Origin of the sequence: Nocardia sp. NPDC051756 (genome assembly GCF_040681495.1) — a bacterium.
Classification (GTDB): domain Bacteria; phylum Actinomycetota; class Actinomycetes; order Mycobacteriales; family Mycobacteriaceae; genus Nocardia.
On sequence record NZ_JBFAYV010000005.1, the window covers coordinates 514,228 to 627,416 of the forward strand.

Sequence of the window (113,189 nt, forward strand, 5' to 3'; positions counted from 1 at the left end):
CACACGAAAAAGCCGCGCCCCCAACGGAGACGCGGCCCTTCGTACTGAAACCTACAGGTACTGACCCGTGCTGGATTCGGTGTCGATCGCCCTGCTCGCGCTGGCGTTCTTGCCGGTGAATTAGACGCAGCCGGATGTAGACGATCCGCTCGCCCGAACCCAGCCACACGAAAAAGCCGCGCCCCCAACGGAAGCGCGGCCCTTCGTACTGAAACCTACAGGTACTGACCCGTGCTGGATTCGGTGTCGATCGCCCTGCTTGCGCTGGCGTTCTTGCCGGTGACCAGCGTGCGGATGTAGACGATCCGCTCGCCCTTCTTGCCCGAGATGCGCGCCCAGTCATCGGGATTCGTGGTGTTGGGCAGGTCCTCGTTCTCGGAGAACTCGTCCTGGATCGAATCGTAGAGATGCTGGAGACGCAGGCCGGGGTTGCCGGTGTCGAGGACGGACTTGATGGCGTACTTCTTGGAGCGGTCCACGATGTTCTGGATCATGGCGCCGGAGTTGAAGTCCTTGAAGTACAGGACTTCCTTGTCACCGTTGGCGTAGGTGACCTCCAGGAAGCGGTTGTCCTCGCTCTCGGCGTACATCCGGTCGACGACCCGTTCGATCATCGCCTGCACGCACGCCAGCTTGTCGCCGCCGAACTCGGCGAGATCGTCGGCGTGCAGGGGCAGCGTCTCCGTGAGGTACTTGGAGAAGATGTCCTGCGCCGATTCGGCGTCCGGCCGCTCGATCTTGATCTTCACGTCCAGGCGGCCGGGCCGCAGGATCGCGGGGTCGATCATGTCCTCGCGGTTGGAGGCGCCGATCACGATGACGTTCTCCAGGCCCTCGACGCCGTCGATCTCCGAAAGCAGCTGCGGGACAACCGTGGTCTCCACATCGGAGGACACGCCCGAACCGCGGGTGCGGAAGATGGAATCCATCTCGTCGAAGAACACGATCACCGGGGTGCCCTCGGACGCCTTCTCCCGGGCCCGCTGGAAGATGATCCGGATGTGGCGCTCGGTCTCACCCACGAACTTGTTCAGCAGCTCGGGGCCCTTGATGTTCAGGAAGAACGACTTGGCTTCCTTGGCATCCTCACCGCGCGCCTCGGCGATCTTCTTGGCCAGCGAGTTGGCCACCGCCTTGGCGATGAGCGTCTTACCGCAACCGGGCGGACCGTAGAGCAGCACACCCTTGGGCGGGCGCAACGCGTACTCGCGGAACAGGTCCTTGTGCAGGAAGGGCAGCTCCACCGCATCGCGGATCTGTTCGATCTGCCGGCCGAGGCCGCCGATATCGGTGTAGTCGACGTCCGGAACCTCTTCCAGCACAAGGTCTTCGACCTCGGCCTTGGGAATGCGCTCGAACGCGAAGCCCGCCTTGGTGTCCACCAGGAGTGAATCACCGGGGCGCAGCTTGCGAATCGGGGAGTCCGGGTCGTCCATGTCGTCGTACTCGGCGACCTTGGCCAGCGGACCCGCCAGCCAGACCACGCGTTCCTCGTCGGCATGACCGACAACGAGGGCACGACGGCCGTCATCGAGGATCTCCCGCAGGGTGCCGATCTCGCCGATCGCGTCGAACACGCCGGCCTCGACGACCGTGAGCGCCTCGTTGAGGCGCACGGTCTGCCCGTATTCCAGGGTCGAGGTCTCGATGTTCGGTGAACACGTCAGCCGCATCTTGCGGCCCGAGGTGAACACGTCGACCGTCTGATCGTCGTAGACGCCGATCAGAATGCCGTACCCGCTCGGCGGCTGACCGAGCCGATCGACTTCCTCCCGGAGCGCGATCAGCTGCTGCCGCGCCTCCTTGAGGGTGTCCATCAGCTTGGTGTTGCGAATCGTCAGCGAATCGATGCGGGCTTCCAATTCCCGTGCACGATCCGGCGAATCGGCGAGTTGCCTGCGGAGTGCAGCCGCTTCGGCGCGTACCGCCTCGAGCTCTCTCCAGGCCGCCGAATCCGAATTCTCGATGGGGCTCATGTGCTGCTCCTCCCAGTCCCGGTCTATCAACGCTACCGGGCGCGAACCGTTCTCGCTTTCCGACATGGTTTCGTCGTGATCACATCTGGGCTGCGATCGACCGCCGGATAACCATGTTAGCCTGCCCTAACCCGCACTCGGTGAGCCAGCTCGCCGACCGAGCCGAAAGGTTGCTGAAGATGCTCCTTCCCGCCAGAACCCTCCGAGTTTCTCTTGCTACCGCTGCCGCCGCCCTCGCCGTTACCGCCGGGCTCGTCGGCTGTAGCTCCGATGACAACAAATCCGATGCCACAGTCTCTTCCTCCAGCGCAGCGACCGCTAGTGCGGCCAGCAGCGCCGCGCCGTCCGCGGCCGCGAGCGCGCCGACGCCGGAGACGTTGCAGGCGGTGCTGGTCAAGTTGTCCGATCCGGCGGTACCCACGGCCGACAAGGCCAAGCTGATCGTCGACGGCGAAAAGCGCACGGCGAACATCGATCAGATGAACAAGGGTCTGGCCGGGTACGCGCTGACCTTCGCAGTGGCCGATGTCACAGTCCAGGGCAACACCGCGACCGCGCAGGTGACCATCAACTCGCCGCACGGCGCCGCGCCCGCGATGCCCATCACCTGGGAGAACGTCGGCGGCACCTGGAAGCTCTCGGACGCCAGCGGCTGCCTGCTGCTCGGCTTCGCGCAGGCGCCCTGCGTTCCTGCCTGATCCACGACGACGGCCGAGGGCGGTGTGCGGACGCCCTCGGCCGTTGCCGGTCGGCGCGTCAGCCCTTCGACGGCCTGCGCTGCGGCTTGGGGGTCACCGTGCCCTCGGCGAGCTTGCGTGCGCTCACCAGGAAGGCCGTATGGCCCTGCATACGGTGCTCGGGGCGCACCGCGAGGCCGACCACGTGCCAGCCGCGCACGATCGATTCCCAGGACCGCGGTTCGGTCCAGCATTCCTGTTCGCGCAGCGCCTCCACCACCTTCGACAGCTGCGTGACCGTGGCCACGTAGATGATCAGCACGCCGCCGGGCACCAGCGCCTTGGCCACCGAAGGCAGCGCGTCCCAGGGCGCGAGCATGTCGAGCACCGCGCGATCGACCGGTTCGCCGTCGAAGTCGGCGACATCGCCGACCGTCAGCGACCAGTTAGCCGGACGTTCGCCATAGAACGTTTCGACGTTGCGGATGGCGTGATCGGCATGATCCTGGCGAATTTCGTACGAGATGACCTCGCCCTGCGGCCCGACGGCGCGCAGCAGCGAACAGGTCAGCGCGCCGGAACCCGCGCCGGCCTCCAGTACCCGCGCGCCGGGGAACATGTCGCCCTCGTGCACGATCTGGGCGGCGTCCTTCGGGTAGATGACGGCGGCGCCGCGCGGCATGGAGAGCACGTAGTCGATCAGCAACGGGCGCAACGCCAGATACGGGGTGCCGTTGGTGGAGTTGACCACCGAGCCCTCGTCGGCGCCGATCAAGCTGTCGTGCTTGATCCCACCGCGATGGGTGTGGAACTCCTTGCCCTCCTCCAAGACCACCGTGTACAGGCGGCCTTTGGCATCGGTCAGCTGTACCCGGTCACCGAGGGTGAATGGCCCGGTCCGTCTGGCCGTCATGAATCTCCGTTCGCTGGAAGAGCAGTGTCCTGAATAGTCCCGCACCGGGGTGCGGCCTCGCGCATTCGCGCTCGCAAGCGCTCTATGTCGGTGCCGCCGGATAGCCTGCCAGGTATGAGCTCGCCCGTGTCCACGCCCCCTACCGACGGCGCACCCGCGTCCGATCCCGGTGCGGCGGCGAGCCGATCGCGTCCGGCGCTGTCGCCTTCGCGGGCAATGGATTTCAAGCAGTGCCCGCTGAAGTACCGGTTCCGGGCGATCGACCGGATCCCGGAGCCGCCCAATCGCAACGCGCTGCGCGGCACGGTGGTGCACGCGGTGCTGGAAGACCTGTACGGCCTGCCCGCGGTGCAGCGGCAGCCACAGTGCGCGGAGGGGCTGATCGTGCCCGCGTGGGCGCGGGTGGCGGCCGAATGGCCCGCGGTGACCGAGCTGATCACCGACGACGAGCTGGACGGCTTCCTGGCCGAGGTGCGCTCGCTGGTGCAGGCGTACTACCGGCTGGAGGATCCGACGCGCTTCGATCCGGAGTCGCGGGAGGCGCGGGTCGAGGTGGAGCTCGACGACGGAGTTCTGTTGCGCGGCTTCGTCGATCGGATCGATGTCGCGCCGACCGGGCAGCTACGGGTGGTCGATTACAAGACCGGCCGCGCGCCCGGACCGACGCAGGAGACCAGGGCGCTGTTCCAGCTGAAGTTCTACGCGCTGGTCGTGCTGCGCACCCGCGGCATCCTGCCGGCCCAGCTGCGCCTGATCTATCTGTCCGACGAGCAGATCCTCACCTACGCCCCCGACGAAGAGGAACTACGCCGCTTCGAACGCACCCTCTCCGCGCTGTGGGAGGCCATTCTGGAGGCGGGCCGCACCGGCGACTTCCAGCCGAACACCAGCTGGCTCTGCTCGTATTGCGACTACAAACCCCTATGCCCCGAATTCGGCGGCACGCCGCCGCCCTATCCCGGATGGCCGGCCGGCGGGACCGGCGAGTCGCCGGACGAGACCCTGGCCGATGCGGTGGCCGAATGATCAGGCGTCAGCGACCCGATCCCATGATGAAATCCAGTGACGTGCCGTGTGATCCGATGATTGCCACCGCAACGATCAACACCACGACGCCCACTACGTCACCGGCCAGGATCAGCACGTTCCGGATGCGGGGCCATTTGTCGACTGTTTCGGTTTCCGTCGTCATCGACGTCCCTCCGTACCTCTGTGCGGGGGCCCATAGCGGCGCCCCGACGTTCTCTGGGTGATTTCGCCCGACACATCGCACAGTGTCACCGACACCCCATGAAGTTTTGGTGAAGGCTCGCGGAACAGCCCGCCGGGCTGCACCGCCGCGCGCACAACTGGGCAGATTACAACGCGCGCGGCGGCCCGGCCACTACTTCGCCGGATCGATTCAGAGGGTGAAGTTGCGGAACAGCAGCACGGAAAGGCCCAGGCCGACGGCCAGGTTGACCACGACCGCGGAGCCGAACACCACGATCGGCCGCCAGCCCGCCTCACGCAGCCCACGCAGCGAGAACTCCAGACCGATGGAGACGAACGCGAAGATCAGGAACCAGGTGCGCAGATCGTTGATGATCAGGATGTGCGCGGCCCCGGACTTCTTGTCCGCGGACTGTAGGTAGAGCGTGCCGATGACGGACGCGGCGACGAAGCCGAGGACGAACTTCGGGAACCGGTCCCAGAACTGCCGCAGCGAGGGCCGCACGGCGCCGGCGGTGCGTTCCACCTTCAAGGTGAAGTACGCGGTCAACGCGATCGCGACGATGCCGATCAGCGCGTTCTGCGTAGTCTTCACGATGGTGGCGATCTGCAGCGCCTTCTCCCCCGCGATCGCGCCGGACGCCGCAACCGCCGCCGTGGTGTCGATGTTGCCGCCGATCCAGGCGCCGGCCACCGCGTCGGACAGTCCGAGAACGTCGGCCAGCCAAGGCAATACGAAGATCGACGGCAGCGCGAAGATGATCACCAGCGAGGCCGCGTAGGCGATCTGCTCGCGCTTGGCCTGCACCGCACCGGCCGCCGCGATGGCCGCGCTGACGCCGCAGATGGACACCGCGGAGGACAGCAGCGCACGCAGCTTGTCGTCGAGCCCGAGCCGCCCGCCGAGCCACCAGGTGAAGCCGAACACCACGGTGATCAGCAGCAACGCCTGCACGATCGACGGGCCCGCGGCGGTCACCAGGATCTTCAGATTGATCGAGGCGCCGAGCAGCACCACGCCGGTCTTGATGAAGAACTCGGTGCGGAAGCCGGCCGAAAGCCGGTCGCGCAGGGCGAGTTTCGACAGGATGACGTTGCCGAGCAGGCCGATCGCGATGGCGTACACCGGGAACTCGATCGACTTTGCCACCCGCTTGAACGGAGTGTCCGCCGCCCACCGCGGGACGTGGGTGTCGAAGTAGCGGGTCAGCGCACCCAAGACGATGACCACCGCGAGACCCGCCACGATCGCACCCACGGTCGGCCGCGAGATCGCTTGCAGGGCCGCCGTTTCCGACGTCACCCGAGCGGAAGCATCAGCGTCCGCGCCGGTTTCGTCCGACGCGGTGACCACGCTCCCCTCGGCGGCCGGATTGCCTTCGCGCGCCGGCGTATCCGACATCACGGCACCAGCCAATCCGGAATCGCGCCGATCAGGACCAACGCGATCAGCGCCAGTCCGACGATCGCCGCCAGCCAGTCCTCACTCCAGGCGAATGTGCTCCCCGAACGTTGCTCGGGCGATGTCTGTGACACGGGCGTGCTCCTTGCGTTCCTCATCGAGAGGCCGCACGGTAGCAACACCCGGTCACCCGGCACACCGGTTGCGTTCAGCGTGAATTATTCACGCATACAAGACAAATCAGACGGCGATAATCCGCTCAGAAGGCGCGGCAGGAGCGGATGTCGAAGGCGAGGATGGCCTTGGCGCCGAGCTCGGCGAGCTGGTCCATCACCTCGTTGCCCTGCTTGCGCGGCACCATCGCCCGGATCGCGACCCAGCCGTCGTCGGCCAGCGGCGAGACCGTCGGCGACTCCAGGCCCGGCGTGATCTTGACCGCCGCCTCCAGCAGCTCCTTCGGGCAGTCGTAATCGAGCATGATGTACTGCTGGCCGAAGACCACGCCCTGCACACGGGCGATGAGCTGGTTGCGCGCCCGTTCCTGCTGATCGGAGCCGGTGCGTTCGATCAGCACGCCCTCCGAGTCGCACAGCGACTCACCGAACGCGACCAGGTTGTGCTGGCGCAGCGTCCGGCCCGAGCCGACCACGTCCGCGATCGCGTCGGCGACGCCGAGCTGGATGGAGATCTCCACCGCGCCGTCCAGGCGGATCACCTCGGCCTCGATGCCGCGCCGTTGCAGGTCGCTGAGCACGAGGTTCGGGTAGGAGGTGGCGATCCGCTTGTCGTAGAGGTCCTCGACCCGCCAGGCCTGCCCGGCCGGTGCGGCGTAGCGGAAGGAGGAGCGGCCGAAGCCGAGGCCGAGCCGTTCGCTGACCGGCGCGCCGGAATCGAGCGCGAGGTCACGGCCGGTGATGCCGAGGTCGAGTTCGCCCGACCCGACGTAGATGGCGATGTCCTTGGGCCGCAGGAAGAAGAATTCGACCTGGTTGGCCGGATCCAGCACGGTCAGGTCGCGGGCATCGGTCCGCTTGCGGTAGCCGGCCTCGACCAGGATGGCGGTGGCGGCTTCGGACAGGGCGCCTTTATTGGGGACTGCGACGCGCAGCATGGGAGGGGGTCCTTTCGGGAAGTGAAACTACGGAGTAAGACGCGGCCATCACAGATGTCGGTACACGTCTTCGAGCTTCAGTCCACGACCCACCATCAGCACCTGCACCCAGTACAGCAGCTGCGAGATCTCCTCGGCGAGCGACTCGTCGCTCTCGTGCTCGGCGGCCAGCCATACCTCGCCGGCCTCCTCGAGCACCTTCTTACCCTGGCTATGCACGCCCGCGTCCAGCGCGGCCACGGTTCCGGACCCCTCGGGGCGGGTAACCGCACGATCCTGCAGCTCGGCGAACAGGGTTTCGAAGTTCTTCACGATGAGCCATTGTTTCAGACCGGTGTGCGGGACCGTTGCTCCGGCCCATCCCCGCTTTCGACGGCCGCCGCGGTGGGCATGATGGTGCCATGCCGTTCCAGACCGCGCTGACCGAGTTGTTCGCCTTGCGTCACCCGATCGCCCTGGCCCCGATGGGCGGCGTGGCGGGCGGTGAACTCGCCGCCGCGGTGTCGAATGCGGGTGGTTTGGGGCTGATCGGGGCCGGTGGTGGGGACCGTGAATGGTTGGCGCCGCAGTTGTCGATCGTCGCGGAAAAGGCTCGGGCGCCGTGGGGTGTCGGGTTCCTGTCCTGGGCGGTCGAGCCGGACACGCTGCGCTGGGTGCTCGACGAGTACCGGCCCAGTGCGGTGGTGCTGTCGTTCGGGGATCCGAGCCCGTTCGTCGCGGCGGTGCGCGACGCGGGCGTGCCGGTGCTGGTCCAGGTCACGGATCTGGACGAGGCTCGGCGGGCCCGCGATCTCGGCGCGGATGTGATCATCGCGCAGGGCGGCGAGGCGGGTGGGCACGGCGGCGGGCGTTCGACCCTGACGATCGTTCCCGCAGTCGTCGATCTCGTGCACCCGACGCCGGTGCTCGCCGCGGGCGGCATCGCGGACGGTCGTGGACTGGCCGCGGCACTGACGCTCGGTGCGGCCGGTGCGCTGATCGGCACGCGTTTCGAGGCGACGCACGAGGCGCTGCTCGCGCCCGAGGAGGCGAAGGCGATCGTGGCCGCGCGCGGAGACGACACCTCGCGCAATCGGGTCTACGACATCGCGCGCAAGTCCCCGTGGCCGGCGAGGTACACCGCACGCATGCTGCGCACCCCGTTCTTCGACAGCTGGCAGGACCGCGAGGACGAACTGCGCACCGACGCCGCGGCGCAACAGGGCTACGTCGATGCCCTCGACAACGACGACCCGGCGGCGCTGGCGGTCTGGGCCGGCGAGGCCGTGGACCTGATCAGCTCGATCGATTACGCCGCCGACGTCCTCACCCGGATCGTCGCCGAGGCGGACGCCGCCTTCGGACGCGCTGACAACCAGCGCGTCCGCGGCGACTGACTACGCCGAGCCGAGCAGCGCCGCCAAATCGGCCACCGCAGTGCGCAAGTGGTCGGCGAAGGCGTGCATCTCGTCGGCGACCGTGGTCGGCGTGGCCAGATACAGGTTCCAGCGATCCGGCAGCAGGACGTACGCGACGCCGATGCAGCGCGGGCTGGTGGAGCCGAAACCGAAGTAGCGGATGTTGACCGACGGCGCCGAGCTGGTGCTCAGGTAGTCGTCGCGCATGATCAGCCAGCCGGGGCTGTCGTAGAGCGGAATCGTCTCGGTGACACCGAGTTCCGCGCCACGGCGACGCTGGATCCACTGGAGTTCCCAGAGGTGCTGTTCCGGTGCGTCACCGGCCTGGCACTGCTTGGCTCGAGCGACGTGCGCCGCGGCCGCGGTACGCGCGGCAGCGAGCTTGACCGCCTGATCGACCTCCGGGTCCTGCACCGCGTCGACGAACGCGATCATCTCCGGGGTGATCACCCGCATGGCCTCGGTGCGGCCGTTGCGGTACTGCCGGGTGGCGATGGATTCGTAAGTGGCGCCGGTGATTCCCTTGCTGCGCCGGTGCGCGAGCTGATAGCTCAACTGCGCGAACGCATCCGGGGAGATGCCGAGCTGCTTGGCCTTGGTGGTGCCGAAATCCGGGAAAGACACCGTCTGCGTGGCGTTTTCGGCGGCATAGCGGGCGAAGTCGGCCCCGGCCGCGGCAATGTCGTTGCGCTGCGCGGCGTCCAGCACGAAGTCGATCGGCTCGACTGCGGGCAGGCCCTGCGCCTGCGCCCCGGATCGCTCGGCATGATCCTGCGCCGAGGTCTCCAGCAGGGCGTCGACGAAGGACAGCACGGTGGTGCCGTCCAGCCCGCAGTGCTCGATGTTGATGCCCGCCTGGCCATCCGCGAAGACGATGAACGACACCGCCTTGTCGAACCAGCGGTTCGCGCTGTCGCCGTGCAGCAGGTTGTCACACGCCTGCTGCTCGTCGGCCGGCGCGAAATCCTCCAGGCAGACGCAGAACAGCGCGGTCTCGATGGCGTCCAGCGCCGCGGCGTTGGTCGGCTCGGCCAGCAACTCCTGCCTGCTCGCCGCCCATTCGGCCCGCGCCTTGGTGGTGAGATGGCCTACCGCGGAATCGGTTCGGGTCGAGCGGGCACCCGTCTTGAGCACCTCGCGCAGCCCGCAGGCCAGGTCGTCCAGCGAGTGCGGCACGCCGTCCGGGCCGATCGCGTCCATCCGGAAGATGCTGCCGCGGAAGAAGACCACGATGTGCCTGGCGTCGGACGGGCCGGGCCATTCCTCGCTGTAGGGCACCCGGACGCTGTCCTGCTCCGCGCCGGGGATCCGGGTCTCGGAGAACAGATATTTGTTCTGCCACATGGACAGCGCCTGCCCGCGTTGCAGCACCGGCGGGATCGCCTCGGCGTCCAGAGCGATCTTGTAATCCACCGCGGCGGCGATGATTCCGGCCGCCCGATCCACCTGGGTGGCGGCGGTCGAGGTGGCCAGCACGGTCTCGTCCCGGAACAGGAAGAAGAAGTTGGCGTTCAACGCGATCCGGTCGCGCCGGCCCAGGTAGCGCGACGGCCAGAACAGGTCGAGCCAGCTGCCGGTGCCGGGGGCGGCGTCGTACTCGGCCAGGGCCGCGTGCAGCGTGCGGCCGGGGCCGTCCGCGCGCAGCAGGTCGGTAACCGCCGCCTCGGTGGTGGCGAGTTCGTCGGCGGTCAGCAGCGGTGCGCACCACTGCAGAAATCTGTCGCAGCTGGCCTCCAGCGTCGGCAGGGGCACCCGGGGCAGGGTGTCGTCGGCGGCGAACGTGCGTTCGGTCAATGCTGGTCCTCGGTGTCGGCGTGGTGCTTCGGCAACGGTCGCGATAGGTACAGGCCGGCGTAGAGCCAGCCGTCGGTTTCCCGGTCGGTGGTGTCGATTCCCTTGGCGGACAGGGTGTTCAGCACCTGGGTCTGCTCGGCCGCGGAGGCGAACCTGCGCTGCTGGTAGAGCCCCGGCGCCTGTTCGGTCCGGTAGCCGAGCGCGGCGAGGTCCGCGGCGATCGGCGCGAAGTCGAACATGCGCAGCACGAAGTGTGCCATCCATGGTCGCCGACGCGGATGCGCGGTGGCGACCCGGGTCAGCGTTTTCTCCGTGACATAGCCGATGCAACCGGTGGAGATGATGATGTCCGCGCTGGCCAGCAGCTCGCGCTGCTCGTCGGTCGGCTCGCCGGACTCCAGGTCGGCGTGCACGGTGTCGTGCAGCAGGCCGGTCTCTTTCGCGTAGGCGAGCGCGGGCGCGGAGGCGTCCATGCCGAGGAAACGGACGTCGGTGAGGCTGTCCCGGCTGCCCAGATCGGCGCGGTCGCGGGCGACGAGCGCCGCGTGCTCCCCCTCGGCGGTGCGGTAGTGCTCGGCGAGGTCCCGCATCGTGGTGTCGAAGCGCAGCAGCGCCGCGTTGACGCCGTAGGAGCAGCCGAGGTCGAGGACGGTGGGGGTGCTGACTCGCGCGGACGCGCGATACTCCCGAATCTGCTGCTGGAACACGGGTTTCGCCAGTTCCGGAATGCGATAGTCGAGGTCGGACATGCGGGCGTAGTAGTCGCGTGGATCGGGACGATCGTAAATGTCGTCGAAGGAGGCTTTCCCGGTCGTGTGTAACGGCACTGCCACAGTCGTTCCTCTCGGGTCGAGCGGTTGTTCCCGATCACTGGAATCGATCGGGCCGTTCGGCTCAGTCGAGCAAACGGTCGCCGCGGACAACGTCGGCCGCGGCGGCCAGATGGTCGGGTAGTACACGGCCGAAGAGTTGCCGGGTGCGCTCCACGGTGCCGATCACGCCGGGGCGGTCGGTGTAGGCGAAGATCGCCGAATGCCGTTGCGTGGCACCGGCGACGGGCGACACCCGGTGCAGCGAGAAGCGCCCCTGGAACAGTTGCAGGTCACCGGGGCGCAGGTCGAGGCGCTGGATCAGGCCCTCCCCCACGCCGGTGAGCACGGCGCGCACATCGTCGAGGTGCTCGGCCTCCGGCGTGCGAATGTTGGGGCAGTACTCGAAGATTCCGCCCGCCTCGGCGGGTTGGGTCAGCATGCTGACGGTGAATTCGTTGGTGTCGAAGTGCCACGGATGCGACATGCCGGGCGCAACCACGTTGAGGCACAGGCCCGCCAGCGGATCGGCGAACTCGTGCAACTCGGCCAGGCCGAAGCAATCGGCGACGAAACGCTGAAATCCCTTGTCCGTGTATAGCTGATGGATCAGCGCGTCGGCAGGGATGCGGTCGCGCGGCACGAACGCGTTACCGCGCTCCAGCACGATGACGCCCGGATGGTCTTGCGGCAGTTCGGTATCCAGCGGGATGTTGTACGCGTTGACCCGCTCGACCTCGTAGTAGGCGTGCGGCGCCATCGCATCGCCCTGTGTCCGGAGCGTTTCGGTCAGTTCCGGCCGGATGAAACCGCGCAGCACGGTGCACCCGCTCGCGGCCAATTCCGCCCGCGCGTGCGCCACGGCGGCGCTGCGGCCGGGGTCCGCGGAATTCGCCAGGGGATACCGTGCGGTATCTACGATCTCGTCGAGGACACCCAACGCTGCCATGGCGACATTCTGGTAGAGCGGACCGCCGACACGCCCGGGATTGGGCGAGATTGCCGGTGATCGCGGTCACACCTACCAGCAGCGCGCACTACCGTTGCGGCACAGTAACTCTCGATGAAGCGCGGTCGGGAGTGTCGAACGGCGACCGGTCAGCCGCGCTGCTTCAGCGCTTGTTCGAGGTCATCGACCGTCAGCCCGACCAACGTGTCGCGGAAGCTGCGACCGGGTCCGTCCGGCACCGCGATCTCGCACGGGATCACGATCACCGCGCAGCCCGCGGCGTGCGCCGCCCGGGTGCCGGTCGGCGAATCCTCCACCGCCACACAGTCGCGCGGATCGACGCCGAGCAGCTCGGCGGCGCGCAGGTACACATCCGGCGCCGGCTTGCCCTGCGCAACTTCGTCACCGCAGACCGACACGTCGAAGAAATCGCGGCCCAAGGTGTCGAGCCCGTACTCGGCGAGCGACCGCTTGGTATTGGTGACGAGCGCCGACTTCAGCCCGGCGGCCCGGACCAACCCCAGCGCATCCTTCGCGCCCGGCCGCCACGGGATCGGGCCGGTCATCAACTCGGTCACCCGGTGCTCGATGAACTCCCCCGCGACGCCCAGCGCCTCGGCGGTCGGCTCGATGCCGATACCGGTGAACAGCAGCCGCAGCGCGTCCGGACCGGACGCACCGATGAAGGTATGCCGGAGCTCGTCGGTCAGCTCACGGTCGTGCCGGCCGGCGAGTTCGCGCATCGCGACATCCCAGAGCTTCTCCGAATCCAGGAGCGTGCCGTCCATATCCCACAGAACAGCGACTGGTCGCGCGGTCACACGTCTCCTCGTTCGATTACCGATCAGGCCGTAGCCACGATAACCGCCGCACCCGAGGCGCCGCCGTGGCCAGTTGCGTAGTTGTGGCCTCTACCACGCCGGGACGCGGGCTTGCTTACGTTCCCGACGCGGTAATCAGCATGCGGCCGTTCTCGGCGGCGACCTGGAACCAGCGGGTCTCGTTCACCGTCTCGCCGTTCTTCTTCACATAGGTGAGCGAGGCAACCGCGCGATTCTCGCCGTTCGGCGTCACCGAGCGAACGGTGATCGAGCTGATCGTGCCCCACCAGCGGACGTACTCGTTGTAGCCGCCGGCCACGCCCTGATACCCGGGCGAGAGCTGGGACCACGCGGCGCTGGGATTGCCGGGGAGCATGCCGTAGTAGCCGGACACGAACTGGGAAACCTTCTCCGGCGTCGGCGGACCGAACGGCGTCGCGCTGACGCTCGGCGCGGGAGTCGTCGGCGGCGCGGACGAGGGCGGGGCCGAGGAGGAGGGCGGGGCCGACGACGGCGTGGGCGTCCCGCTCGGCTGCCCCGACGGGGAGGGGGTGGTGACCGGCACCGGCGACTCCGGCTGGCCGGGGCCCGCCGCGTTCGGCGGCTGCGCCGGGACCTCGGCGGACGAGGACGTGATCGTGGTCCCCGGCGGCGTCGCGGTGTCGCTGCCCTTGCGATCGTTGGTGAGGAAGGCGACGAGTCCGATCACCGCGAGCACCACGACGAACGCGGCGCCGGCCATGGCGAGCGAGCGATTGCGCGACGGCCCGCTGCCCGGGCCGCCCGGCAGCGTCGCACCGCTGCGCGGCGGGACCGGCGGCTGCGCGGAAACGGATTCGGCGACAGGCGGATTGGTCAGCGCGGCGGTCGGCACCACGGTGGTCGCGTCGTTCGCGTTGCTGCCCGCGGCGTCGGTGCTCGTCGGCGAACTCGGTTGCGGCAGAACGGTGGTCGCGTTGTCCGCACCGGGTGCGGGCAGCGCCTTGGTGAGCGCGGGCACGCCCAGGCTCGGAACCCGGCCCTCCGCAACGGCTTCCAGCGCCTTCTGCGCCTCACGCATGGTCGGGCGCGCGTCGATGGTCGGGGCGAGCAGGCGCAGCAGGACGGGACCGAGCGCGCCGGCGTGCTCGGGCGTCGGCACCTGTCCACGCGCGACGGCGTGCAGCACGGCCAGCGGGTTGTCGCCCTCACCGAACGGCGGCAGGCCCTCCACGGCGGCGTAAAGCGTTGAGCCGAGGGCGAATACGTCGGAGGCCGGTTCCGGGTTCTCGCCGCGCGCCACCTCGGGCGCGAGGTAGGCCGGGGTGCCGGCCAGGAAGCCCGTGGCGGTCACGGTGACGTCGCCGACGGCGCGGGAGATGCCGAAGTCGGTGATCTTCACCGTGCCGTCGTCGCCGACCAGCAGGTTGGCCGGCTTCACGTCGCGGTGCATGATGCCCGCGTCGTGCGCGGCGGCAAGCGCGCCGGCCGCTTGCGCGCCGATCCGGGCGACCTCGACCGGGGACAGGGTGCGCTTGCCGGAGAGCTTGGCCGCCAGGCTCGGCGCGTCCATGTATTCCATGACCAGCCACGGCTGGCCGTCTTCCTCGGCGACGTCGAAGACGGTGATCGCGTGCGGATGATGCAGGCGCGCGGCGATGCGCCCCTCGCGCATGGCGCGCAGCTTCGCCTCCAGCGCGGCGGTGCGGGTCAGTCCGGGCCCGAGGATGAGCTGTTTCACCGCGACCGTGCGTCGCAGGCGGACGTCGGTGCCGCGCCAGACGACGCCCATCGCGCCTGTGCCGATCGGATCCGTGAGTCGATACCGTCCCGCGATCAATCGGTCCGCCGTCATGCTGTTGTGCCTTCCTGCTTACGCGCCGAGCTGGTACTGCAGTGGCGCGCAACGCCGGGAAATCCCCGAAATTGCTACGCGCCGTAGTCCTTTACACCCGTAAGCAGCGATAGCGACGCATCCGCCGACTGCCCCGGATGCAGTTGCAACGCTTCCGACAATGGCATACCCACCCGACACACATCCACCTCACCGAAAGTCCCCGGGCGATGGCCCAGGTCAGCGCCCCGCCACGCCGAAGCACGAAACACGCTCGGCGCGTCGGGATTTGCCCAAATCATGGCATACGAGCAGGTAGCCAAGGCCCTTGCGGTACGCGAACAGTGTTCCGCAGCACGGTGACCACGATCACTTCGTACCGACCGGTTCGATAACTGATTCGACAGGGGTCCAGGACGCCGTTAGCCGCACACCCGCCGTAGCGAGCGTGCGGCTAACTCGAGGAAAACGCGGGGCGACTCCCCCGCCGAGCCGAGCCTCAGGCGTTGAAGTACTTCGCCTCGGGATGCAGCAGGACGAACGCGTCGGTGGACTGCTCCGGATGCAGCTGAAGTTCCTCGGACAGGACGACGCCGATCCGATCAGCCTCGAGCAGGTCGACCAGTTTGGCACGGTCGTCCAGGTCCGGGCAGGCGCCGTAGCCGAACGAGTAGCGCGCGCCGCGATAGCCCAGTTTGAAGTATTCGAGGACGTCGCTGGGGTCGTCGTCGGCGACCGCGTGCCCGTCCAGGGTCAGTTCCTCGCGCACCCGGCGATGCCAATATTCGGCCAGGGCCTCGGTGAGCTGCACGCCGATGCCGTGCACCTCGAGGTAGTCGCGGTAGTTGTCCGCGGCGAACAACTCGTTGGCGAAATCGGCGATCGGCTGGCCCATGGTGACCAGCTGGAAGGGCAGCACGTCCACCTGACCGGTCTGCTCGGCCCGTTCCCGCGACCGGATGAAGTCGGCGATGCACAGGAAGCGATCGCGCTGCTGACGCGGGAAGGTGAACCGATAGCGTTCGGGCGCACCGGGATTCGGTTCGGTGAGCACGATCACGTCGTCGCCCTCGGACACCGCCGGGAAGTACCCGTAGACCACGGCCGCGTGCTGCAACACACCCTCGGTGCTCAGCCGATCGAGCCAGGCGCGGAACCGCGGCTTGCCCTCGGTCTCCACCAGCTCCTCGTAGCTCGGGCCCTCGCCGCCGCGCTGGCCACGCAGGCCCCACTGGCCGAGGAACAGCGCCCGCTCGTCGAGCAGCCCCGAATACTCGTGCAGGGCCAGGCCTTTCACCACCCGGGTGCCCCAGAACGGCGGCGTCGGCACCGGCACGTCCGCGGCGACGTCGGAGCGCGCGGGCACCTCGATCGGAACCTCGGTCGCCTTGCGCTCCTCGGCGATCCGCTTGGACCGTTCGTGGCGCGCCTTGCGCTGGGCCGCCTTCTCCCGCTCGGCGATCGCCTCCGGGCTGTCCGGGTCGATGCCGCCGCCGCGCTTGCGGGTCATGATGTCGTCCATCAACCGCAGGCCCTCGAACGCGTCGCGGGCGTAGTGCACGTCGCCCTCGTACACCTCGGTCAGGTCGTTCTCGACGTAACCGCGGGTCAGCGCCGCGCCACCGAGCAGCACCGGGAACTGTTCGGCCACGCCCTTGGTGTTGAGCTCCTGCAGGTTTTCCTTCATGATCACGGTCGACTTCACCAGCAGCCCGGACATGCCGATGACGTCGGCCTTCTTGTCCATCGCGGCATCCAGAATGGTCGCGATCGGCTGCTTGATGCCGAGGTTGACCACCTCGTAGCCGTTGTTCGACAGGATGATGTCGACCAGGTTCTTGCCGATGTCGTGCACGTCGCCCTTGACGGTGGCCAGCACGATGCGGCCCTTGCCGCTGTCGTCGGTGGCCTCCATGTGCGGTTCCAGGTAGGCGACCGCGGCCTTCATCACCTCGGCCGACTGCAACACGAACGGCAGCTGCATCTGGCCGGAGCCGAACAGCTCACCGACCGTCTTCATGCCGGACAGCAGCGTCTCGTTGATGATCTGCAACGGCGGGACCTGCTGCATCGCCTCTTCGAGGTCGGCCTCCATGCCGTTGCGCTCGCCGTCGACGATCCGCCGGGCCAGCCGCTCGAACAGCGGCAGCGCCGCCATCTCCTCGGCCCGCGAGGCGCGCGACGACGAGGTCGACACGCCCTCGAACAGGCCCATCAGCACCTGCAACGGGTCGTAGTCCTCGCCGCGGCGGTCGTAGACCAGATCCAGGGCGACCTTGCGCTGCTCGTCCGGAATGCGCGCCATCGGCAAGATCTTCGACGCGTGCACGATCGCGGAATCCAGTCCGGCCTGGACACACTCGTGCATGAACACCGAGTTCAGCACCTGCCGGGCCGCCGGGTTCAGGCCGAAGGAGATGTTCGACAGGCCGAGGGTGGTTTGCACGTCCGGATGCTTGCTCTTCAGCAACCGGATGGCTTCGATGGTCTCGATGCCGTCCTTGCGCGACTCCTCCTGGCCGGTGCCGAGGGTGAAGGTCAGCGTGTCGATGATGATGTCGCTTTCCAGCACACCCCAGTTGCCGGTGATGTCCGCGATGAGCCGCTCGGCGATGGCCACCTTCTTCGCGGCGGTGCGGGCCTGGCCCTCCTCGTCGATCGTCAGCGCGACCACGGCGGCGCCGTGCTCGGCGACCAGCCGCATGGTCTGCTGGAACCGCGATTCCGGTCCGTCGCCGTCCTCGTAGTTCACCGAGTTCACCGCGCAGCGACCGCCGAGGTGCTCCAAACCGGCCTTCAGCACCGGGGTTTCGGTGGAGTCGAGCATGATCGGCAGCGTCGAGGAGGTGGCCAGCCGGGCAGCCAGCGCCTCCATGTCCTTCGCGCCGTCGCGGCCGACGTAGTCGACGCACAGGTCGAGCATGTGCGCACCGTCGCGGGTCTGGTCCTTGGCGATGTCGAGGCACTTCTGCCAGTCCTCGGCCAGCATCGCGTCGCGGAAAGCCTTGGAGCCGTTGGCATTCGTCCGCTCGCCGATCATCATGACCGACGCTTCCTGCTCGAACGGCACCGCCGTGTACATGCTGGACACCGCGGGCTCGTGCACCGGGGTGCGCCGATCGTCGAGCGGCGGCAGCTTGGGCTCGATCTCGCGGACCGCCTCGGTCACCTGCCGGATGTGCTCGGGGGTGGTGCCACAGCAGCCGCCGACCAGCGCGAGGCCGAACTCGGAGACGAAGCCGCTCAGCGCGACCGCCAATTCCTCCGGGGTGAGCGGGTATTCGGCGCCGTGCTTGCCGAGCACCGGCAGCCCGGCGTTCGGCATCACCGACACCGGTACCTGCGCGTGCCGGGACAGATGCCGCAGATGCTCGCTCATCTCGGCCGGGCCGGTCGCGCAGTTCAGTCCGATCATGTCGATGCCGAGCGGCTCCAGCGCGGTGAGCGCCGCGCCGATCTCACTGCCGACCAGCATGGTGCCGGTGGTCTCCACGGTGACGTGGGTGATGATCGGGATGCGCCGGCCGAGCAGGCGCATGGCCTCCCGGCTGCCGTTCACCGCGGCCTTGACCTGGAGCAGGTCCTGACAGGTCTCGATGAGAATCGCGTCGGCGCCGCCCTCGAGCATGCCGAGCGCGGATTCGGTGTAGGCGTCGCGCAGCGCGGTATAAGGAGCATGGCCGAGGGTGGGCAGCTTCGTGCCCGGGCCCATCGAGCCGAGCACGTAGCGCGGAGTGCCGTCGGCGGAGGGCCCCATCTCGTCGGCCACCTCGCGGGCCAGCCGGGTGCCGCGCTCGGACAGGTCGCGGATGCGGTCCGCGATGTCGTAGTCGGCCAGGTTCGGCAGGTTGCAGCCGAAGGTGTTGGTCTCGACCGCGTCGGCGCCGGCCTCGAAGTACGCGCGGTGAATGTTGCGCAGCACGTCGGGGCGGGTGTCGTTGAGGATCTCGTTGCAGCCTTCCAACCCGATGAAGTCATCGAGGGTCAGATCGGCCGCCTGCAACATGGTGCCCATCGCACCGTCACCGATTACGACACGGCGACGCAACGTGTCGAGGAGCGTGGTGTCGAACACGGCGGGGATGGACGCAGACATGAGATCAAGCGTAATGGTCGGGTGCGACAGTGCAGCTCGCCGAGTCGAGTGGGCACGGACACACCTGGTCACCGCCGCCGCTGCCGAACACGCCGGGCCCGGCCACGGCATACGACACGCCAGTTCCCCGCACACATTAGGCTGACCGAGTGAACCCCAGTGAAACTCCCGATCCGGAACTGCCGACGTTGCGGGAACCGGTGCTGGTTGCGGCCTTCGAAGGCTGGAACGACGCGGGCGACGCCGCAAGCGGAGCCGTAGAGCATCTGGAATTGATCTGGGACGCCGAGCCGCTAGCCGAACTCGATTCCGAGGACTACTACGACTATCAGGTCAACCGGCCGACCGTTCGGCAGGTAGACGGCGTGACCAGGGAAATCCAGTGGCCTTCGACCATGCTGTCGGTCTGCTCGCCCCCGGGCAGCGATCGCGACATCGTGCTGCTGCGCGGCATCGAGCCGAATATGCGCTGGCGCAGTTTCTGCGAGGACCTGCTGGAGTTCATCGAACAGCTCGGCGTGCAAACCGTGGTCATCCTCGGCGCGCTGCTCGCCGACACCCCGCACACCCGTCCCGTTCCGGTCACCGGCTCCGCCTATAGCAAGGAAGCGGCCGAGCGCTTCAACCTGGAGCAGACCCGGTACGAGGGACCGACCGGCATCACCGGCGTGCTGCAGGATCAGTGCGTCAAGGCCGGTGTCCCGGCGGTGTCGTTCTGGGCCGCGGTGCCGCACTATGTTTCGCAGCCGCCGAACCCGAAGGCCACCATCGCGTTGCTGCACCGGGTCGAGGACGTGCTCGATATCGAGGTGCCGCTCGGCGAGCTGCCGACGCAGTCCGAGGAGTGGGAGACCGCGGTCAACGAGATGACCGCGGGCGACGACGAGGTCACCGAGTACGTGCGCTCGCTCGAGGAGCGCGGCGACGCGGCGGTCGACGTGAACGAGGCGATGGCCAAGATCGACGGCGACGCCATCGCGGCCGAGTTCGAGAAGTACCTGCGCAGGCGCGGTCCGGGCAGCTTCGGGCTCTGAACCGCCTGCGGGTCAACCGCTTTGGTCGGCTGGCGGCGATCGAGGGTGCCGAACGGTTGCGGTACGCGCTGCGCACGGTCGTGCTGATCGCCGTGCCGACTGCCGTATGAGTAGCCGTCGCGTTGCTGCTCACCGGCTACTACTGCCGGTGGCTTTTCGCGGCGCGGCGGCGCTGCTGGTCTGAATTCTGTTGGTGGACATGGTCGAGCGGCGCGAACCGTTCCGGTTCGGCATAGCCTGCCCGCGTTGCTGGGTAGCGCTGTCCGGTTGGCCTGGGTGCCCGGCTGTTTCGCTGCGCCGGGGCGGGAGCGACTGGTCATGGCGGGGGCGGCTCGCGCCTGGGCGCCATGGCTGCGGCGGGGCCTCGCCGACAGCTCGCTGTTCGGGCAACACCATGTTCCGGCGTTGCTCGCCTCGCTGTCGGCCGGTGTGGCCGTGGCGAGGATGCGTCCGTGCGTTCAGGTCTCGATGGTCCAGACCTGCGCCGCCGCTTCGCGGGCCAGCTTCGCCAGCAGAATATCCCGCGGGATCGTCTGGCCGGCAAGGTGATCGAGCGACGGCACCACGACGTGATGTGCGTCTGCTCGCTTGAGCTCCTGGGTCAGCTCGACAAATGCCGCGCCGTCACCGGAAGTCGATTCATGGAACGTTGCGGCGAAGCAGAGCCCTTCTTCGCGGGCGAGGGTGCTCATCGCATCCTCTAGCTCTGCACAGTGGCCGTCGGCCAAATCGTCACGCAAGTATCCATAGATCAACGCTTCCACCCGAACCTCCGTTGGATTGGGTACCGCTGCCCTCATGTGGATCTCCCCATTGTGGGGTACTGCGCCTTGCAAGGACAGATGCAATTGCATCTGGTTGAGATGAGATGTGTCCGGCTAACTTTCCGCTCTCATGTCCAGCATGTACAACGCCAACTTGCGAATGTAGATGTCAACCCACTGACACCTATATGCCCTATCTCGGCCACCGGGCGTTAACTGGTGCGATACTACTGACGTGGCCGCTGGAGACGATCGACCCGTCTGGGCAGTCCGGATGCGCTCCGAACGCGATGCGCGGGGGTGGTCACAAGCCGATGCCGTCCGCGTGATGCGCGCCAAGTCATCCCACAACCTGCCGACAGACAGTACACTGCTGCGTAACTGGCGCCGCTGGGAATCGGGCGAGTCGCGGCCGGATGATTTCTACGCACCGATTATTTCCGCCGCCTTCGACACTGTCACTGCGGCGTTCTTCCCCAAAGCCAGGCCGAATCGCGACGATGAGGTGCTCTCGGCAACCGGCATGGACACGCTGGAATTCATCGGGCGCCTGCGCATGTCGGACGTCTCCCCCGCCACCTTGGACGCCATCCGGATCACCGCGGAACGCCTGTGTTGCGAGTACTCCTACGCGGATCCGCACGAGCTGCACGCCGAGGGCACCGGGTGGTTGCGGCGAATTACCTCGCTGCTGGACGGCCGACTGACTTTGGCGCAGCACCGCGACATCCTGGTGCTCGCGGGATGGGTTGCGCTGCTGGTGGGTTGCGTGGACTACGACCTGGGCCGGCGCACCGCCGCGGAGGCGACCCGGCGCGCCGCGCTGTCCCTCGGCCAGGAGGCCGAGAACGCCGAAATCACCGGCTGGGGTGCGGAAATGGCCGCTTGGTTCGCGCTCACCCAGGGTAACTACCGGGGTGCGATCGACGCGGTCGACCAGGCGCTGGAGACCAGCCAGAACCTCGGCGTCGGTGTACAACTCGCCGCGCAGCGGGCCAAAGCCTGGGCGCGCCTAGGCGACAAGCAACAGGTGGAAACGGCCCTGGACGAGGGCCGGGCAATTTTGCAGCGACTCGACCATCCGATCAACCTGGACAACCATTTCGTGGTCGATCCGCAGAAGTTCGACTTCTACGCGATGGACTGCTGCCGCGTCGCGGGTGAGGATCGGCTCGCGGAGACCTACGCGAACGAGGTCATCCGCAATTCGACCAGGGCGGACGGTACGGTTCGCAATCCGATGCGGGTGTCCGAGGCGCACCTGACCCTCGCGGTCGTCGCGGTGCGCAACCGCGATCTGGAACTCGCGGTCGACGAGGGGCTGCGCGCGTTCGCGGGCAAGCGCCGTTCGCTGCCCTCGCTGATGTGGATCGCCGGCGAGGCCGCGCGCGAAATCATCGCCCGCTACCCGGGCGATCCGCGCACCCGGGTGTACCTGGACCAGCTGCGTTCGCTCTCGAACGAGTGACCGGTACCGGTCCGGCACAGCCGGATTCGTCGGCGAACATCCGGCAAACAGGACACGCGCACGCCGAACCGGGTATGTACGCGTCGTCGGCGACCGGCCCGCTACTACCCTGTTCCCGGTGACCGACTCCGTCGACGCCGCCGCGAGCGCCTCCGTCCTGTGGGACGACCGGCTGCGGCTGTTCTCCTTCGCCACCGCCGAGCGCCGCGCCGACTACCTGTGGGTGCTGCGCGCCTTCGACAGCGCGCGGGCCGCCTATGTGGTGTTGCTGCATGCCGACGACGTGGCGGAGTGGATCGAGCGCAACGGACACAGCCTGCGCACTCCCGACCTGCTCGACCTCGCCGAGCCGGTACCCGCGCCTGACGTTGAGGCCCAGCAACATACAGCGGACAAGCAGACCAGTCAGTCTGTAGAAAAATCGCCGGTCGACGATGGTCCCGCGAGCGCTCAGGCCTGGTCCAGCGAGCGCGGCACCCGTCTGAACGCGCCCCGGCTGACCGCGGCCGAAATCGGCCCGCTACTCGATCAACTCCACCAATGGGGCGTGCTGGAACGCAGTTACGACGGAACGCGCGCCGCCACCCTGGCCGAATACCGCAACCGGCACTTCGTCTACCAGTTCTCCCAGGCCGGGTTCCAGGCGTATCGCGCGGTCGCGGGTGTGCTCAACGCCCGACTCGACGAGGCCTCGCTGTCGCGGCTGGTGCTGCCGGAGTTGCTGGCCGATCTGCACACCCTGGCCGCGGCCAACCGCGACGGCGACGCCGAGCGGGTCTACCGCACGCTGCGCCGCCTCGACGCGGCGCTGACCGACATGGCCGCGCGCGCCGCGCACTTCTACCTATCCCTCGGCGATCTGGTGCGGACCACCGAGATCACCCCCGAATCGTTCCTGGCGCACAAGGACGCGCTGCTCGCGCACATGCGCGAGTTCAGCCTCGACCTGGCCCGCTTCGTGCCGCGGCTGGCCGGCGCGATCGCCGAGATCGAGGAGACCGGGGTCGACGAGCTGATCGAACGCGCCGCCGGGTGTGACGAGCGGGTGCTGCTGAGTTTCGCCGAGCGGCAGGCGGATTGGCACGCGCGCTGGGACGGGCTGCGCACCTGGTTCGTCCCGTCCGGCACCGGCGAGCACGCCGGAACCACCGAGGCGGAGCGGCTGCGCGAGGCGACCATGAGCGCCATCGCCGCCGTGCTCTCGCTGCTGCGGCGGGTCACCGAGACCCGGCGCGGCGGGGTGAGCCGGGAGTCGGCGCTGCGGCATCTGGCCGGCTGGTTCACCGCCGCGCCGACCGCGGACAGCGCGCACGCCCTCTACGACGCGGTGTTCGGCCTCGGCCGGCCGCGCCACCTGGCGATGGAGCATCCGGACGCGGACCTGATCCCGACGCAGCGATCCTGGTGGGAGGCACCGCCGTTGGAGATCTCGCGCACGCTGGCCGAGACCGGGCGACCCCCCTCGGCCGGTGCGCCCGCGCGGATCCATCGCAACGACGCGAGCATTCGACGGTTGCGCGAGGTGCAGCTGGACGCGCAACGCGCCCGCGCCGACGCGGCCAAGTCCCTGGCCGCCGCCGACGTGCACGACCGGGTGCTCGACGAACGGGAGACCGAAGTGCTGCTGCGCCTGCTCGACGCCGCGTCCACCGCGTGGGTGCCGGTGAGCGGCCGGGTCGCCGGGACCACCGGTTCCGACAGCGGCGTCACCCTTACTGTCTCCGAACACGACGGGTCTACCGTGGTGCAGACCGCGCACGGGCTGTTGCACCTGAACAACCGCAGGCTAGAGGTGCGTCAGACGACCAGGACCCGGCCGTGCGGCAACGGGGGGCGCGCATGATGCACGGACGCAAGATCGATTCGCTTGCGCTGGACAATTATCAGCGCGCCGCGCGGGTCATCCTGGCCAATCACCTGGTGACCAGGACCTATCCCGATCGGATCGCGCTGCCGCTGATCCGCCGGTGGGCCACCGAGCTGCGCGAGGACCTGGCCGAGCTGTTCGGCTACCGCCTGGAGGTCACCGAGACCACCGCGCGGGTGTTCCCCATCATCGACCGGCTGGACGCGGGCAAGCCCGCGCGCACGCCCGCCGACCGGCTCTTCGATCGCCGCCGCTACGCCTACCTCGCGCTGTCCATCGCCGCGCTCGGCCGGGCCGGGGACCAGATCACCTTGTCGGAGTTGGCCGATCAGGTCGCCGCCTACGCGGGCCGGGTCGAGGGCCTTGAGCTGTCCACCGATCGCGCGGCCGACCGCGACGCCTTCGTCGACGCGGTCGGCTGGCTGACCCATCGCGGCGCGCTCACCCTGGCCGACGGCGACGCGGGCGGCTGGGCCAGCGATCCCGAGGCCGGCGAGGCGCTCTACGACATCGATCGGCCGGTGGTGTTCGCGCTGTTCCGGCCGCCGCGGGCGCTGCAACATCTGCACAGCGTGCGCGGGCTGCTCACCGAAGAGGCCGCGGGCGCAAGCGGTCCCGCGCACGCGCCGACCGCGGCCGACCTGGCCCGCCGGGTGCGGCGGACATTGGTCGAGCGGCCGGTGGTGTATCTCGACGACCTCGCGCCGGCGGAACGACCGGTGCTGGGTCAGGATCGGATCGTCGCCGATGTGGAGATGTTCACCGGGCTCGAGGCCGAGCGACGGGCCGAGGGGGTCGCGCTGATCGATACCTCCGGCCGGCTCTCCGACATCCGCTTCCCGAGCACCGGGACCTTGGCGCAGGTGGGGTTGCTGCTGGCCGGTGAGATCGCCGACCGGGTGCTCGACATCGACAATCCGCTCGAATGGCGAACGGGCGCGCCCGACGCGGGCGAGGCGCTTGCGGCACAGTTGGACGGCGCGATCCCCGAATCGACGGTCTTCGCGCCGCTGGCCGATCTGCGGGCGCTCGACGACTTTGGGACACAACCGGATTCGACGTTCGACGCCGAGGCCGAGGAACCGGTCGAGATGACCTACCCGCTGATCGAATCGGCCTGGGTGCGCGAGACCGTGCAAGCTCTCGCGGATCGATACGGCGCGACCTTCGCCGCCCAGTGGCAGGCCGATGTGCCCGGCCTGACCACCGAGGTGGTGGCCCTGCTGGAGCGGCTGCGCCTGGTGCAGACGGTGGACGACGGGCTGCTGATTCTGCCCGCGCTCGCCCGCTATCGCGGCGCCGTCGTCACGGTCCGCACCAAGCGCACCGAGGAACTGTTCGTCACCGCGGCCGATACCTATGGGGCCGACAGCACTGGCACGGAAGGGGACTGAGGCGATGTCGCTCATTCACGGCGGAGTGCGGTTCATCCCGACCCGCGCCGGAATCGTCAACCTGTGGGACTACCGCGACCAGGAATTCTGCTTCGCCGACGGCAGATTGGTGCTGCGCGGCCCCAACGGATCCGGTAAGACCAAGGCGCTGGAGGTGCTGTTCCCGTTCGTGCTGGACGGGCGGATCGAGCCGCGCCGGCTCAACCCGTTCGCGGGCGAAGAGCGCACGATGAAGTCGAACCTGTTGTACCGCAAGCAGGAATCGGCCTACTCCTATGTCTGGATGGAGTTCGCCCGCGGCGACTGGGACGACGCGGAGGCGGTGACGGTCGGCATCGGCATGCGCGCCACCCGCTCCTCGGACAAGGTGACGCGCTGGTACTTCGTCGCCGACGGCCGGGTCGGCATCGACTTCTCCCTGATCGGGCCCGACGATCGGCCGTTCACCCGCAAGCAGCTGGCCGAGCAGATCGGCACCGATGCGATCGTCGATCGTCCGGTCGAGTACCGAAACGCCATCGACGCCAGGATGTTCGGGCTCGGCACCCAGCGCTACGACCAGCTGATCAACCTGATCCTCACGCTGCGCCGCCCGCAGCTGGCGAAAAACCTGGACCCGCGCGGACTTTCGCAGGCGCTCACCGACGGCCTGCGCCCGCTCGACGAACAGCTGATCCTGGACGCCGCCCGCTCGTTCAGCGATATGGAGGAGGTCGGGCGCACCCTGGAAGGGCTGGTGCACGCCGACAGCGCCACCCGGACGTTCGTCGATGTCTACCGCAAATACCTTGCGGTACAGGCGAAGACGGACGTCGATCAGCTGCGCACCCGGCTCGACGCGGTCACCCACGCGAGCACCGCGCTGTTCGCCGCGACCGCGCTGCGCGAGCGCCGCGAGGGCGAACGCGCCGCCGCCGAGGCGCGCGCCGAGGACGCCGATCGCGCCTACGAGCAGGCGCTCGGCGACCGGGAGAACCTCCAGCGCTCCAGCGCCTACGAGGGCAAGCAGCAGCTCGACGACCTGGCCGACGCGGTGCGCCGCCTGGAGACCTCGGCGGGCGTGCACGGCGACAAGGCGCTGAAGGCGCGCCAGACCCTCGATCAGCGGGCGCAGGAGGCCGAACGTGCGCGCACCGCGGTCCGCACGGCCGCCGCGGCGCTCGCCCGGGGCGAGGACGAATTGCGTTCCGCCGCAGAGGAAGCCGGGATCGACTGGACCGCGCTGTCGGAGAACGCGCGCGCCGAACAGCTCACCGCGACGGTGCGCGCGCATGCCGAAGAACGCGATGCCGACGTGCGCGCGGTGCGGCAGGCCATGGGGATCATGGAGACCGCGGCCGCCGAACGTACCCGGGCCGAACGGCTCGCCGAACGCGCACGGGAGCTGAGCGAGGCGGCGGCGGCCGAGGTCGCGCACGCCGAAGCCGCGGTCGTGCTGGCCCGCACCGAGGCGAGCAGCGCGCTGCGCAGCTGGTGGGAGGAGCACCGCGAGGTGTACTCCCCCCTCGGCAACGGACTGTTCGAAGACCTGGATACCGCGCTCGCGCAGGCGGGTTCGGAGGAGGCGACGGTCGCGGAGGTGCTGGCCGAGCGCACCGAGTCGCTGATCGACGAGATCCGCAACGACCGGCAGGAGGCGCGCGCTCGCGCGGCCACGGCGGGCGAGCAGATCGCCGAGCTGACCGCCGAACGCGACCGGGTCGCCGCGCAAAGCGACGACGCGCCACCGGCTTTCGCCGCCCGCGTGCGCGTGGCCGACGACCGGCCAGGAGCCCCACTGTGGCGGCTGGTCCGCTTCGCCGACGATGTCAAGCCACAAACGGCCGCCGGCATCGAGGCTGCCTTGCACGCCGCCGATCTGCTCGACGGCTGGATCTGCGCCGAACCGCCCGCGAAGTACGACTCGGATCAGTTTCTCGTCCCGCTTCCGGAGAAGGAGCGACCGAAGGGCCGCACCCTCGCCGATGTGCTTGTCGTCGAAGAGGATTCCGATGAGCTGACGGTGCCGCGGCAGGCCGTCGCCGACGTGCTCGCCTCCATCGCGCTGCACGAGGGCAAGGGCGACCCGGCCGGCGGTCTCGCGGTGAGCGTCGCGGGCGGCTTCCGGCAGGGGGTACAGGTCGGCAGGCACCACAAGACCGACGCCGAGTTCATCGGCGCCACCGCGCGGGCTCGCCGCCGTGAACTCCGGCTGACCGAACTCGCCGCCGCACTGGAGGCGGCGGGCGAAGCACAGCGCGGAGCCGCGGATCAGGAGGCCGACGCCACCGCCGAGCTGGCCCGAATCTCGGCCGCAGCCAAGGCTTTGCCGCGCGCCACCGCGGTCACCACCGCGTTGCGCGCGGTCTCCGAGACCGCGGGCATGATGCGCTCGCGTTCCGAGGCCGCCACCCAGGCGGAACGCGATCTCGACCAGGCGGTCGCCGACACCACCGTGGTGGAGAAGAAGCTGCGCGCGGCCGCGACCAAGCACCGGACCCCGCGCGAGCCACGCGAACTCGACGCCTTGGCCGCCGCCATCCGGCATTTCGAGAACACCGGCACCGGCCTGCTGCGCCTGCGCACCGAACACGAGCGGGAACGCGAGCGCGAACGCGAGGGCTCCGACCGGCACGACGAGGCCAAGGACCTGGCCGAGGCGTTCGCCGAGGAGGCCGAGGCGGCCAAGTCCGGCTACCAGGAGCAGCTGCGCAAGCTCGAAACCCTGCGCGAGGCACTGGGTGCGGGCGCCGCCGACATCGATCAGGAGCTGGAGAAGGCGCGCGCGAAGATCGAGGCGACCAAGGGCGAGCAGAAGGCCGCGCGCAAGGCCGCCAACGAGGCCATCGAGGCCATCGGCGACGCCGAGGCCGCCTACCGGACCGCGCACGAATCACTGGGCACCGCACTGACCGAGGTGCTCGCCGACGTGAAAGCCCTTGCCCCGTATGCCCGCCCGGACCTGCTGCGCCTGCTCGGCGCGGCGTCCGAGGGTCGCTGGCCGAGCAGCGAGGCCGCCTGGTCCACGCCGGAGCAGCTGCTCTACCGGATCTCCCAGGCGGGACCGGAGGCCGAACCGCAGGTACTGCCGGACGAGGTCGCCGAACTCTTCGAAAGTCTCACCGCCGCAACCTCTTCAGTGCGCGCCAGCGAGGCGACGCGCAAGACCACCCGCAGCGCGGTGACGGCGGCGCTACAGGAGTTCGATGCCGCGCTGTCCGGGTCCGGTCGCGACTACCGGTTGCAGTGGGACGCCGCCGACGGGCTGACCGTGGTGCAGGTGCAGGACGACGACGGCATGTCCGCGCTGGCCGACTTCGCGGCCCGGATCGACGGCGCGCGCAAGGATCAGGAGCTGCTGCTCACCGACGCCGAGCGGCGCATCCTGGAGGACGCGCTGCTCACCGGGCTGGCCCAGCAGATCTACGAACGCACCAGCGACGCCCGCGATCTCATCGCCAGGATGGGCGCGGAGATGAAGCAGCGCCGGATGTCCTCGGGCAACACCATCGGCGTGCACTGGGTGCTGGCCGACACGTTGTCCGATCCGGCGCGGGCCATGTGCAAGCTGCTCGACCGCGACGCCTCGGTGCTCGGCGCGGACGAACTCGCCACCATCCGTGCGCATTTCGCGTCCGAGATCCGCGCGGCCCGGGCCGCGCACCCGGAGCGCTCCTACCCGGAGATCCTGGCCGCCACCCTCGATTACCGTACCTGGCGGGTGTTCTCGTTCACCCTGATCTCCGCCGACGGCAGCGAGGACAAGCTCACCGTGGCCCGGCACAGCGCGCTCTCCGGTGGCGAGCAGTCGGTCTCGCTGCACCTGCCGCTGTTCGCCGCCGCGCACGTCATGCTCGACTCGGCCGACCCGCAGGCCCCCCGCCTGCTCGCGCTGGACGAGGCGTTCGCCGGCGTCGACGACAACGGCCGCAGCGAATTGCTCGGCCTCAGCGTGCAATTCGACCTCGACCTGTTCATGACCGGCTACGACCTGTGGATCACCTACGCCCACGTCCCCGGCTGCGCCCACTACGACCTCGCCCACGCCGCCGCCGAAAACACCGTCAGCGCAACCCTGCTGGTCTGGGACAGCGGCGACCTCCTCGCCGAACACGACGGCACCGACCTCACCGTCGCCCTCGGCTCCCCCAACCGCCGCCGCGTGCACAACACGATCGAGGGTGCCATCGAGCTGACCCCCGTCAGCTAAACCCGGATCCCGAGTGCGCCGGCGGCGGCCCGGGTGAGGCGGTCGGTGACCTGCTCGGCCGACCAGCGCTGGTGCGCGCTGAGGTCGTAGACGACGCGTTCGTCGAAGATGGTGATCCACAGCAAGACCGCGAAGGTGCGATCGTTCAGCGTCGTCTTGCCTTGCTGGACAAGGGCATCCAGCACGTCGGCGAGGATGTCGTGCATCGCGGTGATCGAGGGATCGCCCACGGCGAGCCGTTCGATGAAGCCCATGTGGCTGCGGATGTGGCGGACCGCGGGTCCCCACTGCCGCGCCTGCGCCACCCAGGTCCGGCAGAACCGGTGGAACCGCTCGACCGCGTCCGTGGTCGGATCGAGCGCGGTGAACGCCTCCAGCAGCTGTTCGATCGCCCTGCGGTGGAACGCCTGCATCGCGTCCTGCGGCGTCGGGAAGTGCCGGTACGCGGTGGCCACCCCGACGCCGGCCGCGCCGGCCAGCTCGGGGATGGAGAAGCCGATCCGGCCCTCGGCCAGCAGGCTGCCGACCGCGTCGACCAGCACGGTCCGGCTGCGCTGGGCATCGCTGCGGGTGTTCACCGTTGGCACTCCTCCATCCTGCCCGCCGATCGGGCGGCATCGCCGTCGATCCGGATCGACACGTTCGAGTAGAGAAGATCTTCTCAGTTCGCTACGCTATCAATCGAGAAGATCTCCTCACTTGGGAGGGTGGATGCGTGCAGCCGCACCCGGCGTTTTGCTCGTGCTGATCATGGCTCAGCCCAATCTGGCGACCGGCATGATGCCGTACTACCGCCATGCCTGGGACCTGGCGCCGCTGCTCATCACCGTGATCTTCGCCGCGTACCTGTTCGCGTTGACGCCGACCCTCTCGTTCATCGGCACGCCGCCCGCGCGCGCGGCCTGGTGGTGGCGGATCGGTCTGGGCAGCGCCTGCGGCATCGGCGCGGACCTCGCGATGAGCCTGGCCGATTCGGCCGGGCCCGCGTGCGTCGCGCGGGTGCTGGCCGGGCTGTCGGTCGGGCTGGTCACCGGCTCGCTGGCCGGGCTGATCCTGGAGCGGTCCGGCGAAGGGGGCCGGACCGCCATGGCCACCGCGACCGTGCTCGGCTCGGCGCTCGGCACGATCGCCGCGGCCTGGGTCGCGCAATATCTGCCCGCGCCCGGCGTGACGGTCTACCTGGGGCACGCGGTGCTGCTCGGTATCGTCGCGATGGCCGTGCTGCTCGATCGGAGTGCGCGCGACCAGGTCGCGGTCGGCGCGCAGCGTCCGGCACTGCCGTCCACCGAACCGCGAATCGCGGGGTATCTCAACGGAATTGCCGCGTGGGTGTCCGCCGGCCTGGTCGTTGCCCTGCTGCCGAGTTACGGCGCGGAGCTGCTCGATACGACCAACCTGCCGCTGCTGGCACTGCCGGTCACGCTGTATCTGGTGAGCGCGTGGATCGTGCAGCGCGCGGTGCCGCCCGGCCGGTTGCCCGCCGAACCGCTGATCGGTCAGCTGACCATCATCGCCGGCGTCGCGCTGGCCGCGACCGTGGCGGCCGCGCCGAGTCTCGCGGTGCTGCTCACGGGTGCGGTGGCCGCGGGCTGCGGGCAGGGCATCGCCTACCGCACCGGGCTGCGCATCGTCAGCGCCGCGACCCCGCCCGATCAGCACGCGCGGGTGGCCTCGCGCTATGCCGCCGTCGCCTACCTCTGCGCGGCCGTCGCCACCATCGGCTTCGGCGTCGTCGCCACCCTCGGCACGATGCAGGACGCCGTGATCGCGGCCGCGCTGGTCCTGGTCGCCGTCGCGGCGGCGACCGTTCTCGTCCGGAAACGTGCAGTGCCGCAAGCCATTGTCACCGAAGCGACCACCACCACCGCATAACTCGATAAGGCCGATCACTACCCATTTCGCGCAGCGCACCGCTGCGCATTTCGGCATTGCCAATTCATTTGATCACCAATCGATTTCCCGAACATTGCGAAACAGACACGTTACCTGAGTTCATCAGAACACAAACGGCCGCTGATTTACTGAATTGCATTCCAGCGAGAAGCACTGGCGTAATTCATATTTCGAACAGCGAACGGGACCGATATGGCCGCACCGACCCAACGAATCGCCGCAGCGCGCGGCGCCGCACCGACCCCCGCACTCAAACGCACCCTCGGCCGTTTCGACCTGGTCGCGATGGGCGTCGGCACCATCGTCGGCGCGGGCATCTTCGTCACCACCGGCGTGGCCGCGGCTACCAAGGCCGGTCCGGCGATCGTGCTGTCGTTCGTGCTGGCCGGGGCGATCTGCGTGCTGGTCGCCCTGTGCTACAGCGAACTCGCCTCGATGACACCGCTATCCGGCAGCGCCTATACCTACACCAGGGCGACGCTCGGCGAATCGCCCGCGTTCCTGGTCGGCTGGAATCTGCTGCTGGAATACGCGGTGGCCGCCGCCGCGGTCGCCATCGGCTGGTCCGGACTGTTCACTGCGATGCTGAATTCCCTTTTCGGCGTGACCCTTCCGCGGGAAATAACCGCGGGCCCCGCCGACGGTGGAATCATCAACCTGCCCGCCCTCCTCATCACGGCCGCGATAATCGCCGTCCTCATCTTCGACGTGAAACTCACCGCGGCCGTGGTGAAAACATTGGTGGCGGTGACGATCGTCGTCCTGATACTCGTGATCGCCATCGGCACACCGCATCTCGACACCGCGAATTGGACGCCGTTCATGCCCTTCGGCGTGCACGGCATCGCCGCCGGCGCGGCGCTCGCGTTCTTCGCCTACCTCGGTTTCGACATCGTCGCCACCTCCGCCGAGGAGACCCGCGACCCGGCGCGCGATCTGCCCTGGGGCATCATCGGTTCGGTCGTCATCGCCACCGGTCTGTATGTGGCGGTCAGCGCCGTGCTCACCGGCGTCGCGCCCTATCCCAGCCTGAACAACGCGGCCCCGGTCGCCACCGCGCTCAGCGCGATCGGTGCGGGCTGGATCGGCAAGGTCATCCTGGTCGCATCGGTGATCGCGCTGACCAAGGGCCTGCTGATGCTCTGCTACGGGCAGACCCGGCTGATCTTCGCGATGAGCCGGGACGGACTGCTGCCGCGCGCCCTGTGCCACACCGGCCGGCGCGGCACCCCGGTGCGATTGAGCCTGCTGCTCGGCGCGGGGATCGCGCTGGTCGCGGCGCTGCTGCCGATCGGGACGGTCGCCGAGCTGGTGAACATCGGCGCGCTGTTCGCCTTCGTCATCGTCGCGCTCGGCGTGCTGCTGCTGCGCCGCAGCGCGCCGGACCGTCCGCGCCCGTTCCGGACGCCGTTCATGCCGGTGGTGCCGCTCGCGGCGATCGCGGGGTGCGCCTGGCTGGCAACGACTTTCGAGAGCCTCACCTGGTTGCGCTTCGCCCTCTGGAGCGCGGTCGGGGCGGCCGTGTACTTCGGCTACGGCCGCCGTCATTCCCTTGTCGCGACACCGGAAGGCACCGCATGACAGCCCAGCTCGACAGCATGTACCCGACCACGGTCGACTTCGGCACGCTCGACGAGATCCATCGGGCCGCGGGCACCGCACTGCCCGCGGACGTGTTCGACTTCGTGGAAGGCGGTGCGGGACGGGAGATCACGCTGCGCGCCAATCGGGACGCGTTCGACCGCTGGCGAATTCTGCCGGATCCGATGAGCGGGGTGGCGAATCCGTCCACCCGGACCTCGTTGCTCGGCATGACGCTCGAAACACCCATCCTCACCGCGCCATTCGGCGGCGACGCGATGTTCCACCTCGACGGTCACCTGGCGGTGGCGCGGGCCGTGCAGCGGCACGGGACGGTGACGATCGTGCCGGAGGCGGGCAGTTACTCCTACGAGCAGATCCGCGCGGTCGCCCCCGACGCGGCCCGGATCGCGCAGTTGCACCCGTTTGCGCATGCGCCCGCCGTCGCCGAACGGATTCAGCGCGCGGGCTATTCGGCGTTGTGCGTGACCGTCGACTGCCCTATCGGCGGGTTCCGCACCCGTAACATGGCGAATCGCTTCGCGCCGGACATGCGCCAGTTCGGCGGAAACCTCACCGGAACCGACGGTGCGCCCGGCGTCGCGGAGGTGTTCGGGCAGTTGCTCAAACACGGTGCCGTGGCCTGGAATTGGGCCGATCTGCGCGCGGCCGCGGCGCAGTTCCGGCTGCCGTGGATCGCCAAAGGCGTGCTCACCCCGGACGCGGCAGAACGGTCGCTGGCCGCCGGGGCCGCCGCGATCGTGGTGTCCAATCACGGTGGCCGCCAACTCGATCCGGCACCCGCCAGCCTGGACATGCTGCCGCGCATCCGGGCCGCGGTCGGTCCCGAGCTGCCGATCCTGTTCGACAGCGGAATACGCACCGGCAGTGATGTTTTCCTCGCCCTGGCCTTGGGCGCCAGCGCCGTGGTGATCGGGCGGGCCGCGATCTACGGCCTCGCCGCCGCGGGCGAAGCCGGTGTCAGCCGGGTCCTGGAGCTGCTGACCGACGAACTCCGGACGCTGATGACCCTGTCCGGCGCCGCCACCATCGACCGAATCGACGCCACCCGACTGATCGGAGCGCAGTCATGACCGCCTTCCCGTCGGCCCGCCGCGGGTCCGGCCTGGTGTTCACCTCCGGGCTCGCCGCGATCGATCCGGACACGCTGACCCCGACGTCGACGAGCTTCGCCGACCAGCTCGAATCCGTGCTCGACCAGCTGGACAAGGCGCTCACCGAGGCGGGCAGTTCGCGCGGGCAGACGCTGAAGCTGGACTGCTATCTCGCGGACCGCCAATGGTTTCCGGCGTGGAACGCCGCGTTCGCGGAGTTCTTCGGTGCCGCCGCGCCGGCCCGCACCACCACCGTCACCACCCTGCCCATCGAGGGGCTGCTCATCGAAATCCAGGTAATCGCGCTCGCCGATTAGCCCGCATATCAGGAGGATCCGTCATGACCGCAGCAACAACCACCGTCGCGCTGTTCCATCAGCCATCGTCGGCCGGACTCACCATCCGCGACGTCATCGAAGGCCAGACTGCCGCACAGCTGGTGGTCGCCGCCGACGACTGGGGTTGGTGGACAACGCTGTTGAGCGGCGACCCGATCGCGCCGACCAGTGGCATCCAGCAGACCGTCACCGAGGGGTTGATCCGCGCCGGGTTCCTCACCCGGCGCGGGCACCGGTTCCAGCTGACCCACACCGGGCACGATGTCGCGAAGAACCGCGGCTTCGTCCGGATGGTCACGCGCGGATGGGAACCCACGTTCCGGCAGCTGGCCGGCCTCGCCGATCGCGCGTTCATCCCGGCGGCCACCGATGCGGGCGCGGTGGCGCGCGGGTGTACCGATATCGCGCGTCGTCGTCCGGAGATTCTGCAAGGCATCGGAAAGGCCATTGCCGCAACGGGTCCCGGGTGCACCGTCGACCTCGGGTGCGCGGACGCGGGCCGGGTGCGGGCGCTCGCGCAGCTGGCCACGCAGGAGCAGTTCATCGGCGTCGACATCGAGGCCGAGGTGGTTGCCGCGGCGTCGGCCGAGGTGGTGCAGTCCGGGTTCGCCGATCGGATCACGTTGCTGCCCGGCTCGGTTCAGCCCGCGGCCACCGATCCCGAATGGCTCGCGGCGATCGATCGGAGCAAGGTCACCACCGCGATGTCGTTCTTCCTGCTGCACCAGCTGGCCAGTGACGGCGGCGGGATCATCGCGGTCTTGCAGGAATGGATGCGCTGGTTTCCGAACCTGCACCGGCTCGTCATCGGCGACGGTTACCTGCTGGAGGCGCCGCAGTGGTCGGGGCAGCCGTGGTTCTCCCCGACCTACGAGATCTACCACACCATCACCGGGGTCCGGCTGTGGACCAAGGAGGAGTACGAGGCGGCGTTCGCCGAGCTCGGCTGGACCATCGCCCGCACCTTCGACGATCACACCATGCTGGTGACCTCGATCCTGGAGCGGGCGTGACGACCGTCGCCGATCGGCTCGATATCCGCGCGGCGGCGCTGGACGAGTACACCGTGGATGAGACCGGCCGTTCCGGACGTCGCCCGCGCGGCATCGTCCGGGCGGCCGACCTCGACGACGTGCTCGGCACCGTCGAATGGGCCAGGCACACCGGCACTCCCATCATCTGCCGCGGCGCGGGCACCAGCCTGGAGGGGCATCTGCTCGCCCGCGGCGACGAGGTGGTGCTCGATCTCTCCGCGCTGGACACGATCCGGGCCATCTCCCCCACCGACTTCACCGCGACCGTGCAACCCGGCGTCACCCGGACCCGGCTCAACGCGGCCGCCGCCGCGTACGGGTTGCAGTTCACTGTCGATCCTGGCGCCGACGCCAGCCTCGGCGGCATGGCGGCCACCAATGCCAGCGGCACCACCACGGTCCGCTACGGCGGCATGCACGCGAATACCCTTGCCCTGCAGGCGGTCTTCGCGGACGGCACGGTGGCCCGGCTGGGGCGCGCGGTGCGCAAGTCCAGCAGCGGCTACGACCTGAAGGATCTGCTGATCGGATCGGCGGGCACGCTCGGCATCATCACCGAGCTGACCGTACGACTGCATCCGATTCCGGCTTGGCAACGCGCGCTGCGTATCTCGTTCCCCAGCGTGGCCGATGCGGTGGCCGCGGCGGTGGACATGCTCGGGCAGGCTCTGCCGGTAACTCGCGCCGAACTCGTCGACGCCGCCAGCATGGCGGCGATCAACGCCTACCGCGGCACCCGCCATCCGGTCGCCCCCGCGCTGTTCCTCGACCTCACCGCCACCTCGGAGGCGGCCGCCGCGCTCGACGAGGCCGAGATCCGCACGCTGTGCACGAGCCATCGAGCGCTGGAAATCGTTGCGGCGCAAACTCACACCGCCCAGCACAACCTCTGGGAGGACCGCCACCACCTGTTCTTCGCCCTCAAAGCCCGCCACCCAGGCCACCGCTTCCTGGTAACCGACACCGCAGTGCCCTACTCCCGGATCGCCGACGCGGTGGCAACCGCCGAACAACTCGGCACCCTGCTCGACCTCGACATCGCCGTCGCAGGCCACATAGGCGACGGCAACGTCCACGTAGTCGTCCCCTACACCCCCCAAACCGCCGACCGCGCACGCGATTTCTCCGACCAGGTCGTCCGCCACGCCCTCTCGGTCGGCGGCACCGCCTCCGGCGAACACGGCATCGGCCTCGCCAAGAAGCAGTACCTCCAGGCAGAGCACGGCGCTGCGGTCGAGCTGATGACCGCGGTCAAACGCGCACTAGATCCCCTCGGCCTACTGAATCCGGGCAAGATCCTCGACTGAACTACCGCGGTCCGTGTCCGAGTCCTAGCAGGGCGGCGACGATCTGGCCGGTGGAGTCGAGCATGGCGGAGAAGATGTCCTGGGGGACCAGTTTTCCGTTGCACCAGAGGACGTTGCAGTTCGAGGGGGCGTAAGGGCCTACGCCGAGCAGGATTTGGGCGGTGTGTTCGGGGTCTATCCAGAAGGCGAGGTCGTCGAGGCCGCCGATGATGGGGCCGAAGTGGTCGCCGTAGCGGTATGGGTCGTCGACCGGTTCGGCGGGGACGTCGGTGACCGCGGCGACGACGCGGCGCAGGAATTCCTTGTTGTCCGGATTGGATTCGGCCGCGAGGGAGGTCTGCACGTTGCCGGTGTCGATGCCGCCGGGCACGCCGAGCCGGACGATCACCATGTCGCGGCTGGGGATCACCACGTTGAACTGGCCGAGGGCGCCGACGAAGGCGTACAGGTCGCGGGGTGCGCCGGGGAACATCGGGTGGTCGAACACCTTGGCCGTCGGCACGGTGGCGGTCTTGTAGGAGTCACCGGCGTTGAGCCAGAACAGGAAGCCGTAGCCGCCGTTGGCCGCGGTCGGCTGCCGCGCCTGCCGGACGTAGTCGGGATCGATGAGTTGCGCACCGCCCCAACGACCTTCGTGCAGCAGGAGCAGACCGAAGCGGGCCAGGTCGTCGGCGCGCATCGCGAGTCCGCCGTTGACGGCGGTGTTTCCGCTGCGGTCGCGCAGCCAGACCCACTGGTCGCGGGCAATGCCCAACGGCTGCATGACCTCCCGCTGGACGAAGTCCTGGAAGTCCATCCCGGTGGTGATCTCCACGATCTTCGGCAGCAACGCCAGCACGGCCTGCGCGTACTGGAAGGTGGTGCCCGGCTCGAAGGCCGGCGGGGTCTCCAGGGTCTGGAGCACCTCGTCGGTGGCAATGCCCGCGATGTCGGCGGCCCAGGAAAAGCGCAGGCCGGTGGTCTGATTCAACACCTGACGCACGGTCAGCGCGGCATGCGCGGCGTCGGCCTGCGGGAAGAACTTGCCGAGCGGATCGTCGAGGCCGAAGTAGCCCATCGTGATCGCGCGGCCGACGGCGACCGACGCCACCCCCTTCGACGAACTGGCCAGCGGCGCGGGCAGATTGCCGGTGCCGGTGCGGTCACCGACCAGGCAGCCGTGCCGGTACACCTGAATCGCGTACGCGCCCTTGGCGGTGCCGAAGTTGATCGCATCGGTCAGCGCGGCCGGATCGAGGCCGGCCGCGACCGGATCGGCGCGCTGAACCGCCTGCCCCGCAGCAGGTTCGGCACACGCGAGGCCGGGATCCGCCGTGGCGCCGGGGCAGACCAGCGAGAAGGTGACCAATGCGGTGGCGCCGAGCCCACCTGCCCATGCCCGACGGAATCTCATACTCGACCCATTTCTGTTGCTCCCCTGATCAATTCACTGCGTCGGCGAGCGCGTTGCGCTCCACGCTGAAGTACGTCTTGTCCGCGGGCAGCCGCCAGTTCGGTCCGACGAAGTAGTCCTTGGCGACCTCGTCGCCGAACGCCTGATAGCGCAGCCAGGCCAGCGCGGTACCGGCGGACAGGTAGTTGTCCAGCCCATCGACCGGCGAGAAGTGGCCCACCCCACGGGCATTGGCGATCCACGCGGGCGCTTGGAAGGTCAGGTTGTACTGCCACCAGCGCACCCAGGCGAAGTCCGGCACCACGAAATCGTTGTAGCCGGTGAGGAACAGCGTCGGCACCGAGACCAGCGCCCCGACCGCGAGCGGGCCCGGCTCGATCGCCAGCACGCCGCGCACCCGCATCGCCGGATCGATCATCGGCGCGATGCCCGGGAACAGGGTTCCCGCTTGCAGCGACGCCTGACCGCCGCCGGAATGACCGCCGAACAGGGTGCGGCTCAGGTCGACCTTGTTGTACAGCGGGGAATTCGGGTCCCGATTCGCGACGACCGCGGTGGCGACGCCGAGAGCGGGCACGTACGCGAGCGAATTGAAGAACTCGTACGGAATCACCACGACGAAACCATTACTGGCCCACTGCCGCGCGAGAGCGTCGTACATCCCCGGATTAGCGCTGAACCCGGAGGTGAACACCATCAGCGGCGCGCTGGGAAGTTCGGCGATATCGGCCGGGTAGTAGGTGTTCACCCCGACCGGCGACTCCAGGCCGTTGGGAAACGCCTGGGTGCAGGTCATGTCGTCACGATTGCCGAACAGGTGCACGACGATGTGTTCGAACATCCCCAAGATCGAGTCCTGGCACGGATTCGTCCGCACGGCCGTCGCGACGGGATAAGGGCCGGGCTTGTTGAACACACTCTGCGCGGTAGGTCCCGGGTCCGGCGGATCGGCAACGGCCGCGGGCGCCATCGCCACCGCGACCAGCACCCCCACCAACGCGACCCCCGAGCGCATCCATGCGGCACACCTCGTCATTGAGGACTCCCTCATCCATCCGGCAACACCGCCAGACCTCTGCAATTCGGTAGTGAAACCATTCAGTCTCGAATTCCAGAGAGAGTACCCGCGAGTGTCCCACGACACAATGGCCACGCAACGTGACCCGCCTCCCCGCGTCGCGATCTGCACCCTCACTCGGGATCCGCACTCGAAATAGGGCCCTAGAGCGAGTGCGGATCCCGAGTGAGGGTGCGGATTCCCGCCGTCAGCGCGCGGCGGTGAGGTCTCGGCCGGCGATCCAGCCCCAGGTCAAGGCCGAGGCTACGGTTAGTCCGCCAGCGAAGGTGCCGGGGCCGAAGACGGCGGCGGCCGCGTTGCCTGCGGCGTAGAGGCCGGGGATCGGGGTGTCGGACCAGTCGAGGACGCGGGCGCGTTCGTCGGTGCGCGGGCCGCCCTTGGTGCCGACGGCGCTCGGGTATACGGGGACGGCGAAAAACGGGGGCTCGCTGACCGGTCCGAGGTTGGGGTGCGCGGCGGACGGGTCGCCGAAGGCGTGTTCGTAGCGGGTGCGGCCGCGCTGGAAGTCGTCGTCGCGGCCGGCTTCGGCCATCGTGTTGAAGCGAGTGATGTTTTCCGCCAACGCCTTCGGCTCGATGTCGAGGAGTCCGGCGAGTTCGGCGAGGCTGCCGGCCGTGATCAGCCAGTCCGGTGCGGGCGTGTCGGCGGGGATGCCCGCGACCGAGTACTTGGCGCGGAACTGCGCGTCGCCGATCGCCCAGGCGGGCAGGTTGCGCGGGCGGTGGGTGTTGGGATCGAGTTCGGCGAAGGCGGCCGCGCAGTTGTGGCTGGACTCGTTGACGAAGCGGCCGCCGGCAGTGTTCACCCACAACACATGCGGCAGTGTACGTTCCGGCAGGGTGAGTTGCGGTTGCGGCGTCGCCTCGGCATCGGGCCAGGTCCGGCCGGGTGCCTGACACGCGGGCCAGGACCAGTACTCCCCCGTGTACGCCAGCGCCGCGCCGACCTGTCCGGCCATGCGCAGGCCGTCGCCGTGCTGGATCGGCGGCGTGACCGGATGGGTGACCGGGCCGGACAGCAGTTGCGAACGCAGGGTCGGGTCGTGTTCGAAACCGCCCGAGGCGATGACGACGCCGCGGTCCGCGCGGACGGTGCGGCGCGGGTTGTCGGTCCGTACCCCGGTGACGCGCCCGTCTTCGTCGCGAATCAGTTCGGTCACTCGGCAGTCGCGGATCAGGTGGACACCGGCTTTGCGGCAGCCGTGCAGCAGGCCGACGATGAGACCGGCGCCCATCGTCGCCACGCCCGCGGACATGCGCTGGGTGATCAGCTCCATCGGCGGCGGTCCGCCGGCGAACAGATTGTGCTCCATTACCTCCTGATTGGTCAGGACCGGCGCGAAAAACGGTGCGGGCCAGACCAGTTCGGACAGATCACCGAGGTCGCCGAGGTCCTGCGGGGCCGCCTCGACGTGGCGGGCGGTCTTGCCGCCGGGCAGCTCGACGAACGTGTCCGGATAGGACGGCACGGGCAGGAAACGGATCGGCGAACGCTCCTCGAGGAACCGCACCACCTCGGGCACGGTCCGCACGAACGTCTCCACCAGGGTGTCGTCGCGGCCGGGCGCCGCGGTCCGGCAGTAGGTCAGCGCCTCTTCGGTCGAGTCGGCGAAGCCCGCCTCGAGCATTCGGTGGTTGGCCGGGGCCCACACCTGACCGCCGGAGACCGCGGTCGAGCCGCCCCAGCGCGACGACGCCTCCAGCACCACCACCTCGGCGCCCCCGTCGGCCGCGGCCAGCGCCGCCGCCAAACCGGCCGCGCCCGAGCCGATCACCACTACATCCGCCTCGATCATGACTCTCTCCTCGCTTATTTGTGTATAAGTACACAAAATAGGTCAGTGGTTGTCAAGGGCGTCGAATCAGCCCGTCGAGCAGTGCGTTCAGACCGAAGTCGTAGTTGTCGAAGGCGTGCGGCCACTCGCCGGCGAACGCGGCGATGGCCGGGGTCTGTCCGGGGTCGGCGGCGGCGATCATCGCGGTTTGGAAGGTGGGACGATCCAGGTCGGAGGTGGTGCGCGCCATCGCGATTCGAATGGTCAGCACGCCGACGGTGTACTGCCACACCGTCCGGTAGGCGGCACCCGCCTGCTCGGCGGTGAGCCCGCACGCCAGGAAGGCCTGCAAGATCTCCTCGACCAGCCACAGGATCGATCGGCCGGCCAGGTCGCCGCCCGCCAGCACGCCGACCACCCACGGGTGCGCCGCGAGCTCGTCGTGCAGGAAGCGCCACAACACGATCAGGCGCTGCCGCGGATCGGCGGGCAGCTCCGGACGTTCGAGCGTGGCCGCGACGCGGTCCAGCAGCAACAGCAGCAGTTCGTCCTTGTCGCGGACGTGCCGGTAGATCGCCATCGGCGAGCTGGACAGGCGCTCCGCGACGGCCCGCATGGTCAGTGCGTCGATCCCGCCGGACTCGACGATCTCCTGCGCGACCAGAAGGATCGCGTCCTGCGAGAGCCTGGCCGGGCGCCCGCGGCGCCGCACCGAATCGTTCATCTTCGCAGTCTGACAGCTCGTTCAGCGGGGCTCGGTAGGGTGCCGGGATGGCGAAGATCGGTTTTCTCGGGGCGGGTCGGATGGGGTCGGGGATGGCGGCGCGGATGCTGTCCGCCGGACATGAGGTGGCGGTGTTCAATCGGTCGCCGGCGAAGGCGGCGGAACTGATTTCGGCCGGGGCGATTTCGGCGGCGACGCCGCGGGCGGCCGCCGACGGGGCGGACGCGATCATCTCGATGATGGCCGATGACGAGGCCTCGCGGGCCGTGTGGCTCGGCGCGGACGGCGCGCTGGCCGCGGATCTCGTGCCGGGCGGGTTCGCGGTGGAGTGCTCGACCATCTCCCGGCCGTGGGTGTTGCAGCTGGCGAAACAGGCCGGCGCACAAGGGCTTCGGTACCTCGACTCCCCCGTCACCGGGCTGCCGTCCGCGGCGGCGGCCGGCACGTTGACGCTGTTCGTCGGCGGCGACCCGGCCGATCTCGAAGCCGCCCGCCCGCTACTGGAACCGTTGTGCACCAGCATTATTCACTTCGGTGCGGTCGGCGCGGGCACCGCGTACAAGTTGGTGCAGAACCTGTTCGGCTCCATCCAGATCGCGGCGACGGCGGAGGCGCTGCGGGTCGCGGAACTGGCCGGACTCGACCTGGCGACCGTCGTCGACACCCTCGCGCACAGCATTTCCGGGAGCCCCAACGTGGCGCGCGTCGGCCGGTTGATGCTCGACGGCGTGTACGACCGGGATATCGCTTTCACCGGCACGCTGCGGTTGAAGGACACCCGCATCGGCGTCGAGTTGTCCGACGACGTGGACGGACCCGCCGCGCTGGGTCATGCCGCCCACGACATCTTCAGCCGACTCGTCGGCGCCGGCTACGGCGAGCTCGACGAGACCAAGGTCATCGATCTACTGCGGGAATGAGGTCTAGCGGCTGCTGGCGTCCGGGCGCATCGGCGGGCAGACCCCGCCGGGCACGGTGTTCAACTCGAAATGCCACCACTCGTTGTCGTACATCCGGCACAGGCCCCAGCGGGTTCCGTTGGCCTCCAGCCACTGCGCGCCCGCGATCGGGCCGACATCGACCGCCTTGCCGGACACGTGGGTCGACTCCTCCGGCGGCAGCACCCACCGGCGCGCCACATCGGGGCTGCCGTAGGTGGCCAGTCCGTTGTCCCACAGCTGCTGCTGTTCGCCGGGCGTGCGATACCCGGAGGTGATCGACAACGGCACGCCCTGCGCGTGCGCCTCGGACTCGGCCAGCGAGTAGGCCACCGCGAGCCCCGGCTCCAACCCCTCGGTCCCGGCCGCCGACCCCAGCGCCTCCCGCTGATCGATGGCCACACCCTGCTCGGCCGCCGCCTGCGGCGCCATCAGACCCGTCGCGACCAGCGCAGGCAACACCGCCACCGGTAGCCCGAGCGCCAGCCGATTCCGCACACCACTCCGCAACACCATGTCGGCGATGGTAACGGCCGAGGTCGGCGACAACCGAAGTCGCCGCCGACACTCAGAGATCGAGCTCGATCCGGAGCTTCGAGGACAGGCTCTCCATGGTCTCGGCACTGAGCTCGCCGAGTGGCCCGGACAGCCACGGCCGATAGGTGCTGGTGATCAGGTCGACCCGCACCCACCCCGCCACCGGGTCGGCGCTGCCGAGCAGGACCGCGACCATCGACTGCGGGTCCAAGCATTCGACGGGCGCGGTCAGCACCCGAACCCGCTCGTCGGGCAGGCGGTAGTCCGCCGAAACGACCACGCGGTACGGCGTGCGTGGATCGTTCTCCCGGGACGGACGGTCGCGCTCGAACTCGTAAACCTCGCCCCGCCTCATGCGCGCGGGCCGCGACGCGTCTCGGCGTCGGCGTCCGCCGCGTGTAGCTGGGCGAGCTCCGCCTCGGCCACTTCGACGTCGTGCATGCCGAGACTGCGGTCGCGGGCCGCCGAGCGGACGGCGTCCTGATACAGCATCCAGCTGTGCGCGCAGCGGGCGAAATACGGCGACAGTTGCATCCCGGCGGCAGCGGCGCCCTGCTGCAAATCCGCCAGCACCGCCTCGTCGACCGTGAGGGTGATCTTCCGTGTCGCCATACACCTCACCATACCATTGGCCATACCGTGAGCAGCCGGCGTTGGCTGCCACGCTTCAGTCGCGTTCGAGGCGGGCGTTCGGCGCAATGGGTTAGTTGACGAGGAGTCATAGTCGATGGGCATGGCCAATGCTTACCCGAAATCCGTTGCGTGGCAAATGCTTCATCCACAAGGAACGGCGGTTATCCACAATCTATCCCAGTGCTGTGGATCACAATCTGCGGCGGTTGCTACCAGTCCGATTCGCGAAAATTGCGGTGGTTTCCCGAGTTTCACGACCGTACCGTTCTCGCCCACATCCCCCGATTCGGCCGCGGACGCCACCCCGGGCTGAAGGAAGGGTGTGCGTCCGCAGGCCGAGCGGTTTGTGCACAGGCGGCGAAAGTGTCCACAATCGCTCCCCATCGATGTGAACAGCCACTACAACGGACAATTCGACTACGACACCGGACAATTCGGCCGAATCACTCGCGCAGCGGGGTGACCAGCGTCAGGTAGTCGCGTTCGGCGACCGAGGTGCGCATCGGCAGCGGGCGGCGAATCGCCTCGGCCGCTTCACGATTGCGCCCGATCCGCGCGATGATCTCGCTGCCGTGGTCGCGGGCGTAGTCGATGGCGATCTTGATCTTGGTGGCGTGCAGACTGGACTTCGCGCTGAGCACCTCGATGCGGCGCTCGACCGGACCGTCCAATTCCTGTAGGCGGGCAACGACTTCCCACACGTCCGGGCCCGCGACCAGCGCGGCGCGCCGATCGTTCATCGGCCCGCGGAACACGATGCCGGGATGATCGAGCTGATCGACGCCCTCCCGGATGAGGCGGTCGAGCAATGCGGTAGAAGTAGTACCCTCGCGAGCGGCACGTGCGGCCAACCGGCGGCTGGCGGATTGCGAGAGACGCAGTGTTGTCGTGATGACCCTGGACGTACTCATTGCCCTCCTCGACCTTCAATGGCATCTGCGATGAACGGCACCCTTGGAATCAACGATGTACATCGCTAAGGGTGCCTCGCGAACCGGCAGCGTCACCCCGGCGATCGGGGTGACATTTGTGTGTCCGCACAAAAGCCTCCGCGAAAATCGAACGGTCGGCTCAGCCCGCGTACTCCCCGCCCAACAGCCGCATATCGGACGGTTCGGCACCGGGCGCGACGGGTCTTTCGACCGTCTGCCAGCAACCGCCACCGGCGACGCCGATCCGGCGCGACCCCGCGATCGGCACTTCCCCGGCGGCCGGCCTGCGGGTCTGATACGACCCGTTTACCCTGCTGAGTTGGGCGACCTGTCACAATTCGGAACGCTTTCGCTCCACACCGGTAACGAGATCCACCGTCTCGGCGACTCAGCTATCACAACCAACAAACGCACAGTGGATAATTCAGCAGTCTCAACAGATTACGGTTGCCCGGCGCCGCAATCTCATGGAAAGAAGCAAGCAGATCAACCGTCGTCAGCCCCGAGGCCAGGACCGCAAGCGCTCGCTGTGGATGCTCGGCCTGATCGCGCCCATGTGCGCACTGCTCCCCTCGCAGCTCGTGCTGCACACCGGCGCGCCGGTCTTCTGGTGGATCGGTCCGATCATCGTGTTGATCGTCATCCCGGTGCTGGACTGGGTGGTCGGCGAGGACGGCGCGAATCCGCGCGACGAAGACTACGAGTTGCTCTCCGGAGATCGCTATTACCGCTGGTGCACCTATCTTTTCCTGCCGATCCAGCTGTTCGGGCTCGGCATCGCGAGCTACCTGTGGGCCGGTGACGAACTCACCACGGTGGACAAGCTCGGCCTGGCCGCGACGCTCGGTTTCGTCAGCGGCATCGGCATCAACGCCGCGCACGAACTCGGGCACCGGGTCGAGCACCTGGAACGCTGGCTGGCGAAAATCGCACTCGCCCAATCGGGTTACGGCCACTTCTTCGTCGAACACAATCGCGGCCATCATGTGCGGGTCGCGACGCCGGAGGATCCGGCCAGCGCCCGGCTCGGCGAATCGCTGTGGGAGTTCCTGCCGCGCAGTGTGAGTGGCGGTTTCCGCTCGGCCATCCGGCTCGAACGCGAGCGGCTCGCGCGCAAGGAACGCGGCTGGTGGGACATCGACAACCACATCTTGCAGGCGTGGGCGATGACCGTGGTGCTGTTCGGCACGCTGGTCGCGCTGTTCGGCTGGCACATCCTGCCCTGGCTGGCACTGCAAGCCGTGATCGGCATCGCGCTGCTGGAGACGGTGAATTACGTCGAGCACTACGGCCTGCTGCGCGCCCGCCGCAGCAATGGTCGCTACGCCCGCTGCTCGCCACGGGACAGCTGGAACAGCGACCGCCTGGTCACCAACATCTTCCTGTTCCACCTACAGCGGCACAGCGACCACCACGCCAATCCGGGACGCCGGTACCAAACTCTGCGCAGCTCGGCCCAAGCGCCGCAGCTGCCAGCGGGTTACGCGACGATGGTCGTGCTCGCGGCCATCCCCCCGCTGTGGCGCATCGTGATGGACCATCGCGTGCTCGCCCACTACAACGGCGACATCACCCTCGCCAACGTGCAACCGCCCAAGCAGGGCCGGTTGCGCGCAACCCTGGCATACCGACGGGCAACCGGCTGATCGTCGCGTCCCCGCGACGATCAGCCGGGTACATCAGACCCGTGGGCGGCTGCGCACACCTCGCTCATCCACGGCGTGCCCTCTTGCGATCGTTGCCGAGGTCCGATCGCTGACAGCGGCCCCCACTGTGTACCAAGCGACAGATAGGGGCGGCTTCGCACACCTGGTTCATCTATTGCATACCTCTTAGCACGCAGAAGGGTGTGCGAGGAATCAAGCACCTGTGCGAAGACGGTGCGCGGTTGGTTGTGATGGTGCGGCTTTGGGGGTGGGGACTCTTCGGGGAGGTGTACTTGTCCCGTGTTTTCACCGGGTAGTGCTGGGCGCGTCGTGTGCCGTACCCTGCCTTCCCCTTACGGTCAGGCGCGCGGGGTGATCTTCCGGCCTGGCCGGGTGGCTGTGGTGCTGTTCAGAGAGTTCCGGGAGAGAGTTGGGTGTGTGTGTGTGTGTGGGGGGGCGGTGCCGGGGTGGATGGTGCTGCTGTTGTGACGGGTGCAGTTGAGGCGAGTCGAATGGTTGCTAGTTGATCTTCAACAGCGACCATTTGACTCGCCTCGATTCCGCCAACGACCATTTGACTCGCCTCAACTGCGTGTCAGCTGGCTCCGGTTGACTCCCCGCGCAGAAACTCCCGCTCGACCCGGGCCCTCCCCGAAGTTCTCGAGAACAGCACCACAGCCACCCGGCCAGGCTGGAAGATCACGCCACGCGCCTGACCGTAAGGGGAAAGCCGGGAACCCCACCTCACGCGCCCAGCATTACCCGATCATTCCCCGGGACCAGCAAACAACCTTGGACCGGGACCGCCACGGACAAGTCCCGCAGCGATACCTCCGGAACCGTCGGCAAACCGATCACCCCGGGACCGGCAAACATCACCGGACCACCGCCGCCACGGACAAGCCCGCAGCGACGCCCCGGAACCGCCGGCGACCTCAGACCCGTTCCGCCGAACGCGTGCGTACACGCAGGGCGATCGGCTTCTGCGTTTCGGCGAAGAAGTCGTTGCCCTTGTCGTCCACGACGATGAACGCGGGGAAGTCCTCGACCTCGATCTTCCACACGGCTTCCATGCCGAGTTCCGGGTATTCGAGGACCTCGACGGACTTGATGCAGTCGAGCGCGAGGCGGGCGGCGGGGCCGCCGATCGAGCCGAGGTAGAAGCCGCCGTGCTCGTTGCACGCCTTGGTCACCTGGGCGGAGCGGTTGCCCTTGGCCAGCATCACGTGCGAGCCGCCGGCCGCCTGGAACTGGTCGACGTAGGAGTCCATCCGGCCTGCGGTGGTCGGACCGAACGAGCCGGAGGCGTAACCCTCGGGGGTCTTGGCTGGGCCCGCGTAGTAAACGGCCATGTCGCGCAGGTACTGCGGCATCGGCTCGCCGGCGTCGAGGCGTTCCTTGATCTTGGCGTGCGCGATGTCGCGGGCGACGACCAGCGGGCCGGTCAGCGAAAGCCGGGTCTTCACCGGGTATTTCGACAGCTCGGCGCGGATCTCCGACATCGGCCGGTTCAGGTCGATCTGCACCACGTCGCCGCCGAGGATCGACTCGGTCTGCTCCGGCAGGTAGTGCGCGGGCTCGCGCTCGAGCTGCTCCAGGAAGACACCCTCGGCGGTGATCTTGGCCAGCGCCTGCCGGTCGGCCGAGCAGGACACCGCGATGGCCACCGGGCAGCTGGCCCCGTGCCGGGGCAGCCGCACCACGCGCACGTCGTGGCAGAAGTACTTGCCGCCGAATTGCGCGCCGATGCCGAAGGATTGGGTGAGCTTGAAGACCTCTTCCTCCAGCTCCAGATCCCGGAACCCGTGCGCGGCCAGGGATCCCTCGGTGGGCAGGTTGTCCAGGTAGTGCGCGGACGCGTATTTGGCCGTCTTCAAGGCGAATTCGGCGCTGGTGCCGCCGATCACCACCGCGAGGTGGTACGGCGGGCAGGCCGCGGTGCCGAGCGAGCGGATCTTCTCGTCCAGGAACTCCAGCATGCGCGTGGGGTTCAGCACGGCCTTGGTCTCCTGGTAGAGGAACGACTTGTTCGCCGAACCGCCACCCTTGGCCATGAACAGGAACTTGTACGCCGGATGCGCGGGATCGCCTGGCGTGGAATACAACTCGATCTGCGCGGGCAGGTTGGACCCGGTGTTCTTCTCGTCCCACATGGTGATCGGGGCGAGCTGGGAGTAGCGCAGGTTCAGCTTGGTGTAGGCGTCGTAGACGCCGCGGCTGATCCATTCGGCGTCGTCCACACCGGTCAGCACGCCCTCGGACTTCTTGCCCATGACGATCGCGGTGCCGGTGTCCTGGCACATCGGCAGGATGCCGCCCGCGGAGATGTTCACGTTCTTGAGCAGGTCCAGCGCGACGAAGCGGTCGTTGCCGCTGGACTCCGGGTCGTCGATGATCTTGCGCAGCTGCGCAAGATGGGTGGGCCGCAGGTAGTGGCTGATGTCGTGCATCGCCTCGGCGGTCAGCAGGCGCAGCGCCTCGGGCTCGACCTGAAGGAAGGTGCGGCCGCCGACCTCGAAGGTGCGCACGCCCTCGGTGGTGAGCAACCGGTAGGAGGTGTCGTCCGCGCCGATCGGCAGCAGGTCTGAATAGCGAAAGTCCGGCGCGGTCACGGGAACGCACTCCTTCGGGCGGGGGCAGGGCTGGTCACAGGCACAGCGAGCGTATCCACCCGGCTACGTCACACGATGGTTAGGCAAGGCTTATCCCTAGCAGTTGACACAAAAGGTTGCACGTTCAACCCCGGGGGTGCTACCTGTCGTTCCACACAAAAGCGTTAGGACGTCCAAGCGTCCCTTCGCCGCAACAACCGCCGCGCGACACACAACGACGCGCGACAATGTATGAACGCCAGAGTTTGGAGCGCTATCGTGACCGATCCCCATTGGCTCGATGACGTCGAAATGCGCGCCTGGGTGGGCTTCGTGCGCACCCGCGACCTCATCGCCGCGGCGGTCGGGCGAGACTCGACGCGCGAATCGAATCTCACCTATGTCGAATACTCGGTGCTGGCCTTCCTGAGCAAGACCCCGGACAGCCGCTGCACCTTCGCCGATCTCGCCGCGCAGCTCGAGTGGTCGCAGAGCCGGCTTTCGCATCAGATCACCCGGATGGAGAAGCGCGGACTCGTTGTCCGCGAACCGATCCCCGACGACGCGCGCCGCACCGCGGCCCGGCTGACCCCGCGCGGCGCCGAGGTGCTGACCGGGGCCGCGCCCGCGCACGTGGTCAGCGTGCGCAAGCACATGATCGACATTCTCGACCGGCAGCAGCTGGCCGCGCTCGCCGACATCTACGACACCCTCCTCGCGCACCATCGGCAGACAACCAGCGAGAACTGACCGCTCAGGCGGAGGTGCTGGCCACCAATTCGATTGGCCCGTCGGCCGATTCGCGGGCGGGCAGGCCGAGCGCGCGCTCGAATCCCGCGGGCACCACGAGGTCGCTGCGATCCAGTTCGGCGACACTGGTTTTGCGCAAACCGAGCAGCGCCGAGTCGATCCCGCCGCGCAGGATGTCGAGCACGTTCTCCACGCCCGCTTGCCCATTCGCGGCCAGGCCCCACAGGTACCCGCGCCCGATCATCACCGCGCGAGCACCCAGCGCCACCGCCTTCACCACGTCGCTACCGCGCCGGATGCCGCCGTCCAGCACCACCTCGATCTGCGACCCCACCGCTTCGGCCACCGCGGGCAGCGCACGGATGGCCGCAGGCGTCCCGTCCAGGTTGTTTCCGCCGTGGTTGGACACCGAGATGGCCGCGACGCCCGCATCGACCGCACGCAGCGCGTCATCGACCCGGATGACGCCCTTGAGCATCACCGGTCCGTCCCACTGGTCGCAAATCCATTGCACGTCCGCCCAATCCGGCGGCGGGGTGCCCATCCATTCGCCGTAGGCGCCGAAGAATCCGGGCGCCGGGCCGTCGCCGATGGCCATGTTCGGCGCGGTGAGATCCGGGATGTGCCCGGACTTCGCGTAGGTGGCCAGCCAGCGCGGCCGGGCCAGGGTCTGCGGCGCGAACTTCAGCATGGTGCGCAGATCGAGCTTCTCCGGGATGACCGGGCTCCCCCAGTCCCGGCCGTGCGAGAACGACCAGTCCAGGGTCAGGATCAGGCCCACCGCGCCGGCCGCCTTCGCCCGCGCCATCCGTTGCAGGATCTCGTCTTTGCTGCCGCACCAGTACATCTGGAAGAAGGTCGCCGGGTTGGCCGCGATCACCTCTTCGATCGGCTTGCTGGCAAAGGAGCTGAGCCCCATCGCGATTCCGCGCGCGGCGGCCGCACGGGCCACGGCCACTTCACCATCGGGGTGCACGGCCTGCACACCGGTCGGCGAGATCAGGACCGGCATCGAAAGATGTTGGCCGAGAACGGTGGTCGACTGGTCGCGATCGCCGATGGCGCCGGCGACGTGCGGGGCGAAACCGAGTTCGGTGAACGCCTGCTGGTTGTCCTCGATCGTCTGACCGCGCTCGGATCCGGCGATCAGCGCGCCGTACACCGACTTCGGCAGTCTCTTCTTCGCACGCCGCTGCGCTTCGGCAACGGTTTCGAACCACGGGTTCATGGTCGGAGGGTCCTTTCGGGAGCGGCTACCGGCCACCACAGCCGGGTTCGGTCGAGCAAGTCGGTGGTCAGATGGTCGAGCAGGGCGGCGCCCTCATCGGCGCTGGCGCCGGTGGGATCGCCGAGCACGCCGTTGGCGCTGACCGAGCGCACCCCCGCGCCGCGCAGCAACGGCATGAGCTGGGCGAGCGGACGGACATCGCCGGCCTCGGCGCGGTCGAGCCGCACCCGGTCCGGGGTGAGGGCCAGTTGCACGGCGGTTTCCGAGCGGCCCGCGTGCAGATCGCCTTGGTAGCGCGGCAGATACACCCGCACGTCGCGGAATTCGGCGCGCAGCAACGTTTCCGCGCGGCGCAGCGGTTCGAGGTTGCCGCCGTGCCAGTTGACGAGCAGGATGCGGTCGAAGGTGTCGGTCGCCGACCGGCACAGCTCGACCACCAGCAGTTCCAGCGCGGCCTGCCCGATGGACAGCGTGCCGGGGAAGCCCGCGTGCTCGCCGCTGGCGCCGTACGGGATGGCCGGTGCGACAAGCACATCCGGCCGGACCGCGGCCAGCCGCGCGCACAGCGCCGCGGCGATGTCGGTGTCGGTGGACAGCGGCAGGTGCGGTCCGTGCTGTTCGGTCGCACCGACCGCGACCGCGAGAATCGCGTCCGCGGCCGCCCGCTCCCCGGCTTCGGGCCAGGTGAGATCGGCCGCCGCGGCGGCCGGATCAGCCGGCCCACCATTGTGGCCTGCGACACTTTCGGACATATCCGGAGATTATCGTCAGTCACTGACATAATCAATAGCCGTGCCAGCCAGGACCACCCGCGGTCGCCCGCGCGGGACCAGCAAACGCGAACTCGAGCTGATCGCCATGCGACTGTTCACCGAGCAGGGCTTCGAGGACACCACCGTCGAGCAGATCGCCGCCGCCGCCGGGATCAGCGGCCGCACCTTCTTCCGCTACTTCCCGACCAAGGCCGAGGTGCTCTGGTACCAGTTCGATGACGAAGTCACCGCTCTGCGCACCGCGTTCGCCGAGGTGCCCGACGATGTTCCGATGATGACCGCGGTGCGTCGAGTTGTCGTGAACGCCAATCGGTATCGGGCCGAGGACGTGCCCGAGCTACGCACCCGCATGCAACTGGTCGCCACCATCCCCGCCCTGGCCGCCACCGCGGGCGCGCACTACGACGCCTGGGAACACGCGGTCAGCGACTTCGCCGCCCGCCGCCTCGGCGAACCGGACAACGCCCTGATCCCGCTGGCCGTCGGACGCACCACACTGGCTGCCGCCCGCGCCGCCTTCGACGCCTGGCTGGCCCGCGCCGACGCCGACCTCACCGTCTATCTGGAGGAGGCGCTGCGCGGACTCGAGCGCGGATTCGCCCCGCTACCGTGAATCGCAAGCGAACAACCGGCAGGTTTCATCCGCAACCCGGTTGGGGTATGACTAGGCTCGGTGTCGGCCTCACGGCCGAGACGCACGATGATCCCGACTCAAACCGTCGAAAGGGGCAGGAGTTTCCATGTCCGAGGTGTCCATGAGCCTTTCGGCGGATTCGCTGACCGCGGGACCGGTCGACAACCTGCTTCCGCAGTTGGTCGAGCATCTGCGCCAGAACCGCACCGCCCTGCGTGAGGAGTGGGCTCGCCGCATCACCGACGCGCAACTCCTGACCGCGATGACCCCGGAGGAAATCTTCTCCGAGGCGACCTCCGTCTACGACAACTACGTCGAGGTGCTCGAGACCGGTAGCGTCGAGGCGTTGCAGGCCTACGCCCGCGATCTGTCCGAGCGCATCATTCCGAGAGGCGTCGAAACCGACGAGGTCCTCGGCATCGTGCTGCTGCTGCGCGACGTGCTGGCCCGCTCGCTGTTCGAGAAGTACCAGGCCGACTTCCAGTTACTGAACGCCGTGCTCGACGCGTACGAACCGGCGGCCAACCGCATCGCCAACACCGTGGGCGTCTCCTTCGTCCAGGAGCGCGAGCGCGTCATCCGCCAGCAGCAGGAAGCGATCCGCGAGCTGTCCACTCCTGTTCTCCAGGTGCGTGAACAGCTACTCATCCTGCCCATCATCGGTGTGCTGGACAGCCAACGCGCTCGCCAGCTCACCGAGCAGCTGCTGCGCGCGATCCGGGCCAACCGCGCCAAGGTCGTCGTCATCGACATCACCGGTGTGCCGCAGATCGACTCGACCGTGGCCAACCACCTGGTGCAGACCGTCGACGCGTCCGGCCTGATGGGTGCGAACGTGATCATCACCGGCCTGTCCTCGGAGATCGCGCTGACGCTGGTGACCATCGGGCTGGATCTGTCGAAGATGAATGCGGTCGGTGACCTCCAAGGTGGTATCGAGGAAGCCGAACGTCTGCTGGGTTACGAGGTTTCCCGAGTCGCCGAACGGGTTACCGAACGCGACGGCCGCTAGATCAGGGCGGGCACATGCCGGTACCGATTCTCAAACAGGGCACTTATCTCATCGCGTCGGTTCAATCAGCGTTGACCGACGCCGATACCGAACGCCTGCAAGACGACCTGATGAAACAGGTCAGCAAATATCGGGCGCACGGAATCATCGTCGACGTCACCGCGATCGACATCATGGATTCCTTCGCAGCGAGATCGTTGCGTACCATCGCGCACATGACGCAGCTGCGCGGCGCCGAAACGGTGATCGTCGGGCTGCAGCCGGAAGTCGCCTTCGCGATGGTGCAATTGGGGCTGACGTTCGAGGACATGCACACCGCCCTCGATCTCGAAGAGGGTCTCGCCTGGCTGAACAAGAAGACCGCCTCCCCACGCCAGCGGGATGGTCGTGACAGTGGCCGCTGAGAACCTGGTGATAGCGGTCAGAGTGTCGGGCGACATCGTGATCGCACGTCAGGCCGGCCGCGAACTGGCAGCGAAGCTCGGATTCACACTGACAGACCGCACCATGATCTCCACGGCGATCTCCGAAATCGCCCGCAACATCACCAGTTACGCAGGCAGCGGCGAGATCCGCCTGATGGTCGACGACCGCGAGGGTCGGCAGGCGCTGGTGGTTCAGGCCGAGGACCAGGGGCCCGGCATCATCGACATCCCCCGCGCGCTGGAGGACGGTTATTCGACCGGGCGCGGACTAGGACTCGGTCTCCCCGGCGCGCGCAGGCTGATGGATCGGCTACTCGTCGATTCCGCGCCTGGCAAGGGCACGTTGGTGGAGATGTGGAAGTGGGTACCCAACGGTGCATGAAGACGGGTTCATCGGCCGAATCGAATGGGCGGTGGCCGGTCGCGCCCTCCCCGGCCAACGCGTCTCCGGTGATCGCGGCCTCATCCTCGACACCGGTGGCGGCACCGTCCTTTTCGCCGTCCTGGACGGGCTGGGCCACGGCGCGCCCGCGGCCGACGCCGCCGACCGGGCCGCGCAGGTGCTCTCGGAGAACCGCGCCGAACCATTGGACGTGCTGATGGTGCTCTGTCATCGGGCCATGGCCGACACCCGCGGCGCCGCGGTCTCGCTCGCGCTCTTCGATCCGAGCGACACGGTGCGCTGGCTCGGCGTGGGCAATGTCGAATCCCGGGTGCTCACCGTGAGTCCCGCCGGTCTGGCCGTCCGCGCGACCATCCTGCTCACCGCGGGCATCGTCGGTTACCGACTACCGCAGAATCTGCAACCGCAGACCATTCACGTGCGCCCCGGCGATCTGCTGCTGATGTCCACCGACGGCATCGTCAGCGAGTCCGCCGACGCGATCGACCTGTCCAAGTCGACCGCGGACATCACCGCGGACATCCTCGGTAAGCACGCCAAGGACACCGACGACGCGCTGGTGCTCGCCGCCCGCCACCGCGGCTCGGCCCAAGGCCCGACGTCATGAGGGGCGCGGCCACATGACCACACTGGCCGATTTCCTCGATGAGTACGGGAAAGCGCTACGGCGGCACCTGGATTCACCGACGCAAGGCACCCTGGCCGAAGGGTACGAGCTCGGCCGGCGAGCGCTGGTCGAGGGCATCAGCCTGCTCGACCTCAACGAGAACCACTTCCGGGTGGTGCAGGCGGCCGAGCACGCCGCGGGCATCGGCGACCCGGACTCCCGGCTGGCCGAGTCCGCGCTGGAGTTCCTGCTGCAAACCCTTGCCGCCCTCGACATCGCGACCCGCGGCTACCTCGACGGGGTCGGCCGCTACGAGCAACAGCGCACCCGCGCCGACGATCTGGCCGGCCGCGACGCCTTCCGCACCGCGCTGGTGGAGTCGCTACAGGACGGCTTCTTCGTCGCCGATTCGCACGGCGCGATCGTCGAGGTCAACTCCGCGTTCGGCGCGCTGACCGGGTACGGCGCCGCCGACGTGCCCTACCCGCTGCCGCATCCGTGGTCGATGCCGGAGGGTCCGCGCTATCCCGATCTCGGCACGGAGGCTTTGCGTTTCGTGATTCCGATCCGGCATCGCGACGGGCGCTCGCTGTGGCTGGCGGTAAGCACCAGCGCGCTGATCAAGCCGGAGAACAACGAACGGATCTTCGTCGGCACGATTCGCGACGTCACCGCTGAGCACGACGCGCAGGCGCGCGATCAGGCCGCGTCCCGGCTGGCCACCGCGGTGGGCGCGGCGACCAGCGTGGTCGAGGTGCTCGCGGTCGGGCTCGACGAACTGCGGCGCACCGTCGGCGCGCAGACCGCGGTGGTGTCGGTGTGGCCGAGCAGGCACGTCGAGCCGGAGGTGTACGTCTCCGGCGCCGAGGGCGCGAACGGCCCGGAGAACGCCGAATTGGACGCGCGCGCACAGGCAATGCTCGATCGAGCCCGACGCAGACCCGGCCGCAGCCTGTTCGCGATCCCGGAGGGCACCGACAGCTCCGAGGGCATCGTCGCGCCGCTCGGCGAGACCGGTGACGCCGCACTGTGGTTGCGCTTCGCCGCGCCGCGCGCGATCAGCGCCGCCGACTGGACCTTGTTCTCGCTGCTGATCGGACATCTGAGCCTCGCGGTGCAGCGGGCGCGCAACTTCGATCAGGCCCGCTCGACCTCGCTGACCCTGCAACGCGCCATGCTCGGCCCGATCGAGCTGCCGCCGCGGTTCTCGGTGCACTACGAACCCGCGCTGCCGCCGCTGGAGATCGGCGGCGACTGGTACGACGTGGTCCCGCTGCGCGACGGCACCATCGGCGTGGTGGTCGGCGACTGCGTCGGCCGTGGCCTGTCCGCCGCCGTGGTGATGGGTCAATTGCGTACGGCCGCACAGGCTTTGCTGTTGCGCGGGGCCGGGCCGGCGCAGTTGCTCGCCGAGCTGGACACGGTCGCGGGCCGGATCCCCGGCGCGATGTGCACGACCGTGTGCGCCGCCGTGCTCGATCCGGTGCGCGGGCTGGTCCGCTACAGCAGCGCGGGGCACATGCCGCCGATCCTGGCCGACGTCGACGCGACCGGCCGCCTGCTCGAGGGCGGACGGTCGTTCCCGCTCGCCACCTTCGAGACGCCGCGTCGACCCGAGGCGACCACCGCGCTCACGCCGGGCTCGACCCTGGTGCTGTTCACCGACGGGCTGGTCGAACAGCGCGGTGTCGACATCGACGACAGCTTCGCCAAGATCGCCGACGTGCTCTCCGGCACCTCCGCCAAGCTGCCCCGCGAGGTGGCCGACGCGGTGCTCTCGCGGCTGCGGCCCGCCGCGGGCTACGACGACGACGTCGCCATGGTGGTGTACCGCCAGCCACCCGCCCCGCTGCGGCTGGAAGTGCCCGCGCACGCGGATGAGCTCGCGTCCCTGCGCCGTACGCTCAAGGCCTGGCTGTCCGCCGCGGCGGTGCCGCACGATCTCGCCTCCGATCTGGTCGCCGCCACCAACGAGGCGTGCAGCAACAGCATCGAGCACGCCTATCGCAACGGGGCCGTGCCGACCGGGCGCCCGGAGAGCACCGACCGCTCGATGGGCCGCGTCGCCCGATCCCTGCGCGACCCGTCCGCCGACATCAACCGCGTCGAACTGACCGCCACTTGCAACACCGAGACGGTGGTGATCACCGTCGAGGACACCGGCAGCTGGAAGCCCCGCTCGGCCGACCCCGGCTACCGCGGCCGCGGCATCGACATGATGCGCGCCCTCACCGAGGAACTCGATATCGACCACACCGGCCCCGGCACCCGAGTCCGCATGTCCGTCACCCTCCCCGCCATCACCTTCCCGGTAGCAAACCCGTTGCGCGGCACCAACCGCCGCATCACCGGCTAGCCCGCGCGCCGAATCCCGTAGCGCGGGTGGGCGACTCGCGCACCAACGTCCGGCTGACAACGCCGGTCGATCGATCCGCCGAATTCCGTAGCGGAGGTAGGCGACTCGCGCACCTGACCCGGATAACGCCGCGTCGTTTTACCGCCAGCACCGGCACACCGGTGCGCGGCATCGTGGTCGGCATGCATCGTGTTGTTGATCTCGGGGTTCTCTATTTCGGTACGCCGGTGGTGTTGATCAGTACCCGGAATCCGGATGGGACGGCGAATGTGGCGCCGATGTCGTCGGCGTGGTGGTTGGGTGATCAGTGCATGCTCGGGATGGGTACGGGGTCGCAGACGTCGCGGAACATGGCGCGGGAGCGGGAGTGTGTGTTGAATCTGCCGTCGTCGGGTCTGGTGGGTGCGGTGGATCGATTGGCGTTGCTGACCGGTTGCCCGATCATGACCCCGCACAAGATCGAGAAGGGGTATCGGTACGAGCCGGACAAGTTCACCGCGGCCGGGCTCACCCAGCTCCCCGCGGACCTCGTCGCCGCGCCGCGGGTCGCCGAGTGCCCGATTCAGCTCGAATGCGAGGTGCTGGCCACCGAACCGTTCGGCATCGACACCGGCGCCCTCGCCCACACCGTTCGGGTGCTGCGCGCGCACGTGGCCGAGGAGTTGATCATCCCGGGCACCGCGCACATCGATCCGGTCGGCTGGGATCCGCTGATCATGAAGTTCTGCGAGTTCTTCGGCAACGGCGCGCAGTTGCATCCGTCTCGGCTGGCGACCGCGTGGCAGATACCGAGCGCGGCGACCAGCCATTGAGCAGACCCGCCGGTAACGCTCCGATTCTGAAGCGGCGCAACGGCAACTTCGACCCGCGTCCTACGGTAATGTCTGACCCTATGAACGCGCCTAGGTTGCGAATTCGCGGCTACTTGTGTGTGGTGGAGTCGTGAACGAGCGACAGCGAGTGAACCGAGGACACAGCACCCTGTTGGGCGCGACGGAGCCGAGCGCTAGCGAGGTGGAGTCGTGACCAACACTTCCGGAGACGCGTATCCCCTCGCGGACACGATGACCACCACCGTCGCTTCCCAGGACGGTGCGACGGTCCTCACGGTGGCAGGCGAGGTCGACCTGGCGACGGCACCCGCGCTGGAGAGCTCGATCGAGGCGATCCTGAACGGCAAGCCCGCGGCCCTGATCATCGATCTGAGCGCGGTCAGCTTCCTCGCCTCGGCCGGCATGGCTGTGCTCGTCGCTACCCACCAGCGTGCGGGCGACTCGACCGCGATCGCCGTCGTCGCCGACGGCCCCGCCACCAGCCGCCAACTGAGAATGACCAATCTCGACCAGGTCTTCGCCGTGCACTCCACCCTGGAAGCGGCCCTCGCGGGCTTCCGCGACCGCTGACCCGATCGGCCCCGGCTGGGGCATGACCCACGACTCGGCGAGCGGGCGCAACCACGCCTGCTCGCCGATCGTCGTTCGAATCAGCAGAGTTCGCGCAGCTGCTCGATCAGCTTGACCCGGTCGGCCGGGGTGGCGGCCATCGGGAGCACGTTCAGGACGGTGACGCCGGCCTCGGCGAACGCGGCGACCCGCTCCTTGACGTAGCTCGCGGGACCGACCAGGGAGATGTCGCGGACCAGGGCGTCGGGGACGACCTTGGCCGCCTCCTCCTTCTTGCCCGCGAGGTACAGCTCCTGGATGCGGTCGGCCTCGGCGCCGTAGCCGTACTTGGTGGCCAGCGTGTGATAGAAGTTCTTGCCCTTGGCGCCCATGCCGCCGATGTAGAGGGCCAGGTGCGGCTTCACGAATTCCAGCAGCGGCTCGACGTCCTCGCCGATGGCCAGCGCCGGGCTCGCGTACACCTCGAGCGGGCCGAGCTGCGGGTCGCGCTTGGCGAAACCGGCCTCGAGCGACTCGCCCCAGATCTTGTTCGCCTGCTCGGGCAGGAAGAAGATCGGCTGCCAGCCTTCGGCGATCTCGGCGGTCAGCTCGACGTTCTTCGGGCCGATCGAGGCGAGCAGCACCGGAATGCGTTCGCGCACCGGGTGATTGATCAGCTTGAGCGGCTTACCCAAGCCGGTGCCCTGCCCTTCGGGCAGCGGGATCTGGTAGTACTTGCCCTGGTATTCGAGCTTCTCCCGCCGCCACACCTTGCGGCAGATCTCCACCAGTTCCCGGGTGCGTCCGATGGGCGCGTCGTAGGGCACGCCGTGGAAGCCCTCGATCACCTGCGGGCCCGACGCACCGAGGCCGAGGATGTAGCGGCCGTCGGAGACGAAATCCAGGCCGGCCGCGGTCATCGCGGTCAGGCTCGGGGTGCGGGTGTAGATCTGCAAGATGCCCGAGGCCAATTGCAGCCGGGTGGTCTTGGCCGCGAGGTAGCCGAGCGCGCTCACCGCGTCGTACGAGTACGCCTCGGGGACGAACACGATGTCCAGGCCGGCCTGCTCCAGATCGGCGACCTCCGCCGCCGCCTCTTTGAAACCGCCCGAGTAGTTGATGCCCAATCCGATCCGCATAGCACTCAACATAACGGCGACTACGGGTCGCCGCCGCACCGGACCGGTCCGGCAGGCGGCGCCGGCGGTCAAACCGGTAGCGTTGACCGCGCACTCCTCCCCCTCGCCGCACCATGAAAGGCCTCTGACCCGTGTCGCAGCCGAGCACCTCGTCCCAGGAAACTGCCTCCTCGTTCGGCGAGGCGACGCTCGCGCAGTACCTCGACGATCTGGCCGCCAAGATTCCCGCGCCGGGCGGCGGGGCCGTGGCCGCGCTGCACGCCGCGCAGGCCGCCGCGCTCGTCGCGATGGTGGCGCGCTACACCACTCGGGCCAAGGACGCCGACAACCGGCCGGTGGTCGACCGGATCATCGAGGCCGCCGACGCCGCCCGCGCCCGCTCGCTGGCCCTGGCCGACGCCGACGCCGCCGCGTTCACCGCGGTCGGCGCGGCCTACAAGCTGCCGAAGACCACGCCGGCGGAGATTGCCGAGCGCACCGCGACGATCAACGCCGCGCTGGTCGAGGCCGCGCGGGTGCCCGCCGCGGTGGTCGACGAGGCCGACGAGGTGCTCTCGCTGGCCACCGAGCTGTTCCCGATCGGCAACCCCAACGTGGTCACCGACATCGGCGCCGCCGCCGACGCCTGCCGGGCCGCGGCAGGCAGCTCGCAGCTCAATATCGAGATCAATGTCGCCTCGCTGCCCGCCGAGGAGGGTGACCGGTTCGCACCGGTTTTGCTGCGCATCGAGGAACTCGTCGCACGGGCCGACGGCCTGCATGCCGACGTGGTGCACGCCGTCCGCGGCTAGACCGGTTTCCGGATCGCCCGGCCGGGTATGACGGCGGAAAGTCGCCGACATAGTCCAGGAGGTAGCCGTGCAGATCGGATACAAGCTGGCCGCGGAGGCGTTCGGGCCGAAAGAGCTGATGCGCCAAGCGGTTCGGGCGGAATCCGCCGGTTTCGATTTCGTCGAGATGAGCGATCACTTCCACCCGTGGCTCGACGTGCAGGGGCATTCGCCGTTCGCCTGGACGGTACTGGGCGCGATCGCGGTGCAGACCGAGCGGATCGGGCTGGCGACCGGGGTGACCTGTCCGACCGTCCGCTATCACCCGGCGATCATCGCGCAGGCCGCGGCGACGTTGGCGCTGGTCTCCGATGGCCGGTTCACCCTCGGTGTCGGCTCGGGTGAGCGGCTGAACGAGCACGTGGTCGCGCGGGAGTTCCCGGACGTGCGTAAGCGTCAGGAGATGCTGCGCGAGGCGCTGGAGATCATCCGATTGCTGTGGCGCGGCGGCTATCGCTCCTACGACGGGCGCTACCTGTCGCTGTCGGATGCGCGCGTCTTCGATCTGCCCGACGAACTTCCGCCGATCGCCGTCGCGGCCAGCGGACCGCCTTCCGCCCGCATCGCGGCCGAACTCGGCGACGGCCTGTTCGCCACCGAACCGAAGTCCGAGATCGTCGAGCGCTACCAGGCGGCCGGCGGTACCGGACCGCGCTACGCGGAGGTCCCGATGGCCTGGGCGCCGGACGAGGAGACCGCCGCCAAGGCCGTGCTGGAGACCAGTCGCTGGGCGCTGACCGGATGGAAGGTGATGAGCGAACTGCCCAACCCGGTGAATTTCGATGCCGCGTCCAAGACGGTGCGGATCGAGGATGTGGTGCAGCAGTTCGCCTGTGGCCCGGATCCGGCCCGGTATGTCGAGGTGGCCCAGGAGTTCGTCGATGCGGGGTTCGATCGCCTGGTCATGCAGAACGCCGGGCCGGACCCGGACGGGTTCATCGACTTCTATCAGCAGGAACTCGAACCCCGGTTCCGTCAGCTCACGCCGAGCTGATCCGTTAGGCGGGTGAATTCCACGCGGCCAGAACGATTTTGCCGCGGACTCGGCCGGATTCGCTGAGCTGGTGGGCCTTTGCCACGTCGGCGAGGGGCAGGACCTGATCGACCGTGACGCGCAGGTGTCCGCGGTCGACCATGGTGGCGATCTCGCGCAGGGAAACGCCCGCGGGTTCGACATAGAAGCGTTCGTAGCGCGGATCGGTCTCGAGCTGCGGATCGGTCTCGGCATCCGGGCCTTGCATGTCGAGGTAGCGACCGTTCGGGCGGAGCACGCGCAGTGAACGCGCGCCGTATTTGCCGCCGACGAGATCGAGCACGACATCGATGTCCCCGACGGTATCGGCGAAATCGACTGCGGTGTAGTCGATCACCTCATCGATGCCGAGTTCCCGCAGATACTCGTGGTTGGCGGCGCGGGCGGTGCCGATCACGTGAGCGCCACGGTGCTTGGCGATCTGCACCGCCAGATGACCGACGCCACCGGCCGCGGCGTGCACCAGGATTCGCTGCCCCGCGCCGACCGCGGCCAGCGCCTGCCACGCCGTCGATGCCGCCACCGGCAACGCCGCCGCGTGCAGGTGATCCAGGCTCGCCGGTTTCGGCGCCAACGTATGCGCCTGCGCCACCAGGTATTCGGCGTTCGCCCCGCCCATCACCATCCCGTACACGGCATCGCCGACCTGGAACCGATCCGCGCCCGCACCGAGCTCCTCGACGATCCCGGAAACGTCCAATCCCAGTGTCAGCGGCGGATTTCCGAGCACGGGCACCTGCCCTGCACGAACCTTCCAGTCCGCCGCGTTCACGCTGGTCGCGGCGACCCGCACCAACACCTCCCCCGGCCCTGGCTGCGGTCGAGCCACCTCCACCGTTTCGAGAACGTCCGGACCGCCGAATGTGCGTTGAATGATTGCCAACATGCCAACGATTCTGCGGCGACCTAGTATCTATTGGAAAGAAGGCACCTTTATGATCCCGAGGTACCCAATGGATACTGCCCCCGCCCCGACCTTGGTCGAGAGCTACCTGCACAAGTGCCCGGCCCGCGAGATCTTCGCCGTGCTTGCCGACAAATGGGTCCTGCTGGTACTCGTCGTCCTGCGCGACAACAAGGCCCCCGTCCGCTTCAACGACCTGCGCCGCCGCCTCGACGGCATCACCCAGAAGATGCTCACCCGCACCCTGCGCACCCTCGAACGCGAAGGCCTCGTCCACCGAGCCGTCTACCCGACCGTCCCACCCAAGGTCGAATACTCCCTCACTCCGCTCGGCGAAAGCCTCGGCGCGATCAGCCAGGCCCTCGGCAATTGGTCGGACCAACACCAACACCAAATCCTCGCCGCCCGAGCAGCTTTCGACACCCGCCCAGCTCCGGAACCACTCAGCCTGTAAACACAACGCCGAACCCCACCCCGGCCATCCGCCTATCACCGAAGATCCGCACCCTCTCTCGGGATTTGCACTCGAAATAGGGCCCTATTTCGAGTGCAAATCCCGAGAGGAAGTGCGGATTCCATCGGTCAGGCGCCTGACGTGGACGTTCCAGCGTGGTCATCCGGGCTGTGGTTACGTCCCAAACGCTGTGGACAAGAGGGGTTCGGTCGTGGCGGTGTGGTGGTCGGCCAACCTGCGTCGCGCCCCCGGCGCTTGTCGTGGCGAAGATCCGCACCCTGACTCGGGATCCGCACTGAGAATAGGGCCCGAGAGAGGGTGCAGATCCCGAGTCCGGGTGCAGGTTTGCGAAGTAACCCGCTTGTCCGTATCGCGGAAGGGCTGGTGGCAGGGATCGTGCTGCGGGCGAATTGTGCAGCGGCGCACGGAATTGCTAGGTATTTCGTGCGCGGCGGGCGGAGAGGGGCGAGGCGGTAGCCAACAGTCAATCTGCACGAACGGTCGTGCGATAGGCGAAGGGGCGGGTTTGGCGGTGGAGGGTGCGGGTAGGCAGCATAGAGAGGGGCATGGTGGTCGGTTACGACTGCGGCACGGCTGGGATCGATTCGTAGACCGAGTTGATCATGCGGCCTAAAATTTAGTTTGCTTGCCTACCCACCATCTCGAAGGGGTGGAGCTCATGAGAAATATCATCCGATATCTGTTCCTAACGATCTTGGTCGCGGTGTTGGCCGTGTTCTGGTCGGGAACGGCGACAGCAACGCTGATCGGAAACAGCACGACAATCAGTCCGGTCGAATCGATCGGGCCCGCGGACGGGCAGGTGGTGGGCGTGGCCCACCCGGTGACCGTCCGATTCGCGACTCAGGTCGCCGATCGCGCGAAAGCCGAGCGATCCATCGATATCCGGACCACGCAACCGTTGACCGGGACGTTCGCGTGGACCAGCGACCGGGAGGCGGTGTGGACGCCGACCGGCTTCCTGCCCGCCAACGCCCGGATCACCGTCGGCGTGGGCAACGCCCGCACCGAATTCGACACCAACGCAGGTGTTTACGGTGACGGCGACATGTCCGCGCACACGTTCACGCTGACCGTCGGCGGCATACCGAGGACGATGCCCGCCTCCTACGGCAAGCCGAAGTACCCGACCCCGTCGGGCACCTTCCCCGTGCTGGAGAAAGCACGCAACGTCGTGTTCGATTCGCGCACCATCGGCATACCGCTGAGTTCACCCGAGGGTTACGTGATCAACGGTGAATTCGCCGAACGCCTCACCTGGGGTGGTGTTTACATCCACTCGGCGCCATGGTCGGTCGAGGATCAGGGCAACGCGAATGTCAGCCACGGCTGCCTCAACCTGTCCCCGGAAAACGCCGAATGGGTTTATCACACGATCAATGTCGGTGATCCGGTCACGCTGCACTGGTAATCGCGTCACACACCCGCGCACCGCTTCGGCGGTCCGCGGGTGCGGGCACAGCTCCCCCGCATGACATGATCGAGCGAGTGAGACAGTAGATCTCGGTCGCTGGACCTGGTAGGAGCTGATCGATGACCACCGCAACCCGCTCGGATATCGAATTCCAGTCGGACGGCAACACGGTCCGGGGCTGGCTATATCGGCCCGAGACCACCGGCAAGCCGGTTCCCGTCGTGGTCATGGCGCACGGGCTGGGTGCGGTCAAGGAAATGCGCCTGGATGCCTTCGCCGAACGGTTCGCCGCCGCCGGGATCGCGGCCGTGGTCTTCGACTACCGGCATTTCGGCGCGAGCGACGGTGAACCGCGGCAGCTGTTGAGCATCGGCCGTCAGCTCGCCGATTGGTCGGCGGCGATCGACTACGCCGCCGGTCTCGACGGCATCGATTCCGCTCGAATCGCTTTGTTCGGAACGTCTTTCAGCGGCGGGCATGTGTTGCGGGTGGCCGCGCAGGACCGCCGGGTCGCAGCGGTGGTCTCGCAATGCCCGTTCACCGATGGTCTCGCCTCCGCGCCGACCGTCGGCTTCCGGCCGCTGCTCGGCATCGCCGCCCGCGCCGTCGCGGACGTCGCCGGCGCGGCGCTGCACCGGCCGCCGGTCACCGTCGCGCTCACCGGTCAGCCGGGCCAGACCGCCCTGATGAACGCGCCGGACGCGGCCCCCGGCTACAACGGGCTGGTGCCGCAGACGTTCACCCATCCCAACGCGGTCGCGTCCCGGATCGGCCTGACCCTCCCCCTCTATCGCCCCGGCCGCAGCCTGCGCAAGATCGACGTCCCGGTCTTCCTCGGCGTCTGCCTGAAGGACACCGTCGCCCCGCCGGGCCGCACCCTGCGTTACGCGGCGGGCGCCGGACCCAACGTCGAGGTGCACGAATATCCGGCCGGCCATTTCGACATCTACGTCTCCCCCGATTTCGACGAGGTGGTGGCCGACGAGACCGCCTTCCTCGTCGAACACCTGCTGCGCTAGGCCGCTTCGATCAACGTGTCGTCGCGGGAAAGCAGTGCGGCATAACGCCCGTCGAGTTCCATCAGCTCGTCGTGCGAGCCGCTCTCGACGATGCGGCCCTGGTCGAGCACGACGATCTGATCGGCATCGCGAATGGTCGACAACCGGTGCGCGATGGTGATCGTGGTCCGGTTGACCGAGAGCGCGTCGATCGCCTGCTGCACCTCTTGCTCGGTGCGGGTGTCCAGCGCGCTGGTCGCCTCGTCCAGCACCAGGATCGGCGGATTGCGCAGCACCGCACGGGCAACCGCGAGCCGCTGCTTCTCGCCACCGGAGAACCGGTAGCCGCGCTCACCGACGAGCGTGTCATACCCGTCGGGCAGGCTCATGATGTGCTCGTGGATCTGCGCGGCGCGCGCCGCATCGTGCAGTTCCCGTTCCGTCGCATCGGGTTTCGCGAAACGCAGGTTGTCCGCGACCGTGGCGTGGAAGAGGTAGGTCTCCTGCGACACCACGCCGACGGCGGCGGCGAGATCGGCAAAGGACAACTCGCGCACGTCTTTTCCGTCGATGGCGATCCGTCCCGAGGTCACGTCGTAGAGCCGCGCCACCAGGTACCCGAGAGTGGTCTTCCCGGAACCGGTTTCGCCGACGATGGCCAGGCTCGACCCGGCCGGCACCGTGATGTCGATGTCGCTCAGCACATCCCGGTTGCCCGAGCCGTACGAGAATCCGACGTGGTCGAACCGCACCGCACCCGTCACCTTGCCGAGCGGCACCGGCTTAACCGGCTCTTCGATATCCGGCTTCAGGTCCAGGTACTCGAAGATCCTGCCGAACAACGCCATCGAGCTCTGCACCTCGACACCGGTGGACAGCAACTGCACCATCGGCCGCAGCAACGTCGTCTGCAAGGTAGTGAACGCGACCAGCGTGCCGATCGACACCAACGGCTGACCGCCGGTCACGCTGAGGCCCGCTGCCCAATAGATGACGGCAGGCATGGCAGACATGACGATCGTGATGGTCGACTGCCGCCACCGTCCCGCCATGCTCGCGCGCACCTCCAGATCGACCAGCCCGCGCGATTCCCGCACAAAACTGTCGACCAGCGCGGGCGAACGCCCCATCGTGCGGCCGAGCAGAATGCCGCTCACCGAGAGCGACTCCTCCACGATCGCCGACATGCCGGCCAGCTTCTCCTGCCGCTGACCGGTGATCTTGCGCCGCTCGCTGCCGACCCGGCGGCTGATCCAGACGAAGAACGGCAGCATGACCAGCGAGACCAGGGTCAGCCGCCAGTCCAGCACGAGCATCGCGGTGACCGCGGCGAGCACCGTGGTGAAGTTCGAGACCAGCGACGTCGCGGTGGAGGTGACCGTCGACTGCATGCCGCCGATGTCGTTGGCGATGCGCGACTGCACCTCACCGGTACGGGTCTTGGTGAAGAAGGACAACGGCATTCGCTGTAACTGCGTGTACACCGCGGACCGCAGGTCGTGCATGACGTCCTGCCCGACGGTGGTCGAGATGTAGGTCTGGAGCACGCCGAACACGCTGGTCAGCGCGGCGACCGCGATCATGCCCGCGGCGAGCAGGGTAAGCAGGCCGGTGCGGCCGTGCGGGAGCGCGTCGTCGAGCACCGCGCGCAGCATGAACGGCGAGGCCAGTGCGACGACCGAGGACAGGCAAACGAGGGCGGCCACGAGGGCCAGCCGGGCCCGATAGGGCCGGAACAGCCGGACGATCCGGCGGAGCTGATGTGGGGGCTGCATAGGCGCCTCCTTCCGGGAGAGCTAACTCATGAAACTGAGCATGACTCATAATTGTTCCCGAAACAATGAGTTATGCTCAGAAACATGGAGTCCGCCGACACCGACCTGCCCGAACTGTTCCTGCGCACGGCCAAACGGATCCGGCGCAACCAGGTGGGCCGGCTCGCCCCGCTGGGTCTCACCCCAGCTCAGGCGCGTGCGTTGCGCATCATCGCGCACCAGGACGAACCGCTGCGGATGACCGCGCTCGCCGAACGGCTCGGCATCGTGCCGCGCTCGGCCACCACCGTCGTCGACGCCCTCACCGCCGCCGATCTGGTCACCCGCGCACCCGACCCGGCCAATCGCCGCGCCACCCTGGTCACCCTGACCGAGTCCGGCCGCGCCACGCTCGCCCGGATGGCCGATGCGCGCCGCGAGGCCGCCGAGGAACTCTTCGCCACGCTCACCGCCGAGCAACGCGAAACCCTGCGAGACCTGCTGGCTACCCTCGATTCGACCACCGGGTAGCACAATCCGGACTTACCGACCGGTATCCCCCGCGCGCACACCATTGTCAGCAACCGGGCAGTATTCTGCCCGAAGCGACAGCGAGTCGGCCGGACATACGCGTCCGCACCTTGCTGCATTTCGGGAACGGTGCGGATAACCTGGCGATATGACCTGACGAAGGCGGGGCGATGGATCGACCGGAGATGGGCTCACAGCCCGGATACGACTATGGGCGGGGGCCGCAGATGATGAATCGTGGTGTGCCGGAACAGCGGTACACGCCGGAACAACGGTATGCACCGGAGGAACGGTATCGGGGCGAGTACGCCGATTGGGTCGAGCAGATGCCTGAGCGCGAACCGGAACCGGACTACGCACCGGACCACTTCGAGGACGAGTTCAGCGGACTGATCGATCGGTCCAAGCGGAACCGGTCGCCCCGCCGCTGGGTGGTGCCGCTGCTCGGGGTGCTCGGCGCGGCCGCGGTGGCCGCCGCCGCCTTCGTGTACTTCAGCGGCGGCGACGAGCCGTCCTCGGTGGCGACCAGCACGCCGCGGATCGCCGACCCGGCCGCCTCCGCCGGCGCGCAGTGCACGTCGGAGAAGGTCGGCAACCGGATCAAGGGCAACGACGCGGGCAACTTCGACTCCGGGCCCGGCGCGATCTTCGCCTTCCAGCACGCGTACTACGTCACCCGCTCCGGCGACGAGGTCCGCGCGGCGACCACCCAGGACGCGGCGGTAGAACCCGCCGACGCCATCCAGCGCGGCATCGACAGCATTCCGGTCGGCACCACCTACTGCGTCGCGATCACCCCCGGCGCGTTCGCCGGCCAGTACATGGTGGTCGTCACCGAGAACCGCCCCGGCCGCGCGCCGGTCACCTACAACCCGCAGCTCGTCACCACCACCAAGGACGACGGCCGCACCCTGATCAGCGCCATCAGCCCGGGTCAATAACCCTGCGGCTCAGGCGAACTCGTACTTGGCGACGACTTCCTCGTCGAGTTCGATGCCCAGCCCCGGCCGCTGCGGCACCTGCACCTGATTGGACCCGTACCGCAACCGGGTCTCCGGCGTGAGCAGCTGTTCGAAGTTGTAGATGCCCTTCTCCAGCGCGAAGTACTCGACGACCAGCGTGTTCGCCACCGCGCCGCACAGGTGCACGTGCAGGTTGTGATGCCAGTGCGGCGCCATCTGCAAGCCGAACGCGTCGGCGGCGTGCGCGACCCGCAGCCACTCGGTGACGCCGCCGACCACGCCGGCGTCGGCTTGCAGGATCGAGGCCGCGCCCGCCTCGATGAGCTGCCGGAATTCCCAACGGGTCTGGTGGATTTCGCCGGTGGCCACCGGCGTGCGGATCTGCCTGGCGAGTTCGCCGTGCCCGGCGATCGCGTCCGGCGAGAGCGGCTCCTCGAACCACCACAGCTCCCGGTCACCGGCCGCGCGCTCGAACGCCTCGATGGCGCGGCGGGCCTCGTGCACCGAGCGATAGGCGTTGTTGGCGTCCAGGGCGAGCCGGCCGGTGTCGCCGATCGCCTCGATCGCGGCCGCCACCCGGCGCGCATCCTCGGCCACGCTCAGGCCGCCGACCTTGATCTTGTGATCGGTAAAGCCTTGTCCCGCATTGAATTCGATCTCTTTGCGCACGGCCACCGTCCATTCGCCCTCGTCCGGCCGGTAGTAGCCGCCGGACGCGTACGCGGGCAGCGGGGTGGTCGAACCACCGAGCAGGCTGGCCAGGGGCAGTCCGGCTCGCTTCGCGCGTAAGTCCCAGAGCGCGATGTCGATGGCCGACAAGGCCCGCAGCACGGCGCCGCGGCGGCCCGCGAGCAGCGCCTCCTGGTAGGCGAGACTCCACAGTCCGTGCACGTCGTTGTGGTCGGCGCCGAGGTAGACCGGCGCGAGCACGTCGTCGACCGCGCACTTGGTCAGCGTGCCGCCGCTGGTGCCCGCGTAGGTGTAGCCGAGGCCGGTCGCGCCGGTGTCGTCGGCGACCTCGACCAGGACGTAGTGCCGATCGGTCAAGTCGCGGTTGGACATTCGGGTCGGCTTGTCGACCGGGATGCCGACCACGCGGGCTGAGATTCGGGTTATGGTCATCGACTGCTCCTCGCGGATGGGGCGGTGCGTACCGCCTGGATGTTGGCGAATTCCGTGGCGCCGTAGGTGCTCAGCTCGCGGCCGTGCCCGCTGGCCTTGACCCCGCCGACGGGCAGGCGCGGGTCGGATTCGGAGATGCGGTTGACGAAGACGGAGCCGGCCGCGATATTGGCCGCGAGTTGCTCGACCCTGCCGAGGTCACGACCCCAGATCGAGCAGCTCAGGCCGTAGGCCGAGGCGTTGGCGGCGGTCAAGGCGGCGGCCGCCGAGCCGACCGGCAGCAGCGCGCCGAGCGGGCCGAACGTTTCCTCTTGGAACGCAACGGAATACGTGTCCGGCACCTCGACGATGGTCGGCGTGAACCAGGCGCCCGGACCGGAATCGCCTGCGCCGCCGACCAATACCTCGGCCCCGGCCGCGACCGTCGCGTTCAGCTGCCTGCGCAACTCGTCACGCAGATCGGCACGCGCCATCGGACCGATATCGGTGCCAGGCAAGGCCGGATCGCCGACGACCAGCTTGCCGAGTTCGGCCACCATCGCCTCGGCGAACTCGGGAAAGATGGTCCGCTCGACGATGATTCGCTTCGCGGCGATACAGCTCTGCCCGGCATTGAGGAACCGGGAGCGCACCGCGGCCGCAGCCGCGTCGCCTACCTCGGCATCGGACAGCACGATGAACGGATCGGACCCGCCGAGTTCCAGCACGACCTTCTTGACTGCGCGCCCCGCCCGGGCCCCGACGATCGCGCCGACCCGATTGCTGCCGGTGAACGCCACCGCCGCGACGCGCGGATCATCGATCAGCGGCCCGATCCGATCCGGCGGCAACAACACGCTGGTCAGCACGCCCGTGCCGCACACCTCGTCGAACAGCCGCTGCACGGCCAGCGCGCAACCGGTGACATTGTCGGCGTGCTTGAGCAGCACCGTGTTGCCGATCGCCACCGCAGGCAGCATCGACCGGAAGACCTGCCAGAACGGGTAATTCCACGGCATGATCGCCAAAATGACGCCGAGCGGCCTGGTTCGGATCTGCCCGCCGTCCGGGAAGACGTCGACCGCTTGCGGCGCAACCAGATCCGCGACGCGATCGGCGTAGTAGTCACAGGTGAGCGCGCACTTCTCGATCTCGGCCACGGCCTGGCCGATCGGCTTGCCCATCTCGGTGGTGATCAGCGCCGCCAGCGTCTGCGAGTCCGAACGCAGCCGGGCGGCCAGCAGCCGCAGCCGATCGGCGCGGTCCGCAAACGGCTCGTCGACCGCCCTGCGGGCAGCGGCGACGGCCCGGTTCAGCAGCGCCGACAGCTGATGATCAGGGGTGAAAGAGTATGTCTCGACGGGACTTCCGTCGACCGGATTGATCGTGGTGATCATCGGCCCGCCTTCACCGTGGAGCGCGCGGCCAGCCAGTCCTGGAAGCGCCGCCCGAGGATCACCGGATTCTCCAGCAGCTTCGGCACGCCGGTGGCATTGCCCACCGCGATGCGCACATGCAGGAACACCGGGCCGTCCAGGGCCAGCACCTCGGTCAACCGTTCCCCGAGTTCTTCCGGATCGGCCGCGCGGCGCACCGTCCAGCCGGCCGCGGCGGCCAGCTCCCCCAGGTCGATTCGCGAACCGTAGGTCGGCAGGTTCGCCGTCGCGCCGTACACGCCGTTGTCCAGCAACACCATCACCAGCTTCGCCGGCCGCAGAAAGCCCGCTGTGGGAAGCACATTCGGGTTCATCAGCAGCGATCCGTCGCCCTCGATCGCCACCACCTTCGGCACATCGGTGTCCGCGATCCCCAGCGCGACGCCGGTGGCCACCGAACCGGCCAGCCCCATCGCGTCGAGCAGATACAGGTTGTTCGGGCGGTCCGCCACCGCCGCCAGCTCCCGGCTGGACGCGGCACAGGTCACCACCACCGGCAGCTCGGTCGTGTGCGTGGCGATGATCCGCAGTGCGTCGATACGTTTCACGATCAAGCCGCCTTACCGTCGGTCGCCCAGAAGTGCGCGAGCACCACCACGGGGCGAAAAGTCATGCGCGCGTGCACCCCGGCCTCGGTGACCACCGATTCCCAGTCCTCCGGTCCGCTGCGCCGGTCGAGCTGGAAGGTCTGGATGCCGAACTGGTCGAGCATGCGCGGCACGTGCTGGCTGAACGTGTGGATCATCGAGTTGTACTCGCCGAGCCCGCCGCGGGTGTTCGCGACGATCAGCATCGGCAGGTGGTAGGCCACGTTGAACGTGGTCAGCGCGGTCAGCGCATTGCCGAAACCGTTGTCCTGCATGACGATCGCGCCGAGCTTCCCGGTCAGCGGCAGCGCGCCGATCAGGCCGGCCGCCTCCTCTTCCCGAGAGAGCGGGAACACCCGCTCCGAGATGCCCGCCGCGCCGCCGCTGGTCTCTACCAGCGCCGTGATGACGGGCGCCACGCTGACCGATGGCACGTACCCGACCAGATCGACCTCCGCCGCCCAGATGCCTCTGGCGACGGACGTCGCATACGAGTTGGAATTCACCGAATGTCCCTTCGCCGGACCGGCTGCCGATCGCAGCCCCTTGGTGTCTGCAACATACTACTCATCATGAGTAGCATGCAACACTCATTTATGAGTGACACCTATCCAGTTTCGGACCGAACTGTCAGTAGGTGACTTGGTCGCCCTCGGGCACCGACACCGAGACCCACCGCCGCCATTCCGCGACCAGACCGCGGTTGTCGTCGCTGCTGTGCGCGACCAGCAGATCGCCGGAACGGACCAGGTGCTTGCGCATCGCACGCTCGGCGCCGACCCCGTCGCGCTTGCGCAGCGCGTCGATGATGTCCCAGTGGTCTTTCAGCGCGGTATCCACCGGCTGATACCGCGGCACGCTGTGCCTGCCGTCCAGCGCCAGCGTCTGGCGCAGCTCGTTGACGAACTTGGCCAGCCGGCGATTGCCGCTGGCCTGCAAGATCAGTTCGTGCAGCCGCTCGTCGGCGGCGAAGTATTCGGCGCCGCCGTCGGCCGTGCGCTCCATGATCCGGTACTCGGTCAGCATGGCTTCGTCGTCGCGGCTGGTCATCACCGCGGCGGCACTGCGGCAGGCGGGCGGTTCCAACAGCACGCGCAGGCTGCACAGGTCGACGATGCCGCGACCGTCCTGCCCGAGCACCCGGGCGCCGCGGTTGCGTTCGATCTTGACCAGGCCCAGATCGGCCAGCTTCAGCAACGCCTCGCGCACCGGCGTCCGCGAGGCCCCGAACCGTTCGCCCAGTTCGCGCGACGAGTAGAGGATGCCGCGCTCGAGCCGCCCTTGCCGGATCGCGTCCCGGATTTCGGCAGCGATCTGCTCGGACTTGCTGTCAACCGCGTCTTGCGACAAGGCACCTCTTCATGGAGCGAAAGCAACGGGAAATCGCCCGTGGCACACCGACCTCGGGCGATTCCCCAGCATAGCCGCTCAGGGAGCGGGTACTGCCGCGGCGCGGCGGGCTCGCGTCCGCACGGCGATCGCGCCGACCACAACCAGCGCGCCGACATTGGCCAAGATCATCACCGCGATCGCGAAGCTGGTGTGCCCGCCGGACGCGTCCTTGATCCAGCCGAACGCGTATGGGCTGACGAACCCGGCCGCGTTGCCGAGCGAGTTGATCAGCGCGATGCCGCTGGCCGCGCCCGCGCCGGCCAGGTAGGCCGTCGGCACCGCCCAGAACAGCGGTTTCGCGGTCTGCGCGGCCATCGTGGCCACGGTGATCGCGGTGAACGCCAGCAGCGGCGAGCCGAGCGCGAACGCCGTCACGGTGAACGCGACCACCGAAATGGCCAGCGCGATCAGCACCGGCCGCGACGAACGGTCGTTGCGCACCAGCCGCCCGGTGATGTACATCCCGACCGCGGCGAGCAGGAACGGGATCGCCGAGAGCCACCCGATCTGGAAGCTGCTCAGCCCGTGCCCGACCTCCTTGACCACCGACGGCATCCAGTAGGCCAGCGGATATGCCCCGCACAGCAGCAGGAAGTAGGCCAGGCACAGCGCGATCACCCGCTTGTCCCGCAGCGCCGCGAGGTGACCGGCCGGCGCCGTCTGCGCGCGCTCGGCGTTCTCCGCGTCCAGGGTCTGCTTCAGCCACGCGCGCTCGGTGTCGTCGAGCCACTTCGCCTTCTCCGGCGACTCGGTGAGCAGGAAGAAAAACACCACGCCCAGCACCACCGCGGGCACGCCACCGACGATGAAGATCCAGCGCCAGCCGTCCAGGCCGAGCGCGCCGTCGAACGTGTCGAGAATCCACCCGTTGAGCGGACTGCCGAGCACGCTGGCCACCGGAATCGCCACCATCACCGTGGCAATCACCTTGGTGCGCTGGGCATTCGGGTACCACCGGGCGAGGTAGACGATGATGCCGGGGAAGAAGCCCGCCTCCGCGACGCCGAGCAGGAAGCGCAGCACGTAGACCATCTCGACGCTGGTCGCGAACGCGGTCAGCGCGGCGATGATGCCCCAGGTGACCAGGATCCGGCTGAGCCAGATCCGGGCGCCCACCTTGGTCATGATGATGTTGCTCGGCACCTCGGCCAGCACGTATCCGACGAAGAAGATGCCGGCCACGAACCCGTACTGGGTCGCGCTCATGCCGAACGTCTCCTCCATGCCGAACTTGGCGAAGCTGACGTTGATCCGGTCGATATAGCTAACGATGTAGCCGATCACCAGCAACGGCACCACCCGGCGGGTGATCTTCCGGATTGCGTTCGCCTGCATAACTTCCCCCTCGGTACGGGGGATCGCACGGTCCATCTTCTTTTCCTCCACAGCACAGAGCCACAAGCTGCGATGGCATGCCACCTAGATAAGTAACATGTCTCACTTGATGAGTGGCATGCTACTCACGCTGTGACCTGACGCACAAGAGTTTCGCAGACGCGACGAAGACAGATGGCCGAAATGCGCTAGTCGTAGCGCCTGGGCAGGGAACGACAACGGCCGGTCCGGGGTCGCACTGCTGGCCCGGACCGGCCGTTGTCGTGGTGGAGCTGAAGTCGTCTAGTTCGCGGCTTTCTCCGCGGCGATGACGACGTGCCGCATGAGCAGCGCGGTGGTGACCGGGCCGATCCCGCCGGGAACCGGGCTCAGGGCCGCGGCCTTGCCGCGCACCGAATCGGCGTCGACATCGCCGACGATGCTTCCGTCCGCGGCCTCGTTGGTGCCGACATCGACGACGACCGCACCTTCGCGCACATGCTTGCCGGTGACCAGGCCGATCCGGCCCGCCGCGGCAACAACGACATCCGCCGCCGAAGTGACCGCGGGCAGGTCAGTGGTCCGCGAGTGACAGATTGTGACAGTGGCGTTTTCGGCGAGCAGCAGCTGCGCGAGCGGCTTGCCGACCACGTTGGACCGCCCGACGACCGCGACATGCCGACCGGACAACGGAATCTCGTGCTGCTTGAGCAACTCGACCACCGCTTCGGACGTCGCGGCGACGAACCCGTCGAGTCCGGAGGCGAGCAGCCCGAGCGACAGCGGGCTCACACCGTCGACGTCCTTCGTCGCGGCGATCGCCGAGCTGACGTCTTCGAGGGTGATGCCGGCGGGCAGCGGCGTCTGCAACATGATGCCGTCGGTCGCGCGGTCCGCGCTGCGCGCCGCGAGTTCCGCGCGGATCGTGTCCGCGGTCGCGTCGGCGCCGAGATCGACGGTGTCGCAAGCGATTCCGAGCCGCTCGGCGGCCTTGCGCAGCGAGTTCACGTACCAGGCGCTGGCCGGGTCGTCGTTCGCCACGATCAGGGCCAGGCGCGGCGCGGCGCCCGCCTCGGTGCGCGCGGCGGCGCGTTGCTTGGTGTCGGCGTTGATGGCGGCGGCGAGTTCCTTGCCGGTCAGCGAAACGGTATCCACGTTGTCACACCTTATCGGGGCCGCCACCGGACGCGGTGACTGCGCCCGACGAGCCGCGCCCGGTTTGTCCCGATGCCCGAAATAAGCCGCAGAATCCGCCCGGCAAATACGCGATTTCCAGATCACGCCGCCGTATCGTGGTCATGCTTGCCCACGGCTAACTGCCAGCACGTGCCCTACCCGTTCTTTTGCCGAGCACCCAGCATGCCCTCAGCATTTTCGCGGAAAGGTGTCGACTGTAGTGAAGATATCGAGGCACTGGAAACATCTGGCCGCGTCCCTGTTCGCGGCCGTCATCGTCACCGGCCTGGCCGGCGTCCCGGCCCACGCCGGTGAGACCGACGCTCTGTACAACTCCGCCCAGCGCAACTTCACCGACGGCAACGACGTCGCCGGCCGCGCCGACCTCCGCAACCTGATCGGCGCCGACCCCGGCGACGCCGACGCCCTCTCGCTACAGGCCATCTGGTCGCACTACGCGGGTGACCTGCCCGCGCTCGCCGACGCGATGGCCCGGCTCAACGTCGTCGACCCGGGCATGGCGGCAGGCACGACCAACGTGCTCAACGCCATCAGCGCGGCCGTCGGCACCCTGCCGAATCCGCTGCCCGCGCTGATCGGTCCGCAGACCGGCATCGTGGTCCTCGGTTACGGCCTGCTGCCCGACGGCGCGCTGCGCCCCGAGCTGGTGAACCGGTTGACCGCGGCCTGGCTGCAATCGATCGCCGCACCCCTGTCCCCCATCGTGGTGACCGGCGGCAACCCGCAGAACGGCATCACCGAGGCGGACGCGATGGCGGGCTGGCTGATCGGCCACGGCGTGCCGCCGAACCGGATCAGCGTGGAGGGCCGGGCCGGGTCGACCGTGCAGAACGCGCTGTTCGGCACGCAGAAGCTGCGGGAGGTCGGCGCGACCAGCGCGGTCGTCGTCACCTCGCCCAACCACATCCGGCGCGCGGTCGCCGACTTCATCGTGGCCGGCACCCAGGTGGTCGGCGCGACCACCTCGCTGGAACAGCTGGTCTCCCAGCTGCCGCCACCGGCCCGGCAGTCCCAGCGCGGGATCTATCTCGACGCCACCCGCACGTTCGAGTTGGACACTTCGCGCTGAGTTCAGCATCCGTGCCCGGGATCCGCGCGACCGTGCGGATCCCGGGCACGCGGCTGTCGAGACCGACGTCACCGGAAAATCCAGTGGCTCGACGGCGGCCAGGCACGGCAGGATGTCCGGGTGATGGCAGGTAGTACCGAGGTGGTCGAGGTCTTACGCGCGGCGGGTTGCGTCTTCGCCGAGGACGAAGCCCGCCTGCTCATCGCCGCCGCCGCGGAAACCGGCGCCGATCTGAACGCGCTGGTGGCGCAGCGGGTCGCCGGCACTCCCCTGGAACATCTGCTCGGCTGGACCGAATTCCACGGCCTGCGGGTCGCGGTCGCGCCGGGCGTTTTCGTGCCACGCCAGCGCACCGCTTTCCTCGTCGAGGCCGCCGCGGATCTGGTCCGGGCCCGCAACCGCCATTCCGTGGTCGTCGATTTATGTTGCGGCTCAGGCGCATTGGGTCTGGCGCTGGCCACGATGCTGGCCGCCGAGCACACCCTGGTGACGCTGGCCGCCGCCGACATCGACCCCGTCGCCGTCGAGTGCGCGCGCCGCAATCTCACGCCGATCGGCGCTCCGGTCTACCAGGGCGACCTGTTCGAACCACTGCCCGAGGAACTGCACGGCTGCATCGACGTCCTGCTGGCCAACACCCCGTACGTGCCGTCCGAGATGATCGAGCGGATGCCGCCGGAAGCCCGCGACCACGAACCGCGCGCCGCCCTCGACGGCGGGCCGGACGGCCTGGACATCTTCCGCCGCGTCGCCGCGGACGCCCGGACCTGGCTCGCCCCCGGCGGCCACCTGCTGATCGAATCCAGCGAGACGCAGGCGCCGGTCGCCCTCGACGTGCTGGCCGAACACGGACTCGCGGGCCGGATCGCCGAATCCGACGAGGACTACGCCACCGTCGTCATCGGCACCAGACCCGCCCGCTAGTTCCCTATTTCTTGCGACCGGTGAACTCGTCCATCGAGTGGTAGACGCCGACGGTATTGAGGAACAGGTCGCGCAACTTGATCGGCAGGATGCCGGACAACGCCTTGTTCAGCCGCGAGGTCCACGGCAGGATCACCAGGGGCGTGCCGTTCTTCATCGCACGCCAGGACGTGTCGACCACCTCGTCCTGTTCCAGGATCGGCGTGAACAGGAATCCCTTTGCGCCGTCGAACATTCCGGTGTTGATGTAGGTCGGGCAGACCGTCGTCACCCTGACGTGCTCGTGCCCCGCCTGCTCCAGCTCGATGCGCACCGAATCCGACCAGCCGAGCGCCGCCCACTTGGACGCCGCGTACACGCTCATCCGCGGATTCGACACCAGCCCGGCCGACGACGCGATGGTCAGCACCCGCGCCTCGGCCGAACCGGCCACCATCGCGGGCAGGAATTCGAGGGTGACGTACATCGGCGCGTGCGCGTTGATCGCCATCGTCTTCTCGATGTCGCCGCGATTCTCCGTGTCCCAGAAGTAGCTGTTGCCCCGGACGATGCCCGCGTTGTTGACCAGGATGTCGATGGCGCCGACCTCGGCACGGACCGACTCCGCCGCCTCGGCGATGGCGTCCGGCGCGGACACGTCGACCACGAAGTGGTGGATGGTGCCGCCGAGACCGGTCAGCTCGGCCGCGGTCTCCTTCAGCGCGAGTTCGTTGATGTCCCACAGCACCACCGCGGCCGCGCCCTCGCGCACCGCCCGCTCGGCGAACAGCTTGCCCAGGCCCATCGCGGCGCCCGTGACGAGCACCTTCTTACCCGCAACCGTGTCGAGTTTCATCCGTCCCTATCCCTGTCGATTCCGGTGAAAGTTACTTCTGCCGTAGCTTTTTCATGACCCCGAAGTAGAACGTCATGGTCTTGGCCCACAGCTCCTCGGACATGCCGGGCAGCGGCGCGATCGGCAGCATCCGCTGCACCGCGATGGTCTGGGTGTCGATGTATTTCAGCAGGCCCTCGGCGCCATGCCTGCGCCCGGTACCGGAGATGCCCAGCCCGCCGGACGGCGCGTCGGCGCTGCCCCAGGCCGCGATGAAACCCTCGTTGACGTTCACCGAACCGGCGTTGATCCGCGCCGCGACCTCGCGCCCGCGGCCGATGTCCTTGGTCCAGACGCTGGCGTTGAGGCCGTACGCGGTGTCGTTGGCCTGCTCGACCGCCTCGTCGTCGCTGCCGACCCGGTAGATCGACACGACCGGGCCGAAGGTCTCCTCGCGGTACACCGTCATGCCGGGCCGCACGCCGCTCAGCACCGTCGGCTCGTAGAAGTACGGACCGAGGTCGGGCCGGTGCTGCCCGCCGGCCAGCACCGTCGCGCCCTTGGCCACCGCGTCGTCGACATGCGAACGGACCGTGTCCAATTGGCGTGGGAAGGTCAGCGAGCCCATGTCGTTGTCGTAGTTCAGGCCGCCACCGAGCTCGATTCCCTTGACGTGCTCGATGAATTCGGCGACGAACTGGTCATACACCTTGTCGTGCACATAGATTCGCTCCATCGACTCACACAGCTGCCCCGCCGAGGCGAAGCAGGCGCGGATGGCGATCTTGGCGGCCCTGGATACATCGGCGTCGGCGAGCACCACCAGCGGGTTCTTGCCGCCGAGTTCGAGCGAGTAGCCGATGAGCCGCTCCCCGGCCTGCTGCGCGATGGTGCGGCCGGTCGCGCTGGAACCGGTGTAGTCGACGTAGTCCGCGCGGCCGATCACCTCGTGGCCGATCACCGAACCGCGGCCGAGCACCGCTTGCCACAACCCCTTCGGCAGGCCGGCGCGTTCGGCGGCGTCGATGGCCCAGAGCGCGGTGATCGCGGTCTGGTTGTCCGGGCGCGCGACCACGGCGTTGCCCGCGACCAGGGCGGGCAGCGCGTCGGAGGCGGCCAGCGCGAGCGGGTAGTTCCACGGCGAGATCACCGCGACCACGCCCTTCGGCCGGTGCCGCACGTCGACCTGGGTGAGCACCGGGAGCACGCCGCGCGGCTTGCGGGTGGCCAGCAGCTTCGCCGCGACCTGGGCGTAATACCTGGCATTGACCGCGACGTCGCCGACCTCGTCGAACGCGTGCGCACGCGACTTGCCGGTCTCGGTCTGCACGATGTCGAGGATGGTGTCCTGCTCGGCGAGCACGATGTCGTGGAAGCGGCGCAGCACCGCGGCGCGCTCGCGGATCGGGCGGCGGGCCCACTCCTGCTGCACCGTGCGGGCTGTCGCGAAGGCCCGGTCGATATCGGCGACCGAGGACTGCGGCAGGTTCGCGATCTTGCGCCCGGTGGCAGGCGCGAACACCTCGACCGCGGGCGCACCGCCCGCGACCGCCCGGGCGAGCAACGGCTCCACCAGCGACGATGGCAACGCGTCGGCGGCGGCGAGCTGGGAGGCGGTCGTCATTGTCTGCCCTCTCATGGGGACGGTCGGCGGCGTCGCAAGCGCGTCCACCTTTAACTGAACACTAGTGTTAGATTAATAGGCGTGCCACACCTCGTGTCAAGCTCTTCGTCATGGAACACAGACATGACCGGCGGTTCGCTGTGAGCCGGCACCATGTCCCCGCGGCGCGATGACCGAGGCGACCACGCGACGCGGCCGACCGCCGCAGACGCAGGAGCAGGCCGAGGAGGTCCGCGCCCGGATCGTGCTCGCCACCGCCGAGGTATTCACCCGCAACGGGTCCCGCGGGCTGAGCGTCGCGCAGATCATCGAGCAGGCCGGCCTGGCCCGCCCCACCTTCTATCGCTACTTCGGCAACGCGACCGAGCCGCTGCACGTGCTGCTCAACACCTCGAACGACGGCCTGGTCGACGGCATCGGACTGGCCCTGACCGGCACCGACGAACCCGTCGACCTCGGCATCCGCCTGATCGACGCCTACCTCGACTGGGCCGGCGGCCACGGCGCCATGCTGCGCCCGCTGTTCGCCGAGCTGCATGACCCAGGCTCGCCGGTCTCGGCGTATCGCGAACGCGCACTGGACGATATCCGCGCGCTGGTCCGCGACCGATTCACCGAACTCGGCCGCCCGGTCCCCAGTCCCCTGGATCTCGATGCCGCACTGCACGTTTGCGAATACGTCGTCTACCGCATCTCCGCGGGCACCGAACCCGGCAGCGAACCGGACCCGGAAACGGTTGCCGCGGGCCGACTTACGATGATCCGCGTGCTACTGACCACCCTCGGCACCCGCACCGATCTCGAATACGCGATGCAGTTGCCCGGGATCTTCCCGGTGTGATCGCAGCGGGTCAGCGAGGTGCTGACCCGCGAACTCGGCGAACGACGTTGGTCGCCGAGTCCACAGGTTCTAGGACACCGGCGCGAAGCGCTCGGTGTACAGCGCTGCCGTCGGGTCGTGCAGCGACAGCACCTGTCGCGCGGACTCGGCCAACGGCGATGGGGCGCAGACATATACGGTCGCACCGGTCGGTGTCTGCTCGAAGATCATCCGCGGGTTCGGCCTGCCGAATTCGTCGTCCGGACGGACCACCACGTCGCCGCCGATCAGCCGCGCCAGTTCGCACAGGAACGGCATCCGGGCTCGGCAACGGCCGAAATACATGAGCCGCCACGGTGTTCCGGCGCGTTCGGCGGCATAGACCAGCGACAGGATCGGCGCGATGCCGATGCCGCCGGCGACGAACAGGTACTGCTGCGCCTCGACGAACGGAAAGGTATTGCGCACTCCACGCACCGACAGCCGATCACCCACGCGCAGTCGCTCGTGGATCTCTTTCGATCCGCCGCCATCGGCAATGCGGCGCACGGCAATTCGGTATCGCCCGCGATCGGCAGGGTCACTGTTCAACGAATACTGCCGCCGCCGGCCCGACGGAAGAATCACGTCGAGGTGCGCACCGGGCGTCCAACCGGGTAGCAGCACGCCGTCCGGATCGGTCAAGCTCAGGCTGACAACCCCATCAGCCTCCGGCTCGATCCGATCGATGACGACCTGCCGCACCGAAAGCAACTGCGGCGCATCAGCTTCGACGAAGGCACGTTGGCAACTGTCGGCGGCCGAGGCCATCATCCGCAGCCCGAATCCCGCCCGATACCCTTCCTCGACGGCCGTCACGCGAGCGTGTGCGCCTGATCGGCATAGACCGTGGAGCCCATCTCGCATCCCTCATCTCTGATCGGCGAAGCCCAGCATCTTGGCAATCTATTGATGACATCAGACGCTGTCAACATCACCTGATGTCAATACCTGGCCTGTGAGAAGATGGCGCCATGGTCGCCGAAGACGACGGGTCCCGCCCCGGCATGCGCCGCTGGCGCGGACGGTCCCCCGCCGATCGGGTCGCCGGCCGCCGTGAACAGCTCATCGAGGCCTGCACCGAACTGATGGCCACCGTGGGCGCCGCCGAGACCTCGATGCGCGGCGTGTGCCGGCAGGCCGGGCTCACCGAACGCTATTTCTACGAGAGCTTCGCGAACCTGGACGCGCTGCTGACCACCGTGCTCGACGCCGTCGTCCTCGGCGCCCGCGATCGCCTACTCGACGCGCTGCCCACCGCGCCGATCGAACGCGACGCCATGTTCCGGCACCTCGTCGGCGTGTTCACCGACTACCTGGTCGACGATCGCCGCCGCGGCCGGATCATGTTCGTCGAATCGCAGGCCACCCCCGTACTGATGCCCCGCGCCAACGAACTCATCGGATTATTCACGGCGCCGATCGCTGTGACGATCGGCGCCGGCGACTACTCGAACGCGCCACCCGACGAACACGACAACACCCTCAACGCCAGCGCCATCTTCGGCGCCCTCGCCTACCTCTACCGGCCCTGGCTGGACGGCGAGATCCCGGTCCCCCGTGCCCGATTCGACGAACACGCCGCGACCGTACTGGAAAACATTGCCCGCGCCCGTTCCTCGGTCCGCACCGAGGCCTAGTCCCGCACCGCCACCGGCGCACCGCGCCCGGCCCGCTCGAAACTGATCGCGGCATCGGTGACCGACCCGTGCCGCAGCGTGACCAGGTCGCGCAGATAGTTCATCCGCAACCGCCACGGCGCGCGATCGCCCTGGATCGGAAACTCGCTCGCCGAGCGCAGCACATAGCCGGGATTGAAGTCGGCGAACAACGATTCGGCGCCGACCGACGGATCGCCCACCGGCGTGCACCGCACGTACCCGCGCCGGTCCATGTGCCGAAGCAGCCGAACCACGTACTCGGACACCAGATCCGCCTTCAGCGTCCACGAGGCGTTGGTGTAGCCGATGATGTAGGCGAAGTTCGGCACGTCGGAGAGCATCATCGCCTTGTAGGCCATGCGTTGCGACAGTTTCACCGGCTTGCCGTCCACCACCAGGTCCATGCCGCCGAACGCGAGCAGGTTCAATCCCGTTGCGGTGACGATGATGTCGGCGTCCAGCGTCGCGCCGGAGGCCAGGCGCAGGCCGGTCTCGGTGAACGTCTCGATCCGGTCGGTGACGATGTCCAGCCTGTCCTTGCGGATGGCTCGGAAGAAATCGTTGTTGGGGGTCAAGCAGAGTCGCTGATCCCACGGGTCGTAGCGCGGGGTGAAATGCGTGTCGATGTCGTAGCCCGGCGGCAGCCAGCGCTGCTGGAGGCCGCGGATGCGTTCGCGCATCCAGGCCGGATACCGTTGGCTCAGTTCGTACATCGTCGTGGTGAAGGCCACGTTCTTGGCCCGGACCACCGCGTAGGCGGCGCGCGGCGACAGGTAGCGGCGCACCTTCATCGCGATCTTGTCCCGGGCGGGCCGGGAAACGATATAGCTCGGGCTGCGCTGCAACATGGTCACCCGCGCGCCCTGCTCGGTCAGCGCGGGGCCGAGGGTGACCGCGGTCGCGCCGCTGCCGATCACCACCACCTTCTTGTTCGCGTAATCCAGGTCCGCGGGCCAGAACTGGGGATGCACCACCGGTCCGGTGAAGCGGTCGGCACCGGCGAACTCCGGCACATACGGCTCGTCGTAGCGGTAGTAGCCGGAGCAGGAGAACAGGAAACCGGCGGTGAGCGTGACGGTTTCGCCGGTGTCGGTGCGCTCGGCCGTCACGGTCCAGCGGTTGTCCGCCGAGGACCATTCGGCGCGCAGCACCCGGTGCTGGAACCGGATGTGGCGATCGATGCCGTTCTCCGCGGCCGTCTCCCGGACGTAGTCGAGGATGGTGTCGCCGTCGGCGATCGACTTCTCCCCCAGCCACGGCTTGAATCGGTAGCCGAGGGTGTACATGTCGGAGTCGGAGCGAATTCCGGGATAGCGGAACAGATCCCAGGTCCCGCCGAGCGCCGCGCGCCCCTCCAGGATCGCGTAGGTCCGGCGCGGGAACGCTCGCTGCAACTGATAGGCCGCGCCGATGCCGGACAGTCCGGCCCCGACAATGAGCACATCGATGTGCTCGGTAGCGGTTGTCATCGCTGTCTCCTCGGCTAGGCGGGGTGCGTGCCCAGCCTACGACCCAGACAGTTGCCACCGCGCAGCCGGATAAATCGTGGGATGTATCCGCCGTATCGCCGCCGCCCGCTTTGCGCGGATTCCGTTCGGCCACAACATAGTTAAGCGTTGCACGAGAAGGATGCTCCGAGCGAAACCGGACGGTATCCAATTGCCCGGCGCGCAGTGAACTCACTCACATCACGGTGGCGTGACACCCATTGTTCGCCCGCAGCCATTGCGATAGCTGAACATTCGCTAGTTCACTTTTCGGTCGCGATGCACAACGCCGCCCGACCTCCGCACACCAGACCCGAAAACCATTGGCGACCCGCAAAATTCGTGCCGTAGCGGCACTGTCACGCACCCATAGCCAGTCGGTCACCAGTTAGTGATACCTCACGGAACACTTACTCTCGCAGTGTCGCTCACCCCCACATCTGAGCCGTAGGCGTTCCTAGTTACCGTCGGGTAGTGTCCGTCGCACCGACGATCAGAGACGATCCGGAACCGTTTTCTTTCCACGATTTCAGGAGCGCGCGTGTCGCATTCTCGATTCGAATCCATCGGCGCCTATCTGCCTTCGAATATCGTCACCACCCAGGAGCTGCTCTCCCGGCTGAAGGAACCCCCGTCTTTCGATCTCGAAAAAATTACCGGGGTGAAGGAACGCCGGGTGCACGACACGAACCCGGACAGCTACGAGGACTCCTTCGCGATCGCCATGAAGGCCGCCGAGGACTGTCTGTCCAGGTCGCGGTACGACGCCGGCGAGCTCGACGTGATCATCTCCACCTCCATCACGCGGAGCAACCACGCCACCCGCATGTACATGGAGCCGTCCTTCGCCGGTTCGATAAGCCGTCTTATTGGGGCAAAGAACGCCATTACGTTCGACGTGTCGAACGCCTGCGCCGGAATGCTCACCGGCACTTACATCCTGGACCGGATGATCCGCTCGGGTGCGGTGCGCAACGGCATGGTGGTCAGCGGTGAGGCCATTACTCCGATCGCCGACACCGCGGTGGCCGAGATTTCGGAGAAATACGATCTGCAGTTCGCGTCGCTGTCGGTGGGCGACTCGGGCGCCGCGGTCGTGCTCGACGAGGCCGTCGACGACAACGACAAGATCCACTACATCGAGATGATGACCGCGGCGGAGTACTCGCAACTGTGTCTTGGCATGCCCAGCGACAAGAGCCAGGGTGTTGCGCTGTACACCGATAACCGCAAAATGCACAACGAAGACCGCTTCCTGCTCGGCACCAACAGTCAGATCAACTACCTCCAGGCGCAGGGCCGCACCTTCGCCGATGAGCAGTTCGACTACGTGATCCACCACCAGTTCGGCGCGGCCGCCATTCCGTGGATGAACGCCATCTGCGAGCGCGAGTTCGGCACCCCGATGCCGCCGGATCTGCGGGTCATCGAGAAGTACGGAAACACCTCCACCACTTCGCATTTCATCGTCCTGCACGATCAGCTCAGCGACCAGAACATCCCGGCGGGCTCGAAGCTGCTGATGATTCCGGCCGCCTCCGGCATCGTGACCGGCTTCCTGTCCACCACCATCTCGTCGCTGAAGGTCTGAGGTCAGTTATGGGCGTGCGCATCAAATCCGTCGGCATCAGCCGGGAAACGCAAAGCAGTGTGGAGAACAGCGGCCGGGCCGCCAAGCAGAGCCTGGAGCGGGCCGGGGTCCGGCCCGACCAGGTCGGCGTGTTGATCAACGCGGGTGTCTTCCGGGACCAGAACACCGTCGAGCCGGCCGTGTCCGCGCTGATCCAGAAGGCGGCGGGCATCGGCCTGGAGTACGCGAAGGACGACCCGCGGACCTTCTCCTTCGACCTGATGAACGGCGCGACCGGCGTGCTCAACGCCGTGCAGGTCGCCACCTCGCTGCTGGAGACCGGCAGCGCCGAGCACGTGCTCATCGTCGCCGGCGACGGTCACCCGTCGATGGCCCGCACCGCCGCCGCGGACGACTTCCCGTATGCCACTTCGGGAGCCGCGCTGCTGCTGGAGTACACCGAGGAGCCGGACGGCTTCGGCAAGGTGCACACGGTCAACGGCGCGGGCACCCCGGTGGTCGAGGCGTACGTCGACCTGTCCACCATGGGCAGCGTGGGGCGCGGTCTGATGACCGTCGATCGCGAGCCGGACTTCGAAGATCGGCTGCTGAATGTGGCGACCGAGGCCGCCAAGGCCGCGCTCGCCGAGCACGCCGACCTGACCGGCACGGCGCTCATCGCGTCGACGCCGACCGTCGAGTTCCCGAAGCGGCTCGCCGATGTGCTTGGCATCGACCAGGATTCGGTGCGCACGCCGGACCTGACCGACGGCGACCCGCACACCGCGTCGCTGCCGCAGGCCTACGACCGGGCCGTCATCGCGGACACCCTGAAGGATTTCACCCACGTGCTGTTCGTCGCGGCGGGCGCGGGCCCGTCGGCGGCGGCGGTGCTGTACCGGCTGCCCGCGTTCGCCGGGGCGGCTGCGTGACCTCGGCAACCTATTGGGCGGCCATCGACCGGTTCCGTGCGTTCGCGCGCACGGAACCGGATCGAGAGGCGGTCATCTTCCCCGACGCAACGACGTCGGGCGAGCTCCCGTCCTACCGGCACGTCACCTACCGCGAGCTGGACGACTGGTCCGAGGCGATCGCCGAGCGGCTCACCGCGGCCGGGGTCGGCTCGGGTACCCGCACCATCGTGCTGGTGCTGCCCAGTCCGGAGCTGTACGCGATCCTGTTCGGGCTGTTGAAGATCGGCGCCGTGCCCGTGGTGATCGACCCGGGCATGGGGCTGCGCAAGATGGTGCACTGCCTGCGCGCCGTCGAGGCGGAGGCGTTCATCGGGATTCCGCCCGCGCATGCCGTGCGGGTGTTGTTCCGGCGCAGCTTCCGCAAGGTGCGCACCACGGTGACCGTGGGCAAGCGCTGGTTCTGGCGCGGTGAGCGGCTCGCGGCGTGGGGCCGGACACCGTCCGGCACCGCGCCTGAGCGGGTGCCCGCGCCCGCGGAAGACGTGCTCGTCATCGGATTCACCACGGGCAGTACCGGACCCGCGAAGGCGGTCGAGCTGACCCACGGCAATCTGGCGTCGATGATCGACCAGGTGCACACCGCGCGCGGCGAGGTGGCGCCGGAGACCTCGCTGATCACGTTGCCGCTGGTCGGAATTCTCGATCTGCTGCTCGGATCCCGTTGTGTGCTACCGCCGTTGATCCCGAGCAAGGTCGGTTCCACCGATCCGGCGCATGTCGCGCACGCGATCGAGAAGTTCGGCGTGCGGACGATGTTCGCCTCGCCGGCCCTGTTGATTCCGCTGCTGCGGCATCTCGAACAGCAGCCGATCGAGCTGAAGACGTTGAGCAGCATCTACTCCGGTGGCGCGCCGGTGCCGGACTGGTGCATCGCCGGGCTGCGCGAGGTGCTGGCCGAGGACGTGCAGATCTTCGCCGGATACGGGTCGACCGAGGCGTTGCCGATGTCGCTCATCGAATCCCGGGAACTGTTCGGCGGCCTGGTCGAGCGCACGCACCAGGGCGAGGGCACCTGCATCGGCCGACCGGCCGACAAGATCGAGGCACGCATCATCGCGATCACCGATGACGCCATCCCGAGCTGGGCACGGGTCGACGAACTGGCCGGCGAACTCGAAAACTCGCGCGGCATCGGCGAACTCGTGGTCGCGGGACCGAATGTCAGCACGCACTACTACTGGCCGGAAGCAGCCAACCGGCAGGGCAAGATCGTCGACGGCGACCGGATCTGGCATCGCACCGGCGATCTCGCCTGGATCGACGACGAGGGCCGAATCTGGTTCTGCGGGCGCAAGAGTCAGCGGGTCGACACCGCCGGCGGACCGATGTTCACGGTCCAGGTCGAGCAGATCTTCAATACCGTGCCCGGCGTTGCCCGTACGGCATTGGTCGGCGTCGGTGCCCGCGGTGCGCAGCGACCCGTGCTGTGTTTCGAACTGAAGCCCGAGGCCGACGGCGCAGCGGTCGGGGCCGCGCTGCGGGCTCGCGGGCAAGAGTTCGAACTCACCCGCGCGGTCGCCGACTTCCTGAGCCATCCCGGGTTCCCGGTCGATATCCGGCACAACGCCAAGATCGGCCGCGAGCAGCTGTCGCAGTGGGCGGCCGAGCAGATCGGAAAGCACGGATGAGCGGGAAAACGACGGCGCTGCGGGCGATTCCGGTGCTCGGCTGGCTGTATCTGGCCGGCGGCGTCCTGGCGATCGCGACGGATCGGGTGCCGCAGAACCGGGTGCTGCGCGCCGCGTGGTGGATCGACGCGTTCCTCAGCGTCGTCGTGCACGCGGCGCAGATCCGGCCCGCGCTGCGGGCGGCGGAGGGTTCGGGGCGCTCCCCCGTCGAGACCGCCGTACTGACGCAGATCTTCGGAATGACCTGGTGGCGAACGCAGGAGACGCGATGACGAAGGTATTGGTTACTGGCGCCTCCGGGTTCCTCGGCGGCGCGCTGGTGCGCAGGCTGGTCCGCGACGGCGAGCACGACGTGTCGATCCTGGTGCGGCGCACCAGCAAGCTGGCCGACCTCGGCGCGGACGCCGATCGGGTGCAGCTGGTCTACGGCGATCTGACCGACCCGGCCTCGCTGGTCGCCGCGACCAACGGCGTCGACATCGTGTTCCACAGCGCCGCGCGGGTGGACGAACGCGGAACCCGGGACCAGTTCTGGGCGGAGAACGTTCGGGCCACCGAACGGCTCCTGGATGCCGCCCGCCGCGGCGGCGCGTCCCGGTTCGTCTTCATCTCCAGCCCGAGTGCGCTGATGGACTACGACGGCGGCGATCAGCTCGACGTCGACGAGTCGATCCCCTATCCACGGCGCTACCTGAACCTCTACTCGGAGACCAAGGCCGCGGCCGAACGCGCCGTATTGGCCGCGAACACCGAAGGATTCACCACCTGCGCGCTGCGCCCGCGGGCGATCTGGGGCGCGGGCGACCGGTCCGGTCCGATCGTGCGCCTGCTCGGCAAGACCGCCGCCGGCACGCTGCCGGACATCTCGTTCGGTCGCACCGTCTACGCGTCGCTGTGCCACGTCGACAACATCGTCGAAGCGTGCGTCAAGGCGGCGGCCTCGGATGCGGTGGGCGGCAAGGCGTATTTCGTCGCCGATGCCGAGCAGACCAATGTCTGGGAGTTCCTCGGTTCCGTCGCCACCGACCTCGGTTATCAACCGCCGAGCCGGAAACCGAACCCCAAGGTGATCAACGCCGTAGTAAACGTCATCGAAACCATCTGGCGCATACCGGCGGTAGCGACCCGCTGGTCGCCACCGCTGTCCCGCTACGCCGTCGCCCTGATGACGCGCAGCGCGACCTACGACACCACCGCCGCCGCCCGCGATTTCGGCTACACCCCGGTCGTGGACCGGGACACCGGCCTGGCCACCTTCCTCGCGTGGCTCGAAACCCAGGGCGGCGCCGAAGAACTCACCCGACATCTGCGCTGAGCACTCCCCCAGTCGTCACCGGAGGCAATCATGACCACAGACACCGTCTTTCGCCGGAAGATCTCGCCCACGGAGCGCCTGTACTTCTTCACCAGGGAGGTGTCGCCGCCGTTCCTGATGCACATGGTCGTGCACGGGGTCGGCACCCTCGATCCCGACGCGGTGCAGCGCGCCGTCGACGTGGCGTCCGCGGCGAATCCCGGCGCGCGGCTGGTCCGCGACGGCAAATACTGGGTGGACAGCGGGGTCTCGGCCCAGGTCCGGGTCGTGCCGGGGTGGACGCTCGACTACGCCACGCTGGAAAACGACGCCGTCCTGAACAGTCCGATCGGCCCCACCCCCGACCGCACCACCGAGGTGCTGCTGCTGACCGGTGAACAAACCACCGTCGTGTTCCGTGTCTTCCACGGAGTGATGGATGGGATGGGCATGCGAATGTGGGTCGACGACGTATTGCGCGCGCTGCGCGGCGTAGCTCCGGTCGGTGCGCCCGACCCCATCTCCGACGCCGAGTTGGTGGCGCAGGTCGGGGCGCCGGGCAAGCAGACGCTGGTGCTGCCGACCTATCCGGCCCCGACCGGGCGCGGTCGTCAGGATCCGGCGGCGTCGCGCTGGTTGTTGCGGCACCGGACCATTCACGCCACCGGCAAGGGCATGATCGCGCGGGTCGCGGCGATCCTCGCCGCCGAGGCGGGCGCGAAGTCCCGGTTCATGGTCCCGGTCGACCTGCGCAGGCACGATCCGGCGCTGCGCTCCACCGGAAACCTCGCGCTGCCACTGTTTCTCGACGTCGCGCCCGGCGACAGCTGGGAGACGGTCAGCGCCCGGATGCGCGCCGGGTTGCAGCAGAAGACCGAGCTGAACCAGCTCGACAACGGTGGCCTGTCGAAGTTCCCGCCCGCCGCGATCCGCTCCGTGCTCCGGGTCAGCAACTGGATCGGCGCCCGGTTCAACCGGAACATGGTGTCGGCCACCGTTTCCCACATGGGCAAGTTCGACCTGGACGAGATGGCCGTGCCCGGGTGGACACCAAGCACGATGCGGGTGCTGCCGCAGCACAGCGGGGCGATGCCGCTGCTGTTCGGGATGATGGAGTCGGGCGGGAAGATCGACCTGACGGTGTCGTGTCGCAACGGCGAAGGCATCGAGCCGCGGCTGGAGGCGCTGCTCGACAAGATCGCCGCCACGCTGGAAGCCGATCTGGCGCCGCAAGATTCGCCGGTGCGATGACCGGCTGGGCACGGTTCGTCATCGCCCGGCCGCGCACGGTGCTCGCCGTGGTCGTCGGGGTGATGCTGCTGTTCGGGTTGCTCGGCCTGAACACCGCCGACAAGGTGAGCGCCGCCGGATTCAATGACCCGTACAGCGAGTCGGCGGCGGTCGATCAGCTCGTCCGCGACCACTTCGGTCCGCAGACACCCGACGCGGTCGCGCTGTACACCGCGCCCGCCGGACAGACTCTCGAAGATATCGGCCCGCGCGTTCAGCAGTCGCTGGCCCAGATCGATCCGACGCTGCTCCAGCGTCCGATCGAAACCTATTGGAACAGCGTCCCGCCGCGTAAACAGTTCCTGAAGTCCGCCGATAACCGGCAGGCGCTGGCGGCGGTGTTCCTGGCCGGTGACGACAACCGGCGGGTCACCGCCTACCCGGATATCGAAGCGGCACTGAAGGTTCCGGGCATCGAGACCAAGTTGTCCGGTTACAGCGCCCTGGCGACCCAGATCAACGGCCAGTCCCAGCACGATCTGGTGCGCGCCGAATCCATCTCGCTGCCACTCACTTTGCTGATCCTCGTGCTGGTGTTCGGCGGCCTGGTCGCGGCCTCGATGCCGGTCGCGGTCGGGGTGCTCACCGTGCTCGGGGCGATGGGCACCATCCGGGTCCTCACCGAGTTCACCGAGGTCAGCACGTTCGCGGTGAATATCGCCTCGCTGCTCGGGTTGGGCATGGCCATCGATTACGGGCTGTTCCTGGTGACCCGATTCCGGGAAGAACACGCCGGCGGCCGCAGTGTCGAGTCCGCCATCGAACGCACCTGCGCCACCGCCGGCCGCACCGTCGCGTTCTCGGCGCTGCTGCTGATCTGTGCCTTCGCCGGAACTTTCGTGTTCCCGCAGGCCGTGCTGCGCTCGCTGGGTTTCGGCGCGATCGCCGCGGTCGCGCTCGCCGCCGGACTCTCGCTCACCGTGCTCCCCGCCATGCTCGCGCTGTTCGGCGCCCGAATCGGCAAGGCGCGCACCAAGGATCGCACCGAGCAATTCTGGGGCCGGGTGGTCGATGCCGTGCTGCGCAGGCCGGGCCTCGTCGCCATCGTCGTCGGCGCGGTGCTCCTGGTCCTCGCCGTGCCGCTCACCGGCGCGAAGCTCGGCGACATCGATCATCGCGCGTTGCCCGCGGGCAATGAAATGCGCACCACCGTCGAGGAACTCACCACCGGGTTCCCCGCCGCGAGCAGCGGCGTCACGGCGGTGCTGCAAGGGACCGACGGCCCACCGCAGTCCGCCGCCGTCGATGCCGCGAGCACCGCGCTGAGTCACGTCGACGGCGTACGACAGGTACTCCAGGTGGGCCGTGCCGATGATTTCGTCGTCTTCCACGCGTTCCTGACCGCCACCGACCGCAGCGAAAACGCCTCGGCCACAGTCGAAGACATCCGCGCCCTGACTCCACCCGACGGCACCGTCCTGCGGATCGGCGGCGACACCGCCGCCACCGTCGACAGCGTCCGCTCCATCGTGCACGCCATGCCCTGGATGATCCTCGCCATGGTCACCGCTACCGTGCTGTTGCTCTTCGCGGCCTTCCGATCAATCGTGTTGCCGCTCAAGGCCGTGCTGATGGCGTTTCTCAGCCTTGCCGCCACCTTCGGCGTCCTCACCTGGATCTTCAACGACGGCCACCTGGCCGGACTGCTCGGCATCAGCCCCGGCCCGCTCGCCGCGGGCATGCTCGTGCTGATCATCGCCGTGGTCTTCGGCCTCTCCACCGACTACGAGGTCTTCCTCCTCTCCCGCATGGTCGAGGCGCACAACGCCGGCGCCGACACCGCGGCCTCGGTCCGCATCGGCACTCTGAAAACCGCCCGCGTGATCACCGCCGCCGCGACCCTGCTCGTCATAGTCACCGGCGCCTTCACCCTTTCGCCGCTGACCCCCATGCGCTTCCTCGGTCTCGGCATGATCATCGCGCTGCTGATCGACGCCACCCTAGTGCGCATGCTGCTGGTCCCGGCCCTCGTCAAACTCATGGGCCCCGCCAATTGGTGGACCCCCATCCGCACCTCGCGCCGAATCCCCGCCACCGTCGAACATGCGGAACAACCAGCGCCAATTCCGTGAATCATGCTGGGGCCCGGTCGAAGCGCCACACCGGATCCCGAAAACATCTGGAACATCGATGAATATCTTGTTCGCAGAATATTTTTTCATACCGATCGGTCGCCACGCCGGGATGAAGATTGCAATACCGTCGATCGCTCTCCAGGCTTAGCTCCCATGTCCGCCGCCTGCCCCTCCTGCTCCTGGCCATCACCGATGCTTGTCTCCACGCACGGGGCGGTGCGCTATATGCGCTGTGTATGCGGCAGATTCCTGGTTTCACACAAGGGCGGGGTGAATTTGGTGACCGGTCGGAGTGCGTGCAAGCCGCCTAAAGCGGCCGAGCACCTCGAGCTGATTCCGATTCCCGAGGCGTAGCACTCCGCCGGTCATTCCCTGGTTCACATGCCGTGCCGACGATCGGCCGACACCAATTCGCTGACCCGCGCCTCGTTTTCGGCGGAGAACGTGTTTCGATATGCCGCCACCGCGCGCTGGGTGTCCTCGGTGACGAGGTCGGCGTTGATCTGCGCGGCCGCGAAAGCGCCTGCCGCCGCGGCCCCGCCGACCTGCGCGGACAGATCGGTGACGTTGCCCGCGACCCACACGCCGGGCGCCTCGGCGCGGCCCATCGCGTCCGCGACGAGGTGCTCGCCGAGACCGAACGGATGTTGCGTCGGCCGCAGCCCAAGTCCGGCAAGGAAATCGGTGCGCGCAGACATCCGGCTCATCACCGTCAGCGCCTCGCGGTGGACCAACCGGCCATCACTCATGCGCACGCCGACGAGTCGATCGTCGACGGTTTCCACCGATGCCACTTCGCCTTTCACCACGGTGATGCCGCGCGCGGCGAACTGCTCCAGCTCCGCACTGCTCGGCGACGGCATGGTGTGCGTGAAAAGGGTGATGTCGTCGCTCCATTGGCGGAACAGCAACGTCTGGTGCACCGCCATCGGCCCGGTGCCGAGCACGCCGATCGCCTGGTCGCGGACCTCCCAGCCGTGGCAGTACGGGCAGTGCAGCACATCCAGGCCCCACCGTTCACGCAGGCCAGGGATCTCCGGCAGCTCATCGACCAGTCCGGTGGTCACCAGCAATCGCCGCGCCCGGACCGTCCGGCCGTCGGCCAGCGCCACGACGAATCCGTCGTCCGCGCGAGACACGGTCTCGACCGCGCCGGAGACCACGTCACCCCCGTACCCGCGCACCTCCGCGCGCCCGCGCTCGATCAGCTCGCTCGGCGCCATCCCGTCCCGGGCCAGCAACCCGTGCACGCCGGTGGCCGGGGCATTGCGCGGCGCGCCCGCGTCGATCACCACCACCGACCGCCGCGCCCGCCCGAGCATCAGCGCACCGCTCAATCCGGCCGCGCCACCGCCGACCACCACCACGTCATAGCCGTCTTTCAGCTGTTCAGTCATCATGACCACCTCCACGAACCACCATGCGGGCCAACCCGGCGTATGTGCAATCTTTGTTGCCGATATGGCAAGCTGTAGTGATGGACGACGACCTCGATCAAGCGCTCGACGCGGTCGGGCCCCGGCTGCGCGCGCTGCGCAAACAACGCGAAACCACGCTGGCCGCCCTGTCGGCGGCCACCGGCATCTCGGTGAGCACCCTGTCCCGCCTGGAATCCGGCGGCCGCCGCCCGACGCTCGAGCAACTACTCCCGCTCGCCCGCGCGCACGGCGTCACCCTGGACGAACTCGTCGACGCCCCGCCCACCGGCGACCCGCGCATCCACCTGCGCCCGATGGCCGCGCACGGCATGACCATCCTCCCGCTCACCCGCCGGGCCGGCGGCATCCAGGCCTACAAGATGGTCCTCCCGGCCAAATCCAGCCGCAATGAGCCGTCGCCGCAAACCCACGAGGGCTACGAATGGCTCTACGTCCTCAACGGCAAACTGCGGCTCGTGCTCGGCGAACGCGACCTCGTGCTCAACCCCGGCGAGGCGGCCGAATTCGATACCAGGGTGCCGCACTGGTTCGGCGCCGCGACCGCCGAATCCGTGGAGTTCCTCAGCCTTTTCGGCAAGCAGGGCGAACGCGCGCACCTGCGCGCCCGCCCCAAACCGCCGGATCAGTAGCGGTCGGAAAATAGGTCGAGATCGTCGCGGGCACTCGGTACCATCCGATGTCATGGAGTGATGACCGATGCCGAGTGCGCCCGCTGGATAACGCAGCCGCAGTAGCGGTTCGAGCGTTCGGTGGTGCTGCCCGCATCCGTCATCACTCCTACGACCTAGGACAGATATGCCCGACGAAACCTTCCTTCAGCACGTCACCGGCCGGTTGGCCGCCATCCCCGGCGTCCAGGCAGTCACGCTCGGCGGCTCGCGCGCCCAGGGCACGCACACCCCGGACAGCGACTGGGACCTCGCCATCTACTATCGAAAATCCCTCGACCCCAACGATCTACGCGAACTCGGCTGGCCCGGTGAGGTTTCCGAACTCGGCGGCTGGGGCGGCGGCGTCTTCAACGGTGGCGCCTGGTTCACCATCGAGGACCGCCAGGTCGACGTCCACTACCGCGATCTCGACGTCGTCGAACACGAACTCGCCGAAGCCGAACAAGGCCGATTCCATTGGGAGCCACTGATGTTCCATCTGGCCGGCATCCCCAGCTACCTGGTCGTCGCCGAACTGGCCATCAACCAGGTCCTACACGGCACCCTCCCCCGTCCCACCTACCCCTCAGCTCTCCGCACGACCGCCCCGCCGATATGGCAGAACCGCGCCGCAATCACGGTGCAGTACGCCAAGAATGCCTATGTCGAACGCGGCCAAACCGCCGAAGTAGCGGCAACTCTCGTCATCGCCGCAATGCACACCGCCCACGCGGTCCTGGCCGCCCGCGGCCAATGGACCACCAACGAAAAACGACTGCTACACCAAGCCGGACTCCGCGACATCGACGCCATTGTCACCGGACTCGACTCGAACCCGAAGTCGTTGACCCAGGCCATCATCGAAGCAGAAGCACTGTTCGACGGTGCGATGAACAGTTGAGACATGGGATGCGCGCACGCTCTTCGGCAATCTGCCGAGGAGCGTGCGCGCGTCCAGCTGTGTGGCTGGTCAGTTCACCGCAGGCGACTTTGCAGTCGCGGGCTGTGGTGTCCATATCCCGGCTGGTTGAGCGCGGCGGCAACGAAATCGGTGTGCCGCAGTCGGCGGCCGAGGCGGGATTCGAGGCAGCCGATGCAGAGAATGCTGTCCGCTGAAGCTGCGGCGCATTTCCATATGGCGTCGTGGACCGTGTACCACTCGTCCGGACCGTCGATGGGCGCAGTTGCCAATCCGCATTCGTGGCAGGGGAATTCATCACGCTCGAAAATTCGCGCATCGACGGATCGATCGCCGATGTCGTTCAACCACATCAGCAATCGATGCACCGAGTCCGAAAAGATCTGAGCTGCCATCGTATTCGACAGTACTAGGCGCGACGCTGGACACTGCCCTTCTTGATGCATGAGGTACACACCTTCATTCGCACAGGCGCACCGTCTTTCACGGCTCGAACGGATTGGATATTCGGATTGAACCGGCGACTCGTCCGTCCCTTCACGTACCGCTGTTGCGCACGGCGGCCGGCCCGCGCCACCTGCTTTCCGAAGCTCGGCTTCTTGCCGCAGACGTCACAATGGGCGGACATCGTCTCTCCTGTTCTCCGACGGCATTGCCGTCGGCGTCGGTGGTCAGTTGCATTGTTGGTGGTCGCCTCGAATCGTGCGCTGCGGTCGAATCCCGATGTCGGCGACGAACACGGTGATGACCAGCGCAAACAGCGATCGTTCCGTCCCAGGATCGATGCAGATCGCATGACATTCCGTGCAGATTGCACTGCGGCTCAGATCCATCCGCGATCGGCGGCGATGCGGATCGTCTCGATGCGGTTGCGCGCGCCTACCTTTCGATTGATGGCGGCCAGGTTGTTACGGATCGTTCCCGACGAAAGATGCAGCGCCACAGCGATTTCGTCGGGAGTGCGGCCCCGCGCGGCCAGGCGGAGGATGTCTAGGTCACGGGGACTGAGCGGATTGTCCGGTCCGTGCAGCGCCTCGGTGACCGCCTGCGGATCCAATACTCGGTCGCCGTGCGCGACCCGGCGCACAGTGGCGGTCAACGCGTCGATCGATGCGCCTTTACTCAAGAACCCTTCCACCTGTGCGGCGAGCGCGGACCTGAGCACGTCGGGGCGGTTCGGGGTCGTCACCACGATCACGCGACAGTCCGGCAGCACCGACTTCAACCGCGTCGCGGCCGAAACCCCATCCAGCCCGGCGAGTTCCGCATCCAGCAGCGCCACGTTCGGCCGGGTGCGCCGCGCGCTCGCCACCACCTCGGTCCCCAATGCCACCTGCGACACCACCTGCATCCCCGGCTCTCCGGAAAGTACCGCGGCCACAGCCTCGCGGGGTAGCCGTTGACCCCCGGCGATCAGCACTCGAATCATGAACGTATTCCTAGTCGGCGAATGCCGAATACACTGCGCCCGTTGACATCACGCGACCACCCGGGGCTACACGAGCCAATCCGTCCGGGATCCGAAACCGGTTGTCGGACAGCTGGAAATAGCAAACGGGCAGGCCAGGTCACGTACGTCAACTGCGCACAGGAGCAGGAAAGGTACAACGAGCATCCCAGGCCATCGGGAGCAGCCGTCCACAAACTGACCAGAGCACGCTTGAGCGGCTCACGGTGTCAGTGCCGGAACGACAACTCCTAAGCGTTTGGGATAGGTCATCACCTCAGAACTCGATGGAAGCCGGACGCGGTACGCGCCCCGCAAACGCCACCACCTTACGACCGGCAGCACCGCGCGCCAACCTATTTTCCGCTCAACTGCTCGATGATCATGTCGCGGAACTGTCGCGCCGCATGGGAAAGATAGGCGTCCTCGCGCCAGACCAGGCGCAGCGTGCGGTAGCTGTCCGGGCTGCTCAGCCGCACCCAGCCGACCTCGGGGTGGGTGCCGACCCGCAACGACATCGCCGGGATCAGGCCGATGCCGAGTCCGGCGCTGACCAGGTACTGCACCGCCGCGAGTTCGTCGCCCTCCACCACGACGTTCGGCACCAGACCGGCCGCGGCGAACAGCTGGTCGGTGAGCGCGCGCTGCCAATAGCCGGTCCGGGTGGTGACGATCGGCTCCCCCGCCAGCGCCTCGACCGGGACATCGCTGCGGCCGGCCAGCGGATGCGCGGCCGGCACCGCCAGCAGGACGGGTTCGCGGACCAGCTCGACGGTATGCAGGTCGGGTCCGGTGAGCGGCTGGGAGGCGAGGCAGAGGTCGACCTCGCGCGCGGCGAGCTGCTGGACCATCCGCTCGGCGGTGGACTGATAGAGCTGGATCTCGACCCCCGGATATCGGGCGCGGAAGCCGGGCAGGAATTCGGTGAGCGAGAGCAGCGTTTCCGACGCGACCGCAACCAGGCCGTGTTCCAGGCCGGCGGCATCGACCAGTTCCCTACGCGCGTCGTCTATTTCGGCGAGGGCGTGGGATATCCGGCGCAGGAAGGCCGCGCCGAACCGGTTCAACCGGATATGACGGCCCTGCCGGTCGAACAACTGCACACCCAGCTCGGCCTCCAGGCGCGCGATCGTCCGGCTGATCGACGGTTGCGCGACGCGCAGTTCCGCGGCGGCGCGGCTGATGTGCTCGTGGCGGGCGACCACCTCGAAATAGCGCAGCGACAACAGGTCCATGATCGCGATCCTCTCATAACTGTGGAGGCATCAATACATGAGTATTTCGGTCTTGGACGCTATGGCTTGTCCGGTCTTAGCGTTGCTGGTGAGGCCGCTGCTGCCTCGATCGATAGTTGTTCTGCGAGAGGATATTTCATGTCCGAGGACGATCCCGGCGAGTTCGTGCGGGCGATGATGCGCTGGCACTTCAGCGCGGAAACCGGTTCGCCGTTCTGGCTGGCGCGCGCCAAGACCCTGGATTTCGATCCGCTGGCCGACGTCCGGAGCTTCGAGGATCTGGCCCTGTTCCCGAATGTCGTCGACGAGTTGCGCGACATCGCGGTCCGCGACCTGATCCCCCGCGGGTACGAGGGCCCGGTGCGCGTGTACGAAAGTGGCGGCACCACCGGGCAACCGAAGCGCGTGGTGTTCACCGCCGACTGGGAGCGCACCGCCGCCGAGTGGCTCGGCGCACGATTCGACGCCATCGGTGTCCCCCGAGATGCCGACTGGCTCAGTGCGATTCCGAGTGGGCCACATGGTGTCGGCGCCACCATCGCCGGGCTCTGCCATGAGCGCGGCGGCCTGAACTTCACCATCGATCTCGACCCGCGCTGGGTGAAGCGACTGATCGCCGACGGGCGGGGCGGGGAGGCCGATGCCTACACCGATCATCTGATCGAGCAGATCGGGTACATCTTGCGCAGTCAGGAAGTGGGCGTACTCGTCTCCACGCCACCGCTGTTGGAGCGGCTCGCGCGGCGCGACGACCTGGTCGAGCTGGTCAATCGCAAGGTTCGCACGATCATTTGGGGCGGTGCGCATTTGGACGCCGATACGCGGGATCTGTTGCGCCGGGAGGTATTCCCGCAGACCGAGCTGGTCGGAATGTATGGCAGCACAATGGTTCTCGGTGCCGCGATCGAACGTCCCGGCCTGAGTGACGAGGATTCGTGCGTATTCGACACTTTCGCCCCGTACACCACGTTCCGGATAGTCGACCCGGAGACCGGGAACGTCGTTCCCTACGGCGAACGCGGTCAGGTCGTGATGAATCATCTGAGCAAGACGGCACTGCTGGTCAACAACACCGAACGCGACCACGGCGTGCGAATGGCCTCCCCGACAGCGGGTTTCGGAGATTCTGTCGCCGACGTCGCGCCGGTCGCCGCCTTCGGTGGCGCGGCCGTGATCGAAGGGGTGTACTGATGCTCCACCTCGACGCACTCGGCCCCACCGGCCCGTACCGGTCGCGCAAGCAGGAGATCATCCACGACCGCACCGGAAATCCGGTCGCCACACTGAGTCTCGTGCCCCGGCTCTACGTCACCCGGGCGATGCAAGCCATGCACCAGACATCCGCCGTCCCCGTCGACGAACGGATCGCGGCGATCGCTCGCGCGGGCCACGCTTTCGCGACCGAGCGGGTCGCCGGCCAGACCGCCGACGAATACCAGCGCACGGTCAGCGCGGTCGCCGGCATGCCGATCACGGTGGTACGCCAGGCAACCGAGGGCATCGAGCGCGCCGCCGCCCACGCCTACCGCAACGTGCACAACGCACGCCCGGTCGGCGCGGTCGGCGAGTGGCAGGACCCATCCACCCGAGCGGGCCGGGCGGTGTGGACCCGGCGCGGCGAAGTGTTCGCCGTGCACGCCGCAGGCAATCACCCTGCGGTGCACCAGGGTTGGCTCGAACCCCTCGCCCTCGGCTATCGCGTCGCCGTACGCCCCTCCCGCCGCGAGCCGTTCACCCCACACCGGCTGATCAGCGCCCTACGTACCGCCGGCTTCGGCGAAGACCAGGTCATGCTCCTGCCCACCGATCACGACGCGGCCGACGAAATCCTCCGCCTGGCCGACCTCGGCATGGTCTACGGCGGCGACACCGTAGTCGCCAAATACGCAGGCAACCCCGCCATCCTCCCCCAGGGCCCAGGACGCTCCAAAATCCTCCTGACCGAAGACGCCGACTGGACCTCCGCCCTCGACACCATCGTCGAATCCATCAGCGGCGGTGGAGGAGTCGGCTGCGTCAACGCCACCGCAATCCTCGTCGAAGGCGACCCCACCCCCATAGCCGCCGCAGTCGCCGACCGCCTAGCCGCCCTCCCCAGCCTGCCCGCCCACGATGAACAAGCCATCCTCCCCGTCCACACCCTCCAAGCCGCCCACCAATGGGAAGACCACCTCCTGAAACGAGCCGCAGGAACCAAACCCTGGCTAGGCGGAACCGGCATCGTCCACGACCTAGGCAACGGCACCGCCGCCCTCCGCCCCGCCGTCCACCAGGTCGACAGTCCCCTCGCCCCCCAGATCACGGCAGAACTCCCCTTCCCCTGCGTCTGGATCGCCCCTTGGACCCGCACCGACGCCCTCACCCCGCTACGCAACACCCTCGTCCTCGCCGCCTTGACCCCCGACCGCAACCTGATCGACGAACTCATCAACGAACCAACCATCAGCAACGTCTACCTAGGCAACCACCCCACCACCTGGCTGGACCCCGCCCTCCCCCACGACAGCTACCTCGGCGAATTCCTCATGCGAACCAAATCCGTCCTGCGCTGACGACCGTCTCGGCCGCCGGTCAGGGCTGTGGCACGATGGGTGAGATGCGACGGTGGTGGGGCGAGTTCGGGTCGATCGGACCCTGCTCAGGGGTAACCCCTGGGAACGCATTGTCAGTTGGGATCAGCGTCCGAAGCCGCTCCGCACGCTCCGCGTGCTTGCCGGCACCGAGGACGAGAGAATTCAGTCGTCCCACCCCGTCGCACCGCTGATGGTCGCCCGCGCGATCTCGGCATCGGTCGCCAGTGCACTCGTTCACGAATTCGAACAGGTCGACAGGTCCTGGTGTCATGCCGAGATGACCGAAGCGTTTGCCGTGGTCGTCGGCCCGGCCCGAGCGGAAGCGCTCACCTGTCGAGTGCTGGATCTCATACCGCTGGAACCCATCGACCGACGAGCAACCCTGCACGCCCTGCTCATCGAACTGCCCAAGCTGCCGGAGACGCCGATAACGCTGATCCGCGAACCGGCTCCGCTCCACTTCGGCGTCCCCGAATTGCCGGACCTGCGCGCGGTCGCGACGATGCTCAATCTGACCCCGGCGGAACTCGACTGGTTCGCCGACCGCGGCGGCTGGCTGCGCACCGCGCGAGAACCCCTGTCGCACTACCGATATCGGCATCTGCCCAAATCCAACGGCACCCGGCTGGTCGAGGCTCCCAAACCCCGTCTGCGCGAAATCCAGCGCACCATCGCCCACCGAATCCTCTCCCACATCCCCGCACACCCTGCCTGCCACGGATTCGAGAAGGGTTGCAGTGCTGCCACTTTCGCTGCTCCGCATGCGCAGGCGTCCGTGGTCGTCCGCATGGATCTACGCGACTTCTTCTCCACCATCGGCGTCGCGCGGGTACGCGGCGTCTACCGCGGCTGCGGATACCCCGACGACGTCGCCCGCATCCTGGCCGACCTCTGCACCACCGCAACCGCATCGACCTCATTACGCACCCTCGACCCCCGCCAGCGAACGCTGCTCAAAACTCCGCACCTCCCCCAAGGTGGCCCCACCTCGCCCCGGCTCGCCAACCTCATCGCCCACAACCTCGATCGCCGCATCGCCGGCTACGCCCGCCGCCACAACCTCATCTACACCCGCTACGCCGACGACCTAGCCCTGTCCGGCCCCGCAGCTACCGACACCGATGCCGCCATCTGGACCCTCACCACCATCGCCCGTGACGAAGGCTTCACCATCAACCCCGCCAAAACCCTGATCCGCCACCAACACCAACGCCAAACCCTCGCCGGCCTCGTGGTCAACTCCCACCCCGCGGTACCTCGCCCCACATACGACGACCTCCGAGCCATACTCCACAACTGCCGGCAAACCGGCGCGGCGGCCCAAAACCACCACTCCCACCCCGACTTCCGCGCCCACATCTACGGCCTGATCGCCTGGATCGGCGAGCACAGCCCGGCTCGCCGTCAACGCCTACTTGCTGTGGCCGACCAAATCTGTTGGGACTGAACCCATCCCGTCGTCCGAGTGCATCACCTCGGATTGCTTCGGCGCGGCCGGCACCCATCCGCGCAGCGGCTGCACCACCGATCCGTAGAACGCGTCGGTCGCCGACTTCACACTGGCGATGAAGCTCGCCGCCGTCCCGGATCGCCGGTTGCCCATCGGGAAGTTCTGCTCCAGTGCGAAAGACACGATCGGGCCCGTGCGGCCTGTCGTCAGCACCTTCGGGTTCGCGCGCACCGTTCGGAGGAGTTCGCACGCTTCGGTGCCGCGTTCGGCGAACACCACTTCGACCTGGACGTCGTCCGGTGCGTCGTCGAGTTGCTTGATCAGCCAGGACAATCGACGGCCGGAGGTGCCCTCGTTCGGTGCGTCGAGGGTGGTGCGACAGCGGATCTTGTTGGTTCGCACATCCGCGACCACCACCAGATCGCCTGCGGTATCAGGAATCCGGAGCACGGCCTCGAATGTTCCGTCGGCGGCGAGCCGCTCGGCCACGGCGGCGCTGCGGGCGGCCGGATCGGCGCGGTGCCGGCGGGACAGCACATGATTGACGGACGCACCGAGTTGGGCGGTCAGTCGCAACGCGAGATGACGGGACAGCGACACCCATGTATCGGCGACGGCCAGCGCCTTCTGATCGCCCGCGCGCAAGGTCCCTGCTGTTACCGAGTCACGGACAGCGACCCAATGCCGTCCCATATCAACGAATTCCGATGCGCCCGACCGCGGGCAGTCGAGATAACGCAGGAACTCGCTCAGGATCCAGGCGTGCAAGTCCTCTTCGATACCGCCGTGCGAGAGCAGCATTCGCGCCTCGTGTGCCACCTCGGCCCAAGACAGATGCCGCAGCGCAACTTTGGTGAGCTTGCGGCGGTCGACCTCGACCGGAAGTTCGCCAGGGCTGGCCGGCACGTCGTTGGACAGGCTGACCACCACGTCGTACTTCTTCCTGCGCGCCACATCGAGGTAGTTCTCCAACTGTTCCCGCCGCAGCTTGCCGTTGCCGGTCTTGACCTCGAGCAACCCGGTCCACACGCGACTGCCGCGCGACACCTTCAGCACCGCGTCCGGGACGACCTTCGAATCGCCCCGTTCGAACTGCACCTCGACATACCCCTCGAACACCCCCACCGGCGCACCCATCCGCGCACACACCGCCCGCGCAAACGGCCGCACGGCCTGCATCGTCGCGATCAAGGCCGATGTCGCACGCCGCTCTTGCTCTTCGCCGGCACCGACCCCGATCACCGAGAACAACGGAGCCCGCTGCCAGGTATCGAGCTCGGCAAGCTTGAACTCCATCGGCTTTGCCTTCTTCAACGCCCGCTTGGCGGTGCGCACTCCGCGGTTCTGCACCGGAGGTTTGGCCGGTTGTTCGCGCGGCGGCGGTGCGGCGATCGCCGGTTCCGGACGCACCGAGGGCGCCTCGACCGGCTCGTGCTCGACATCCTCGTCCACATCGACGCCGAAGTGCGTCGCCAACCCGGCCAGACCCGACTCCCACCCCTGCCCCACCGCGCGGACTTTCCACTCGCTGCCGCGCCGATACACCTCACCGAAGACGAACGCCGACTCCGTGGTCGCATCGGCGGTGGTGTACTCCGCCAGCGAATGCCCGGCAGCGTCAACAACTCTCAACGTCAGCTTGCCGAGATCGCCGAACGTGCCGACACCGATGCTGCCGACCAGCGCCACGGTGTGCACCGCAGCGGAAACCGCCGACAAGTCGACCGCAATCCGCGCCTGCGCGCCCTCCTCGGTCGCACTCACCCCCAGAAACCGCACCGCCCCATCCACCGATTCCGGCTGGTTGTAGAAAACGAAATCGCTGTCACAACCGACCTTCCCGTCCGCCCCCAACAGCAGCGCCGACCCATCCACCTCGATCTCCGACTCGGTCCACCCGATCACCACATCGATGCGCACCACATCATCAGGCAGCGACAGATTCTGCCCCTTGCTCAGCATCGGAGACGTCACAGCGATCACCCTTCTCGCAATTCGACACACTCGCCCGATGAGTTTCCCAACCAGCTCTTTCGATGTCTGTCCCCCGAACACCCGACAGTCGGCCGCAGCCCTGGACCGGCGGATTAGCGTGTGACGAGCAGTAGCGAAACCCCATTTCGCGTCACCGAATATGCTGACCCACCCACCGACAAGGGCATCCGATGAACACCACAATCGACAAGATCGCCTGGATACACCTGGAGCACGGCCGGATTCTCAGCACCCGATCACGCGGCAAGGACGTCTACTACCTCCCCGGCGGAAAGCGCGAACCCGGCGAGACCGACCTCGACACCCTCACCCGAGAGATCACCGAAGAACTCACCATCGCCCTGAATCCCACCACCGCCACCCACCTGGGCACCTTCCGCGCCCAAGCGCACGGCCACCCAGACGGCATCACCGTCCAGATGACCTGCTACACCGCCGACCACCACGGAACACCAACCCCCAGTAGCGAAATCGACGAGATCGTCTGGCTCACCTACGCCGACCGCCCCCACGTCTCCCCCGTAGACCAACTCATCTTCGACCACCTCCACCGATCCGGCCACCTCCACTGAGTTCACGCACCGTCCCCGAGAAACGGCGACGCATACGACCGCGCATAGGTGTACTGCGGCGACACGGTGATCACGTCACACACCCGCACCACCCGCTCCGGCACCTTGCCACCGAAATGCTCGGCGCTGGGCACAACGACAGCTTCGGCCCCGACGGCACGGACCACATTCAACAAGCGGTCGACCGGTCCGTCGGTATCCGCCCCGAACACCACCGTCTTCGCCAGCTCATACCCGAATCGCTTTGCCAGACTGCGAATCTGAGTCTCATGCCACGGCTGCGAGCAGCCCGAGACATCACGCCGCAAGTACCCGATCGCCGTCGGTCGACTCATCGATTCACCCCATTCGACTCGTTGTTGGCCGGCAGCTCGGGACCGGGTTGACCGGCACCAGCCCCAAGCGCCATGCATGACGCTAGAAAGAGCAGAAGGGAGACAGCCACGATCTTGCACGGTCTTGCACGTATTTGCCTGCCTGGGAACACATCCGGTGCAGATGGGGAATCATGTAAGGGGTACGGAAAGACCGTGCACGATTCTCGGCAGGGGGCCAAGATCATGCGGTTACAGTTCCTCGGCAAGGGCGGGTCCGGCAAAGACGACTGCCCCACCCTGTACGCCACCGATCAGGGAAGCTATCTGATCCAAGGCTGGAAGACCGGCGACCCAGAGGTGGTGGAAATTCCCCATCTGCTACTCGGATTTGCAGAAAAGGACACCTACATCGGAGTGCCGCTGGCCGATACGGGACGTGGCACGTTCACCCTCGCCGGTCGGCCGGTTTCCGACCACGAAACCCTCGACCAGCTGACCATGGAAGAATACGAGACAGCCATCGAGGTACCTAAGAGCGAGAGGGCTTATTACGGTGGAATTCCGGCCAATTAGGCCACTCTTGCAGGAGTGTCATCGTGAAGCGTTCCGGCTGGAAGTCCAAGACTCCTATGGAGTACCGGGAGAGTCCGAACCACTGAATCGGTTCCTGAACAATGAACCGTTCGACCTGCGTCCTTGGTTTCAGGATTGGTACGACTTCGTGCAGGAGACCACCGCACGCGGCGTTGCCGTACGCCGCGTGCGTGTGGTCACCGTTCCACACACCGACTATCACCGGTGGCTGTTGAACCTGACGGCGCTCAATGTCGAGGCCGGTGAAGATATTCGGTACTTGCCGCGGCGGCTCGCCGAAGAGCTACCGTCCGATGATTGGTGGCTACTCGACAACGAACGAGTCGCCTTCAACCTCACAGACGGTGAAGGACGCGCGGTCGGCGGTGCGGCGACCACGAACGATCCCTGGATCGTTGATCACTGTCGAAGCGTGCGAGACCGTCTCTGGCCGTTGGCAACTCCCTACTCCGAGTACGACCGGGACCCGAAGACCGACATCGAGCAGTGACGAGTTCGGTACAGGAGGCGCGCGAAGCGCTCGGAAAGAGGCTCCGGCAGATCCGGCGGTCTGCCGGGCTGACCGGCGTCGAGCTGGCCCGAAGAGCGGGTTGGCACGAGTCGAAGGTCTCGAAGATCGAGTACGGGCGGATCAAGCCATCCGACGTCGATATCCGAGCCTATTGCGCCCATGCCGACACCAACGATCAAATTGCCGATTTGCTTGCCACGCTGCACAATATAGATTCCGCGTATCTCGAATGGAAGCAGGTGCTCGGCACCGGCGTAAAACGCCGGCAACAGCAGACGCTCAAACTCGAAGCGGAAGCAACAGTCATCCGCAACTATCAGCCATACATCGTTACCGGGCTGCTTCAGACCGCCGAGTACGCCAGGGCCATCCTCGCGAATGTCATCGAGTTCTACGGCATCCCTGATGACCTGGACGAAGGCGTGTCGAAGCGGATGGAGCGGCAGCAAGTACTCTACCGGCGCAACAAGCGATTCCACTTCCTGATCGGCGAGCAGTCGCTCTATACGACAGTCGGGGACAACGGGGTCATGGCCGGCCAGCTCGATCGACTGATGTCCGTCATCGGACTACCGCGCGTCACGCTCGGAATAATCCCCCTGGCCGCCGAAGCCAAAGTGCTGATGAACAATTTCGTCATGTTCGACAATCGGTTGGTGAAGGAAGAAGGAAGTACAGCCGGACTCTCCATCACCCAACCGAGAGAGATAGCCCTCTACGGCCGCGCATTCGACATCCTCGCCCGACAGTCCGTGACGGGCTCCTCCGCTCGAGCGCTCATCGGAACAGCCCTGGACCGACGGCGCGGCACCGAAGGGCGTTAACTGAGAGGGCAGAGTAGCAGCGATGAAGCATGAGTACGAGGCGAAGTTCTTGTCGGTCGATGTCGACTGTTTGCGAGAGAAGTTCAGGGAGCTCGGTGCGATTCAGGTATTCTCGCGAACGTTGTTGACTCGCAAGATATTCGAGAGCGATGCGCTTAGCAGTGGGGCGTGGGTCCGGCTGCGGGACGAGGGGGCTCGCTGCACGTTGACGCTCAAGCGGGTCACTGACGCCACCTCTATCGACGGCACCACGGAAATCGAAACCACCGTGGGCGATCTGCACGCCTTGGGTGAAATCCTGGTCGAACTCGGATTGCGGCAAGTCCGGTACCAGGAGAACTATCGCGAGGAGTGGCAATTCGGGGACGTGGTGTTCGATCTGGATACGTGGCCTGGTTTGCCGACATTTCTGGAGATCGAGGGCCCGAGCGAGAGTGCTGTGCGTCTTGCGGCGGCGCGCTTGGATCTGGACTACGCCGAGGCGAGATTCGGCAGTGTGGACGAGATCTACAAGCGTGAAACGGGGCGGGACATACTCGCTGAGCCGACGCTGCTGTTCGAGTACCCGGCAGCGGAGTCCGGCCGGGGATCCGGGGCGATCGGCTCATTGACCGTAGGAGAAGCGGAGGTCCGCGAAGAGTAGTTGGTTGAGGCGGCGGCGGAGGTGGCCGGTTTTGCTTTGGTCGGGGGGTTCCGTCGGGGTGAGGAGGGTGAAGTTCAGGAGGGTTTCGCCGGAATTGGTTGGGGTCAGGTGGAAGTGGATTTGGTCGTCGGGTCTGGTGGGCCATAGGGAAGACCAGACGACGGTGTTAGGGATTTCGGCCGCTAAGACTTTGGGGTCGACTTCGTCGGGCAGCAGGTTGAGCCAGGGGCGGGCCTGGGGGCGTCGGGGATTGGTCAGGGATGCCCAGACGATGGAGGGTGGGGCGGGTAGGCGGCGGGTTCTCGAGCCGAACTCGATCATCCTTGCAGCGTAGAGCGGTGACTGGGTGGTTCGCCGGCGGGACCTGACACGGCGAACCGGCCGATGTGGGATGCCAGGAACGGCCTCTTGGGTACTCGGGCCAGCGAGGTAGCGCCCCTGCGACGAGGGGCTCTACCGTTCACTGCTCGGGGCTGAGGATTTCTCCGGTGCCGGCCGAGCGGACCAGGATCGCCTCGATCGGGCAGGATTCGGCGGCATCGATGAGCAGGTCGTCGGGCTGGACGACCTCGGCGATCGGGCTGGATCGGCCGTCGACGAGGGTGAAGTGTTCGGGGGCCAGGCCGGTGCACATGCCGGAGCCGAGGCAGGTGCCCCGGTCCACTTCGATCCGCCACTTCTGTTCTGTCATAACAGTTTCCCCTTACCAGCTGACCGGAAGCGCTTTCGGCCCACGGACCAGCAGGCCGGTCTTCCACGGTACTTCCTCGAACGGGACCGCGAGGTGCAGCGTCGGGAAGCGTTGCAGCAGTGAGCCTAACGCGACCTGCAACTCCAGTCTGGCGAGTTGGGCACCCAGGCAGTGATGGATGCCGTGACCGAACGCCATGTGCGGGTTGTTGTTTCGGGTGAGATCGAGTTCTTCGGAATTGTCGAACACGCTCTCGTCGCGGTTGGCGGCCTGGGTGTTGACGATCACCGAATCCCCTGCGCGCACGGTGACATCGCCCAGCACCACATCTTCGGTGGCGACGCGGGCGAAGGATCCGCCGGAGCCGAGCTGGACGTAGCGCAGCAGTTCCTCGATCGCGCCGGGCACCAGGTCCGGCCGGCTGCGCAGCAATTCCCAGTGCCGCGGCTCGCTGAGCAGGACGTAGGTGAAGTTGGCGATCTGGTTGGCGGTGGTCTCGTGGCCCGCGATCAGCAGGCCGATCCCCATGTTGACCAGCTCGTCCTCGGTGAGGCGGTCGTCGTTGTCGCGCGCGGCGACCAGCGCGGCGAGCAGGTCGTCGGTGGGCTCGGCCCGGCGCTGCGCGACCAATTCGGCGAGGTACTCCTCGAGCGAGGCGCGCGCGTCGTCGATCTGCGCGGGGGTGTGCGCGGTGGTGGACAGCACGGTGTCGGAGAAGTCGCGGAAGCGGTGCTGATCCGCGGTGGGCACGCCGAGCATCTCGCAGATGACGGTGACCGGCAGCGGCAGCGCGAGGCTTTGCACCAAATCGGCCACCGGACCGGCTGATTCGATCTCGTTCAGCCGCTCGTCCACGATCTGCTGGGCGCGCGGCCGGAGCTGTTCGACCCGCCGGCTGGTGAACGCCTTGGCGACGAGCTTGCGCAGCCTGCTGTGCTCGGGCGCGTCCATGCTGAGCAACGAGTTCTGCCGCGACGTGCCCGGCGTGGTGCGCGGAATGTCCTCGCGGTCAACGGTTACCGCGCGACTGAACCGCGGGTCGGCGAGCACCAGCTTGGCGTCCGCGTAGCGGGTGACCAGCCAGCCCTCGTCGCCGTAGGGCAGTTGGACGCGCGAGGTCGGTTCCTCGCGGCGCAGCTTGGCGAACAGTGGGTCCATGTCCAGGCGGATGGGTTCACCGAAAGGGTATTGGCGCACCTCAGTTTTCACGGTCATGCGGGTCTCCCTTGGCCGACGCCGACTGGCGCGGTAGCGATGTAAGCAATTGCTTACAACATCTCATGTTAGGGAGGTCACAATGCCCCGTCAACGGTCGGATTCCGTTACGGCGGCGGGAAATTCACGTCCGTCCGGGGCAGCAACGCCTGGGCGGCCTTCAGCACATGACGGGCAACTGTGGCCGAATCCGCGCTGGCCAGTGGCTCTCTGCGGTGCACAGTGCGCAGCAGGCCGATCCCGAGCAACCAGGCCAGCAGCAGATCGGCGCACAGCTCGCTATCGGGGTCGTCGCCGAGCGAGGACATCGCGCGGACGTACTCGTCACCCAGCTCACGGCGAATCGCCGAGGCCCCTTCGTCGTGTCCACTCGAACGCAGCGCGGCCTGCAACCAATGTTCCTGCGCCACCGAACCACTCGGCTCGAGTATTCCGACCAGCAGCCTGCTCAGCAGCCCTTCGACCGGCCCCTCCGCCAGCCTGCGCCGCCCCTGGTCCGCGATCGCCGCCCGGAACAGCTCGTCCTTGTTGCCGAAATACCGGAACAGCAACGCCTGATTCACCCCGGCCCGGGTCGCGATGTCGCGCACCGTCGCCCGCTCGTAGCCGCGCTCGGCGAACAGCTCCTGCGCCGCCGCCAGAATCGCGGCGCTGGTGGCCGCCGAATCCCGTTTGCGGCTGACCGTTTCGTTCTCGCTGGACATGCATCCTCCGGTTGCCGAATCTCCGGGAGAGCAGCGTAAAGCAGGCAACCGATCCTTCGCTGACATCAGCCGCGGCGGACGAGCGAATGGGCCGCGACTGACGCTAAGGATTGTCTACTTTGCCCGTTTTGGCGAGGTCAGGGGTTACGCACCCCGAGCGCACCGGCCAGCAGCGGCCAGGAATCGTGCAGGTCCGTTTCGAACTGCCCCCAGGTATGCGCGCCCTCGGGCCGGTTGACGTGTACCGCGGGCAATCCGAGCTGATCGAGCCGGTCGGCGAAGGCGGCCGTGCACGCGCTGGCGATGGCTTCGATCGGCGGAAAGCCCAGTCCGCCTTCGTCGATCGCGCCGGGCGTGCCGGTCGCGGCGGACAGATAGATCGTTTTCCCGGCCAGCACAGCGGCATTGGCGAACGCGTCGTGCGCTCGCCAGATCGTGTCGCCCGGCGCACCCCACATGTTCGCGGTGTTGCCACCGCCGCGCACGACCTGGGCGCTGACCATCGCCACTCCGAGAGCGTCTGCGGTCCAAGGACATCCGCTGTACGCGGCGACGGCGCTGTACACATCGGGCGCTTGGATCGCGAGGTCGACCGCGGACCCCGCGCTCATCGACACCCCGGCGATGGCGTTGCGTCCGGTGCTGCCGAGCTGTGCGTCGAGCACGCCGGGGAGTTCACGGGTGAGGTAGGTCAGCCAGCGGTTGCGGCCGACCACCGGGTCGTCGGCGAGCCAGTCGGTGTACAGGCTGTACGCGCCGCCTACCGGCATCACCACGTTGACGTGCTTGTCCGCGAAGAACTCCCGGACATCGGTGTCGTCCCACCAGGAGATGCCGTCGGTCCCGCCGCCGATCCCGGTGAGCAGATACAGCGTGGGCGCCGGGCCGCCCGCGGCGCGAATCACCCGGTTGGTCACCACCCGATCCATCGCGGGCGAGTAGACGTCCATCCGTGCGACCGACCCGCCCAGCGAGGCCTCTTCGACCAACCGCGCCCCGGACGGGGCCGCCGCGGCCGAGCCGACGGACAGGGCCGAAACCATCAACACACCGACCAGCGAAACCAAAAACCTTGAAGCCGCCACTATTCCGTTATACCGCCGCAGGGCCGGCCCAAAACCCGAAGGGAAAGACCAAGATTCGGGTCTTGACAACACGCCGAGATGTCTATTCGAGTGACATTCCAGCCCGAGGACCAGCGTCGATGCCGCCGAACGCGTACCGGGACAACACTATCGGAGCGGTTCGTGCCAGGCGATCGGAAACCGCGGCACGGCGGGCTGATTCAACGATGCCGGGAACGTCCAGCGAACCTCCAGCATGCGAATGATGATCCGCGACAAGGAGCAAGCCCGTCACCGAACCGCCTCGCAGCACGGTCCGCCCTACGCCGACGCATCGTGACCCACCCCGGACCCCCCAGTGCCAAATTGGATCGTGCCCAATTTCTGGCAGAAAATCCGACCAAGCTGGACACTCAGGAAATCAGCGCGTATAAGCAGTCCGAAACCCGCATCGGCCGCCAAATTTCCCACCCGAAATTTCGCCGGCGTCGCTCGAGGTTGAACCGAAGCCGAACTAAACCCCCGATTTCGGTGAACAAATCACACTCAATGCCGCAACCCTGCCGCGTACGTCCGGATTCCGCGGCGCGCCGAACGATCAACCCAGGTTGTCGGCCGAGCCGCTCAGCTGCGCCCACCCACAATCCGCCGGAAAAAGGTAGGCTGACGCGGCGCTAGTGCTGTCGGCAGTAGGTTGGCCGAGCAGTGAGCGGAGAATGCTTTTGCACACATTCCGCTCGCCCGCGTTAACCATGCGGCCAGCGCGCATGGAATGCTGTCCACTGAGTCCGTAATTTTGCAACATTTCTGTGGACTGAAACATCACTGAGTACAAGGAGAAAATATGACACAGGGCGTCGTCAAGTGGTTCAACGCGGAGAAGGGGTTCGGCTTCATCGCGCAGGACGGCGGCGGTCCCGACGTCTTCGTCCACTACTCGGCTCTCGGCGGGTCCGGGTTCAAGTCCCTCGATGAGGGACAGCGTGTGGAGTTCGAGGTCGGCCAGGGCCAGAAGGGTCCGCAGGCCACGGACGTCCGCGCCATCTGATCAGGCCGGATTGACGCTCCTCCCACTTTTCGGGTGGGAGGGGCACACCTGCACGATTCTTCACATGCCGCGGTCGATCATGTCCAGCATCCGCTGTCCCATGGCGTCGAGCTGATCGTCCGGCATCGTTCGCAACGGCCCGTCGATGGCCAGGAACGCCAGCCCGTGCACGGCCGACCAGGCCAGATACTC

General features: G+C 67.8%; 107 protein-coding genes (1 of these 107 running past the window's edge). 54 read left to right on the plus strand and 53 right to left on the minus strand.

Features of this window, described 5'->3' with window-relative positions; genetic code table 11:
* Nucleotides 1-215: 215 nt before the first annotated feature.
* Entirely contained in the window at nucleotides 216-1,976 is a 1,761-nt protein-coding gene (arc, locus tag AB0M22_RS24355) for a proteasome ATPase (RefSeq protein ID WP_150404558.1), read from the minus strand.
* A 179-nt stretch (nucleotides 1,977-2,155) separates the two neighbouring features.
* Between arc and AB0M22_RS24360 the strand changes: the two genes are divergently transcribed.
* The gene (locus tag AB0M22_RS24360) at nucleotides 2,156-2,674 is read left to right on the plus strand and encodes a hypothetical protein (protein WP_364730984.1); all 519 of its coding nucleotides are present in this window, start codon (nucleotides 2,156-2,158) and stop codon (nucleotides 2,672-2,674) included.
* A 58-nt stretch (nucleotides 2,675-2,732) separates the two neighbouring features.
* Here the strand turns inward: AB0M22_RS24360 and AB0M22_RS24365 are convergent, their stop codons facing one another.
* A complete protein-coding gene (locus AB0M22_RS24365; protein WP_364730987.1) occupies nucleotides 2,733-3,566 on the minus strand; it encodes a tRNA (adenine-N1)-methyltransferase in 834 nt (277 codons plus the stop codon).
* A gap of 114 nt (nucleotides 3,567-3,680) precedes the next feature.
* On the opposite strand from AB0M22_RS24365, the gene AB0M22_RS24370 reads away from it, so the two are divergent.
* Entirely contained in the window at nucleotides 3,681-4,592 is a 912-nt protein-coding gene (locus AB0M22_RS24370) for a RecB family exonuclease (protein ID WP_364730989.1), read from the plus strand.
* A 7-nt stretch (nucleotides 4,593-4,599) separates the two neighbouring features.
* Here AB0M22_RS24370 and AB0M22_RS24375 read toward each other — a convergent pair whose 3' ends face one another.
* From AB0M22_RS24375 to AB0M22_RS24395, 5 genes are all read right to left on the minus strand, one after another.
* Nucleotides 4,600-4,758 (minus strand): hypothetical protein, encoded by a 159-nt coding sequence (locus AB0M22_RS24375; protein ID WP_364730991.1) that lies wholly within the window; start codon nucleotides 4,756-4,758, stop codon nucleotides 4,600-4,602.
* Nucleotides 4,759-4,968: 210 nt separating this feature from the next.
* The gene (locus tag AB0M22_RS24380) at nucleotides 4,969-6,180 is read right to left on the minus strand and encodes a putative sulfate exporter family transporter (RefSeq protein ID WP_364730994.1); all 1,212 of its coding nucleotides are present in this window, start codon (nucleotides 6,178-6,180) and stop codon (nucleotides 4,969-4,971) included.
* A complete protein-coding gene (locus tag AB0M22_RS24385) occupies nucleotides 6,180-6,314 on the minus strand; it encodes a hypothetical protein (RefSeq protein ID WP_364730996.1) in 135 nt (44 codons plus the stop codon). Before AB0M22_RS24385 ends, AB0M22_RS24380 begins: the two co-directional genes overlap by 1 nt.
* Nucleotides 6,315-6,439: 125 nt before the next feature.
* Nucleotides 6,440-7,291 (minus strand): ATP phosphoribosyltransferase, encoded by an 852-nt coding sequence (hisG, locus tag AB0M22_RS24390; protein ID WP_364730998.1) that lies wholly within the window; start codon nucleotides 7,289-7,291, stop codon nucleotides 6,440-6,442.
* A 48-nt stretch (nucleotides 7,292-7,339) separates the two neighbouring features.
* Nucleotides 7,340-7,621, minus strand: a complete 282-nt coding sequence (locus AB0M22_RS24395; RefSeq protein WP_174412539.1) for a phosphoribosyl-ATP diphosphatase — start codon at nucleotides 7,619-7,621, stop codon at nucleotides 7,340-7,342.
* A 71-nt stretch (nucleotides 7,622-7,692) separates the two neighbouring features.
* Here AB0M22_RS24395 and AB0M22_RS24400 point away from each other — a divergent pair, with 71 nt between their 5' ends.
* Nucleotides 7,693-8,667, plus strand: coding sequence for a nitronate monooxygenase (locus AB0M22_RS24400; RefSeq protein WP_364731001.1), 975 nt, complete (start codon nucleotides 7,693-7,695; stop codon nucleotides 8,665-8,667).
* On the opposite strand, the gene AB0M22_RS24405 is transcribed toward AB0M22_RS24400, so the two are convergent.
* From AB0M22_RS24405 to metH, 6 genes are all read right to left on the minus strand, one after another.
* Complete coding sequence (locus tag AB0M22_RS24405) at nucleotides 8,668-10,482, minus strand: choline/carnitine O-acyltransferase (RefSeq protein WP_364731003.1); 1,815 nt, start codon at nucleotides 10,480-10,482, stop codon at nucleotides 8,668-8,670.
* The gene (locus tag AB0M22_RS24410; protein ID WP_364731005.1) at nucleotides 10,479-11,315 is read right to left on the minus strand and encodes a class I SAM-dependent methyltransferase; all 837 of its coding nucleotides are present in this window, start codon (nucleotides 11,313-11,315) and stop codon (nucleotides 10,479-10,481) included. Before AB0M22_RS24410 ends, AB0M22_RS24405 begins: the two co-directional genes overlap by 4 nt.
* 61 nt (nucleotides 11,316-11,376) lie before the next feature.
* Complete coding sequence (locus AB0M22_RS24415; protein ID WP_364731008.1) at nucleotides 11,377-12,240, minus strand: arpA protein; 864 nt, start codon at nucleotides 12,238-12,240, stop codon at nucleotides 11,377-11,379.
* Between the two features lie 149 nt (nucleotides 12,241-12,389).
* Entirely contained in the window at nucleotides 12,390-13,061 is a 672-nt protein-coding gene (locus AB0M22_RS24420) for an HAD family phosphatase (protein WP_364731010.1), read from the minus strand.
* A gap of 115 nt (nucleotides 13,062-13,176) precedes the next feature.
* Nucleotides 13,177-14,895 (minus strand): protein kinase, encoded by a 1,719-nt coding sequence (locus AB0M22_RS24425; protein ID WP_364731013.1) that lies wholly within the window; start codon nucleotides 14,893-14,895, stop codon nucleotides 13,177-13,179.
* 478 nt (nucleotides 14,896-15,373) lie between these two features.
* On the minus strand, nucleotides 15,374-18,970 hold the full coding sequence (gene metH / locus AB0M22_RS24430) for a methionine synthase (RefSeq protein ID WP_364731016.1): 3,597 nt from the start codon (nucleotides 18,968-18,970) through the stop codon (nucleotides 15,374-15,376).
* Nucleotides 18,971-19,119: 149 nt separating this feature from the next.
* Between metH and AB0M22_RS24435 the strand changes: the two genes are divergently transcribed.
* Nucleotides 19,120-20,004: a PAC2 family protein gene (locus tag AB0M22_RS24435; protein WP_364731018.1), complete on the plus strand. Its 885-nt coding sequence runs from the start codon at nucleotides 19,120-19,122 to the stop codon at nucleotides 20,002-20,004.
* A 458-nt stretch (nucleotides 20,005-20,462) separates the two neighbouring features.
* Here the strand turns inward: AB0M22_RS24435 and AB0M22_RS24440 are convergent, their stop codons facing one another.
* Nucleotides 20,463-20,768 carry a hypothetical protein gene (locus tag AB0M22_RS24440; RefSeq protein ID WP_150404546.1) on the minus strand — a complete coding sequence of 102 codons (306 nt, stop codon included), beginning with the start codon at nucleotides 20,766-20,768 and terminating at the stop codon, nucleotides 20,463-20,465.
* Between the two features lie 328 nt (nucleotides 20,769-21,096).
* On the opposite strand from AB0M22_RS24440, the gene AB0M22_RS24445 reads away from it, so the two are divergent.
* From AB0M22_RS24445 to AB0M22_RS24460, 4 genes are all read left to right on the plus strand, one after another.
* Nucleotides 21,097-22,236 carry an XRE family transcriptional regulator gene (locus AB0M22_RS24445; protein WP_364731021.1) on the plus strand — a complete coding sequence of 380 codons (1,140 nt, stop codon included), beginning with the start codon at nucleotides 21,097-21,099 and terminating at the stop codon, nucleotides 22,234-22,236.
* Nucleotides 22,237-22,354: 118 nt separating this feature from the next.
* Nucleotides 22,355-24,079, plus strand: coding sequence for a TIGR02677 family protein (locus tag AB0M22_RS24450; protein WP_364731024.1), 1,725 nt, complete (start codon nucleotides 22,355-22,357; stop codon nucleotides 24,077-24,079).
* On the plus strand, nucleotides 24,079-25,497 hold the full coding sequence (locus AB0M22_RS24455) for a TIGR02678 family protein (protein ID WP_364731960.1): 1,419 nt from the start codon (nucleotides 24,079-24,081) through the stop codon (nucleotides 25,495-25,497). Before AB0M22_RS24450 ends, AB0M22_RS24455 begins: the two co-directional genes overlap by 1 nt.
* Before the next feature lie 4 nt (nucleotides 25,498-25,501).
* On the plus strand, nucleotides 25,502-29,686 hold the full coding sequence (locus AB0M22_RS24460; protein WP_364731026.1) for a TIGR02680 family protein: 4,185 nt from the start codon (nucleotides 25,502-25,504) through the stop codon (nucleotides 29,684-29,686).
* Here AB0M22_RS24460 and AB0M22_RS24465 read toward each other — a convergent pair.
* Nucleotides 29,683-30,264, minus strand: coding sequence for a TetR/AcrR family transcriptional regulator (locus tag AB0M22_RS24465; protein WP_364731029.1), 582 nt, complete (start codon nucleotides 30,262-30,264; stop codon nucleotides 29,683-29,685). The genes AB0M22_RS24460 and AB0M22_RS24465 overlap by 4 nt on opposite strands.
* A 133-nt stretch (nucleotides 30,265-30,397) precedes the next feature.
* Between AB0M22_RS24465 and AB0M22_RS24470 the strand changes: the two genes are divergently transcribed.
* From AB0M22_RS24470 to AB0M22_RS24495, 6 genes are all read left to right on the plus strand, one after another.
* Nucleotides 30,398-31,558 (plus strand): hypothetical protein, encoded by a 1,161-nt coding sequence (locus AB0M22_RS24470; protein ID WP_364731031.1) that lies wholly within the window; start codon nucleotides 30,398-30,400, stop codon nucleotides 31,556-31,558.
* A 213-nt stretch (nucleotides 31,559-31,771) separates the two neighbouring features.
* The gene (locus tag AB0M22_RS24475) at nucleotides 31,772-33,160 is read left to right on the plus strand and encodes an amino acid permease (protein ID WP_364731033.1); all 1,389 of its coding nucleotides are present in this window, start codon (nucleotides 31,772-31,774) and stop codon (nucleotides 33,158-33,160) included.
* The gene (locus AB0M22_RS24480) at nucleotides 33,157-34,254 is read left to right on the plus strand and encodes an alpha-hydroxy acid oxidase (protein WP_364731036.1); all 1,098 of its coding nucleotides are present in this window, start codon (nucleotides 33,157-33,159) and stop codon (nucleotides 34,252-34,254) included. Before AB0M22_RS24475 ends, AB0M22_RS24480 begins: the two co-directional genes overlap by 4 nt.
* Complete coding sequence (locus AB0M22_RS24485; protein WP_364731038.1) at nucleotides 34,251-34,592, plus strand: RidA family protein; 342 nt, start codon at nucleotides 34,251-34,253, stop codon at nucleotides 34,590-34,592. The genes AB0M22_RS24480 and AB0M22_RS24485 overlap by 4 nt, the downstream gene beginning before the upstream one ends.
* Nucleotides 34,593-34,615: 23 nt before the next feature.
* Nucleotides 34,616-35,626 carry a hypothetical protein gene (locus AB0M22_RS24490; RefSeq protein ID WP_364731041.1) on the plus strand — a complete coding sequence of 337 codons (1,011 nt, stop codon included), beginning with the start codon at nucleotides 34,616-34,618 and terminating at the stop codon, nucleotides 35,624-35,626.
* A complete protein-coding gene (locus tag AB0M22_RS24495; RefSeq protein WP_364731043.1) occupies nucleotides 35,623-36,954 on the plus strand; it encodes an FAD-binding oxidoreductase in 1,332 nt (443 codons plus the stop codon). The genes AB0M22_RS24490 and AB0M22_RS24495 overlap by 4 nt, the downstream gene beginning before the upstream one ends.
* Before the next feature lies 1 nt (nucleotide 36,955).
* Here the strand turns inward: AB0M22_RS24495 and AB0M22_RS24500 are convergent, their stop codons facing one another.
* The 4 genes from AB0M22_RS24500 to AB0M22_RS24515 form a co-directional block, all read right to left on the minus strand.
* Nucleotides 36,956-38,347, minus strand: coding sequence for a serine hydrolase (locus AB0M22_RS24500; RefSeq protein WP_364731046.1), 1,392 nt, complete (start codon nucleotides 38,345-38,347; stop codon nucleotides 36,956-36,958).
* Nucleotides 38,348-38,375: 28 nt separating this feature from the next.
* Complete coding sequence (locus AB0M22_RS24505) at nucleotides 38,376-39,383, minus strand: alpha/beta hydrolase (protein ID WP_364731048.1); 1,008 nt, start codon at nucleotides 39,381-39,383, stop codon at nucleotides 38,376-38,378.
* A 229-nt stretch (nucleotides 39,384-39,612) separates the two neighbouring features.
* Nucleotides 39,613-41,220, minus strand: a complete 1,608-nt coding sequence (locus AB0M22_RS24510) for an FAD-dependent oxidoreductase (protein ID WP_364731051.1) — start codon at nucleotides 41,218-41,220, stop codon at nucleotides 39,613-39,615.
* A gap of 52 nt (nucleotides 41,221-41,272) precedes the next feature.
* Nucleotides 41,273-41,923 (minus strand): TetR/AcrR family transcriptional regulator, encoded by a 651-nt coding sequence (locus AB0M22_RS24515; RefSeq protein WP_364731053.1) that lies wholly within the window; start codon nucleotides 41,921-41,923, stop codon nucleotides 41,273-41,275.
* 47 nt (nucleotides 41,924-41,970) lie between these two features.
* Here AB0M22_RS24515 and AB0M22_RS24520 point away from each other — a divergent pair, with 47 nt between their 5' ends.
* Nucleotides 41,971-42,843 carry an NAD(P)-dependent oxidoreductase gene (locus AB0M22_RS24520; protein ID WP_364731056.1) on the plus strand — a complete coding sequence of 291 codons (873 nt, stop codon included), beginning with the start codon at nucleotides 41,971-41,973 and terminating at the stop codon, nucleotides 42,841-42,843.
* Nucleotides 42,844-42,846: 3 nt separating this feature from the next.
* On the opposite strand, the gene AB0M22_RS24525 is transcribed toward AB0M22_RS24520, so the two are convergent.
* The 4 genes from AB0M22_RS24525 to AB0M22_RS24540 form a co-directional block, all read right to left on the minus strand.
* Entirely contained in the window at nucleotides 42,847-43,293 is a 447-nt protein-coding gene (locus AB0M22_RS24525) for a M15 family metallopeptidase (protein WP_364731963.1), read from the minus strand.
* A gap of 136 nt (nucleotides 43,294-43,429) precedes the next feature.
* Nucleotides 43,430-43,753 carry a hypothetical protein gene (locus AB0M22_RS24530; protein WP_364731058.1) on the minus strand — a complete coding sequence of 108 codons (324 nt, stop codon included), beginning with the start codon at nucleotides 43,751-43,753 and terminating at the stop codon, nucleotides 43,430-43,432.
* The gene (locus AB0M22_RS24535; protein ID WP_364731061.1) at nucleotides 43,750-44,010 is read right to left on the minus strand and encodes a hypothetical protein; all 261 of its coding nucleotides are present in this window, start codon (nucleotides 44,008-44,010) and stop codon (nucleotides 43,750-43,752) included. The genes AB0M22_RS24530 and AB0M22_RS24535 overlap by 4 nt, the downstream gene beginning before the upstream one ends.
* A 464-nt stretch (nucleotides 44,011-44,474) precedes the next feature.
* The gene (locus AB0M22_RS24540) at nucleotides 44,475-44,942 is read right to left on the minus strand and encodes a hypothetical protein (protein ID WP_364731064.1); all 468 of its coding nucleotides are present in this window, start codon (nucleotides 44,940-44,942) and stop codon (nucleotides 44,475-44,477) included.
* Nucleotides 44,943-45,430: 488 nt separating this feature from the next.
* Between AB0M22_RS24540 and AB0M22_RS24545 the strand changes: the two genes are divergently transcribed.
* The gene (locus tag AB0M22_RS24545; RefSeq protein ID WP_364731066.1) at nucleotides 45,431-46,609 is read left to right on the plus strand and encodes an alkane 1-monooxygenase; all 1,179 of its coding nucleotides are present in this window, start codon (nucleotides 45,431-45,433) and stop codon (nucleotides 46,607-46,609) included.
* 935 nt (nucleotides 46,610-47,544) lie between these two features.
* Here the strand turns inward: AB0M22_RS24545 and AB0M22_RS24550 are convergent.
* On the minus strand, nucleotides 47,545-49,221 hold the full coding sequence (locus tag AB0M22_RS24550; protein ID WP_364731069.1) for a fumarate hydratase: 1,677 nt from the start codon (nucleotides 49,219-49,221) through the stop codon (nucleotides 47,545-47,547).
* 258 nt (nucleotides 49,222-49,479) lie between these two features.
* On the opposite strand from AB0M22_RS24550, the gene AB0M22_RS24555 reads away from it, so the two are divergent.
* Nucleotides 49,480-49,950, plus strand: a complete 471-nt coding sequence (locus tag AB0M22_RS24555; protein ID WP_364731071.1) for a MarR family winged helix-turn-helix transcriptional regulator — start codon at nucleotides 49,480-49,482, stop codon at nucleotides 49,948-49,950.
* 4 nt (nucleotides 49,951-49,954) lie between these two features.
* Here AB0M22_RS24555 and mftD read toward each other — a convergent pair whose 3' ends face one another.
* Both mftD and mftE read right to left on the minus strand, forming a co-directional pair.
* Nucleotides 49,955-51,178 carry a pre-mycofactocin synthase MftD gene (mftD, locus tag AB0M22_RS24560; RefSeq protein WP_364731073.1) on the minus strand — a complete coding sequence of 408 codons (1,224 nt, stop codon included), beginning with the start codon at nucleotides 51,176-51,178 and terminating at the stop codon, nucleotides 49,955-49,957.
* Nucleotides 51,175-51,930, minus strand: a complete 756-nt coding sequence (gene mftE, locus AB0M22_RS24565) for a mycofactocin biosynthesis peptidyl-dipeptidase MftE (protein WP_364731075.1) — start codon at nucleotides 51,928-51,930, stop codon at nucleotides 51,175-51,177. Before mftE ends, mftD begins: the two co-directional genes overlap by 4 nt.
* Before the next feature lie 40 nt (nucleotides 51,931-51,970).
* Here mftE and mftR point away from each other — a divergent pair, with 40 nt between their 5' ends.
* The 8 genes from mftR to AB0M22_RS24605 all read left to right on the plus strand — a co-directional run bounded on the left by mftR (nucleotide 51,971) and on the right by AB0M22_RS24605 (nucleotide 58,791).
* Nucleotides 51,971-52,564, plus strand: coding sequence for a mycofactocin system transcriptional regulator (gene mftR / locus AB0M22_RS24570; RefSeq protein ID WP_150404522.1), 594 nt, complete (start codon nucleotides 51,971-51,973; stop codon nucleotides 52,562-52,564).
* A 127-nt stretch (nucleotides 52,565-52,691) separates the two neighbouring features.
* Nucleotides 52,692-53,597 (plus strand): STAS domain-containing protein, encoded by a 906-nt coding sequence (locus AB0M22_RS24575; RefSeq protein WP_040735778.1) that lies wholly within the window; start codon nucleotides 52,692-52,694, stop codon nucleotides 53,595-53,597.
* A gap of 14 nt (nucleotides 53,598-53,611) precedes the next feature.
* On the plus strand, nucleotides 53,612-54,001 hold the full coding sequence (locus AB0M22_RS24580; RefSeq protein ID WP_107660644.1) for an STAS domain-containing protein: 390 nt from the start codon (nucleotides 53,612-53,614) through the stop codon (nucleotides 53,999-54,001).
* Nucleotides 53,979-54,404, plus strand: coding sequence for an ATP-binding protein (locus tag AB0M22_RS24585; RefSeq protein WP_150404521.1), 426 nt, complete (start codon nucleotides 53,979-53,981; stop codon nucleotides 54,402-54,404). Before AB0M22_RS24580 ends, AB0M22_RS24585 begins: the two co-directional genes overlap by 23 nt.
* On the plus strand, nucleotides 54,397-55,032 hold the full coding sequence (locus AB0M22_RS24590) for a SpoIIE family protein phosphatase (RefSeq protein WP_364731080.1): 636 nt from the start codon (nucleotides 54,397-54,399) through the stop codon (nucleotides 55,030-55,032). Before AB0M22_RS24585 ends, AB0M22_RS24590 begins: the two co-directional genes overlap by 8 nt.
* 13 nt (nucleotides 55,033-55,045) lie before the next feature.
* Nucleotides 55,046-57,388, plus strand: coding sequence for a SpoIIE family protein phosphatase (locus AB0M22_RS24595; protein WP_364731083.1), 2,343 nt, complete (start codon nucleotides 55,046-55,048; stop codon nucleotides 57,386-57,388).
* A 26-nt stretch (nucleotides 57,389-57,414) separates the two neighbouring features.
* Nucleotides 57,415-58,200, plus strand: a complete 786-nt coding sequence (locus AB0M22_RS24600; RefSeq protein ID WP_364731086.1) for a flavin reductase family protein — start codon at nucleotides 57,415-57,417, stop codon at nucleotides 58,198-58,200.
* A gap of 252 nt (nucleotides 58,201-58,452) precedes the next feature.
* Nucleotides 58,453-58,791 carry an STAS domain-containing protein gene (locus tag AB0M22_RS24605; protein ID WP_150404841.1) on the plus strand — a complete coding sequence of 113 codons (339 nt, stop codon included), beginning with the start codon at nucleotides 58,453-58,455 and terminating at the stop codon, nucleotides 58,789-58,791.
* An 80-nt stretch (nucleotides 58,792-58,871) separates the two neighbouring features.
* On the opposite strand, the gene AB0M22_RS24610 is transcribed toward AB0M22_RS24605, so the two are convergent.
* Nucleotides 58,872-59,909: an LLM class F420-dependent oxidoreductase gene (locus AB0M22_RS24610; RefSeq protein WP_364731089.1), complete on the minus strand. Its 1,038-nt coding sequence runs from the start codon at nucleotides 59,907-59,909 to the stop codon at nucleotides 58,872-58,874.
* A 131-nt stretch (nucleotides 59,910-60,040) separates the two neighbouring features.
* On the opposite strand from AB0M22_RS24610, the gene AB0M22_RS24615 reads away from it, so the two are divergent.
* Together AB0M22_RS24615 and AB0M22_RS24620 are read left to right on the plus strand one after the other, a co-directional pair.
* On the plus strand, nucleotides 60,041-60,700 hold the full coding sequence (locus AB0M22_RS24615; protein WP_364731092.1) for a cyclodeaminase/cyclohydrolase family protein: 660 nt from the start codon (nucleotides 60,041-60,043) through the stop codon (nucleotides 60,698-60,700).
* A 67-nt stretch (nucleotides 60,701-60,767) separates the two neighbouring features.
* The gene (locus AB0M22_RS24620; RefSeq protein ID WP_364731095.1) at nucleotides 60,768-61,733 is read left to right on the plus strand and encodes a TIGR03557 family F420-dependent LLM class oxidoreductase; all 966 of its coding nucleotides are present in this window, start codon (nucleotides 60,768-60,770) and stop codon (nucleotides 61,731-61,733) included.
* A gap of 4 nt (nucleotides 61,734-61,737) precedes the next feature.
* Here the strand turns inward: AB0M22_RS24620 and AB0M22_RS24625 are convergent, their stop codons facing one another.
* Complete coding sequence (locus AB0M22_RS24625) at nucleotides 61,738-62,658, minus strand: NADP-dependent oxidoreductase (RefSeq protein WP_364731098.1); 921 nt, start codon at nucleotides 62,656-62,658, stop codon at nucleotides 61,738-61,740.
* A gap of 67 nt (nucleotides 62,659-62,725) precedes the next feature.
* Between AB0M22_RS24625 and AB0M22_RS24630 the strand changes: the two genes are divergently transcribed.
* The 3 genes from AB0M22_RS24630 to AB0M22_RS24640 all read left to right on the plus strand — a co-directional run bounded on the left by AB0M22_RS24630 (nucleotide 62,726) and on the right by AB0M22_RS24640 (nucleotide 65,584).
* Nucleotides 62,726-63,130, plus strand: a complete 405-nt coding sequence (locus AB0M22_RS24630; protein WP_364731101.1) for a helix-turn-helix domain-containing protein — start codon at nucleotides 62,726-62,728, stop codon at nucleotides 63,128-63,130.
* 679 nt (nucleotides 63,131-63,809) lie between these two features.
* Nucleotides 63,810-64,562, plus strand: a complete 753-nt coding sequence (locus tag AB0M22_RS24635) for a L,D-transpeptidase (protein WP_364731104.1) — start codon at nucleotides 63,810-63,812, stop codon at nucleotides 64,560-64,562.
* Between the two features lie 122 nt (nucleotides 64,563-64,684).
* Nucleotides 64,685-65,584, plus strand: coding sequence for an alpha/beta hydrolase (locus AB0M22_RS24640; RefSeq protein WP_364731107.1), 900 nt, complete (start codon nucleotides 64,685-64,687; stop codon nucleotides 65,582-65,584).
* Here AB0M22_RS24640 and AB0M22_RS24645 read toward each other — a convergent pair.
* Nucleotides 65,581-67,338, minus strand: a complete 1,758-nt coding sequence (locus tag AB0M22_RS24645) for an ABC transporter ATP-binding protein (RefSeq protein WP_364731110.1) — start codon at nucleotides 67,336-67,338, stop codon at nucleotides 65,581-65,583. The two genes, AB0M22_RS24640 and AB0M22_RS24645, sit on opposite strands and share 4 nt — an antisense overlap.
* A gap of 84 nt (nucleotides 67,339-67,422) precedes the next feature.
* Here AB0M22_RS24645 and AB0M22_RS24650 point away from each other — a divergent pair, with 84 nt between their 5' ends.
* On the plus strand, nucleotides 67,423-67,848 hold the full coding sequence (locus AB0M22_RS24650; protein WP_364731113.1) for a MarR family transcriptional regulator: 426 nt from the start codon (nucleotides 67,423-67,425) through the stop codon (nucleotides 67,846-67,848).
* Between the two features lie 170 nt (nucleotides 67,849-68,018).
* Nucleotides 68,019-68,789, plus strand: coding sequence for a hypothetical protein (locus AB0M22_RS24655; RefSeq protein ID WP_364731116.1), 771 nt, complete (start codon nucleotides 68,019-68,021; stop codon nucleotides 68,787-68,789).
* Between the two features lie 9 nt (nucleotides 68,790-68,798).
* Here the strand turns inward: AB0M22_RS24655 and AB0M22_RS24660 are convergent, their stop codons facing one another.
* From AB0M22_RS24660 to AB0M22_RS24690, 7 genes are all read right to left on the minus strand, one after another.
* Nucleotides 68,799-69,932, minus strand: coding sequence for a mandelate racemase/muconate lactonizing enzyme family protein (locus AB0M22_RS24660; protein ID WP_364731118.1), 1,134 nt, complete (start codon nucleotides 69,930-69,932; stop codon nucleotides 68,799-68,801).
* A complete protein-coding gene (locus tag AB0M22_RS24665) occupies nucleotides 69,929-71,308 on the minus strand; it encodes an aldehyde dehydrogenase family protein (RefSeq protein WP_364731121.1) in 1,380 nt (459 codons plus the stop codon). The genes AB0M22_RS24660 and AB0M22_RS24665 overlap by 4 nt, the downstream gene beginning before the upstream one ends.
* Entirely contained in the window at nucleotides 71,305-71,895 is a 591-nt protein-coding gene (locus AB0M22_RS24670; RefSeq protein WP_364731123.1) for a thiamine pyrophosphate-dependent enzyme, read from the minus strand. The genes AB0M22_RS24665 and AB0M22_RS24670 overlap by 4 nt, the downstream gene beginning before the upstream one ends.
* Before the next feature lie 2 nt (nucleotides 71,896-71,897).
* Complete coding sequence (locus AB0M22_RS24675) at nucleotides 71,898-72,440, minus strand: thiamine pyrophosphate-binding protein (RefSeq protein ID WP_364731125.1); 543 nt, start codon at nucleotides 72,438-72,440, stop codon at nucleotides 71,898-71,900.
* 124 nt (nucleotides 72,441-72,564) lie between these two features.
* Complete coding sequence (locus AB0M22_RS24680; RefSeq protein WP_364731128.1) at nucleotides 72,565-73,284, minus strand: GntR family transcriptional regulator; 720 nt, start codon at nucleotides 73,282-73,284, stop codon at nucleotides 72,565-72,567.
* Nucleotides 73,285-73,362: 78 nt separating this feature from the next.
* Complete coding sequence (locus AB0M22_RS24685) at nucleotides 73,363-74,661, minus strand: MFS transporter (protein ID WP_364731131.1); 1,299 nt, start codon at nucleotides 74,659-74,661, stop codon at nucleotides 73,363-73,365.
* Nucleotides 74,662-74,943: 282 nt separating this feature from the next.
* The gene (locus tag AB0M22_RS24690; RefSeq protein ID WP_364731133.1) at nucleotides 74,944-75,795 is read right to left on the minus strand and encodes a bifunctional 5,10-methylenetetrahydrofolate dehydrogenase/5,10-methenyltetrahydrofolate cyclohydrolase; all 852 of its coding nucleotides are present in this window, start codon (nucleotides 75,793-75,795) and stop codon (nucleotides 74,944-74,946) included.
* A gap of 241 nt (nucleotides 75,796-76,036) precedes the next feature.
* Between AB0M22_RS24690 and AB0M22_RS24695 the strand changes: the two genes are divergently transcribed.
* Nucleotides 76,037-76,906 carry a YdcF family protein gene (locus AB0M22_RS24695; RefSeq protein ID WP_364731136.1) on the plus strand — a complete coding sequence of 290 codons (870 nt, stop codon included), beginning with the start codon at nucleotides 76,037-76,039 and terminating at the stop codon, nucleotides 76,904-76,906.
* 123 nt (nucleotides 76,907-77,029) lie between these two features.
* Nucleotides 77,030-77,830 (plus strand): putative protein N(5)-glutamine methyltransferase, encoded by an 801-nt coding sequence (locus tag AB0M22_RS24700; RefSeq protein WP_364731138.1) that lies wholly within the window; start codon nucleotides 77,030-77,032, stop codon nucleotides 77,828-77,830.
* 4 nt (nucleotides 77,831-77,834) lie between these two features.
* Here the strand turns inward: AB0M22_RS24700 and AB0M22_RS24705 are convergent, their stop codons facing one another.
* Nucleotides 77,835-78,665 (minus strand): SDR family oxidoreductase, encoded by an 831-nt coding sequence (locus tag AB0M22_RS24705; protein WP_364731140.1) that lies wholly within the window; start codon nucleotides 78,663-78,665, stop codon nucleotides 77,835-77,837.
* A gap of 31 nt (nucleotides 78,666-78,696) precedes the next feature.
* Complete coding sequence (locus tag AB0M22_RS24710; protein ID WP_364731143.1) at nucleotides 78,697-80,268, minus strand: succinic semialdehyde dehydrogenase; 1,572 nt, start codon at nucleotides 80,266-80,268, stop codon at nucleotides 78,697-78,699.
* Nucleotides 80,269-80,437: 169 nt separating this feature from the next.
* Between AB0M22_RS24710 and AB0M22_RS24715 the strand changes: the two genes are divergently transcribed.
* Complete coding sequence (locus AB0M22_RS24715) at nucleotides 80,438-81,109, plus strand: TetR/AcrR family transcriptional regulator (protein WP_364731145.1); 672 nt, start codon at nucleotides 80,438-80,440, stop codon at nucleotides 81,107-81,109.
* Between the two features lie 69 nt (nucleotides 81,110-81,178).
* On the opposite strand, the gene AB0M22_RS24720 is transcribed toward AB0M22_RS24715, so the two are convergent.
* Nucleotides 81,179-81,946, minus strand: a complete 768-nt coding sequence (locus AB0M22_RS24720) for a ferredoxin reductase (RefSeq protein WP_364731148.1) — start codon at nucleotides 81,944-81,946, stop codon at nucleotides 81,179-81,181.
* 155 nt (nucleotides 81,947-82,101) lie between these two features.
* Between AB0M22_RS24720 and AB0M22_RS24725 the strand changes: the two genes are divergently transcribed.
* Nucleotides 82,102-82,767: a TetR/AcrR family transcriptional regulator gene (locus AB0M22_RS24725; protein WP_364731150.1), complete on the plus strand. Its 666-nt coding sequence runs from the start codon at nucleotides 82,102-82,104 to the stop codon at nucleotides 82,765-82,767.
* On the opposite strand, the gene AB0M22_RS24730 is transcribed toward AB0M22_RS24725, so the two are convergent.
* Entirely contained in the window at nucleotides 82,764-84,257 is a 1,494-nt protein-coding gene (locus AB0M22_RS24730; protein WP_364731152.1) for an NAD(P)/FAD-dependent oxidoreductase, read from the minus strand. The genes AB0M22_RS24725 and AB0M22_RS24730 overlap by 4 nt on opposite strands.
* A gap of 559 nt (nucleotides 84,258-84,816) precedes the next feature.
* On the opposite strand from AB0M22_RS24730, the gene AB0M22_RS24735 reads away from it, so the two are divergent.
* From AB0M22_RS24735 to AB0M22_RS24765, 7 genes are read left to right on the plus strand one after another with little or no spacing between them, the layout of a single operon-like run.
* Complete coding sequence (locus tag AB0M22_RS24735; protein ID WP_364731156.1) at nucleotides 84,817-85,866, plus strand: 3-oxoacyl-[acyl-carrier-protein] synthase III C-terminal domain-containing protein; 1,050 nt, start codon at nucleotides 84,817-84,819, stop codon at nucleotides 85,864-85,866.
* Nucleotides 85,867-85,874: 8 nt separating this feature from the next.
* Nucleotides 85,875-86,777 carry a hypothetical protein gene (locus AB0M22_RS24740; protein WP_364731159.1) on the plus strand — a complete coding sequence of 301 codons (903 nt, stop codon included), beginning with the start codon at nucleotides 85,875-85,877 and terminating at the stop codon, nucleotides 86,775-86,777.
* Nucleotides 86,774-88,447 (plus strand): fatty acid CoA ligase family protein, encoded by a 1,674-nt coding sequence (locus tag AB0M22_RS24745; protein ID WP_364731162.1) that lies wholly within the window; start codon nucleotides 86,774-86,776, stop codon nucleotides 88,445-88,447. Before AB0M22_RS24740 ends, AB0M22_RS24745 begins: the two co-directional genes overlap by 4 nt.
* Nucleotides 88,444-88,719, plus strand: a complete 276-nt coding sequence (locus AB0M22_RS24750) for a hypothetical protein (RefSeq protein ID WP_364731165.1) — start codon at nucleotides 88,444-88,446, stop codon at nucleotides 88,717-88,719. The genes AB0M22_RS24745 and AB0M22_RS24750 overlap by 4 nt, the downstream gene beginning before the upstream one ends.
* On the plus strand, nucleotides 88,716-89,762 hold the full coding sequence (locus AB0M22_RS24755; protein WP_364731169.1) for an NAD-dependent epimerase/dehydratase family protein: 1,047 nt from the start codon (nucleotides 88,716-88,718) through the stop codon (nucleotides 89,760-89,762). Before AB0M22_RS24750 ends, AB0M22_RS24755 begins: the two co-directional genes overlap by 4 nt.
* A 30-nt stretch (nucleotides 89,763-89,792) precedes the next feature.
* The gene (locus tag AB0M22_RS24760; protein ID WP_364731172.1) at nucleotides 89,793-90,992 is read left to right on the plus strand and encodes a peptide synthetase; all 1,200 of its coding nucleotides are present in this window, start codon (nucleotides 89,793-89,795) and stop codon (nucleotides 90,990-90,992) included.
* Nucleotides 90,989-93,103 carry an MMPL family transporter gene (locus tag AB0M22_RS24765; protein ID WP_364731175.1) on the plus strand — a complete coding sequence of 705 codons (2,115 nt, stop codon included), beginning with the start codon at nucleotides 90,989-90,991 and terminating at the stop codon, nucleotides 93,101-93,103. Before AB0M22_RS24760 ends, AB0M22_RS24765 begins: the two co-directional genes overlap by 4 nt.
* 380 nt (nucleotides 93,104-93,483) lie before the next feature.
* On the opposite strand, the gene AB0M22_RS24770 is transcribed toward AB0M22_RS24765, so the two are convergent.
* Nucleotides 93,484-94,503 carry an NAD(P)/FAD-dependent oxidoreductase gene (locus AB0M22_RS24770; RefSeq protein ID WP_364731178.1) on the minus strand — a complete coding sequence of 340 codons (1,020 nt, stop codon included), beginning with the start codon at nucleotides 94,501-94,503 and terminating at the stop codon, nucleotides 93,484-93,486.
* Nucleotides 94,504-94,583: 80 nt separating this feature from the next.
* Between AB0M22_RS24770 and AB0M22_RS24775 the strand changes: the two genes are divergently transcribed.
* Nucleotides 94,584-95,174 carry an XRE family transcriptional regulator gene (locus AB0M22_RS24775; protein ID WP_364731180.1) on the plus strand — a complete coding sequence of 197 codons (591 nt, stop codon included), beginning with the start codon at nucleotides 94,584-94,586 and terminating at the stop codon, nucleotides 95,172-95,174.
* Between the two features lie 166 nt (nucleotides 95,175-95,340).
* The gene (locus AB0M22_RS24780; RefSeq protein WP_364731183.1) at nucleotides 95,341-96,096 is read left to right on the plus strand and encodes a nucleotidyltransferase domain-containing protein; all 756 of its coding nucleotides are present in this window, start codon (nucleotides 95,341-95,343) and stop codon (nucleotides 96,094-96,096) included.
* A 74-nt stretch (nucleotides 96,097-96,170) separates the two neighbouring features.
* On the opposite strand, the gene AB0M22_RS24785 is transcribed toward AB0M22_RS24780, so the two are convergent.
* From AB0M22_RS24785 to AB0M22_RS24800, 4 genes are all read right to left on the minus strand, one after another.
* The gene (locus AB0M22_RS24785) at nucleotides 96,171-96,560 is read right to left on the minus strand and encodes a hypothetical protein (RefSeq protein ID WP_364731185.1); all 390 of its coding nucleotides are present in this window, start codon (nucleotides 96,558-96,560) and stop codon (nucleotides 96,171-96,173) included.
* Nucleotides 96,524-96,742 carry a 50S ribosomal protein L28 gene (gene rpmB, locus AB0M22_RS24790; protein WP_150404480.1) on the minus strand — a complete coding sequence of 73 codons (219 nt, stop codon included), beginning with the start codon at nucleotides 96,740-96,742 and terminating at the stop codon, nucleotides 96,524-96,526. The genes AB0M22_RS24785 and rpmB overlap by 37 nt, the downstream gene beginning before the upstream one ends.
* Nucleotides 96,743-96,937: 195 nt before the next feature.
* Nucleotides 96,938-97,543 carry a response regulator transcription factor gene (locus AB0M22_RS24795; protein WP_364731188.1) on the minus strand — a complete coding sequence of 202 codons (606 nt, stop codon included), beginning with the start codon at nucleotides 97,541-97,543 and terminating at the stop codon, nucleotides 96,938-96,940.
* Between the two features lie 374 nt (nucleotides 97,544-97,917).
* Nucleotides 97,918-98,796, minus strand: a complete 879-nt coding sequence (locus tag AB0M22_RS24800) for a LysR family transcriptional regulator (RefSeq protein WP_364731191.1) — start codon at nucleotides 98,794-98,796, stop codon at nucleotides 97,918-97,920.
* A gap of 138 nt (nucleotides 98,797-98,934) precedes the next feature.
* Here AB0M22_RS24800 and AB0M22_RS24805 point away from each other — a divergent pair, with 138 nt between their 5' ends.
* The 3 genes from AB0M22_RS24805 (at nucleotide 98,935) to AB0M22_RS24815 (ending at nucleotide 102,816) form a co-directional block, all read left to right on the plus strand.
* Nucleotides 98,935-99,987 (plus strand): AMP-binding protein, encoded by a 1,053-nt coding sequence (locus AB0M22_RS24805; RefSeq protein WP_364731193.1) that lies wholly within the window; start codon nucleotides 98,935-98,937, stop codon nucleotides 99,985-99,987.
* Nucleotides 99,987-101,348, plus strand: coding sequence for an aldehyde dehydrogenase family protein (locus AB0M22_RS24810; protein ID WP_364731196.1), 1,362 nt, complete (start codon nucleotides 99,987-99,989; stop codon nucleotides 101,346-101,348). The genes AB0M22_RS24805 and AB0M22_RS24810 overlap by 1 nt, the downstream gene beginning before the upstream one ends.
* Nucleotides 101,349-101,646: 298 nt before the next feature.
* Entirely contained in the window at nucleotides 101,647-102,816 is a 1,170-nt protein-coding gene (locus AB0M22_RS24815; protein WP_364731199.1) for a reverse transcriptase family protein, read from the plus strand.
* Here the strand turns inward: AB0M22_RS24815 and AB0M22_RS24820 are convergent.
* Complete coding sequence (locus AB0M22_RS24820; RefSeq protein WP_364731202.1) at nucleotides 102,781-104,793, minus strand: TerD family protein; 2,013 nt, start codon at nucleotides 104,791-104,793, stop codon at nucleotides 102,781-102,783. The genes AB0M22_RS24815 and AB0M22_RS24820 overlap by 36 nt on opposite strands.
* 191 nt (nucleotides 104,794-104,984) lie before the next feature.
* Here AB0M22_RS24820 and AB0M22_RS24825 point away from each other — a divergent pair, with 191 nt between their 5' ends.
* Nucleotides 104,985-105,386 (plus strand): NUDIX domain-containing protein, encoded by a 402-nt coding sequence (locus tag AB0M22_RS24825; RefSeq protein ID WP_364731204.1) that lies wholly within the window; start codon nucleotides 104,985-104,987, stop codon nucleotides 105,384-105,386.
* A gap of 2 nt (nucleotides 105,387-105,388) precedes the next feature.
* Here the strand turns inward: AB0M22_RS24825 and AB0M22_RS24830 are convergent, their stop codons facing one another.
* Nucleotides 105,389-105,721, minus strand: coding sequence for a hypothetical protein (locus AB0M22_RS24830; protein WP_364731206.1), 333 nt, complete (start codon nucleotides 105,719-105,721; stop codon nucleotides 105,389-105,391).
* A gap of 195 nt (nucleotides 105,722-105,916) precedes the next feature.
* On the opposite strand from AB0M22_RS24830, the gene AB0M22_RS24835 reads away from it, so the two are divergent.
* From AB0M22_RS24835 to AB0M22_RS24850, 4 genes are read left to right on the plus strand one after another with little or no spacing between them, the layout of a single operon-like run.
* Nucleotides 105,917-106,276: a hypothetical protein gene (locus tag AB0M22_RS24835; RefSeq protein ID WP_364731208.1), complete on the plus strand. Its 360-nt coding sequence runs from the start codon at nucleotides 105,917-105,919 to the stop codon at nucleotides 106,274-106,276.
* A 7-nt stretch (nucleotides 106,277-106,283) separates the two neighbouring features.
* A complete protein-coding gene (locus tag AB0M22_RS24840; protein WP_364731211.1) occupies nucleotides 106,284-106,787 on the plus strand; it encodes a DUF6879 family protein in 504 nt (167 codons plus the stop codon).
* On the plus strand, nucleotides 106,784-107,632 hold the full coding sequence (locus AB0M22_RS24845) for a helix-turn-helix transcriptional regulator (RefSeq protein WP_364731214.1): 849 nt from the start codon (nucleotides 106,784-106,786) through the stop codon (nucleotides 107,630-107,632). The genes AB0M22_RS24840 and AB0M22_RS24845 overlap by 4 nt, the downstream gene beginning before the upstream one ends.
* A gap of 22 nt (nucleotides 107,633-107,654) precedes the next feature.
* Nucleotides 107,655-108,275, plus strand: a complete 621-nt coding sequence (locus AB0M22_RS24850) for a class IV adenylate cyclase (RefSeq protein WP_364731217.1) — start codon at nucleotides 107,655-107,657, stop codon at nucleotides 108,273-108,275.
* Here the strand turns inward: AB0M22_RS24850 and AB0M22_RS24855 are convergent.
* The 5 genes from AB0M22_RS24855 to AB0M22_RS24875 form a co-directional block, all read right to left on the minus strand.
* Nucleotides 108,237-108,596 (minus strand): hypothetical protein, encoded by a 360-nt coding sequence (locus AB0M22_RS24855; RefSeq protein WP_364731221.1) that lies wholly within the window; start codon nucleotides 108,594-108,596, stop codon nucleotides 108,237-108,239. The two genes, AB0M22_RS24850 and AB0M22_RS24855, sit on opposite strands and share 39 nt — an antisense overlap.
* A gap of 139 nt (nucleotides 108,597-108,735) precedes the next feature.
* Nucleotides 108,736-108,966, minus strand: a complete 231-nt coding sequence (locus AB0M22_RS24860) for a ferredoxin (protein WP_364731224.1) — start codon at nucleotides 108,964-108,966, stop codon at nucleotides 108,736-108,738.
* 12 nt (nucleotides 108,967-108,978) lie between these two features.
* A complete protein-coding gene (locus AB0M22_RS24865; protein ID WP_364731227.1) occupies nucleotides 108,979-110,181 on the minus strand; it encodes a cytochrome P450 in 1,203 nt (400 codons plus the stop codon).
* A 107-nt stretch (nucleotides 110,182-110,288) separates the two neighbouring features.
* Complete coding sequence (locus AB0M22_RS24870; protein ID WP_364731230.1) at nucleotides 110,289-110,885, minus strand: TetR family transcriptional regulator; 597 nt, start codon at nucleotides 110,883-110,885, stop codon at nucleotides 110,289-110,291.
* A 137-nt stretch (nucleotides 110,886-111,022) separates the two neighbouring features.
* On the minus strand, nucleotides 111,023-111,928 hold the full coding sequence (locus tag AB0M22_RS24875) for an alpha/beta hydrolase family protein (RefSeq protein ID WP_364731967.1): 906 nt from the start codon (nucleotides 111,926-111,928) through the stop codon (nucleotides 111,023-111,025).
* 865 nt (nucleotides 111,929-112,793) lie between these two features.
* On the opposite strand from AB0M22_RS24875, the gene AB0M22_RS24880 reads away from it, so the two are divergent.
* Nucleotides 112,794-112,997 (plus strand): cold-shock protein, encoded by a 204-nt coding sequence (locus AB0M22_RS24880; protein ID WP_069166293.1) that lies wholly within the window; start codon nucleotides 112,794-112,796, stop codon nucleotides 112,995-112,997.
* Between the two features lie 60 nt (nucleotides 112,998-113,057).
* Here AB0M22_RS24880 and AB0M22_RS24885 read toward each other — a convergent pair whose 3' ends face one another.
* Nucleotides 113,058-113,189 carry the 3' portion of a TetR-like C-terminal domain-containing protein gene (locus AB0M22_RS24885; protein WP_364731234.1) on the minus strand. 510 nt of this gene lie beyond the right edge of the window, so 132 of the gene's 642 nt are visible here — the last part of the coding sequence; its start codon lies beyond the right edge, outside the window; the stop codon is at nucleotides 113,058-113,060.

Excerpts from the sequence above, each read along its gene's own strand:
- AB0M22_RS24625 (WP_364731098.1), bottom strand. The coding sequence starts at position 62,658 with ATGTTGGCAATCATTCAACGCACATTCGGCGGTCCGGACGTTCTCGAA.
- AB0M22_RS24730 (WP_364731152.1), bottom strand. The coding sequence starts at position 84,257 with ATGACAACCGCTACCGAGCACATCGATGTGCTCATTGTCGGGGCCGGA.
- AB0M22_RS24870 (WP_364731230.1), bottom strand. The coding sequence starts at position 110,885 with ATGTCCAGCGAGAACGAAACGGTCAGCCGCAAACGGGATTCGGCGGCC.
- AB0M22_RS24825 (WP_364731204.1), top strand. The coding sequence starts at position 104,985 with ATGAACACCACAATCGACAAGATCGCCTGGATACACCTGGAGCACGGC.
- AB0M22_RS24655 (WP_364731116.1), top strand. The coding sequence starts at position 68,019 with ATGGATCGACCGGAGATGGGCTCACAGCCCGGATACGACTATGGGCGG.
- AB0M22_RS24480 (WP_364731036.1), top strand. The coding sequence starts at position 33,157 with ATGACAGCCCAGCTCGACAGCATGTACCCGACCACGGTCGACTTCGGC.
- AB0M22_RS24860 (WP_364731224.1), bottom strand. The coding sequence starts at position 108,966 with ATGACAGAACAGAAGTGGCGGATCGAAGTGGACCGGGGCACCTGCCTC.
- AB0M22_RS24605 (WP_150404841.1), top strand. The coding sequence starts at position 58,453 with ATGACCACCACCGTCGCTTCCCAGGACGGTGCGACGGTCCTCACGGTG.
- AB0M22_RS24460 (WP_364731026.1), top strand. The coding sequence starts at position 25,502 with ATGTCGCTCATTCACGGCGGAGTGCGGTTCATCCCGACCCGCGCCGGA.
- AB0M22_RS24500 (WP_364731046.1), bottom strand. The coding sequence starts at position 38,347 with ATGAGATTCCGTCGGGCATGGGCAGGTGGGCTCGGCGCCACCGCATTG.
- AB0M22_RS24525 (WP_364731963.1), bottom strand. The coding sequence starts at position 43,293 with ATGGCGCCGCAGGCGGCGGCCGAGCAGGGTGTGGCCATCGATCAGCGG.
- AB0M22_RS24535 (WP_364731061.1), bottom strand. The coding sequence starts at position 44,010 with ATGGCGACACGGAAGATCACCCTCACGGTCGACGAGGCGGTGCTGGCG.
- AB0M22_RS24815 (WP_364731199.1), top strand. The coding sequence starts at position 101,647 with ATGACCGAAGCGTTTGCCGTGGTCGTCGGCCCGGCCCGAGCGGAAGCG.
- AB0M22_RS24780 (WP_364731183.1), top strand. The coding sequence starts at position 95,341 with ATGCCCGACGAAACCTTCCTTCAGCACGTCACCGGCCGGTTGGCCGCC.
- AB0M22_RS24575 (WP_040735778.1), top strand. The coding sequence starts at position 52,692 with ATGTCCGAGGTGTCCATGAGCCTTTCGGCGGATTCGCTGACCGCGGGA.
- AB0M22_RS24475 (WP_364731033.1), top strand. The coding sequence starts at position 31,772 with ATGGCCGCACCGACCCAACGAATCGCCGCAGCGCGCGGCGCCGCACCG.
- AB0M22_RS24610 (WP_364731089.1), bottom strand. The coding sequence starts at position 59,909 with ATGCGGATCGGATTGGGCATCAACTACTCGGGCGGTTTCAAAGAGGCG.
- AB0M22_RS24445 (WP_364731021.1), top strand. The coding sequence starts at position 21,097 with ATGCGCGCCAAGTCATCCCACAACCTGCCGACAGACAGTACACTGCTG.
- AB0M22_RS24370 (WP_364730989.1), top strand. The coding sequence starts at position 3,681 with ATGAGCTCGCCCGTGTCCACGCCCCCTACCGACGGCGCACCCGCGTCC.
- AB0M22_RS24760 (WP_364731172.1), top strand. The coding sequence starts at position 89,793 with ATGACCACAGACACCGTCTTTCGCCGGAAGATCTCGCCCACGGAGCGC.
- AB0M22_RS24700 (WP_364731138.1), top strand. The coding sequence starts at position 77,030 with ATGGCAGGTAGTACCGAGGTGGTCGAGGTCTTACGCGCGGCGGGTTGC.
- arc (WP_150404558.1), bottom strand. The coding sequence starts at position 1,976 with ATGAGCCCCATCGAGAATTCGGATTCGGCGGCCTGGAGAGAGCTCGAG.
- AB0M22_RS24705 (WP_364731140.1), bottom strand. The coding sequence starts at position 78,665 with ATGAAACTCGACACGGTTGCGGGTAAGAAGGTGCTCGTCACGGGCGCC.
- AB0M22_RS24645 (WP_364731110.1), bottom strand. The coding sequence starts at position 67,338 with ATGCAGCCCCCACATCAGCTCCGCCGGATCGTCCGGCTGTTCCGGCCC.
- metH (WP_364731016.1), bottom strand. The coding sequence starts at position 18,970 with ATGTCTGCGTCCATCCCCGCCGTGTTCGACACCACGCTCCTCGACACG.
- AB0M22_RS24715 (WP_364731145.1), top strand. The coding sequence starts at position 80,438 with ATGACCGAGGCGACCACGCGACGCGGCCGACCGCCGCAGACGCAGGAG.
- AB0M22_RS24810 (WP_364731196.1), top strand. The coding sequence starts at position 99,987 with ATGCTCCACCTCGACGCACTCGGCCCCACCGGCCCGTACCGGTCGCGC.
- AB0M22_RS24580 (WP_107660644.1), top strand. The coding sequence starts at position 53,612 with ATGCCGGTACCGATTCTCAAACAGGGCACTTATCTCATCGCGTCGGTT.
- AB0M22_RS24515 (WP_364731053.1), bottom strand. The coding sequence starts at position 41,923 with ATGAACGATTCGGTGCGGCGCCGCGGGCGCCCGGCCAGGCTCTCGCAG.
- AB0M22_RS24470 (WP_364731031.1), top strand. The coding sequence starts at position 30,398 with ATGCGTGCAGCCGCACCCGGCGTTTTGCTCGTGCTGATCATGGCTCAG.
- AB0M22_RS24455 (WP_364731960.1), top strand. The coding sequence starts at position 24,079 with ATGCACGGACGCAAGATCGATTCGCTTGCGCTGGACAATTATCAGCGC.
- AB0M22_RS24380 (WP_364730994.1), bottom strand. The coding sequence starts at position 6,180 with ATGTCGGATACGCCGGCGCGCGAAGGCAATCCGGCCGCCGAGGGGAGC.
- rpmB (WP_150404480.1), bottom strand. The coding sequence starts at position 96,742 with ATGTCCGCCCATTGTGACGTCTGCGGCAAGAAGCCGAGCTTCGGAAAG.
- AB0M22_RS24485 (WP_364731038.1), top strand. The coding sequence starts at position 34,251 with ATGACCGCCTTCCCGTCGGCCCGCCGCGGGTCCGGCCTGGTGTTCACC.
- AB0M22_RS24505 (WP_364731048.1), bottom strand. The coding sequence starts at position 39,383 with ATGACGAGGTGTGCCGCATGGATGCGCTCGGGGGTCGCGTTGGTGGGG.
- AB0M22_RS24540 (WP_364731064.1), bottom strand. The coding sequence starts at position 44,942 with ATGAGTACGTCCAGGGTCATCACGACAACACTGCGTCTCTCGCAATCC.
- hisG (WP_364730998.1), bottom strand. The coding sequence starts at position 7,291 with ATGCTGCGCGTCGCAGTCCCCAATAAAGGCGCCCTGTCCGAAGCCGCC.
- AB0M22_RS24740 (WP_364731159.1), top strand. The coding sequence starts at position 85,875 with ATGGGCGTGCGCATCAAATCCGTCGGCATCAGCCGGGAAACGCAAAGC.
- AB0M22_RS24360 (WP_364730984.1), top strand. The coding sequence starts at position 2,156 with ATGCTCCTTCCCGCCAGAACCCTCCGAGTTTCTCTTGCTACCGCTGCC.
- AB0M22_RS24830 (WP_364731206.1), bottom strand. The coding sequence starts at position 105,721 with ATGAGTCGACCGACGGCGATCGGGTACTTGCGGCGTGATGTCTCGGGC.
- AB0M22_RS24800 (WP_364731191.1), bottom strand. The coding sequence starts at position 98,796 with ATGGACCTGTTGTCGCTGCGCTATTTCGAGGTGGTCGCCCGCCACGAG.
- AB0M22_RS24770 (WP_364731178.1), bottom strand. The coding sequence starts at position 94,503 with ATGACTGAACAGCTGAAAGACGGCTATGACGTGGTGGTGGTCGGCGGT.
- AB0M22_RS24765 (WP_364731175.1), top strand. The coding sequence starts at position 90,989 with ATGACCGGCTGGGCACGGTTCGTCATCGCCCGGCCGCGCACGGTGCTC.
- AB0M22_RS24725 (WP_364731150.1), top strand. The coding sequence starts at position 82,102 with ATGGTCGCCGAAGACGACGGGTCCCGCCCCGGCATGCGCCGCTGGCGC.
- AB0M22_RS24375 (WP_364730991.1), bottom strand. The coding sequence starts at position 4,758 with ATGACGACGGAAACCGAAACAGTCGACAAATGGCCCCGCATCCGGAAC.
- AB0M22_RS24630 (WP_364731101.1), top strand. The coding sequence starts at position 62,726 with ATGGATACTGCCCCCGCCCCGACCTTGGTCGAGAGCTACCTGCACAAG.
- AB0M22_RS24665 (WP_364731121.1), bottom strand. The coding sequence starts at position 71,308 with ATGATCACCACGATCAATCCGGTCGACGGAAGTCCCGTCGAGACATAC.
- AB0M22_RS24650 (WP_364731113.1), top strand. The coding sequence starts at position 67,423 with ATGGAGTCCGCCGACACCGACCTGCCCGAACTGTTCCTGCGCACGGCC.
- AB0M22_RS24415 (WP_364731008.1), bottom strand. The coding sequence starts at position 12,240 with ATGGCAGCGTTGGGTGTCCTCGACGAGATCGTAGATACCGCACGGTAT.
- AB0M22_RS24755 (WP_364731169.1), top strand. The coding sequence starts at position 88,716 with ATGACGAAGGTATTGGTTACTGGCGCCTCCGGGTTCCTCGGCGGCGCG.
- AB0M22_RS24595 (WP_364731083.1), top strand. The coding sequence starts at position 55,046 with ATGACCACACTGGCCGATTTCCTCGATGAGTACGGGAAAGCGCTACGG.
- AB0M22_RS24585 (WP_150404521.1), top strand. The coding sequence starts at position 53,979 with ATGGTCGTGACAGTGGCCGCTGAGAACCTGGTGATAGCGGTCAGAGTG.
- AB0M22_RS24635 (WP_364731104.1), top strand. The coding sequence starts at position 63,810 with ATGAGAAATATCATCCGATATCTGTTCCTAACGATCTTGGTCGCGGTG.
- AB0M22_RS24805 (WP_364731193.1), top strand. The coding sequence starts at position 98,935 with ATGTCCGAGGACGATCCCGGCGAGTTCGTGCGGGCGATGATGCGCTGG.
- AB0M22_RS24750 (WP_364731165.1), top strand. The coding sequence starts at position 88,444 with ATGAGCGGGAAAACGACGGCGCTGCGGGCGATTCCGGTGCTCGGCTGG.
- AB0M22_RS24880 (WP_069166293.1), top strand. The coding sequence starts at position 112,794 with ATGACACAGGGCGTCGTCAAGTGGTTCAACGCGGAGAAGGGGTTCGGC.
- AB0M22_RS24545 (WP_364731066.1), top strand. The coding sequence starts at position 45,431 with ATGGAAAGAAGCAAGCAGATCAACCGTCGTCAGCCCCGAGGCCAGGAC.
- mftD (WP_364731073.1), bottom strand. The coding sequence starts at position 51,178 with ATGAACCCGTGGTTCGAAACCGTTGCCGAAGCGCAGCGGCGTGCGAAG.
- AB0M22_RS24785 (WP_364731185.1), bottom strand. The coding sequence starts at position 96,560 with ATGCATCAAGAAGGGCAGTGTCCAGCGTCGCGCCTAGTACTGTCGAAT.
- AB0M22_RS24850 (WP_364731217.1), top strand. The coding sequence starts at position 107,655 with ATGAAGCATGAGTACGAGGCGAAGTTCTTGTCGGTCGATGTCGACTGT.
- AB0M22_RS24795 (WP_364731188.1), bottom strand. The coding sequence starts at position 97,543 with ATGATTCGAGTGCTGATCGCCGGGGGTCAACGGCTACCCCGCGAGGCT.
- AB0M22_RS24710 (WP_364731143.1), bottom strand. The coding sequence starts at position 80,268 with ATGACGACCGCCTCCCAGCTCGCCGCCGCCGACGCGTTGCCATCGTCG.
- AB0M22_RS24510 (WP_364731051.1), bottom strand. The coding sequence starts at position 41,220 with ATGATCGAGGCGGATGTAGTGGTGATCGGCTCGGGCGCGGCCGGTTTG.
- AB0M22_RS24640 (WP_364731107.1), top strand. The coding sequence starts at position 64,685 with ATGACCACCGCAACCCGCTCGGATATCGAATTCCAGTCGGACGGCAAC.
- AB0M22_RS24425 (WP_364731013.1), bottom strand. The coding sequence starts at position 14,895 with ATGACGGCGGACCGATTGATCGCGGGACGGTATCGACTCACGGATCCG.
- AB0M22_RS24660 (WP_364731118.1), bottom strand. The coding sequence starts at position 69,932 with ATGACCATAACCCGAATCTCAGCCCGCGTGGTCGGCATCCCGGTCGAC.
- AB0M22_RS24490 (WP_364731041.1), top strand. The coding sequence starts at position 34,616 with ATGACCGCAGCAACAACCACCGTCGCGCTGTTCCATCAGCCATCGTCG.
- AB0M22_RS24365 (WP_364730987.1), bottom strand. The coding sequence starts at position 3,566 with ATGACGGCCAGACGGACCGGGCCATTCACCCTCGGTGACCGGGTACAG.
- AB0M22_RS24875 (WP_364731967.1), bottom strand. The coding sequence starts at position 111,928 with ATGGTTTCGGCCCTGTCCGTCGGCTCGGCCGCGGCGGCCCCGTCCGGG.
- AB0M22_RS24530 (WP_364731058.1), bottom strand. The coding sequence starts at position 43,753 with ATGAGGCGGGGCGAGGTTTACGAGTTCGAGCGCGACCGTCCGTCCCGG.
- mftE (WP_364731075.1), bottom strand. The coding sequence starts at position 51,930 with ATGTCCGAAAGTGTCGCAGGCCACAATGGTGGGCCGGCTGATCCGGCC.
- AB0M22_RS24865 (WP_364731227.1), bottom strand. The coding sequence starts at position 110,181 with ATGACCGTGAAAACTGAGGTGCGCCAATACCCTTTCGGTGAACCCATC.
- AB0M22_RS24520 (WP_364731056.1), top strand. The coding sequence starts at position 41,971 with ATGGCGAAGATCGGTTTTCTCGGGGCGGGTCGGATGGGGTCGGGGATG.
- AB0M22_RS24855 (WP_364731221.1), bottom strand. The coding sequence starts at position 108,596 with ATGATCGAGTTCGGCTCGAGAACCCGCCGCCTACCCGCCCCACCCTCC.
- AB0M22_RS24400 (WP_364731001.1), top strand. The coding sequence starts at position 7,693 with ATGCCGTTCCAGACCGCGCTGACCGAGTTGTTCGCCTTGCGTCACCCG.
- AB0M22_RS24685 (WP_364731131.1), bottom strand. The coding sequence starts at position 74,661 with ATGCAGGCGAACGCAATCCGGAAGATCACCCGCCGGGTGGTGCCGTTG.
- AB0M22_RS24775 (WP_364731180.1), top strand. The coding sequence starts at position 94,584 with ATGGACGACGACCTCGATCAAGCGCTCGACGCGGTCGGGCCCCGGCTG.